Origin of the sequence: Streptomyces diastatochromogenes, assembly GCF_002242805.1 — a bacterium.
Taxonomy (GTDB): domain Bacteria; phylum Actinomycetota; class Actinomycetes; order Streptomycetales; family Streptomycetaceae; genus Streptomyces; species Streptomyces diastatochromogenes.
Map to the genome: position 1 here is coordinate 680,484 of NZ_MCGQ01000007.1, position 112,043 is coordinate 792,526.

Genomic DNA, 112,043 nt, shown 5'->3' on the forward strand with positions numbered 1-112,043 from the left:
GTCTCCTCGTCGGGGTCGAAGGCGTGCACCTTGCCGGACACGGGGTCGAGGGCGAGGTGGGCGTTGAGCAGCCAGCCGATGACGGGCCAGTCACCCGCGTCCTCCGCGGCGTCCTCGAAGTCCTCGACGTGGACGAGGTCCTGGACGAGGTGCAGCCGACCGGTGTCCTCGTCGGGCTCACGCAGCCAGAGCGTCCCGGTGGGGGACGCCGACGGTCTGCAGAAGGCGGGCGCCCTCGGTGTCCGCGGTGGAGGGCGGGAAGGCGGTGGCGGGCAGGGTCGCCAGCCGGTCCTCGCCGAAGATGTCGCCGAGTTCGCCGCGGGTGACGTCGAAAAGCACTGCCGGAACTCCGAACTCCGCGGCGACTCGGGCGCCGTAGGACTCTCTGCGGATGGAAGCGGTCCCGCCCTCCGGGCGGACGACGGGAGTTTGACGGCAGGGCTTGGTGCCGTGGCGATCACGGCTGCAGCAGGTCCACCTTCACGTCCGCCGGGAAGCCGGTCGTCGGGCCCACCCGGCGGGCGAACTCGGCGACCGCCGCCAGCTGCGACTCGCCGAAGCTGAAGTCGAGGGTGGTGAAGTACTGCTCCAGGGTCGCCTCGTCGAAGGCCTCCCAGCGCGAGGCCTGTTCGGCGACCTTGCCGACCTCCTCCAGGGAGAGGTTGCGGGAGGCGAGGAAGGCCTCGTGGACCTGGCGGGTGAGGGCCGGCTCCCGCTCCAGGTAGTCGCGTCGGGCCGCCCAGACCGCGAAGACGAACGGCAGGCCGGTCCACTCCTTCCACATCGCCCCGAGGTCGTACACGTCCAGGCCGAGCTTGGGCCCGTAGTGCAGGTTGGCGCGCAGGGCCGCGTCGCCGATGAGGACGGCGGCGTCCGCCTCCTGCATCATCAGGCCGAGGTCGGGCGGGCAGGTGTAGTAGTCGGGCCGCACGCCGTACCGCTCGGCCAGCAGGAGCTGGGCGAGGCGGACCGAGGTGCGGGAGGTCGAGCCGAGGGCGACCCGGGCGCCGTCCAGCCGGTCGAGCGGAACCTGCGAGACGATCACGCAGGACATCACCGGGCCGTCGCAGCCGACGGCGATGTCCGGGAAGGCGACCAGATCGTCGGCGTTGCGCAGGAACTCGACCAGGGTGACGGGCCCGATGTCGAGGTCGCCGCGCACGAGCTGCTCGCTGAGCTTTTCCGGGGTGTCCTTGGTCAGCTCGAAGTCGAGGAGCGTGCCGGTTCTCGCGAGCCCCCAGTAGAGGGGCAGGCAGTTCAGGAACTGGATGTGGCCGACGCGCGGCCGGGTGCGAGAATTGTCCACATCGCGAGACTAGACCCCGTGCTGTACCGTGCTGAGACCGGCCCCACCGTCAACACACCCGTCCGGCTGTTCAAACATTCGGGTGACGTGATCTTGACCTCTATTGCTTTCGGCTGCCCGCGTGCTAGGCTCGCCGCAAGTTGCAGTTTGGTTTCCCTTGCAGTACAGAGCCTGCGGAGCATGTAACCGCGGGCTCTCGTCGTTTTCAGACGAATGCAGTTGTGCAGCACCGTTTCGCACGTGCAGGTTCTGGAGCAGGGCAACCCTTTTGAGCCCAAGGAGGGCTTATGGCTACCGGAACCGTCAAGTGGTTCAACGCCGAAAAGGGCTTTGGCTTCATCGCCCAGGAGGGCGGCGGCCCGGACGTCTTCGTCCACTACTCCGCGATCAACGCCCAGGGTTTCCGTTCCCTGGAGGAGAACCAGCAGGTCTCCTTCGACGTGACCCAGGGCCCGAAGGGTCCGCAGGCGGAGAACGTCACCCCCGTCTGAGCTCTGCCTGACCGCAGAACCTGAGTGCAGTACCCAAGGAGCCCCGCGCCTTCCGGCGACGGGGCTCCTGCCTTTTCCCGTTCATTTCCGGTTCACATGTGCTGCATGATCAGTACGAACTTGGTTCCGGCGGCGAGCGCTTCGTAAGCGTGCGGCACATCCCCGCGGTAGGACATGTAGTCCCCGGGCGCCAGTTCGACCGTCTCCCCGCGCGGTCCGGCCCTGACACCCCCCTCCGTGACCACGATGTGCTCCGTGGTCCCCGGAATGTGCGGATCGGAATCCCGTACGGTCCCGGGTTCCAGCCAGACGTAATAGATATCCCTGCGCGCGCCCGGCGGACTCGCCGACAGCAGCGTCGCCAGATAGCTGGACCGCTCGGAGTGCACGGTGGGTCCCGCGCCGGCCCGGATCACCTGAATCGCGGGCGTGGGCGGCTCCACGAGGGCGCTGAAGGGCACCCCGAGGGCCACCGCCAGGGCCCAGATCGTCTCCATGCTCGGATTCCCGCTCGCCGCCTCCAGTTGGGACAGCGTGGACTTCGCGATCCCGGCCCGCTTGGCCAGCTCGGACAGGGACAGCCCGGTGCGGGTGCGCTCACGCCTGAGGGACGCGGCGATCCACTCCAGCGGGAGCCGGGCGGGCGGCCCGGACGGTGCCTCGGACATGTCGTTCGCTCCATCGGTACGATCGTTCGCCTTGACGAACAGGGCGTTCGCTGTTCATTGTAGAAAACATGCGTTCGCTACTCCGAACAAGCTCACCTCTCCGAGGTAGCGGGCTCCTCCGTAGTCCCGAGGCCGGCTCGCTGGTCCGGGACAGCTCCCTCGTCTGGCTGGCCAGCGGCATCGTCGGTGTCTCCTTCGGCGCGATCTCCGTCGCGGGCGGGCTGCCGGTGTGGGTGCCGGTGCTGATGTCGCTGGTGGTGTACGCGGGATCGGCCCAGTTCAGCGCGGTCGCGGTGCTTCTCGCCGGGGGCGGCCCGCTGGCCGCGGCGGCCACCGGTCTGCTGCTCAACACGCGTACGGCGGCCTTCAGTCTGGCCGTGGCCGAGACCATCGGTACCGGTCGCGCGACCCGTTTCCTCGGTGCGCATCTGGTCACCGACGAGACGGTGGCCTTCGCCCTCGCCCAGCCCGATCCGCAGCGGCGGCGCAGGGCGTTCTGGATCTCCGGGATCGGCCTGTTCCTCGTGTGGAACGTCGGCGTACTGGCCGGGGCCCTCGCCGGCCGCGCCCTGGGCGACACCGCCCGCTACGGCCTGGACGCGGCCTTCCCCGCCGTCCTCGTGGCCCTGGTCCTGCCGGCCCTGCGCGCCGACGCGACGGTACGGCGCTGCGCCCTGCTCGGCGCCGCCCTGGCCCTGGCCGTGACGCCCGCCGTGCCGGCCGGGGTGCCGGTGCTGCTCGCGCTGGCCGGGCTGTTTTTGCACCGCCGCCCCGCCGGGGCCGCCGTATGAACGCCACGGTCGCCATGATCCTGGCCCTGGCCGTCGGCACGTACGCCTTCCGCCTGGTGGGCCCGCTGCTGCACGGCCGGGTGACGGTCCCGGCCCGGGTGCAGGAGCTGGCGTCCGCGGGCGCGATCGTCCTGCTCGTCGCCCTGCTGGCCACGGGCGCCCTGACCGAGGGCGGCGGCTTCGCGGGCTGGGCCCGCCCCGCCGGGGTGCTGGTCGGCGGAGTCCTGGCGTGGCGCCGGGCGCCGTTCGCGGTGGTGGTCCTCGGCGCGGCGGCGACCACAGCGGTGCTGCGGCTGGCGGGGGTGGCCTAGCCCGAGGCCTGTCAGTGGCCCCGGCTACGGTCCCTCCCCATGACCGACAGCCGCGACTTCCTCGCCACCACCCGCACCTTCTACGACACCATCGCCGACGACTACGCCGAGCACTTCCGGGGCATGCACACCGCCAAGCCCCTGGAGCGCGCCCTGCTCGCCTCGTACGCCGAACTCGTGGGCGCCGGCGGGCCGGTGGCCGACCTCGGCTGCGGCCCCGGGCCGATCACCGCGCACCTCGCCTCCCTCGGCCTGGACGTCTTCGGGCTCGACCTGTCCGAGTCCATGGTCGCGATCGCCCGTCGCGAGAACCCCGGGCTGCGCTTCGAGCAGGGCTCCATGCTGGACCTCCCCGTCGCGGACGGCGCCCTGGCCGGTGTCGTCGCCTGGTACTCGACCATCCACACCCCGGTGGACGAACTGCCCGCGCTGTTCGCCGAGTTCCACCGGGTCCTGTCCCCCGGCGGCCACCTCCTGCTCGCCTTCCAGGCCGGGGAGCAACCCCTCCGCCTCGACCGCCCCTGGGGCCACCCGGTGGCGCTGGACTTCCACCGGCGCCGCCCCGAGCACCTGGCGGAGCTGCTCACGGCCGCCGGTTTCGCGCTCGGCTCCCGCACGGTGCGCGAACCCGACACCGACCTCGGCGAATCGGTCCCGCAGGCCTTCCTGTTCGCCCGGAAGCCCGCGTAGAGCCCCTGGCCCCAGGAGCCCCCAGGGCCGTTGAAATCGGGAGTACCGGGAGCCCGCCCCGTGCCGGGAACCGGCGGGGACGGCATCAGGATCGCTCGCCACGAGCATCGGTTGCGGCGTCGGGGAGAAGCCCGGCGACCGGATCACGATCCGTCTCTTCCTGGGGGATAAACCTATGCGCACCATCGCACTGCGTACGAAGACGGCTCTGACCGCGCTCACCGGCGCAGGGGTACTGACGCTCGGCATTGCGGCGGCCGTTCCGGCGACCGGGGTGCAGGACGCGCTGGTGCACATCGTCTCCGGCGTTTCGGGGGGCCAGGGACAGTCGGGGCCGGCTCTGGCGGACGAGCGCCCGCCCGGCCTCGTCCAGTACTGACGGCGCTGACGATCCGCGCACTGCAGCATCGACGGCACCGGCCGGGCTCACGCCCCGTCGGTGCCGTTCTTCATGCGAGCCGCCCCGGTGCTTTCCGCCGTCCACAAGGCCGTTGCCTAGAGACGCCGCCCCTCCTCCGTCACTCGCATCGCGTCGTACAGCTCCTCCGCCTCAACCCGATACCGACGTGCCATCGGTTCGTCGCCCAGCGCCTGCGCCGCCTCCGCCATGCCGTGCAGGGCGCGGGCGGTTTCGAAACGATAGCCCAGGCGGGAGGCCAGATCGTGGGCGTGACGATGCAGTTCCATCGCCTGCTCGGGTGCGCCGCTGCGCAGGTGGACCAGGCCCACCACGTTCGCCACGGTCGCCTGGCGCAGGGCCGTACCCTCGGCGGAGACCAGGTCAATGGCGCGCTCGGCGTGTTCGGCGGCCGAACGCATGTCGCCGAGGCGCTGACAGACCCGCGCCCACTGGGCGAGGACGACGGCTACGTTCGCCGGTTTCCGGGACTCGTCGCACAGTTCGAGAGCTTGGGCGAGGCAGGCCCTCGCCCGCTCGTCCTCGCCGGTGCCCAGGTGGGCCAGTGCCAGCCAGGTCAGTGAGGAGATCTCGTTGCTGCGCTCGCCGAGGCGCCGGTTCAGCTCGGTGGCCTGGGCCGCGCACCGGGCCGCCTCGGCATACCGGCCCGCCCAGGTCTCCACGGTGCTGAGGTTGGCCAGCGCCACAGCCTCGGCCCGAGGCGAGCCCAACTCCCGGTGCAGAGCGATGCCTTGGATCAGGTACATGCGCGCATCGTCGAAGTTGCCTATCGCACCGTGCAGCATGCCGAGCACGTCGATGCACATCGCCTCGCCTCGGCGATCGTCGATGGCGGCCAACTCCAGGGCCTCCTGGGCGGTGGTGATCCCATCCTGAAAGTCGCCGAACCACCAGTGGGCCACGGCCAGGTTGCCCAGGCAGACGCCGAGCAGCGTCGGGTCGCCGAGCTGTCGGCAGGCATCGACGCCGATGCGACCGACCACCCGGAACTCCTCGTAGTGGCCCCGCAGGTCCAGGTAGAAGAGCACGTTGCGGGCGAGCAGCGCGGCGGAGCGGTGCAGACCCTGGGCGCCGGCCTGCGCGACGAGCGCGAGCAGCGCCTCGTGTTCCCTGTCGAACCAGCGCAGCGCCCGCTCGTCCCCGTCCAGCCGGGGCAGTTCGGGCGGGTCCTGCTCGGGCGGCTCGACGAAGCGCTCGCGGCCGGGGAAGAGCACCTCGCAGGCCCGGTCCGTGGCCAGCGTGTAGTACGACACCAGCCGCTCGACCGCGCTCCCCTCGTCGTCCTCCGCCTCCCGCACACTCATCGCATACGTCCGCACCAGATCGTGGAACCCGTACAGCCCCGCCTCATGCTGCTCCAGCAGATGCGCGTCGAGCAGGTGCTCCAGGACGTCCTCGGCGTCGTGGACGTCGGTGCCGAGCAGCGCGGCGGCCGAGTGGACGTCGATGGCGCTGCCGGGATGGAGGCCGAGCAGCCGGAACGCGACGCGCCGGTCCTCCTCCATCCCCTGGTACGACAGCCGGAGTGTGGCCTCGACGCTGCGTTCACCGGCGCTCATCTCCCGCAGCCGCCGGGTCTCGTCGGCGAGCCGGTCGACCAGGTACTGGATGGTCCAGCGGGGGCGGTTGCGCAGCCGGGCGGTGGTGATGCGCAGGGCGAGGGGCAGGCCGCAGCACAGCCGGGCGAGCTGGTCGACGGCCTGGGGTTCGGCGGAGGTGCGGTCGGCGCCGAGCATCCGGGTGAGCAGGGTGGTGCTGTCTTCGGCCGAGAGCAGGCCGAGCGGGAGCCACTCGGCACCGTCGAGTTCGAGCATGCGGACCCGGCCGGTGAGGATGGCCAGGCAGTCCTCCGAGGCGGGCAGCAGCGGCCGTACCTGGGCGGCGTCGGCGGCGTTGTCGAGCAGGAGCAGGAGCTTCCGCTGGGCGGAAACGGTTCGCCACAGGGTGGTGCGCCGCTCCAGGTCGTCAGGTATCCGGTCGTCCGGGATGCCGACGGTACGCAGCAGGGAGTGCAGGACCGCACCCGGCTCCTGCGCCTTCTCGCCGGGGCTGAATCCGCGCAGGTCGACGAAGAGCTGCCCGTCGGGGTAGTCCGGCGCGAGCAGGTGGGCGGCGTGCACGGCCAGGGTGGTCTTGCCGCTGCCGCCCATGCCGTCCACGCCGACGATCCGGCCGCATCCGCAGGCCGGGGCCCGGCCCACCTCCAGCAGCCGGGCCAGCTCCTCGTCCCGGCCGGTGAAGTCCGGCAGGTCGTAGGGCAGAGTGCAGGGCGCCGGGTCGGTCTCGGACGGCCGGTCGAGGGGGGCCGGGACCAGCAGGGCGGCACGGTCGGCCACGGACTGCGGCACCCGGGGCGCCACCTCGGGGCTGTCGCGCAGGATGGCCTCGTACAGCCGGGTCAGTTCGGCGCCCGGGTCGATGCCCAGCTCCTCGACGAGCAGCTCGCGCACCCGGCCGAACTCCTCCAGCGCCTCGGCCTGCCGGCCCCCTCGGTACAGGGCGAGCATCAGCCGCCCGCGCAGGGTCTCCCGCAGCGGGTGCGCGGTGACCAACTCGCGTAGAGGTCCGACGAGTTCGGTGGACTGGCCGAGTTCCAGCTGTAGCTCGAAGTACTGCTCGGCGACGGCCATGTGCCGTTCCTCGAGGGCGGCGGAGGCCGCGGAGATCACCGAACCGCCCGCTCCGGCCATGACCGGGCCGCGCCACAGGTCCAGACAGGCCCGCAGATGCCCGACGGCCTCGGCGGGCTGCCCGGCGGCCACCGCCCGCCGGGCCTCGGCCGAACGCCGGCCGAACTCGTGCAGGTCTAGCTGGTCCTCGCCGAGGACGGCCCGGTATCCGGCGCCGTCGGTGACGATCAGCCCGGCGCCGCCGGGGATCCGGGTGCGCAGCGCCGCGACGGCCTTGCGGATCTGGTGGCCGGCGGTCTGCGGCGGCTCGTCGTCCCAGGCGGCGGCCACCAGCCGAGGCACCGGCACCATGCGCCCCGGCTCCAGTAAGAGAGTGACGAGAACCCGCTCCTGGGTGGGGCTGCCGAGTCTCAGCCGGCGCTGGCCGTGCCAGCCTTCCAACGAGCCGAGGATGTTGAAACGCACGACAGGCCGAGCGGATACCGCCGACTCCACGAACCCGTCCCCCCCGCCCCATCGCGTACGCACCAGCCCCAGATGTTCGGGACAATCCTAGGTTGTACCCGAACAGGCCACGCTGGAAGGCGACTTCACGTTACCGTGCGGCGCGTCTTGGCCCCAGTCAAAAGCTAACCCTTTACGCAAGTTGAAGGAGAGAGGATCGAACATCACCGGCCAAAGCCGGATCATGGCAGAGAATCGCGCTCTCCACCTGACGCAGGGCCGGAGATGGCTGGATGCCGAGTTCGTCGTCGAGGTGGCGGCGCATCCGGCGGAAGACGTCCAGGGCGTCGGCCTGCCGTCCCGAGCCGTACAGGGCGATCATCAGCTGCTCGCAGAACCGCTCCCGCAGCGGGTGGTTGGTGTGCGCCTCGGTCAGCTCCGCGAGGACCGCGGCGTGCCGGCCGAGCCGCAGCTCGGCGTCGAAGCGCAGCTCCATGGCCCGCATCCGGTACTCCTCGTAGCGGGCGCCGGCCAGCTGGCACAGCGTCCCGCCGGTGAAGCCGCCGAAGACGGGGCCGCGCCACTGCGCCAGGGCGCCGCCGAGCAGCCGAGCGGTGTGCTCCGCGTCCTGCGGGGAGGCCGACTCGGCCTGCCGTACGGCCCGCACGAACTCGGCGGCGTCCAGCTCGCCCTCGGTCACCAGGAGCCGGTAGCCCGAGGGGTGCATGGTCACCCGGGACCCGGCCCGGCCCGGTTCGAGACCGCGCAGCTTGCGGCGCAGCCGGCTGACATGGGCCTGGAGCGCGTTGGCCTGGTTGTCGGGGACGGCGTCCCCCCACATCTCCTCGACCAGGCTCTCCCCGGACACCGGCTGGCCCTCGCTGACCAGCAGGGTCTGCACCAGGGTCCGCTGCAGGTCGCCGGAGATCTCCGCCGGGCCGGACACGGTACGGATCTGCAGTGCCCCGAGGATCGAGAACTTCAGCATCCTGACTCCGCCTCCCGTTGATGTCGCTGGCGTCGTCGTCCTTCTTCCGGCGACGTATCAACAGTGCGGTGCCCCTGTACCGGATCGTTCCCGATCCGTTCCCGGTCTGCGGTCAGCCGCCGTCGCCGACGACCAGGGCGGTGAGGGAGGCCACCCGCCGGGCCGCCAGTTCGGGCGAGTCGGCGTGCACGACGAGGTGTCCGGGGCGCAGCGCCTCGGGCGGCGAGACATACCGGACGTGCGGCAGTATCCCCACCTCGGTGGTCTCCAGGCGCCACGGCGGGCTCAGCAGGACCGCGGCCGCGAACCGGTTCGGCCGCACCGCGTCGACCAGCCGCCCGGCCAGCACCTCGATGGCCCCGGCCGCCAGGTCGAACCCGCCGGCCACCTTGACCAGTTCGGGCACCGGGTCGTCCCCGAGTCCCGCCCGGCAGCCGGTGATCACCGGCCCGCGCGGGGTGAGGGCGACGCTGATGTGGGCCGGCCCGTACTGGTATCCGGTCAGATCCAGCAGCGCGGTCACCACCGCGCGCACCTCGGCGGCGGTGTCGTCGGTGAGCGGGGCGGGGTGGAGCAGGCCGTAGGGGGTGCGGGCGGTGATCCCGACGGCCTGGTGCATACCGTGCACGCTCAGCGTCTCCACGGTCAGCCGCAGATCGCCGGGCGCGACCTCGGTGCCGCCGGGCGAGAGCCGGTTGTCGCGGACCAGGCGCTGTACGGCCGCCGGGTCCGAGAGCACCCTGAGGGCGCGGGCCGGGTTGACGAACAGCCCGGCCTCGGCGGCCTCCGCGAGCGGTGCGCGCAGGGCCGCCTCGTCCGTTGCGTCGACCCGGATCGAGCGCACTTGGACACCGGCGTGCGCGGCCTCGCGGACGAGGCGCTGGTCAGGGTTCAGCAGGAAGATCCGGCGGACGTCGTTGTCTTCTTTCATGCCTCTGCTCGTGGTGACGGAGTCGGCGAGGGTGGAAAGGCAGGCTACGAGCGGGCGTTACCGATCCGATCCCGGCCGGTTCCCGAGGTGGTGCGTGGGCCCAAGACGCTCACTTCTTCTGTGTGGTTGACCAGTTGACGACACACCATGGACACGGGTGCATCCCTCCTACGCTACCCGTTCCTCGGCACTTGCCGGGGGCGGATTCACGGCAAAAACAGAACATCCGGTTTACCGCGCTGTGCGGGCGTTTCGGCGCACCGGTGGCGGGCCGCAGCGTTCGGCGACCGTGTCCGCGAAGGCCCTCGCGGGCGGGCTGAGCGCGTCCCAGCGGCGGACCGCCCAGCCGACCGGCAGGGGCCGCAGCCCCGGCAGCGGCACGAGCCGCAGCGCGCCCTCACCGGGCACGGGCAGCCCCGGTACCGCGGGGACGACGGCCCGCCCCACCCCCAGCTCGGCCAGCAGCAGCGCGGTGTCCCAGTCGGCGACGCTGGTGTCGTGACCGAGCCGGACGCCCCACTCGGCGCAGGCGGCGTCGAGCTGGGCGGCGGAGGCGGAGTTCGGCGGCAGCCGGATGAGCCGTACGTCGGCGAGATCGGCCGGATCCAGTCGGGTGCGCGTGGCCAGCGGGTCGTCGGCGGGGACGGCGAGCACCCAGGGCAGCTCGACCACGGCGCGCTGCTCGATGCCGCGCACCGGAGGACCGAGGGTGATCCAGGCGAGGTCCAGGGTGCCGTCGGTGAGCGCGTCGAAGCTGCCACGGCCGGAACTGACCGTCCGGAACTCGAGGTTGACCTGCGGATGGCGGCGCCGGAAGGTGACGACGGCGTCGGACATGAAGTGCCGCACGGTGGTGGCACCGGTGGCCACGCGGACGTGTCCGCTGTGCCCGTCGAGGAGATCGCGCAGCTGCCGTACGGCCAGATCGAGGCCCGAGATCCCCTCGGCCGCCGCGGCTTCCAGGATCCGGCCGGCCCGGGTGGGCACGACCCCGCGCGGCTGCCGCTCCAGCAGGGCCACGCCGGTCTCCCGCTCCAGCCGCCTGACGTGCTGGCTGACGGCGGACTGGGTGCAGCCCAGCTCCCGTGCGACGGAACTGAGGCTCCCGGCCCGGCACACGGCCACGAACACACGGAGGTCGTCGAGGGTCACAACACCCAAGCTATCACTGGGGTTTACGGAGGAAACCTTAGGATTGACTGGCTCCTGCGGCCGTACCAGGATCGAGGGCGGGCCGCGACCGACCCAGGCGGCAACCCGCTCCACGCTCCTCGCCGAGTCCGGACCGAGGCGGGGCCGGCGGGAGCGGGTGCCGACCGTTTCAGCGTGTGTAGAGGCTCTCCACCTCGGCCGCGAAGTCCTGCATGACGTGCTGCCGCCGCAGCTTCATCGAGGGGGTCAGATGGCCCGCCGTCTCGGTGAAGTCCACGGGCAGCACGGCGAACCGGCGGATCGACTCGGGCCGGGACACCAGCTTGTTGGCCTCGTCCAGCGCCCGCTGCAGGACGGCCTCCAACTCCGGGTCGCCGACCAGGAGTTCCGGTGGCACCGGGTGCTTGCCGTTCATCTGGCGCCAGTGGGTGATGCCGTCCGGGTCGAGGGTGATGAGGGCGGCGACGTAGGGGCGCCCGTCGCCGACGAGCATGCACTGGGAGATCAGCGGGTGCTGGCGCAGCCAGTTCTCCAGCGGCGCCGGTGCCACCGACTTGCCGCCGGCCGTGATCAGCAGCTCCTTCTTGCGGCCGGTGATGGTCAGATAGCCCTCGTCGTCCAGCTCGCCCAGGTCGCCGGTGGGCAGCCAGCCGTCCCGGGTCGCGGGGACGACTCCGCCGGCCTGCGGGTCCCAGTAGCCGCGCAGGACATGGTCGCCCGCGATCAGGATCTCGCCGTCCGCCGCGATCCGCACCCGGGTGCCGGGCAGCGGCCAGCCGACCGTGCCCAGGCGGGGCTTGAGCGGCGGGGTCACCGTCGAGGCGCCGGTGGTCTCCGTGAGGCCGTAGCCCTCGAAGATCTCGATGCCGGCGCCGGCGTAGAAGGCGGCCAGGCGGCGGCCCAGCGGTGAGCCGCCGCAGATGGCGTACTTGACCTTGCCGCCCATGGCGTTGCGGATCCGCCGGTAGACCAGCGGGTCGTAGAAGGAACGGGCCGTCTTCAGGGCCCGGTTGGGTCCGCCGCCGGTGCCGGTCTGACGGGCCTCCAGCGCCTCTCCGTAGCGCACGGCCACCGCGGACGCGCGGTCGAAGACGGTCACCCGGCCGCCCGTCTCCGCCTTGGCCCGCGCGGAGTTGTAGACCTTCTCCAGCATGTACGGGATGGTCAGCAGACAGGTCGGCCGGAAGGCGGCCAGGTCCGGCAGCAGGTCCTCCGCCTTCAGGCTGGGCGCGTGCCCGAGCCGTACCCGGGCCCGGACGCAGGCGATCGCCACCATCCGCCCGAAGACATGGGACATCGGCAGGAACAGCAGCACCGACACGTCCTCCCCCGACTTCGCCTTGAAGATCGGGTAGAGGAGTTCGATCGCGTTGTCGACCTCGGCGAAGAAGTTGCCGTGCGAGAGGGCGCAGCCCTTGGGCCGGCCGGTGGTGCCGGACGTGTAGATGAGGGTGGCGAGGGTGTCGGGCCCCAGCATGCCCCGGCGGACACCGACCTCCCCGTCCGGCACCTGGGCGCCCAGCTCCGCCAGCCGCTCCACATGCCCCTTCTCCATCACCCACAGGTGCCTGAGGTCCGGCATGCGCTCCAGCTCGGGGCCGATGGCCGCGGCCTGACCCGGGGTCTCCGTGACCAGGGCCACCGCGCCGGAGTCGTGCAGGATCCAGCGGGTCTGGAAGACGGAGGAGGTGGGGTAGATCGGGACGGTGACCAGGCCGGCCGCCCAGGCGGCGAAGTCGAGCAGCGTCCACTCGTACGTGGTCCGGGCCATCACGGCGATACGGTCGCCCGGCACGAGCCCCTCCGCGATCAGCCCCTTGGCCACCGCGAGCACCTGCCCGGCGAAGTCCGCCGCGGTCACGTCCGTCCAGCGGCCGTCGGCGAGCCGGCGGCTGAGCACGACCGCGGCGGGGGCCGTCTCGGCGTTGTCGAACGGCAGGTCCGCGAGCGAGCCGTGCTTGACCGGCGGCGCGAACGGGGGGACGTACGCCTCCCGTACGGCACCGTCGAGCCGCCGGGTCTCGGGCTCCACGAGGACCGGGAGGCCGTCGTAGTCGGTGGCTTGGACTACGTGATCAGTTGACACGGGCGGCTCCTGGGGCGTGCAGCGGCGAACTGCTTGCTGCATGACGTACGTACCTCGTGCGGCGAGGTGTTCACCGGCGAGCCTTAAGCACGGGTTACCGCCGGTTAGGCAGGTGATCGTACGAGGCCGCTGTGGGGGGCTTGTGCGGGTTCGGGGGTGGTACGGAGCCGGGGGTGTGCAGCCTCGGGGGTTATGTGAGGGGGTTTCAACTTCCCGGCCCACCCGCCTGGTCGGTTGCGCCGCGACAGGGCCTTACCTCCGGTAACCTTACTCCAGAGTAAGAACTTCGTACCGAGTCGCGCGGGAGTTGGACATGGCCGACCGCCACCTGAGCTTCACCGGCACGACACCGGGCCGCTTCACCCTGGCCGCCGCCCCCGCGCTGGCCCCGCTGCTGGCCCGCGGCGCCCTGCGCTCCCCCTTCAAGCGCCCGTCCCCGGAAGCGGACTTCCCGCGCACCCGCCTGGTGCTGCCCGGCCTGCGCGTCGACCTGGCCCGGCTGGCCGCCTACGAGCGGGTGTGCGGCTTCGCCACCGGCTCGGCCGACGGCACGGACACGCTGCCCGTCACCTATCCGCACGTCCTCGGCTTCCCGCTGGCCATGCGCCTGATGAGCGGCCGGGACTTCCCGCTGCCGCTGCTCGGCCTGGTCCACACCTCGATCGAGATCGTCCGCCGCACCGGCCTGCCGGCCACCGGGGAGTACGAACTCGCCGTCCACATCGAGGGGTTGGCCCCGCACCGGCGCGGCACCGAGGCCACGGTGGTCACCGAGCTACGGGCCGGCGGCGATGCCGTATGGGAGTCGCGGAGCACCTACCTCGCCCGGCACCGGACCGACGGGACCGGTGAGCCCCGGGAGGAGGCTTCGGAGCCGCTGCCCGTGCTGGCCGAGTGGCGGCTCGCCGAGAACGTCGGCCGGCGCTACGGCGCCGCCTCCGGCGACCGCAACCCCATCCACCTGCACCCCCTCGCCGCCCGCCTCTTCGGCTTCCCGCGCGCCATCGCGCACGGCATGTGGACGGTGGCCCGCTGTCTGGCCGCCCACGGCACACCCGGCGCGGCCGTGGTCCGGGCCCGGTTCCGGGCACCGGTGCTGCTGCCGGGGACGGTGGCCTACGGCGCGGATGGCGTGCGCCGCTTCGAGCTGCGGGGCAGTGAGGGTCAGCTGCACCTGTGCGGGGAAGTGGGGGCGGTGGGCTCATCGCGGTAGGGGTGCATGGCCGTCGCCGGGTGCGGGTGCGTGGGGCTTGTTCGCGCAGTTCCCCGCGCCCCTAAAAGCACGTTGCGGCTCGCCTACCTAAGGGGCGCGGGGAACTGCGCGACCAGCCACGAACCATCCGCACCAGGCAACGGCGACGCACCCCTACGGCGCTACACCTCACCCGCCGGCGGAGTCCAAGGGCTGCCCTTCATCAGGTTGCCCAGCCCCGCCCAAGCGAAGTTCATCAACGTGGCCGCCGCCTGCCGTGCCGTGACTCCAGGCGTGGCGTTCGCCCAGGCGGCGAGCGACTCCGCGGCTCCGACCAGGGCCTCGGCAAGCCCGGCGACCTCGCGCTCGGGAAGGTCGGGGTCACGGTGGGCCTCGCGGGCCGCGACCGCGATCAGCTGGGTCACGAACGCGACGATCTCCTCGCGCATCGCGGTGACCTCGGCGGCGAAGTTCTCGCCGTGGGTGCGGGCCTGGAGGTGCAGCACGGACCAGCCGTCGGGGTGCTCGGCGGTGTGCGCGAAGAACGCCTGGAGCCCGTCCCACAGCTGGCGGTCGGCGGGCAGCCCCGCGCGGACCCCGGCCCGGACGGCCTCCGTCAGGGCGCCGGCCTCGCGGCGGATGCAGGCGGTGAAGAGGTCTTCCTTCGAGTTGAGGTACAGGTAGACCAACGGCTTGGACACGCCCGCGAGTTCGGCTATCTCGTCCATCGAGGCGGCCATGTAGCCGCGTTGGCCGAAGATCCGCACGGCGGCGTCGAGCATCTGCTGCTCCCGAACCGCCCTCGGCATCCGTTTGGTCTTCACGGCACCCATAGCGCCAAGACTAGTTGGGCGCGGCTGCCCCGCCCTGCGCCCGCGCGGAGTCGTCCGCCCCGTCCTCCTGGCTGCGGTTGGCATCCAGGTTGGCCTTCATCCGGTCGACCCTGTCCACGATCTGCACGGAGGCCCGGTCCCGCTCCCTGCGCAGCACCACGAAGCTGATCGGCGCCGAGAGCACCATCGCGAGCAGCAGCACCCACAGGAAGTTGGAGTCGCCGAAGCCACGCGGGAAGATCCCGGAGTAGACGGCTCCCCAGACGACCACGAGGCAGCCGGCGAAGATGCCGAGGCGCATCAGCGTGTATCGGAGCATCTCAATCCACTCTTCCGATTCCAAATAGGGGCACCGTCCAGTGAAGCACGGTGCGGACCCGATCTTGCAGCGGGGTCAGAGCAGCGGCAGCAGCATGAAGATGTCGTCCCGGTCGTCGTCGGGCGCGACCCGGATCGCGCCGGGTATCCGGCCGACCTCCTTGTAGCCGCAGGAGCCGTAGAAGTGCTCCAGGCCGAGGCCGCCCCGGCAGGTGAGCCGTATGGCCTCGACGCCGTCGAGGCCGCGGGCGGCGTCGGCGGCGGCCGCGAGGAGGTCGCGGCCGTAGCCCTTGCCCTGGTGCCGGGGGTGCACCATCACCGTGTACAGCCACACCCAGTGCTTCATCAGCCGGTGGGTGTTGTACGTGAGGAACGCGGTCGCCGCGACCGCGCCCGTCCCGTCCCGGCCCACCAGCAGCCGGGTACGGCCCTCGGCCATCGCGACGAGGTGCTTGACCAGCTCGGGGCGTATCTCGTCGGCGGTCACCGGCGGCACGAAGCCGACCGAACCGCCCGCGTTGGAGACGTCGGCCCACAGTGTGAGCACGTCGTCCCTGAGGGCAGGCGAGACCGCCGGGTCCAGCTCGAACGACAGCGTCACCGGCTCACACCCGCATCGGCTGCGGCGACTCGCGGCGCAGCGGGTCCGGGCCGTCGTACTCGCGGATGATCTCGTACCGCGTGTTCCGCTCCACCGGACGGAAGCCGGCGTCGCGGATCAGGTCCAGCAGGTCCTCGCGGGTCAGTTTGTTCGGGGTGCCGTAGTTGTCCGCGTCGTGCGTGATCTTGTACTCGACGACCGAGCCGTCCATGTCGTCGGCGCCGTGCTGGAGCGCGAGCTGGGCGGTCTGCACGCCGTGCATGACCCAGAAGACCTTGACGTGCGGGACGTTGTCGAAGAGCAGGCGGGAGACGGCGAAGGTCTTGAGGGCCTCCGCACCGGTCGCCATCTGCGTCCGCGCCTGAAGGCGGTTGCGGACCTTGCCGTCCTTCATGTCCACGAAGTCGTGCTGGTAGCGCAGCGGGATGAAGACCTGGAAGCCGTTCGTCTCGTCCTGCAGCTCGCGCAGGCGCAGGACGTGGTCGACCCGGTGGCGGGGCTCCTCGATGTGGCCGTACAGCATGGTGCACGGGGTCTTCAGACCCTTCTCGTGCGCCAGGCGGTGGATGCGGGACCAGTCCTCCCAGTGGGTCCGGTGGTCCACGATGTGCTGGCGGACCTCCCAGTCGAAGATCTCGGCTCCGCCACCGGTGAGGGACTCCAGGCCGGCGTCGATGAGTTCGTCGAGGATCTCGCTCGCGCTCAGCCCGGAGATGGTCTCGAAGTGGTGGATCTCGGTGGCCGTGAAGGCCTTGAGCGAGACGTTCGGCAGGGCGGCCTTCAGCTCCCGCAGCGAGCGCGGGTAGTAGCGCCACGGCAGGTTCGGGTGCAGGCCGTTGACGATGTGCAGCTCGGTGAGGTTCTCCGACTCCATCGTCCTGGCGAGCCGGACGGCCTCCTCGATGCGCATCGTGTACGCGTCCTTCTCGCCCGGCTTGCGCTGGAACGAGCAGTAGGCGCAGGAGGCCGTGCACACGTTCGTCATGTTGAGGTGCCGGTTGACGTTGAAGTGCACGACGTCACCGTTCTTGCGCGTCCGCACCTCGTGCGCGAGGCCGCCCAGCCAGGCCAGGTCGTCCGACTCGTACAGCGCGATGCCGTCCTCGCGGGTCAGCCGCTCACCGGAGCGGACCTTCTCCTCCAGCTCGCGCTTGAGCCCGACGTCCATGCCAACACCTTTCTACGACAGCTCGCCCAACGGTACGCCTAGACCTCTTCGGGAAGTTCCCCGACCCGGTTCTCCCACTTCGTGGACAGCACGATCGTGGTACGGGTCCGGGACACGCCCTTGGTCCCGCTGAGCCGCCGGATGATCCGCTCCAGCCCGTCCACGTCGGCCGCCCGCACCTTGAGCATGTAGGAGTCGTCGCCGGCGATGAACCAGCAGTCCTCGATCTCGGGGAGTTCCTTCAGCCGCTGCGCCACGTCCTCGTGGTCGGCGGCGTCGGAGAGCGAGATGCCGATCAGGGCGGTCACGCCGAGGCCGAGGGAGGCCGCGTTCACGGTGGCGCGGTAACCGGTGATGACACCGGCCGCCTCCAGCCGGTTGATGCGGTCGGTGACGCTGGGTCCCGACAGGCCGACGAGGCGTCCCAGCTCCGCGTAGGAGGCCCGGCCGTTCTCCCTCAGGGCCTGGATGAGCTGCCTGTCCACCGCGTCCATGCGATCGAAGCCTTCCCCTGGAAAAGTTCTGAACGTTCCTGAAGTGATGAGAGGTACTGCGACTTGCCCGTCGTGCTCGACTTGCTCGACTACCGGACGGCTGAGCCGCCGCCGAGTTCGCCCTTCCAGCGCCGGTACAGACCGTGCCCGACGCCCGCCGCGTCCAGCACCCGCCCGGCGACGAAGTCCACCAGATCCTGGATGTGGGTCGCGCCCGCGTAGAAGGCGGGTGAGGCCGGCACCACGCCGGCCCCCGCGTCGTCGAGCGCGACGAGGTGCCGCAGGGTCTGACCGTTCAAGGGGGTCTCCCGTACGGCCACGACCAGCGGCCGGCGCTCCTTCAGTGTGACGCTCGCCGCACGCTGGAGCAGATCCTTGGACAGCCCGAGGGCGACACCGGCGACACAGGCCGTGGAGGCCGGGACGATGAGCATCCCCTTCGCCGGGTACGACCCCGAGGACGGCCCCGCCGCGAGATCCCCCGCGCTCCAGTACCGCACCCCGCTCACGTCCACGTCGAAGGTCCCGGGCTTCCCGTCGGCGCCCCGGGCCAGCCATTCCCGCAGGTCCTCCTGCCAGTGCGCGTCCCGGAACGAGATCCCCGTCTCGTCCAGCAGCGTCAGCCGCGAGGCCCGGCTGACCACCAGGTCGACCGCCTCCCCCGCGTCCAGCAGCGCCCGCAGCACGGCAGCGGCATACGGCGTCCCGGAAGCTCCGGACACCCCCACGATCCAAGGCGCGCGCTGCGTTTCTCCTGCGTTCACACCTTGAGCGTACCGGCGGACGAAAAGGTGCTCAGGCCGGGCCGGGCCACCCACGGCACCGCACCGCGCTCAGACCGTCAGACCCCGAACCAGAAGATCAAGCAGCGCACACACGAACAGGGCAATCCCGATGAACCCGTTGACGCTGAAGAACGCCCTGTTCAGGCGGGAGAGGTCGTGGGGCCGGACGATCCGGTGCTCGTAGACGAACGCGCCCGCGACGATCGCCAGGCCCAGCCAGAAGAAGGCGCCCGCGTGCGTCGTCAGGGCGTACCAGACGAACAACCCCGTCGTCACGGCGTGACAGACCCGCGCGCCCCAGATCGCCGCCGGGATGCCGAAGCGGGCCGGGACCGACATCACGCCGGTCTCGCGGTCGGTCTCGACGTCCTGGCAGGCGTAGATCAGGTCGAAGCCGCCGATCCAGATGCCGACGGCGAGCCCGAGGATCACCGCGTCCCAGGACCACTCACCCGAGATGGCGAGCCAGCCGCCGACCGGGCCCATCGCCTGCGCCAGGCCCAGGATGGCCTGCGGGAAGTTCGTGAACCGTTTGCCGTACGGGTAGACCACCATCGGGATGACCGCGATCGGGGCCAGGGCCAGGCACAGGGGGTTCAGGAGAGCCGCCGCGCCCAGGAAGATCACCAGCGCGATCAGGGCGCCCGTCCAGGCGTGCCGTACCGACATCGCGCCGGTCACGAGTTCGCGGTGGGCCGTCCGGGGGTTACGGGCGTCGATCTCGCGGTCGATGATCCGGTTGACCGCCATGGCGAAGGTGCGCAGGCCGACCATGCAGATGGTGACGAGAAGGAGCCGGCCCCAGTGGATGTTCCTGTCCCACTGGTACATCGCGGTCAGGGCGGCGATGTAGGCGAAGGGGAGCGCGAAGACCGAGTGCTCGATCATCACCAGGCGGAGGAACGCCTTGGTGCGTCCCGGCTGCGGGAGTGCCGCGGAGGCGCTGCTCACAGGCCGTACTCCTTCCAGCGGCGGTCCACCAGGGCCGCCGTATCCGGGTCGGACTCCACCATGTCCGGCCATCCGCCGTCGCGCGTGTAACCCTCCTCGGGCCACTTCTTCGTGGCGTCGATGCCCGCCTTGCCGCCCCAGAACTGCTGGTAGGAGGCGTGGTCGAGGTGGTCGACGGGGCCTTCGACGACCGTGAGGTCGCGGGCGTAGTCCGTGTTGCCGAGGGCCCGCCAGGCGACCTCGTGCAGATCGTGCACGTCACAGTCGGAGTCCACGACCACGATCAGCTTGGTGAGGGACATCATGTGGGCCCCCCAGATCGCGTGCATGACCTTCTGCGCGTGCTTCGGGTACTTCTTGTCGATCGAGACGATCGCACAGTTGTGGAAGCCGCCGGCCTCGGGCAGGTGGTAGTCCACGATGTCCGGGACGATGATCTTCAGGAGGGGCAGGAAGAAGCGTTCCGTGGCGCGGCCGAGCGGGCCGTCCTCGGTGGGCGGCCTGCCGACGACGATCGACTGGAGCAGCGGGCGCTTCCGCATCGTCACGCAGTCGATCTTCAGGGCCGGGAACGGCTCCTGCGGGGTGTAGAAGCCGGTGTGGTCGCCGAAGGGGCCCTCCGGGAGCATCTCGCCGGGCTCCAGCCAGCCCTCCAGCACGACCTCGGCGTTCGCCGGGACCTGGAGCGGCACCGTCTTGCAGTCGACCATCTCGGTCCGCTTGCCCGCGATGAACCCGGCGAAGAGGTACTCGTCGATGTCCCCGGGGAGCGGGGCGGTGGAGGCGTAGGTCACGGCCGGCGGGCAGCCGAAGGCGATGGCGACCGGGAGACGCTCGCCGCGCCGGGCCGCCACCTGGTAGTGGTTCCGGCTGTCCTTGTGGATCTGCCAGTGCATGCCGATGGTGCGCTTGTCGTGCCGCTGCAGGCGGTACAGGCCGAGGTTGCGGATGCCGGTCTCGGGGTCCTTGGTGTGGGTGAGCCCGAGGTTGAAGAAGGAGCCGCCGTCCTTCGGCCAGGTGAACAGGGCCGGCAGCCGGTCGAGGTCCACCTCGTCGCCGTGCAGGACGACTTCCTGTACGGGGGCTTCCTTCACCTTCTTCGGCGGCACGTGCGCCATCGCGCCCAGCTTCCCGAACGCCTCGCGCACGCCCACGAACCCGTGCGGCAGCTCGGGCCGCAGCAGCCCGCCGATCTTCTCGGAGATCTCGCCGTACGACTTCAGGCCCAGCGCCTTCAGCAGCCGCCGGTCCGTCCCGAAGACGTTCATCGCGAGGGGCATCGCCGAGCCCTTCACGTTCTCGAAGAGCAGCGCCGGTCCCCCGGACTTCTGCACCCGGTCGACGATCTCCCCGACCTCCAGATACGGGTCGACCTCGGCCTTGATGCGCTTGAGGTCTCCCTCGCGCTCCAGCGCCCTGAGCAGGGAGCGAAGATCGTCGTAAGCCATGTGTCCCAGTATCTGTCACCCGATACCCTGGCCCGGTCACCGGGGCCTACTCACATCTCGAAGAGGGCGCACGTCGATGCTCAGGTATCTGCCGTTCCTGCTGGTCCTGGCGTTGTGGATCTACGCCTTCGTGGACTGCCTGAACACCCCCGAGGAAGAGGTGCGCCACCTGCCGAAGGTGGTGTGGGTGATCATCATCCTGCTCTTCGGCGAGGTGCTGGTGGGCCCGGTCGCCTGGCTGATCACCGGCAAGGTGCGGCGCGCCCCCGCTGGGGAAGGCTCCACCCCCTCCGAGTGGCACAGGAACACCGCGGCGAACTGGGTCGCCCCCGACGACAACCCCGAGTTCCTGAAGTCCCTCGACAAGGACGACCCCGAGAAGGGCTGATGGAACTCCGGCTGCTCGTCACCTTCGAGAAGGTCGCCACGGTCCTGGGCTTCACCCGGGCGGCGGCCGAACTGTCGTACGCGCAGTCCAGCGTGACCAGCCAGATCCGCACCCTGGAGTCCGACCTGGGCGTCGAGCTGTTCGACCGGCTCGGCGGCCGCATCCGGCTCACCGAGGCGGGCGAGCGGCTGCTGCCCTACGCCCGGCAGATCATCGAGCTGACCGAGGAGGCCCGGGCGGCGGTCACCGGAGCCGAGGAGCCGTCCGGCACCCTCACCGTCGGCACCATGGAGTCCCTGACCTCCTACCGGCTGCCCCCGCTGCTGGAGTACTTCCACCACCGCCACCCGAAGGTGCGGCTCGCCCTGCGCACCACCATCGGCGACGAGACCCGGCAGGCGCTGCGGCAGGGGACGTACGACGTCGGTTTCCTGATGGAGGAGGAGACCGGACACCCGGGCCTGGAGAGCGCGGTGCTGGCGGTGGAGCCGCTGGCGCTGGTCGCGGCGCCCGGGCACCCGCTGGCCGGAGCCGCGGTCGCGACGGCCGATCTGACCGGGCAGTCCCTGCTGGCCACCGAGCCGGGCTGCGCCTACCGGGACCTGTTCGAGCGGGAGCTGACGGCGCTGAAGCCGGTGGAGTTCATGGAGTTCGGCACGATCGAGGCCACCAAGCGCGCGGCGGCGGCCGGCCTCGGGATCGCGCTGCTTCCCGAGGTGACGGTCGCCGCCGAACTCGCGACGGGCTCCCTCGTACGGCTCGCGTGGGAGCCGCCGTTCACGCTTCGCACGCAGCTGGCGTGGCGGTCCGGGAAGCGGCTTCCGGCCCATGCCCGGCTGTTCGTGGAGCAGGCGCGGCGGCTCGTGGTCGAGCAAGGGTGACCTTCAGGCTCGCCGTCACGATCAGCGGGACGCCCAGCGCCTGGACGAGGCCGATGTGGTGGCCGTACACCGCCCAGTCCATGACCATCGCCACGGCCGGGTAGACGAAGGCGAGTACGGCGATCTTCGCGGTGGGCAGCTGGGCGTAGGCGGCGTACATGAGGACGTACATCACGCCGGTGTGGATGAAGCCCAGCCCGATGAGCCAGCCCCAGTCCCAGCCGGTCCCGCGCATCGCGCCGAAGTCGGCGAACGGGAGCAGCAGCGGGATGCCGACCAGGACCTGGACGAGGGCGATCAGATGCGGGCGTACGCCGGTGATCCGCTTGGTGACCAGGGTGGACAGGCCGTAGAGGAGGGCGGCGAGCAGGGCCTGGCCGATGCCGGTGAGGTAGGCGCCGCCGCCGGTGAAGTCGGCGGGGGTCACGCCGGAGACCAGGATCAGGCCCGCGAAGGCGACGGCGATCCAGCCGACCCGGGCGGCGGTGAGCCGTTCCCGGAAGAGGAGGGCGCCGAGGAGGACCACGTAGAAGGGCTGCGTGTGGTAGACCACGGTGGCCACGGAGATGGACGTGTTCTCGTACGACTGGAACAGCAGCACCCAGTTGAAGACGATGAACACCCCGCCCAGGACGGCGAGTCCGAGGGTGCGCGGGGTGAAGCCGTGGTCGCGCAGCCACCCTCGTGCGAGGACGTAGCCGCCGAGGGCGAGGGCGCCGAACAGGACGCGGAAGAAGACGACGTCGAAGGGCGAGGCGCCCGACTCGACGACGAAGACGCCGAGGGTGCCGGACAGCATCATCGCGGTGGTCAGCTGGGCCGTGCCCTTGTGCTCTGGGGTCATGCCGACGACGCTACGAAGGGTCGCCGGTGCCGGTCCACGGGCCGCTGGGGCGTCCTGCCGATGGGGGCATCGGGCGGGCCGATGGGCGCAGGTCGGGCGCCCTCACTGGAAGACCGCCACCGGGTATTGGAGCACCACCTCGCGGGTGCCGGAGCGCCAGCTCGTCACCTTGCCCAGGCAGTGGGCCTGGAACTCGCCCTCGGGCAGCTGCCGGTCCGGGGTGCGCAGCCCCTCGACGCGCAGGACGACCCGCAGGTGTGCGGCCTCCTCGCCGTCTCCGTAGGGGGCCCGCATCACCAGCGTCTCGCCCTGGCTGCCCTGGGCTTCGAACCGGCCGGTGACCATGACGAACTCGCCGATCTCGCTGAGCACCACCTCGCCTGCGGCCGCGTCCGCGAGCAGGGCGCGGTTCGGCGTGACCGTTCCGGAGTCCCGGCGCAGCCGCACCCGGACGAGCGCGTCCTTGCGCTGCAGCACGGACAGCAGCAGGCCGATGACCGATATCGGCTCGCTGTTCTCCACGTACTTGGCGACGACCTCGGTGGTTCTGCCCCCGGTCAGCTGGAACAGCAGGGACACCAGCGGAATCACCGCCAGACAGCCGGTGTTGCGCACGCGCCGCTCCTCCACCTCCCGGCGCAGCGCCGACCGGTAGTTGCCCATCTTGAACAGACCCATGACGGCGTCGTTGTCCAGGTACAGCGGAAGGTAGTTGGGGTCCTCGGGTGCCTTCCTGACCCGTCGGAGGGCCTGCCGTACGACGAGCACGGCCAGCACGAGCAGGCCGGCGAAGGCTGCCAGCCACCATGTCATCGCGCCCCACCAGGCGCTCCACCAGGTGCCGTCAAGAACAGCCACGGATCTCCTTGAACGCGGTGGACAGGGACGAGTCGTGGGCGTCGACCATGCGGCCGCCGGTCACCGAGGCGACCTGGCGCAGTTCCGCCGCGTCGGCGTCCCCGAAGTAGACGGGGTAGGTGTGCACCGCGCGGGCGTCGGCGGGGCGGGCCCGGTAGCGGCTGACGAACGTGGTCCGGCCGATGCCCGCGTTGTTCTCGCCGTCGGTCATCAGCACGATGGACACCGCCCGCCCGGGGTCCTCGCGCACGGCCCGCTCGGCGGTGGCGTAGCCGTGGTCCAGGGCGGACCAGATCGCCGTGGAGCCGTCGTAGCCGCCGTCGGCGACGAAGTCCTCCAGCCGGGTGAGGTCGGCCGCGCCGTGGACGGTGACCGTGCGCTCGTCCAGGGGCCGGCCGCCGAAGCGGACGGCGGTCAGCCGCTCGCCCTGGTAGAAGCGGACGAACTTGGCCGCGGCCGAGGAGTCCGCCCCGCTCAGGCCCGCGAACGCGGCGCGCAGCGCGGTCGTACGGGCGCCGCGCATGGAGTCGGAGAAGTCGAGCAGGAAGATCACCTGGTCGGCGACGCGGCGCCGGGGGTCGCCGTAGTCGTCCAGGAGCCGGTCGAGGACGGCCGGGTCGTCGGGGAAGTACAGCGCGTTGTCCAGGGGCGCCTTGAGCCGCTCGTCGCGGCGGACGGCGGTGTTGACCGGGCGACGCAGCGTGCGCCGCATGATGTCCCGCTGGTGGCCGGGGTCCGTCAGCCACTTCACCACCCGGTCGTAGGCGTCCCGGCGGGCGGGGTCGAGCAGGAGCAGCGGGTAGTCGGACAGGACCATGCCGTCGGCGGGGTGCACGATGACCAGCGGCTGTTTGAGCCGCCCGGAGGCGTTCAGGGTCAGCAGCTCGGACTCGTAGGTGATCAGGGCGTTGGTGCGGCCCGGACGGCCGGCGAAGGCGTCGAGCAGGTCGCGGGAGGTCTCGGCGGTGAGGGTCTGGCCGGAGCGGAAGCCGCGCAGCCGGTCGCAGCTGACGTCCTCGGGGCGCAGCGCGCCGCCGGTGCCGGCCGCGGCGGTGGCGACGCCGACGAGGGCGGCGAGGCCGCTGTTGCTGTGCCGGGGGTCGGCCATGCCGAAGCGGACGGTGCCGGTGGCGGCGGCGTCGGCGATGTCCGCCCAGGACACGCGTCCGCCCGGTGCCTTGGGGCGCAGTCGCCGGGCCACGTCCTGGGTGAGGCCGACCACGACCGGGGAGCGCATGATCGAGGTGCGCTGCACGCCGGTGGCCGGGGCGGCTCCGGCGGGGGCCTGCTTCGCCCGGAGCCGGAGGTAGCGGTCGGAGGAGAGCCAGGCCAGGTCGTAGGAGTGGCGGCCGGTCAGCAGGGTGTCGCCGGCGTCGTTGGTCGGCTTGTAGTCCAGGTCCAGACGGACCCCGGTGTCCTCGCGCAGCTGGTCCAGCAGGGGTCCCATGTCGGCGAGTTCGTCGCTGGCCAGCACGCGCAGGGTGGTGTCGGGACCGCTGCCACCACCGGAGCAGGAGACCAGGGCGGCGAGGAGGGCCAGACAGAGGGCGAGGGTGAGCGGCCGGGCGCTCCCGCGGCGTGAGGTCACGGCGCCTCCCCGCCGGCCGCCGACTGCGCGACCGGGTCGCAGTCCCCGACCACCTCGATCATCCGCTCCAGCAGTTCGAGGCGGGGCAGCACGGCCTTGGTGTCGTCGTCCGCGAGGACCGGTGCCTGGATGTGGCGTTGGTGCAGGAACCGGGTCAGCGCGTCGCTGGTGGAGGCGGCACCGGCGGCGTCCTTGACCCGGAAGCCCAGTTCCATCGCGCGCTTCTGCAGGTCCGGGTCCTTGGTGATCAGTTCGCCGAGCCGGTCGCCCTGCGGGGTGAGCGCGATGAACTGCGGCTCGGTGACGAAGCGTGCCGTCGGGTAGAGCAGGACGCGCTCGCTGTCGGCCCGGCCGCTGTCCGCCTGTGCGGTGATCTGGTGGGCCAGGAACTGGTGCTCGTAGATGACCGCGATCGGGGCGATGCTCTTGCCCTCGGCGGAGACGTAGGTGTCGTTCTGCTCCGAGGACGGCATGCCCTGGTCGTTGAGCAGCAGCCTGATCCGGTCGGCGAAACGCGTCGCCTCGGTCGCGTTCTGCGGAATGTTGTCGTGGTTCCACACGTAGGAGACCAGCCCCAGGTAGGTGCCCGCGGAGTTGGCCTCGCAGATGTCGGAGGTCTGGGCGAGCACCTTGTTGCCGTTGTGGATGCCGTGCCGCTCGATGCCGAGGCCCGTCCAGCGCTGCCCGTCGGCGGTCGCCCGGAGGAACTTCTCCATGTCGAGCGAGTAGTAGAGCGGCTTCGCTCCGGCCGGCACGCCCGGCAGCGGGGTGGCGATCCCGGCCTCTTGCAGCGTCTCGGCGTACTCGCGATAGGTGCCGAGGACGATCGGGCTGACGAACGGGCGGTACGTCGTCGCCGGGTGCCCCTCGGCCGCGCGCTTCTTGGTGATCAGGTCGGCGGCGGGCTGTCCGGAGGGGAAGACGACGTCGTAGTCGTCGTAGTTCTGGGCGGCGATGCCGCGCGAGCCCATGCGGGTGATGTGCACCCGGAAGCCGTGCCGGACGAGCAGTCGCTGGACCTCGGGATCCTCGAAGTAGTCCGCTTTCGAGGCCATCTTGGCCTCGATGGTGACGATGCGCGTGAACGGCAGGGCGACATGCCCCTGGACGAACACCACGAACGCGCAGAGCGCGGTGGCGCCCGCGACGACGCGCGGGACCAGCCGGCGCACACGGGAGCGCCGGCTGGGTAAGACCGTCGGAGCGCCGACTTTCAGGCGGGGCTCACCGGTCTGACGAGGTCTGTCGGTCTCTGTTCTCTGCGTGGCCACCCGGGTCTCCTGAGTGAGCGGGGGCAGGATCGTCTGCGCGCAGGACGGACCACGGTCGAACGCTCAACGAACGTGCGCCAAAAGGAACGTGAAGGTCTGTCAGGGATTTGGGTCGGGGGTATGCAGGACGAGGTCGAGCAGCCCCGGGAAGCGTGCGTCGAACTCCGTCCGGCGCAGCCGGTTGACCCGCTTGGGCCCCTCGTCCCGCTGTTCGACCAGGCCCGCGCCGCGCAGTACCGCGAAGTGGTGGCTGAGGGCCGCCTTGCCGACCGGCACGTCGAAGCTGCCGCAGCTGCGGGACCACTCGGTGGAGCCGGCCAGCTCCCTGACCAGGGTGAGGCGCACGGGGTCGGCGAGGGCGGAGAGCGCGGTGAGGACGGACACCTGATCGGGGTGGGTGTGCTCCGGGGCGGCCCGGTGGCTGCTCGCGGCCATGCCGCCCTCCTCGCTGCCGTGTCCGCTCGACCACTTGCCGAGTGTTCGATGAAAATCATACACTCGCGAGTGTTCGCTTTTTGTTGAACACTCTTCCCGAGCCGGAGGTGCGCCATGCGCGCGGTCGAGTTCCAGCAGTACGGCGGTCCCGAGGTGCTGAGGGCGGTGACGGCCGAGGCGCCCGAGCCCGGCCCCGGCCAGGTGAGCATCGACGTGGCCTACACGGGCGTGAACTTCGCCGACCTGAAGGCCCGCGCGGAGGGCTACCGGGTGCCGGAGCTGCCCTACGTCCCCGGCCTGGAGGTCTCCGGCCGGATCCGCGCACTCGGCGCGGGCGTCACCGGCCTGGCCGTCGGCCAGGAGGTGGCGGCGCTGACGGAGGGCGGGGCGTACGCGGAGGTGGTCGTGGCCGACACGACCACCGTCTTCCCGCTCCCCTCGGGCGTGGACCTGCGCACGGCGGCCACGCTCCCGACGGTCCTGCCGACGGCGTACGCCCTGATCCACCAGGTCGGCCGGCTCCAGCCCGGCGAGACGGTCCTGGTCCAGGGAGCGGCCGGCGGTATCGGCACGGTGGCCGGCCAGCTGGCCCGGGCGGCGGGCGCCGGAGCGGTGTACGGCGTGGTGTCCTCGGCGGCGAAGGCGGCCTTCGCCAAGGAGCACGGCTACGACGAGGTGTTCGTCGGCGCCTTCCAGGACCCGGTGCGGCAGGCCACCGGCGGCCGGGGCGTCGACCTGGTCCTGGACCCGGTCGGCGGCGACACCCTGCGCGCGGGCCTCGCCTCCCTGGCGCCCTTCGGCCGCCTGGTCTCCTTCGGCAACGCCGGCTCCGCCGAGCCGTGGACCGTGGGCCAGCCCGAGCTGTACCCGCTCGGCATCTCGGTCTCCGGCTTCTCCATCCTGACCCTCGCGAGGACGGCCCCGGCCGAGCTGCGCCGCCTGTCCGAACAGGCCTTCGCCAAGGCGGTCGACGGCACGGTGGCCCTGCCGGTCACGGCCGAGTTCCCCCTGGCGGACGCGGCGGAGGCACACCGGCTGATGGGCGCCCGGACGAGCACGGGGAAGCTGCTGCTCCGCGTGACCGCCTAGGCGCCCCGTCTCACGTCCTCGCCCAGCTCTGGGAGGCGGCGCCGGACTGGCAGGTCGCCTCGGCCGTCCCGCCGCCGTAGGCGAGGTCGAGGCAGCCGCCGTCGTAGACGGTGCTCAGGGAGTTGCCCGAGCCCGTCTTCCACAGGCGGACGTTGCTGCTCTGGGCGCAGTCGCCGACGAAGACGGCCTGGCCTTTGCCGTTGGCGCTCAGGCACGCGCCGGACGACACGTTGACGACCTTGACGGAGCCGCCCGAGGCGCTGCGGAACGTCCACACGGCGGACGAGGCCGAGCAGTCACCGAGACCCGTGGAGCCGTAGACCTGGATCAGGCACTTGTCGTTCTCGCCGTTCTTGAGCCGGAAGTTTCCCGTGCCGGGGCTGGTCGTGGCGGTCCCTCCGGAAGAGGAGCCACCGGAGCTGCTGGAACCGCCCGATGAACCGCCCGAGGAGCCCCCGGAGGAGCCGCCGGAGCTGCTGGAACCGCCGGACGAGCCGCCCGAGCCGGAGCCCGAGCCACCGCCGCTGGTGCTGGTTCCGCCACCCGTCGAACCCGAGCCACCGGAGTCGCCCGAGCCACCGGCGCCGTCCTTGCCGCCTCCCGAACCTCCCTTGCCCGGCTTCTTCTTCCCCGCGGGAGAGGCCGAGCCCTTCCCGCCCGGTTTCCCGCTGCCGGACGGGCTCGCGGAGGACTGACCGGGCGCCGGATCGGCCGACGCGGAGACGGAGGCCCCGGGGGTGCCCGCGGTGTCCTCCCGGCCGGAGTCGGTGGCGTACGGCAGGAGCTGTAAGGCCAGGGTCGCCGTACCGACGACGACCACGGCCGGTACGACCGCCAACAGGATGCGCGTACGACGCCGTTCGCGGGGCCGCTCCGCCTCCCGCTGCTTCCCGGAGGGCCGTACGACCACCTCGGGCTCGGCCCCGGCCTCCGGCTCGGGCTCCGGTTCGGGCTCCACCGCCGTCACCTCCGGCACCTGCGCCGCGAACGCCGCCCGCGCGGCCAGCCGTTCGGTGACGGACTCGGGCCACAGCGGGGGCTCGGACGGGCCCCGGCCGGCGGCCAGTTCGAGGAGTTCGGCGGCGCTGGGCCGGCCCTCGGGATCCTTGTCCAGGCAGGACGCGACGACGGCGGCCAGCTCCGCGTCCGCCTCGCGCAGCTCCTCCAGGTCGGGCTGCTCGTGCACGATCCGGTACAGCACGCCGTGCCCGGACTCGTCCCCGAACGGCGGCCGCCCGCTGCCCGCGAACGCGATCACCGAACCCAGCGCGAACACGTCCACCGCGCCGGTCAACCGCCGTGCCCCCGAGGCCTGTTCGGGAGACATGTAGGCGGGGGTGCCCACCACCATGCCGGTCCGGGTCAGCTGGCTCTGCTCGGCGGCCCGGGCGACCCCGAAGTCGATGAGGGTGACCCCCTCAAGGGTGAGCATGACGTTGGACGGCTTGACGTCCCGGTGCACCATGTCCAGCTCGTGCACCGCCGCCAGCCCCGCCGCGGCCTCCCGCAGCAGCAGCCACAGCGCCTCGGGCGGCAGCGGCCCGCCGTGCACCTCAAGAGCCTCGCGCAGGGTCAGTCCCGGCACGTACGCGGTGGCGAACCACGGCGGCCTGGCATCCCGGTCGCCCGCCAGCAGCGGCGCGGTGGCCTCGGCGGGCAGCCGGGCGAGGTTGTCCAGCTCGTGCCCGAAGCGCCGTACGAAGTCCTGGTCCTCGCCCACCACGGAGGGCAGCACCTGCTTGACGGCCGCGTACCGGCCCTCGTGCACACCCAGGTAGACCCGCCCCATGCCGCCGGCCCCGAGCCGCCCGACCAGCGGGATCGGCCCGATCCGCCGGGGATCGCCGTCCTCCAGCGACTCGACGCCGTTCTGTTCCCCGTTCAAGTCTCTCCCCCTGTGGGTCACTTGGCTTTCTGCAACCTACTTCAGCGACAGCACCGGCGGCTCCGGGGGGCGTGCGCACGGAAAAAAGGGCCGGGCCGGGCCGCACCCGTCTCGAACGGATGCGGACCGGCCCGGCCAACTCGACCCAACGAGCTGCGGATCAGCTCCAGCGCTGGCGCGGGGCGCCCGCGTCGGGAGCGGTGACGACGGCCCCGCTGGGCGACAGCCCGAGGGTGCGCCCGGTCGCCTTGTTCTGCAGGTTCCAGCCCGAGGAGTCGTTGCTCTCGTACCACCTCTGGTAGTCGCCGCCGTTGCACGCACCCAGGTAGACGGCGCCGTTGCTGTTGCTGTCGAGGCACTTCCCGGTGAGGTGGTGCTTCATGGTGAAGGAGCCGTCGGACTGCTTGTTCTCGTCCCACTTCATGCTCGCCCCGGTGGCGGAGGTCGTACGGACCTTGCTGTTGAAGTAGGCCAGGTACTCGCCGTTGCTCTTGCTCTTCCAGGTGACGGCGTGGTCGGCGGCGAATGCCTGCCCCGTACCCGCAAGGGCCAACACCGGGGCGAGACATGCCGCGGCGACGAACTTGGCCACCAAACGCTTCTTCATGGAGTTCCCCGTTCACAGGTCGAATGTCGTGTCCGGCGACAACGGCTGCCTCACCTGCGGGCGTACGACCGGTGAGCGGCGCGTGCGCTGCGTTCACCCGAGGGTGAAGAGTGACAGCGGCCTTGACATGCCGAATCGATCATTGAGGTCGGCGTCACGCTACCCCGCCGCGATCACCCCCAGCAATGCGTTAACGCAGCCGCGACGACGCCAGGATCGACAGCAGATGGGCCGGGACCATCAGCCAGGTGATCGCGGCCAGCGCGACCAGCGCCCAGCGGGTCACCTCCACCCCGCCCGTGAGTGTGTCCCCGACCGCCGCCGCCAGCAGGACCAGGGACGCCTCGATGCCGTTCGTCACCCGGTGGATCTTGAAGGCCGCCGCCAGCCGTCGCACGGTGGCCACGCCCTGCGACCGCGGCCGGGTCGACTCGTCGTCGGCCACCGCGAGTCCGCGCCGGGCCCGGGCCACGTCCACCAGGTCGGTCGAGGCCTTGAGCAGGACCACCCCGAGCGCGGTGGCGATGCCCAGCGAGAGCCAGCCGCCGAGGCCGTTCTCCGCCGCCCGGAACCCGATCCCCGCCATCAGCGCCGCGTCCGCGAGGTACGCCCCGAGCCGGTCCACGTAGATGCCGGTCGCGCTGTTCTGCCCCTTCCAGCGGGCGACCTCGCCGTCCACGCAGTCGAAGAGGAGGAACAGCTGCATGAGGACGACGGCCAGGACGGCACCGGTCAGGCCGGGGATCAGCAGGGCCGCGCCGGAGGCGATCCCGCACACCACCATGGTCCAGGTCAGCTGGTCCGGGGTGACCGGAGTGCGCACCAGCTGCCGGGTGAACCGCAGCGAGAGCCTGCGCATGTACAGCCGGCCCGCCCAGTGCTCCCCGTTGCGGCTCGCCAGCTTGGCGTACGGCTGGCAGACCTCCCGCAGCTCCTCCAGAACCGGGGCAGCGACCATGGGCGTTTCCCTCCCGCGCGATGTGATCGGGCAAGGGTACAGAGGGGGTTCGGGCCACCCGAACGCGGGCGCCGCGCGTTGCCCGGGTGCCGTCACCGGGCAACAGTGAAGGCATGGATCAGCAACAGGCCCGCGCCTGGCTCGCCACCGCCGTCGCCGAGGCCCGCGCCGGACTCGCCGAGGGCGGCATCCCGATCGGCGCGGCCCTCTACGGCCCCGACGGCACCCTGCTGGGCCGCGGCCACAACCTCCGCGTCCAGAACGACGACCCCTCCATGCACGCGGAGACGGCGGCGTTCCAGGCGGCGGGACGGCAGCGCACGTACCGCGGCACGACCATGGTGACCACCCTCTCCCCCTGCTGGTACTGCAGCGGCCTGGTCCGCCAGTTCGGAATCCCCCGCGTGGTGATCGGCGAGGCGGCCACCTTCCACGGCGGCCACGACTGGCTCGCCGAGCACGGCGTGGAGATCGTGCTGCTGGACGCCCCCGAGTGCGTCGAGATGATGCGCGCCTTCGTCAAGGACAACCCGGCTCTGTGGAACGAGGACATCGGTGAGTGAGCCCCGTTTTTCGATCCCGACCATCGACCTCCGGTCCTGGCTGGACGGCGGCCCCGAGGCCCGGGCGGCCCTCGCCCGTACCGTCGACCGGGCCCTGCGGACCGCCGGCTTCCTGCTGGTCACCGGGCACGGCGTGGAGCCGGAGCTGCGCGCCCGGATCCGCGCGGCCGCCCGGGACTTCTTCCTGCTGCCGGACGAGGTCAAGCGGCGGTACGAGGCCAAGGTCGGCGGGCGCGGCTGGCTGGGGCCCGGCGCCGAGGCCAACGCGTACGCGGAGGGCACCGAGACCCCGCCCGACCTGAAGGAGTCGCTGACCTTCGCCACGCACGAGCCGTTCGAGGACCCGGTCGTCAACGCCGAGTGGTACGCGCCGAACGTGTGGCCGGCGGAGATCCCCGGGCTCCGGTCGCTGTGCGAGGAGTACCTCGCCGAGATGGCCGCGCTGGAGAAGGAACTGCTGTCGCTGCTGGGGTACGCCCTCGGGCTCGAACCCGACTTCTTCTCCCGGCACATGGACCATCCGACGTACGGCTTCAACATCAACTGGTATCCGGGGACCGAGGTCGTCGGCGAGCCGGAGCCCGGGCAGTTCCGGATCGGGCCGCACACCGACTTCGGGACGGTCACCATCCTGGACCGGCAGGCGGGGAAGGGCGGTCTGCAGGTGTACACGGATGAGGGAGGGTGGGAGGACGCGCCCTACGACCCGGCGGCCTTCACCATCAACATCGGTGATCTGATGGCCCGTTGGACCGGTGACCGGTGGCGGTCGGGGCGGCACCGGGTGCTGCCGCCGCCCTCCGACGCGCCCGCCGAGGAGCTGATGTCCCTCGTGTACTTCGGCGAGTGCACGCCGGGCACGCTGGTCGAGTCCGTGCCGGCGCCGGTGGGCCGGGTGGCGTACCCGCCCGTCGACTCGCATGTGTACCTGCGGGAGAAGCTGGACTCGATCACCGTCGGCTGAACCCCCGTCCGATCATCATCGGCTGACCCCGCACGATCACCGTCGGTTATTCACTTCCACGTTCGCCCCGCCACCCGTTCCACTGAAATGCCCCCGGTGGGCATGTCCCGGCCGCGTCCGACGGCATTCCCTTGAAGGGGGCCCACATTCACGGGCCCCCTTCTGCGATCGGAGACGCGTGCGAATCACTGACATCCAGCGCTGCGAGGTCCGGCCGGGGCGGCTCGTCGAGTGGACGCTGAGTCCGGCCACCGTCGAGACGGCGAAGGGGCTCCCGGACGACTCCCGGCCGCCGGCCTACATCCAGGAGTCGCACATCAGGACGGCCAGGTCGGTGCGGGACGGCGGGCTGTTCGTGCCGACCTGGCTCGGTACCGCCTTCGACCTGCCGGGCCGGGTCGATCTCGACGTGCTCCAGGAGGCGCTGCGGGCCTGGACGCTGCGGCACGAGACGCTGCGCAGCGGCTTCCGCTGGGCGGGCGACCGGCTGCGCCGGTTCACCCTCGACGCCGGTGACGTGTCCCTGCGGCGCGAGACGGTCGGCGACTTCGCCGACGCGGACGCCCTGGTCGCGCATCTCCAGGACCGCTTCGACGCCGTAGCGGACGCCCTGCGCTGGCCGAACCTCATCTACACGGCGGTCGTGCGGGACGACTCGACCAGCGTGTACATGGCCTTCGACCACAGCAACGTGGACGGCTATTCCGTGCACGGCATCCCCGCGGAGATCCACGAGCTGTACGCGGCGGGCGTCGAGGGGCGTGGACCCGTGGTGCGGACGCCGGCCGCGAGTTACGTCGATTTCTGCGAGATCGAGCGGGCGGATGCCGACCGGATCGACGGCAGCCATGACGTCGTGGCGCGCTGGCGGGAGTTCATCGGGCGGTGCGACGGTACGCTGCCGAGCTTCCCCGTCGACGTCGGTCTGGAACCCGGCGGTCCGCTGCCGCCGCAGAAGATGCTCTGCGAGCCGCTCGTGGACGCGGACACGGCCGCCGCGTTCGAGGCGTACTGCCGGCCCCACGGCGGCAGCCTGGTCGGTCTGCTGGCGGCCACCGGCCTGATCGTCCACGAACTCGGCGGGCAGTCCGTGTACCGGACGGTGGTGCCGTTCCACACCCGGGTGAAGTCCCGCTGGTCCGACTCGGTGGGCTGGTTCGTGGGCGGCGCCCCGATCGAGGTGCCCGTGGCCGGCACGCCCGACCTGCCGAGCACCCTCAGGGCCGTGCGCGCCGAGCTGCAGGCCAACCGGTCCCTCGCGCGCATGCCGCTCGCCCGGGTGCTGAAGCTGCTCGGCACGGACTTCCGGCCGACCTCCCCGGACCTGTACTCGATCGTCTCGTTCCTGGACGCCCGCGGCATCCCGGGCGCCGGGCAGTGGGCCGAGCACAAGGCGTACGGGCTGATGCGGGTGTCGTACGGCGACCAGGTGTGCGTGTGGGTCTCCCGGCTGCACGACGGCCTGTGGCTGGCGAGCCGCTACCCGGACACCGACGTGGCGGCCAAGAACGTGCGGCTGTACGTCGAACGGCTGAGGGATCTGCTCGCGGCGACGGCGTCGTAGCCCGGTCAATTTCGTAACCCAACGGACATCACTGACCCTGGTCAGTGACAACTCCCCCTTTCTACACTGCTGTTGAGGGGGGATGTGGTGCACAGACGGTTGCACGGGCGAGGAGCGCTGTTCGACGTCGATCCGGCCGGTCTCGCGCCCCGGCTCGTGGGCCTGCGCCCCCACCAGCACCGTGGTCATCCGTTCGAGCACCCGGGCGAGCTGCCCTTCGTGGTGCTCACGGGCGCCCGCGGTCTGGGCAAGAGCGCGGTGCTGGCCGAGTTACGGGACGCCTACAAGGGGCACACGCCGGTCGCGTTGATCGACTGTGCGGAGCCGCAGTTCGCGGGGCCGCCCGCGGAGCGGCCCGCCGAGTCGTGGTCGCCGGTGGCGCAGGCGCTGCTGGTGATCGCCGAGCAGTTGGCGGCGCCGGTGACGGGCGCCGGGCGGATCACCTTTCCGCGGCTGATGTCGGGCCTGGTGGCGGTGGCCGCGAGCGGCTGGGGCGACGCCGACTCGGAGCGGATCCGCCGGGAGGTCGAGCGGATCCTGCTGCTGAACGAGAGCGGCTCGTGGGTCAGCGGTCTGGCCGGGCGCTGGGCCGGGAAGGTGGCGGCCAAGGTGGTCGCCGCGGCCACCGGCACCGGGCCGCTGGTGTCCGGCGCGATCGAGGCGACCCTGGAGTCCGTCGCCGAGGGCTTCACCAGCCGGCGGCACCAGAAGGCGTCGGTGTGGTACCGGACGTACCCGAACGCGGGCGGGCACGCCCAGCGCGGGCTCATGCTGCTGGCGGAGCACTTCCGGGCGGGCGGCACCTCCCGGGAGCACGCCGAGCGGTATCTGGTGCGGGCGCTGCTGGCCGACCTGACGGAGGCGTACGCGGGGGTGCTGCCGCGCATGCAGCGGCTCGGAAGGCCCCTGGTGCTGATCGACGACGCGCAGACCGCGCCGGGGCCCGGGCTGGTGGAGGCCGTGCTGAGCGACCGTGCCCAGGGCATCACGGACCAGGTGGTGTTCGTCGCGGCCCGGCGCGGCGAGGGCCGCGGGGAGCTGCGCAGCGCGGTCCGGCGGGAGCTGCCGGAGGTGGCCCGGCGCAGCGGCTGGACCCCGGACGCGGCCCCCTCCTCGCGGGCGCTGCTGGTCGCGCTCGCCCCGCTGAGCCCGGACGACACCCTGCACATCGTCGGCGCCGTCTGCGACGACGTCCCGGTCCCGCCCCAACTCCCGCACGCGACGCACCGGTTGACCGGCGGCAACCCGCTGGGCATCGCGCTGCTCGCCGAGTCCGCCGCGCAGAACCGGGCCGGCTCGCTCGGCGAACTGCTCACCGCCGACGTACGGCTGGACGAGGACCACGACGCCTCCCCCGCCTACCAGGCGCTGCTGGACCGGCTGGTGCCCGCCGAGCACCTGGACGAGCTGACCGTGCTGGCCGCAGCGCACGACCACGACTCGGCCTGCGCGCTGGCCGCGGCCCTGCTGCCGGACACCTTCGGCCCGGCGGACGTACGGGCGCTGCGGACCCGGCTGGCCGAGGAGGGGCTGCCCACCGTGCCGGGCCAGTTCGTCGGCGACCCCTTCGTGCGCACCCTGCTGCTGCTGAGGCTGCATCTGCGGGACCCCGACCACGCGTCGTGGCGTACGGCGCACGAGACGCTGATCGCGCACTACCCGGAGCCCGGGCAGGCCCGTTACCGGCTCCATCACGAACTCGCCCTGGGCAACACGGAGTCGGCGGTCGCCGAGCTGCGCGACACCTTCCACACCGCGGACATCCGGACCTGGCTGCGCACCCTGCGCTTCGTGGCGTCCGCGCCCTACTTCCACGCGCACGACGCCGACGGCCGCGACTTCACCGGCCACGGCGACCGGCGGGCCGCGGTCGCGCTCGGCCGCACGGACGCCGGGCAGGAGCCGCCCGAGGGCGCGGACGCCGTACTGCACCTGCGGGTACGGCGGTTGCTGCACGCGGTGTGGCAGCTGGGTGATCCGCTGGTGCTGCCCGACCCGAAGGTGTGCGACCGGCTCCGGTTCGAGCTGGAGCAGCTGTCCAACCTGCGGCCGGCGGGCAACGCGCTGCTCTGGCGGGCCTCCCGGGACTGGCCCGCGGCGGCGCTCGCCGGGCGCCCGATGGCCGATCCAGGCGACCCCGAGGACACGGACGACGGCCCGGACGACCGGAGCGGGGAGGCGTGATGGCGCGCAGAGGCGTGGGCACGTGGGTGCGCGAGAGCGTGTGGGAGATCCCGCTGCGCCGCTACCTGGCGCTGCTGGTGACGGCGGCCCTGGTGACGGGGCTGGTGTTCGGGGTCCGGACGCTGATGCACGAGGACCGCTCCTGTGCGCCCGGGGTGTCCCGGCCTGCGGACAGCGACGAGTGCGTGGGCGTGGCGACGGGCTCGTACGACTTCGAGCACGCGCAACTGAGGGACGTCGTACGGGCGATCGCGCGGGAGAACGACCGTCTCAAGCCCGGCAGTTACGTCACGGTCGCGCTGATGCTGCCGTACAGCTCCACCGCCGCGACCAACCTGAACGACATCCAGCACCAGCTGCAGGGCGCCTACCTGGCGCAGTACCAGGCCAACCACGACGCCAACGGGGAGGCGCCCGCGATCCGGCTGGTGCTGGCCAACCCGGGCGCGACCGGGGACCACTGGGAGCAGACGGTGGACCAGCTGGCGCGGATGACGACGAGCGCGGACCGGCTGCGGGCCGTGGCGGGGATCGGGCAGAGCACCGACAACAACAAGAAGGCCGTCCAGGCGCTGACCCGGCGCGGGATCCCGGTGGTCGGCTCCTCGATCACCGCCGACGACCTGGCCAACGGGCAGGGCGGCAAGGACCCCTACCCCGGCCTCGCCCGGGTGTCGCCGACCAACACCGACGAGGCCCGCGCGCTGGCGTCCTTCGCCAAGGTGAGCGCGGGCAAGGCGCTGCTGGTGTACGACAAGCCGGGCGACCCCTACACCCGGACGCTGCAGGAGTCGTTCGCGGCGCTGATCAAGGGCTCGCCGTACGAGCCGCAGCCGTTCACGCCGCCCGCCGACCGCAGCAAGGAGGGCACGACCGCGAACACCTTCCGGCAGATCACACACCTGGTGTGCGACACCTCCCGGGAGACCGACACGATCCTGTTCGCGGGACGGCACACGCAGTTGCGGCAGTTCATCAACGCGCTGGGCGGACGCGGCTGCCAGGACCGGAAGTTCACGGTGCTGACCGGTGACGAGGCGTCGTACCTGACCCACGAGCGCGACCTGGACCGCGACGCCCTGCGCCACCACCTCTCCGTCCGCTACACCTCCCTCGCCCACCCGGACGCCTGGGCGAAGGACCCGGCGAAGACCGGTGGCTCGGCGGCGGACTTCGGGGTGCTGCAGCGGCTGCTGACGGCCGCCGAACGGAAGCCGTCCGGGCCGATCGGTTCGGTCGCGCTGGACGACGGTCAGCTGATCATCGGCTACGACGCCCTGCAGCTGGCGGTGCACGGCATCCGCGAGGCGGTGCCTGACGGGCGGAACGTCCCGTCGCTCGCGGACGTCGGTCTGCAGTGGCCGCAGGTCAAGGGCTCGCTCCGGGTGAGCGGGGCGAGCGGCTGGATCTGCCTGGACGTGCACGGCAACCCGTACGACAAGGCCGTGCCGATCGTGGAGCTGACCCCCGAGGGCGGCTCACGGTTCGTGAAGATCGCCTGGCCGGAGGAGAAGCCGCCGGCGAAGGAGTGCCTGCCGCCGTCCTGAGCGCCGGGCCGTCCTAGGCACGCCGGAGAAACTCGACCAGTCGTTCGAATCTGGTGCGCCAGTCGGCCTCCGACTCGCCCTCGCCCCGGAACTCGTGGGTGAAGCGCAGCACGCTCGCGGTGTCCCCGTCCCGCTCCAGATGGAACCGGATGCGGCCGCCGCCCTCCACGGTGTACTCCGCGACCCGGTCCACGTCCCACGCGGTGACCCGGCCGGTGCCCAGGTCACGCAGGGTGACCAGACCGTGGAGCCGGGGTTCGAGCACGTCGGCGGCGGTGCACCACCCCGAAAGCCCCTCCCGGGTGGCCACCGCCGGCCAGACCTCCTCCATGGACCTCGGGAGCCGCACCAGGAAGTGGAGTATGTGCGTGTTCCCGTGGGTCTGACTGGTGCCCTGTGCGATGGAACCGCTCATGGCACCAGTGTGGGCGACCGGCGGCTCAGACGCCCGCGTAGGAGTGCTTGCCGGTCACGAAGATGTTGACGCCGTAGTAGTTGAACAGCCAGCAGCCGAAGGCGATCATCGCCAGGTAGGCGGCCTTGCGGCCCTTCCAGCCGGCCGTGGCCCGGGCGTGCAGGTAGCAGGCGTAGGCGATCCAGGTGATGAAGGACCAGGTCTCCTTGGGGTCCCAGTTCCAGTAGCGGCCCCAGGCGTCGCCCGCCCAGATCGCGCCCGCGATGATCGTGAACGTCCACAGCGGGAAGACGGCCGCGTTGACCCGGTAGGCGAACTTGTCCAGCGAGGCGGAGGCGGGCAGGCGCTCCAGCACCGAGGTCGCGAAGGCGCCGGGCTTGCCGCCGGTCTGCAGCTTGTTCTCGTACGAGTCCTTGAACAGGTACAGGATCGTGGCGACCGCGCCGACGTAGAACACCGCGCCGCAGAAGATCGCGGTGGAGACGTGGATGTACAGCCAGTACGAGTGCAGAGCGGGGACCAGCTGGTCACTCGCGGTGTACAGGACGGTGACCGCGAGACCGAGGTCGAGCAGGACCGTGGTGATCAGGAACAGGCCGAGCCAGCGCACGTTCTTCTTCAGCGCCAGCAGGCCCAGGTACACCCCGACCGCGACCGTGGAGAAGGTGATGTTGAACTCGTACATGTTGCCCCACGGCGCCCGCTCCACGGAGGCCGCGCGGGTGGCGACCCCGCCCAGCTCCACCAGGAACGCGAGCACGGTGAGGGAGATGGCGATCCGCCCGTAGAGGTCGCCCTGCTCGTCCCCGCCGTGCGCACCGGGCCCGTCCGGCACGTCCCGGGCGCCGGACGCGGAGCGCACGACGACCTTGGGCCGCTCCAGCACGGCCGTGCCGCCGGCCTGGTTGACGGTGACGGCGGGCGCGCTCGCCGCCTTCTGCGCGCCCTGGGCAGTCAGCGCCGCGGCCGTACGGGCCACCTTGCTGCGGCTGCCGAGGAGCCACTCGGCGATGTACGCGAAGAAGGCCAGGGTGTAGACGGCCATGGACGAGTAGATCAGCGTGTTGCTGATGCTCGCCAGGTGTTCGTTGGTCGCGACGGCGAGATCGGTTGCGGCGGCGAGAGTCACTTCTCAGCCCCTTCGGCAGGTACGACTTGGGGGTCGGGGGATGCTTCGTTGGATGCTGAAGAGTCGTCGGGGTCGGGTGCCCCCGGCGCCTGGTCGTAGAGGGTTCCGGCGAGGTGGCCCAGTTCCTCGGGCACCTTGGCGGACTCGCTGCGGCCGAGCCCGGCCATCTCGACGACCGTGACGCCGTCGGCGCCGCGCACCGCCCGCACCCACACGCGGCGGCGCTGGATGAACAGGGACCCGGCCAGGCCGAAGATCGCGGCGAGGGCACCGCCGAGCGCCCAGCCGCTGCCCGGCTCCTGGACGATCTCGAAGCCGGCCCACTCCTTGATGTCCTTCTCCAGGGTGATGGAGCCGGCACCGTTCGGGAGCTGCATGGTCTGCCCGGGCTTGAGGTTCCCGCGCAGCTGCAGGCCCTTGGCGTCCTTGAACGCCTTCATGTGGCTCTTGTCGAGCTGGTACACGCTCTGCGGAAGGCCCGAGTCGACGCCGAGGTCGCCGTGGTACGGCTCCAGGTTCAGCACCGGGTTCAGCAGTGCCGGGAACTGCGAGAGCACCGAGGCGCCACCGCCGTACGTCGGCAGGAAGAAGGCCCGGATGCCGAGCTGCTCCTTCTGCCCCTTGGCGTCGCGGTAGCCGTCCATGACCTTGATGACGCCCTGCGAGGTGACGTTGCCGTCGAGCGGCAGCAGCGGTACGGCGTCCTGGTAGACGACCTTGCCCTTGCCGTCGCGGACCGTGATGACGGGCGCGTAGCCGTGGCTGACCAGGTAGACCTTGGAGTCGCCGATCTGCAGCGGCTCGTTGACCTTGATGGTGGCCGGCTTCTCCTTGCCGTACGCGCCCTCGCTGTAGGCGATCTTCGCCTGGAAGGTGCGCGGGGTGCCGCGGCTGGGGCCGGTCAGCTCGTAGGTGCCCTTGAAGTCCTTCAGGTCGAAGCTGAAGGGCACCAGCTCGTCGGTGGTGAACATGCTGCCGGACTTGAAGTCGTCGTACATCGGCAGCGCGTTGGAGAAGCCGTCGCCCTCCACCATCAGCTTGGTGCCGTCCGACTTGAACATCTGGCCCGAGGCGAAGGCGGTCAGCAGCACGATCAGCGCGATGTGGAAGACCAGGTTGCCCAGCTCCCGTACGTACCCCTTCTCGGCGGCGACGGCGTCATCGACGAGATGGGCGCGGAAGCGGCGCTTCTTGAGCAGCGCGAGCGCGGCCTCGCGGACCTGCTCCGGCTCGGCGGTGGTGCGCCAGGTGGTGTAGGCGGGCAGCCGGTCCAGCCGCTTGGGGGCGCCCGGCGGACGGCCGCGCAGCTGGCCGACGAACTGCCAGGTACGCGGGACGATGCAGCCGATGAGGGAGACGAACAGCAGGATGTAGATCGCGGAGAACCACACCGAGCTGTAGACGTGGAACAGGCCGAGCTTGTCGTAGACCGGCGCGAGCGTCTTGTGCGCCTGGCGGAAGTCGTCGACCTTGGAGGCGTCGGCGCCGGTCTGCGGGATCAGCGAGCCGGGGATCGCGCCGAGCGAGAGCAGCAGGAGCAGCAGCAGCGCGACCCGCATCGAGGTCAGCTGCCGCCAGAACCAGCGGGCCCAGCCGATGACACCGATGCCCGGTACGGCGGCGATCTCCTCCCGCGGGGCGGTGGACAACTGGGAGCCGGCCGCCCCCAGGTCCTCCTGGTCCTGGCCCTTGTCGGTTTCGGTCTTGCTCATCGATCAGATCCCCACAGTGAAGCCGTTGGACCAGGTCTGCATCTGCTGCACGAGACTGTCCCACGCCCCGGTCAGCAGCAGCACACCGGTCACGATCATCATCGTGCCGCCGATGCGCATCACCCAGACATAGTGGCGCTTGACCCAGCCGAAGGCGCCGAGCGCCTTGCGGAAGGCGACCGCGGCGAGCACGAAGGGCACGCCGAGGCCCAGGCAGTAGGCGACCATCAGCACGGCGCCGCGCCCGGCGCTGGACTGCTGGATGGAGAGGGAGTTCACCGCCGCGAGGGTCGGGCCGATGCAGGGCGTCCAGCCGATGCCGAACAGGGCGCCGAGTATGGGCGCGCCCACCAGGCCGGTCGTCGGCCGCTTGTGGAAGCGGAACTCGCGCTGGGTGAACCAGGGCATCAGCCCCATGAAGAACACGCCCATGAGGATCATGAGGACGCCGAGCGCCTTGGACAGGACGTCCTTGTGCTCCTGGAGGGTCCAGCCGAAGAAGCCGAACAGCGCCCCGCCGGAGATGAACACGGCGCTGAAGCCGAGCACGAACAGGGAGGCGCCGGTGACCATGCGCCCCCGTTTGGCCTCGGCCAGGTCGGTGCCGGCGACCCCGGTGACGTAGGAGAGGTAACCGGGGACCAGCGGCAGGACGCAGGGCGAGAAGAAGGAGACGAGGCCGCCGAGCAGGGCGATCGGCAGGGCGACCAGCAGCGCGCCGTTCTTCACGGTCTGGTTCTCCGCGGCGAGCGTGAGGAGTGCGCTCACGTCACTTCTCCGCGAGGACCGGCTTGAGCATCTTCAGCAGGGCGGTGTCGTCGAGCGCCTCCAGCGCCCGCGCGGCGACCTTCCCGTTCTTGTCGATGATGAGCGTGGAGGGGATCAGCTGCGGGTTGAGCGTGCCCTTCTCGAAGCGGAGCATCAGCTTGCCCGTCGGGTCGTACAGACTCGGGTAGCTGATCCCGTGCTCCTTCTCGAAGGCGACCGCGGGCGTGGTGCTGGTGTCCCGGGTGTTGATGCCGACGAACTGGACGCCCTTGCCCTCGTACGCCTGGGAGACCTTGGAGAAGTACTTGGCCTCCTCCCGGCACGGCCCGCACCACGAGCCCCAGACGTTGATCACGACGACCTTGCCCTTGTAGCCGGCGACGTCCAGGGTCTTGCCGTCGATGGTCTTGCCGGACAGGTCGGGCGCCGTGGCCCGCTTGCCCTGCGCGACGGTGTCGATGCCGTTGTTGCCGGTGACGAAGCCGGTGTTGCCGCCCCCGCCGGAGGTGCCGCCGTTGCCGCACGCGGACAGGGTCAGGGCCGCCGCGGCGGCCATGGCGCCAAGCAGGACGGCGCGGCTACGGGTACTCATGTGAAAAGTTTCGCATGCCTGTTCCGGGGATCTCGCGCGCCCCCCTGGCGGGCGGAAAACCGCATTTCAGGAGGTATTTACTCCGGACATTTCGGTCAGCCTTCCCGGTGGCTCCTCAGGCGGCGTTCGAGGAGGCCGACTTGGCACCCTTGGCGTCCCGCAGGAATCCCTTCCAGCCCCCGGCCGGCTGCTGTCCGACCTCCAGCGTGCGCAGCTTGGCGAGCACCTCGGGCTTCTGGACGTCCATCCAGTCCACGAACTGCCGGAAGGAGACCAGGCGCACGTCCGCACCCTTCTCCTTCTCGCGCGCGATGTGCCGGAAGGCCTCCTCGACGGAGTCCATGTAGATGCCGCCGTTCCAGTGCTCGAAGTGGTTGCCGATGAAGAACGGTGCCCGGTTTGTCTTGTATGCCCGCTCGAATCCCGCGATGTATGCCTGCGCGGACTGCTTGCGCCAGCCCGGGTAGTTGTAGGCGGGCGCCTTGGTCGAGTTGACCGACTGGTTGGCGAGCATGTTGTAGTCCATGGACAGGACCTCGAAGGAACGTCCGGGGAAAGGTATCTGCTGCAACGGCAGGTCCCAGATCCCCAGCCGCTTCACCGGCCACACCTGACGCCCGCCCGGCGAGGAGGCGTCGTAGCGCCAGCCCAGCTCGCGGGCGGTGGGCAGCAGGTTGTTCTGGCCGAGCAGACAGGGCGTACGGCCGCCGACCAGCTCCTTGTCGTAGTCGAACGGCAGCGAGGGCAGTTCGGTCCAGCCGGTGTTGGTCCGCCACTCCTTCACGAACGCCTTGGCCTGCCGGATCTCGCTCGCCCACTGCTGCGGGGTCCAGTTGCCGACCGTGCCGTGGCCTGAGCAGAAGTGCCCGTTGAAGTGGGTGCCGATCTCGTGCCCCTCCAGCCAGGCCCGGCGGACATTGGCCAGCGTCGACTTGATGTGCGGGTCGCTGAGGTAGCCGATGTCGGAGGCGCCACGCGGGTTGTTCGGCGGCTCGTACATCCGCTTCTTCGCCTCGGGCAGCAGATACAGCCCCGAGAGGAAGAAGGTCATGCTCGCGCCGTGCTCCCTGGCCAGGTCCAGGAAGCGCGGGAAGAGACCGTTGCCGACCTCGCCGGCGCCGTCCCAGGAGAAGATCACGAACTGCGGCGGGGTCTGCCCCGGCTCCAACGGCTCGGGCCTGGCGGGCTGGTGCGGCTGCTTGCCGGTGAAGGAGGTGGAGCCGTCGCCGATCGGCCGGGCCTCGGTCCCGCCGTTCTTGCCTTCGCCCCCTCCGCCCGAGTTCCCGGAACCGGACCCGTGCCCTCCGCCGTCCGAGGACTTGAGAGACCCGCAGCCGGCGAGCGTGGCGGCGGCCGCCGCGCCCGCGCCGAGGCCGAGCATTCCCCTCCGGGAAAGGGTCCGGGAGTTGGTGCGCATGGAGATCCCCGATTCGTCGCGCCTGCTGGTGGTCACCCATTCAGAGGGCGCGACGATCGGGGAGGTTCCGATGATATTTATGTTTTTCGCAACGGATCCGGCAAAGGGAACCTAAGCCATTCCAAACGGACCGTCAGAAGGGCTGTTGGGAGGGCTGTTGGGTGGGCCGCCGGACGAGCCGTCGGGCGGGCCGTCGGAAGCGCCGCACCCAGCCCTCGCCCCTCACGCCCCGAAGGCCTTGCTCTGCCCCTGCACCGGCTTGGCGCCGGCCCGGAGATGAGCCGGTACGAGGTCGATGGCGGGCTCGGTGTAGCCGACGGAGACGATCCTGTCGCCCAGATACGTGAAAGTCGTCAGGGAGGCGAGGGTGCACTGCCGCCTGCGCGGGTCGTGCCACAGCCGCCGCTTCTCGACGTACGACCGCACGATCCAGATCGGCAGCTGGTGGCTGACCAGCACCGCCTCGTGCCCGCGGGCCTGGTCCTTGGCCGCGTTCAGCGCGCCCATCATCCGCACGACCTGGTCGATGTACGGCTCGCCCCAGGACGGCTTGAACGGGTTGACGAGGTGCTTCCAGTTCTCGGGCTTGCGCAGCGCGCCGTCCCCGACCCCGAAGGTCTTGCCCTGGAAGACGTTGTCGGCCTCGATCAGCCGCTCGTCGGTGTCGAGGTCGAGCCCGTGCGCCTTGGCGATCGGGGTGGCGGTCTCCTGCGCGCGCTCCAGCGGCGAGGCGACCACGTACGTGACGTCCCGCGAGGCGAGGTGGTCCGCGACCCGGTCGGCCATCTGCCGGCCCAGCTCGGACAGGTGGTAGCCGGGCAGCCGCCCGTAGAGGATCCCGTCCGGGTTGGCGACCTCGCCGTGCCGCATGAGATGGACGACGGTGATGTCCTTGCTGTTGTCGCTCACGCGGTGGCCTCCGCGGCCGCTCGGGCCGCCGCCGGGAGGGCGTCGGCGATCTTCTGGATGGCCCGCTCGTCGTGGGCCGTGGACACGAACCAGGACTCGAAGGACGACGGCGGCAGATAGACGCCGTTCGCCAGCAGCGAGTGGAAGAAGGCGGTGAAGCGGAACGACTCCTGCCGCTTGGCGTCCTCGTAGTCCCGCACCTGCCGGTCGGTGAAGAACACGGAGAACATGTTGGAGGCGGTCTGCAGCCGGTGCGCCACGCCTTCCTTGCCGAGCGCCTCGGTGACGAGGTTCTGGATCTGCTCGGAGACGGCGTTGACCTTGTCGTACGCCGCGTCGTCGAGAAGCCGCAGCTGGGCGAGCCCGGCGGCGGTGGCGACGGGGTTCCCGGAGAGGGTGCCGGCCTGGTAGACGGGCCCGGCGGGAGCGAGGTGGGCCATGACGTCGGCGCGCCCCCCGAACGCGGCAGCGGGGAACCCACCGCCCATGACCTTCCCGAAGGTCATGAGGTCGGGCTTGACCCCGTCGATCCCGTACCAGCCGCTCCGGCTCGTCCGGAACCCGGTCATGACCTCGTCGGAGATGAAGAGGGCGCCGTTCTTCCGGCAGGCGTCCTTGAGCCCCTGGTTGAACCCGGGGGCGGGCGGCACGACGCCCATGTTGCCGGGCGAGGCCTCCGTGATGACGCAGGCGATCTCGCCCGGGTGCCGATGGAAGGCCTCGTTGACAGCCTCGAGATCGTTGTACGGCAGCACGATCGTGTCCCCGGCCTGGGCGCCGGTGACACCGGGCGTGTCGGGCAGCGCGAAGGTGGCGACCCCGGAGCCCGCCGCGGCGAGCAGCGAGTCCACATGCCCGTGGTAGCAGCCGGCGAACTTGATCACCTTGGACCGCTGGGTGAACCCACGAGCGAGCCGGATGGCGCTCATGGTGGCCTCGGTCCCGCTGCTGACGAGCCGCACCTGCTCGACGGGCTCGATCCGGGCGACGATCTCCTCGGCGAGCGCGACCTCGCCCTCACCGGGCGTGCCGAAGGACGTACCCCGGGCGACGGCCTCCTGGACGGCGGCGATGACCTCGGGGTGGGAGTGGCCGAGGATCATCGGCCCCCAGGAGCACACCAGGTCGACGTACTCCCGCCCGTCGGCGTCGGTCAGGTACGGTCCCTTGCCGGAAACCATGAACCGGGGCGTGCCGCCCACGGCGCGGAAGGCGCGCACCGGGGAGTTCACGCCGCCCGGTGTGACGACGGACGCACGGTCGAAGAGCGCCTGCGAGACGGGCGCTTCATAGGGATAGGGCTGTTCGCTCATGGCACTCATGACGTGCGACTTCTCCGACTTCTCGGACTCCGGTTGCGTGGTGACCTCCTCAGGGTAGGCCGCGCCCGGGCCCGGCTGCGGCCGACCTCAAGATCGGAACCGTGATCGCGGCCGCGTCATCTGCGAGACTGACACCTGATACACACAGCTCATCGGCACGTAGTAGTCAGGGGCTGTGTCAGGGGCTTCTGAAGATCCTGCGGACTGGTGTTTAACCGCACGTTTCGGCGAGCGGCCGTGGGGGAGGTCACTGACACGATGATCGGGTTGCGCGGCGGGGGCCACGCGTCCTAGAAAAGCAGTCGGGTGGAGATATGCATCGCGGTGGCGGACTGGGCGAGGGGACTGATGACCTGGGTCCTCGACGTGCCCGGCGGGGAAGGCACCGGCGCGAAGCGGAGGAAACTACCGAAGCACGTCAGGCTGACGCACGTCAGGCACAGGGTGTACCGAGTGAGCCCCGCCTCCGGGAGGGGAGCAGGAATGGTGGTCGGGTGGGGGTGACGTACAAATACTTCGGCGCGCCGGACGGTGCGACCGCGGCCCGCGTCCCCATCTCGATGCGTCCCGAGGAACTCGGCGGCGACGAGCTGGGCATGAACGGCATGTTCACCAAGATCAAGCCGGAGACGATGGCCGCGATGGTGCTGACCGGCATCGAGGGAGTGCCCCTGCACAAGGTGCCGCCCCTGGAGCTGGTCGTCCTGCACCCCGACTACGCGGTCGTCAAGCTCCCCATGACGGTCGTCGACCCCCTCCGCGGCATCGGCGAGGAAGCGGTGGGCGCGGCGGCGTTCATCTGGTCGACGGTGCCGGACCGGGGTGGGCCCCGGGATGCGTTCAATGTGTACCAGTTGCTGCACGAGTGGCAGGACTTCTCGCATCGGCTGCATGAGGCGGGGCATCAGCCTTATTGCTTGGTTTGGCCCTGAGCTGGGGTTTCGTGGGGGTTGGCGGGGCTTTCGGGTCCCGCCCTTGTCGTGTGGCGGGAGGGGGCGTCAGGCGGCCACAGCCGCACCCGCCAGCAAGCCCTGGGCAACGCCCGCGGCCCCGCCCACGCACTACGCGCCGCACTTCAGCACCCGTATGTCGGTGCCGCTCTGCAGGAGGTGGGCCGGTGAGTACCCGAGCGCTCGTGTGCCACCCGGAGTGGACCCTCCAGCCCTACCGGGAGCCCGACGCCGAGCCCACCACCTATGCGATGCAGTGTGCGGTCTGTGGTGCCGGCTCGCCGCCCAGCGTCGACTTCGCGGACCCGCAGAACTGGGTGTTCGAGCACGACGGGCGCAATCCCTCGCACCACACGTACCGCGCCGCGCGGCGGCAGCCGCATATCAGGCAGGGCATCACCCGGCCCTGGCGGGCGTGGTGGAAGCCGTGATGGGCCGCGCAGTGAGCTGGCTTGCGCGCTACACGGGACCGTCGCTGATTGTGCTGATCTCCGCTTGCTGCGGCTTCGTGATCGGCGTCGCGCTCTCCACCACCCCGGCCGACCCCTGACTTCCCCGTCCCTGCCCATCGTCCACGGCGGAGGGCCCTGGTACGGGGACCGTCCCGGACGGAAGATGAGGTGTGAGAAGCCTCCTGGGGAGGTGATGGTGATGTACTGGGACGGCGGCTGGGTCTGGATGGCGTTCATGCCGCTGCTGTGGATCGCGCTGATCGGGCTGATCGTCTGGGCCGTGATCCACCTGACGCGGCGCCCGTCCGGTCGGGGCGACGACGCGGACCGAGGGTGGATGCCCACAGGGACACCGAGGGAGACACCGGAGGAGATCCTCGACCGCCGCTTCGCCTCAGGTGAGATCGACGCGGACGCCTACCACGAGGCGCGCAAGCATCTCGCCACCTACCGGCCCAGGCCGAGGTGAGAGCCCTGCGTCTTCACCCGGAGGCGAAGGAGAAGCTCCGCCACAAGCCGGAGGATCTGACCACCTCGTCCGACGACTGCATGGTCAGGTAGATACTCGCCCCGCCCGGTGGCACGGAGCAGTCGGGTGTCGTGTACAGGAGCATGTTGCTCTGCGTGTAGTTGGTGACGTGGGTCACGCCCTGGCGGAAGCGATGGCACCCGTGGATCGGCGGGTTCGAGATGGTCTCCACATACCTGACACCGTTGCGCGCCGTGACCTGGCCGGACGCCTGGTCCTGGCAGGCGGTCAGTGCGATGCCGAGCAACGCGATGCCGGTGAGCGCGGCCAGTGGCCGTGAAACGCGCATCGAGCCTCCTGTGCCGGGGCTGAGCCATCGGGGCCCATCGAGACGTCGTACCAGTTCCACTATCTGCCAGATCTTCGGCCCAGACCGATCGGGTACTCCATTCGGGTGAGGCTGGCCCTCGCGCAGTCACGGTCAGTAAACATCGCGTACGTAGCGCTTGTCGGCGGCGAGCTGCTTGACGTACGCCGTCGCCTCCGCCTCGGTCAGGCCGCCGTGGACGGTGGCGATCTCGTGCAGGACCTGGTCGACGTCCTTGGCCATGCGGGAGGCGTCGCCGCAGACGTAGAAGTGGGCACCGTCGCGGAGCCAGGACCACAGCAGCGGGCCGTGTTCGCGCATCCGGTCCTGGACGTAGACCTTGGCGCGCTGGTCGCGGGAGAAGGCGGTGTCCAGGCGGGTGAGGGTGCCGTCGGCGAGGTGGGCGGCCAGTTCCTCCTCGTAGTAGAAGTCGGTCGCCCGGTGCTGTTCGCCGAAGAACAGCCAGTTCGGGGCGCGGTGGCCGCGGGCCCGGCGTTCCTCCAGGAAGCCGATGAAGGGCGCGATACCCGTGCCGGGGCCCACCATCACCGCCGGCGCGGCGGGGTCGGCGGGCGGGCGGAAGTGCGGCGCCCGCTGGACGCGGACCGGCACCGGGGTGCCGGGCTCGGCATCCGCGAGGAAGGGGGAGCAGACGCCCTGGCGAGGACGGCCGCGCAGGTTCTCGTAGCGGACGACGGAGACCGTCAGGGACACCAGGTGGGGGTCGGTCAGTGGGCTGGACGATATGGAGTACAGGCGGGGTTGCAGGCGGGGCAGGAGGTCGGCCCACTCCTGTGCTCCGGCCCGGAGAGCGAAATCGGCGACCACGTCGACGGCCTGGCGTCCCCAGGACCACTGCGCCAGCTCGCCCTTGTTGTCCGGCCGCAGCAGCTTGCGCAGCTCTCGCGGGTCGCGGGTGCGGTCGGCGGCGAAGCGCAGCAGGTCGGGGGTGATGCGGGTGATGTCCAGGTGGCGCAGCAGGGCCTCGGCGAAGGGCACGTCTGAGGCGTTCTTGATCTGGACGGTCGTCTCCGCGTCCAGGCCGGTCACGGCCAGCCACTCCGTCACGAGCGCCGAAGAGTTCACCGGGTGTACGGCCAGGGCGTCTCCGGCCTCGTAGACCAGCGGGGTGTCGCTGTCGCGGGTGTCGAAGGTGAAGCGGCGGACCTCCTTGCCTGCGCCGGGCAGGCTCAGCAGGCGGTTGCCGGCGAGGCGGGCGGTGGTGGGGGCGGGGCGGGGAGGCCGGGGAGGTCGGGGAGTCGTAGGGGCAGCAAGGACCGGGGCGGTGGCCGGCTGCTCCGTGTCCTTCAGCGCGGTGCGCACCTGGTCCAGCCAGGCGTCCGCCGCGGTCTCGTAGTCCGGTTCGCAGTCGGTGCGCGGGGCCAGCTGTACCGCGTCCAGCTCCGCCATGCGCCGGTCGAGGCGGCGGCCGTGGCCGCAGAAGTCGTCGTACGAGGAGTCGCCGAAGGCCAGGACGGCGTAGCGCAGGCCCTTCAGGCGCGGGGCGTCGGGTGCGGTGAGGGCGTCCCAGAAGCCTGCGCCGTTGTCCGGGGCGTCGCCGTCGCCGAAGGTGCTCGTGATCAGCAGCAGGTCGGTGTCGGACGGCAGCGCGGCGGGGTCCGCGTCCTCCATGGGCAGGAGGGCGGCGAGGTGGCCGTCCACGGTGAGCCGCTCGGCCGCGGCGGTCGCGAACTCCTCGGCGTTCCCGGTCTGTGACGCCCAGAGGATCACGACCTGGCGGCGGGGAGCGTGCGCGGACGGCCCCGGGGAGCCGATGACAGCGTGCGTGGCCTCCGTCCTGGAGTACATACCGGCCAGCACGCCGTTCACCCACAGCCGGTGCTCCGGGCTGAACGGGGCGTCCGGCGGCAGCACCGGTACGCCCGGGGCACCCGACGGAATGCCGGCCAGGAAGCCGGTCAGATAGCGGCGTTCGTGTTCGGCCAGGACCGGCGGCGGTCCGGGCTCCAGACCGAACGGGGCGGGAGCGGACGTAGAAGCAAGGGCAGCGGGGGGTGGGACCTCGGTGGAGGACGCCTGGGCCGTGGCCGGAGTCGTCACCAGGACCGGAGTTCGCACCGTCACCGGGGTCGCCGCCTTGGTCAGCGACACCGCGCACACCTTGAACTCGGGCTGGAACGACAGCGGGTCGACCGCGTCGCTGGTCACGGCGTTGACGCTCAGGTACTCGCCGAACAGGTCGTTCCAGTGGAACGGGGCGAAACAGCAGCCCGGCCGCACCCGTTCGGTGACGACCGCGGGCAGCACGGCGCGCCCGCGGCGGGAGGCGACCTCCACCGAGTCCCCGTCCGCGAGGCCCAGCTCGGCCGCGTCCCGCGGGTGCACCTCCACGAAGGGACCGGGGTTGAGCTTGTTCAGCTTGGCCACCCTGCCCGTCTTCGTCAGCGTGTGCCACTGGTGCTGGAGGCGGCCGGTGTTGAGCACGTACGGGTAGTCGTCGTCGGGCATCTCCGCGGCCGGGATGTGCGGGCGGGCGTAGAAGACCGCGCGGCCGCTCGCGGTCGGGAAGGAGAGCGAACCGTCCTGGTCGACGTACCGGATCGGGTTGCGGTCGGGACCGTCGGCGCTCGCCGCCGGCCACTGCACGGGCGTCTCCCGCAGCCGCTCGTAGCTCACACCGCGCAGGTCCCAGCCGGTCGCGGGGTTCCAGGCGCGCCTGATCTCCTCGAAGACCTGCTCGGCGCTGTCGTACGAGAAGCCCTGCTCATAGCCCATCGCGCGGGCCACGGCGGCGATGATCCGCCAGTCCGCCATCGCCTCGCCGGGCGGGTCGACGACCGGCCGGGCGAGGGTCAGGTTGCGCTCGCTGTTGATCAGGACGCCCTCGGTCTCGGTCCACAGCGCGCCGGGCAGGACGACGTCGGCGTACGCGTTCGTCTCCGTCTCGGCGAACACGTCCTGCGTGACGACGAACTCGGCGGCCTCCAGGCCCTCGATGACCGTCTTGCGGTTCGCGACGGAGGCGACCGGGTTGGTGCAGATGATCCAGCACGCCTTGATGTCCCCGTCGGCCAGCTTCCGGAACATCTCGACGGTGCCCTTGCCGACACCGTCGGCGCGCAGGGCGCCCGGCTCCAGCTCCCACAGCTCCTCGACGAAGGCGCGGTCGGCGTCGACGAGCACGGAGCGCTGCCCGGGCAGCCCCGGGCCCATGTAGCCCATCTCGCGGCCGCCCATGGCGTTGGGCTGGCCGGTGAGGGAGAAGGGGCCGGAGCCCGGGCGGCAGATCGCGCCGGTGGCGAGGTGCAGGTTGACCAGGGCGTTGGTGTTCCAGGTGCCGTGCGTGGACTGGTTGAGGCCCATCGTCCAGCAGCTCGTCCACTCCCCCGCCTCGCCGATCAGGCGGGCGGCCTCGCGGATGTCGTCCTCCGGGATGCCGGTGATCTCCGCGACGGTGGCGGGCGGGTAGTCGGCGAGGAAGGCGGGCATCGCCTCCCAGCCTTCGGTGTGCGTGGCGATGAAGTCGGGGTCGGTGTGGCCGTTCGCGTGCAGCAGGTGCAGCAGCCCGTTGAGGAGCGCGAGGTCCGTGCCCGGCTTGATCTGCAGGAACAGGTCGGCCTTGTCGGCGGTGGCGGTGCGCCGCGGGTCCACGACGATCAGCTGGGCGCCCGCCGACTTCACCCGCTCCATCATCCGCAGGAAGAGGATCGGATGGCAGTCGGCCATGTTGGAGCCGATGACGAAGAAGACGTCGGCCCGGTCGAAGTCCTGGTACGAGCCGGGCGGCCCGTCCGCGCCCAGCGACAGCTTGTAGCCGGTACCGGCGCTCGCCATGCACAGCCGGGAGTTCGACTCGATCTGGTTGGTCCGGACGAAGCCCTTGGCCAGCTTGTTCGCCAGGTACTGCGCCTCCAGGCTCATCTGCCCGGACACATAGAGGGCGATGGCGTCGGGGCCGTGCTCGTCGATGATCGCGCGCAGCCGGCGGGCGGTCTCGGCGACGGCGGCCGCCACCGGCGCGGGCTGCGGCTCCTCGCCGCGGTCCGACCGGACGAGGGCGGTGGTCAGCCGGCCCGGCGCGGCGAGCAGGTCCGCGGTGGTCGCGCCCTTGGTGCACAGCCGGCCGAAGTTCGCCGGGTGCTCCTTGTCCCCGGTCGCCTTCAGGACCGTACGCCGCCCGTCCGCTCCCCTGCCGACGTCGAGGACCATGCCGCAGCCCACCCCGCAGTACGAGCAGACCGTCCGCACCTTCGTCGTGCCCTCAGTCCACGAGCCCGGCGCGGCCACGGGCGCCTCCCTTGCTGTGCTCGGTCCGATCTCACCCCTCGTGACGGTACGAACCGCTCATTACGTGGGTGTCTCTGCGCCCGATCACCAGGGGTTAAGCCCACCGCACAGGGCTTGGGGGGCGGGTGTGAGCACGGGGTCCCTGCGGCCGGGCCACGGGCAGCCGCCGGCACGAACCATCTGGCCCGCTCGAACGTATCCGTCATAGGGGCCTTTCCCTGACACAGATAGGGGATGAGCCAGATGGCAATCCCGGCACGTACGACCCGTACGGCGCTCCGTACGACAGCGGGGGCCTTCTGCGCCGCTCTCGTCCTGGCGGCCTGTTCGAGCGGGGGCGGCGGTCAGGCGAGCGGCTCGGCCGGCTCCGGCACGACCCAGGCGTCAGGGACCCGGGTGACGGTCACCGAGAGCGAGTTCATGCTGAAGCTGTCCCGGACATCGTTCACACCGGGCACCTACACCTTCGTCGCCGACAACCACGGCACGATCACCCACGCCCTGTCCATCGACGGCCCCGGTGTGGAGGACGCCCGGACCAAGGACATCCCGGCAGGCCACAGCGCGACGGTGACGGTGACCCTCAAGAAGGGCACGTACGACGTCTACTGCCCGGTCGACAGCCACAAGCAGATGGGAATGGACGAGCACATCAAGGTCGGCTGAGACACCCCGTGCCCCACCCTCACGCGTCGCCGCGGACGAAGACCGGCTTGAGGTGCTTCTCGGGGAGCGCGTCGGGAAGCTGCTCCCAGTCGAGGACGCGGGAGACCACCCGGGCGGGGTCGACCCGGCCGGAGCGGGCGAGGGCGAGGGCCTCGGGGATGTGGGCGCGGACGTTGTCGCGGGCGATGCGCAGGGTGACGCCGGTGAGGTACATGTCGAGCAGGGGCAGCTCGCCGGGGCGGAAGTGGTTGCCCGCGGACTCGCAGACGCCTTCCGGGGCGAGGGACCTGACCGCCAGGGCGAGCTGGTCGACGCGGCCCGTGGCCTCCACGGCCAGGTCGAAGCCGTGGTGGACGGGTTCGGCCTGCTCGGCGGTGCGGGCGCCGTAGCCCTCGGCGAGCTTGCGGTGCTCCGGGTCGGGGTCGACGTACAGGACGTCCGAGGCGCCGAGTGCCCGGGCGATGTCGCAGACGTAGAGGCCGATGCTGCCGCGGGCGACGACCAGGACCCGGGCTCCGGGCCTGTTCCTCAGGTGAGGGGCGACCAGGCGCCAGGACAGGGACCAGTTGTCGCTCGCCGCGGCCATGGCCACCGGGTCGAGGTCGGCGGGCAGGGGGACCAGCATGGCGTCCGCCCAGGGGACGCGGACCAGGTCGGAGAAGAGTCCGCCCCAGGTGCCGCCGATGGGGGCGCCGTACATGGCCATGTGGGGTACGGCCGTGCAGTGGGCGGTCAGTCCGGCGCGGCAGTTGTCGCAAGTGCCGCAGTTGAGGGACCAGGGGACGACCACGAGGTCGCCGGGGGTCACGGATGTCACCGCGTCGCCGGTCTCCACGACCCTCGCCACGCATTCGTGGCCGATGGCGAACGGAGGGTCGAGGCTGTATTTGATTTGCGGCTGCCGCCGCGTGGCATGTCCGGCCAGAATCGCCGAGTCCACGTCGCAGGAGGTCGCGGCCACCGGGGCGACGATGGCCTGCTGGTCCGACTGGAGCCTGGGATCGGGTGCCTCGCGCCATTCGACGGTGTGGCGGGCGACGTAGGTCAGTTCACGCATCGGCCTGCTGCCCCTTCTGCTCCTGCTGCCCCTTCGCGAGGGCGACCAGGTCGGCGTAGCGGAGGACGGAGCCACCCGCGCCCCAGGTGCCGTCGGGCTGTTCGTGCACCAGCACCCACACCCGCAGGGCGTCGGCCGGGGAGAGCCCGGCGGCTTCGAGCACGGTCCTGGTGGCGTCCTCGACCAGGCCGGCCTTGCGGCGCTCGGACACGGCGCCCTGCGGGACGGTCACGTCCACCAGGAAGCGGGGCGCGTCGTCCTCGGCGGTGGTCTGCGCACCCTCGGGCAGTTCGACCAGGTAGCTCCACGCCTGGGCACGGAAGAACGCCGTGTCGGGCGCTCCCTCCCAGCGCAGGAGTACGGCGGCCAGGTCGCGCCGGACCGTCCTGCGGCCCTCCTCGGTCAGGGCGCCGGACGGGACGGTGAGCCGGATCATCGGCATGACGAAGTCTCCCCTCGTGCTCAGCTCGTGCTCTGCGCACGCTCCATAACGGTCGTTATAACCGGCGGCCACGCTAGACTATGACGAGCGTTATAACCAGAGGGGAGAACGGTCTTGGCCAGAACCGGCGGGCCGTCGCGCGAGCGCATCGTGGCCGGTGCGGCCGACCTGATCAGCAGGCGCGGCCTGAACGCCGCGAGCATCCGGGAGGTGGCCAAGCACGCCGAGGCGCCGCTCGGCTCGACCTACCACTACTTCCCCGAGGGGAAGCAACAACTGGCCACCGAGGCCGTGCGGTACGCGGGCACGGCCGTCGGCCGCGTCCTGAGCGAGGAACTGGGCGCGGGCCCGGTCGCCGGACTCCGGGCCTTCCTGGCCCTGTGGCGCGGCATCGTCGTCGACAGCGACTTCCGCGCCGGCTGCCCCGTGCTGGCCGTCTCCGTCGAGGAACCGCCGGCCGACGAGATCCCGCCCGCCCTGGCCGCCGCCGCCGAGGCGTTCGAGGGCTGGGAGAGCCTGCTCGCCGAGTCGCTCGGGGAGCACGGGGTGGCCCCCGATCAGGCTGCGGATCTCGCGGCCCTCGTCGTGGCGTCGGTGGAGGGCGCCACCGCCATGTGCCGCGCCAGGCACAGCGCGCAACCCCTGGACCGGATCGCACGGCAACTCGAAACGGTGATCGCCGCCGCGCTCGGCCGGCCGGCCTGACAGCGGAGGGTCTCCGGGCCCACGCGCACCAGCCCCGCCACCCGGGCGATGCTCGACGTCCTCGGGGGCGGACCGTGGTCGGTGGCCTGACCGGTCACTCGTTCGGGGCACCCGTCGAGGCGACTGCGTGTGTCCGGGAGCGCCGGCGCCGGAGTGTGCGCACCGTGGGAGCTACGACCTGGGAAAACGGTGAGGGACGATGATCGTGTCGGTGGTGTCGATGCCCGGAGGAATCGCCACTCGTACGAGCTTGTCGGAGACACGCGAGCGCCTCGCCGTATCCGACTTCCTGCTCGCCGACGTCCAGCTGTCCGACGAGCCGGCGGCTGACGAGCAGGAGGTCGTCGGTCTGCTCGGTCTGGAGGCCGAGAGTCCGCCCTGGTTCGGCAGACCGGGTGTACCGGCGCGGGCCGAGTTCCACGGCGACCGCGCCGTTTTCGTCGTACCCGTGGTCGAAGAGGGCCACTTCGTCCACGTGCACGCCCTGGTGACGGAACGTCATCTGGTCACGCTCCACCGGGGGCCGGCCGAACCGCTGGAAGGTCTCATCGCACGGCTGGGGCAGGAGAGCCCGCCCGACCCGGTGGCCGTGCTGTTCCTGCTGCTGGAGGAGGCCCTGGAGACGTTTCGCCGGGCCGCGGTGGCGCACCTCCTGGAGGTGGAGGACCTCGAGGACCAGATCTTCGAGCATCGGCGCCCCCAGCAGGTCTATCGCCTGGCACGGCTACGGCGGCGTGCCGCGCTGCTGCACCACTTCCTCCTCCCCTACCTCCAGGCGACGGACGAGGTCATCGCGCGCAGGATGCTGAACCCCAGCTTCCCGGAGGAGCGGCAGCGGCTCGCCCGGGAGTTCCAGCACGCCGGCCGGCTGGTGCTCGCCGACATCGAGTCCCTGCAGGAGGCCACCCGGCGGGCCTTCGCCAGCTACTCCTCCCTCGTGGCGGGCGAGCAGAACCGCGTGATCAACCGGCTGGCCATCGTGTCGGTGGTCTTCCTGCCGTTGACGTTCCTGACCGGGTACTTCGGCATGAACTTCACCTACCTGACGGACGAGATGGAGAGCAGAGCCGTCTTCTGGCTGCTCGCCGTCGGGTTGCAGGCAGGCGTCCTCCTCCTCGCCCTCTACGTGCTGCACCGCACCCACGCATGGAGAAATCTCCGGGACGACGAAGGCGCGCAGGACCGGTGAGCCCGGTGTCCGGCGGGCGCCCCTCGGGAGGTTTCGGATGGATCTGATCCATTTCCGCATGGTCATGCCGCCCGCGCTCACCCAGCAGGCCGTCGACCTGCTCGCCGCGCACGATCGCGTCCTCAACCTCGTGGTCGTCAGGGCGGCCCACGTCCCGGGCGGTGACGCGCTCGAGTGCGACGTGCTGAAGGGCGCCGCGAACGGTGTGCTGGACGACCTGCGCAGGCTGGGCGTCGACCGTACGGGGTCGATCGCGGTCGACGACGTCGACATGATGTTCTCGCGGCACGCCGAGCAGATCGAGGCCGACCAGCCGAGCGCGCTGGTCCACACGCCGTTGTGGGCCGCGGTCGAGGCCCACATCCGGGCGGAGGGGACGTATCCGCCGTCCTTCTACCTGTTTCTGGTGATCGCCGGGCTCATCGGCTCGGTCGGCATCATGACGAACTCGCAGATCCTCATCGTGGCGGCCATGGTGGTCGGCCCCGAGTACAACGCGATCACCAGCATCGCCCTCGGCCTCGACCGCCGTAACCGCCGCAGGGTGGGGGAGGGAGTACGAGCGCTGACGGTCGGGTTTCTGCTGGCCATGGTGGTCACTCTGGGTTTCGCCGCGCTGACGCGGGCCGCCGGCCTGCAGTCCACCGCGTTCGAGCTGGGCCTCAGGCCCGTCTCCCACCTCATCGACACGCCGGACTTCTTCTCCGTCGCCGTCGCCGTCCTCGCCGGTGTCGTCGGCATCGTCTCGCTCACCGAGGCACGGGGCAGCGCCCTGCTCGGGGTCTTCATCTCCGTGACCACGATTCCCGCCGCCTCGGACATCGCCGTGTCCCTCGCCTTCGCCGACTGGCACCAGGCATGGGGTTCGCTGCTCCAGCTGCTGCTCAACGTGGTCGTCCTCGTGATCGTCGGCGTCCTCACCCTGCGGGTGCAGCGACGCCTGTGGCGCCGTGCGGCCCGCCGTGCCGCTGCACGGCCGTAGCGCTGGCTCTACGCTGATCGGAGGGGGGTGCGTTCGGGTGAATCGCACACCGGAAGGGGGCGCCCCCCTATGGACGACTACCCACTGATCGAGAACCACGGTCTGATCGGAGATCTGCAGACCGCGGCGCTGGTCACCACCGACGGAGTGGTCGACTGGTTCTGTTCCCCGCGGTTCGACTCACCGAGTGTGTTCGGGGCCCTTCTGGACAAGGAGAAGGGCGGGCACTGCACGGTCCGGCCGGCGCACACGACCTATGCGACCAAGCAGTTGTACCTCCCCGACACGGCGATCCTGGTGACCCGGTTCATGACGGAGGCGGGCGCCGGCGAGGTGATGGACTTCATGCCCGTGACCGGTACGACGGTCACGGGCCGCCACCGGCTGGTCCGCCTGGTCCGCTGTGTGCGCGGCAGCATGACGTTCCAGGTGGAGATCGCCCCGCGGTTCGACTACGGACGCCAGGCACACCGGTTGCACATCACCCAGCACGGAGCGGTCTTCGCCGCGCAGGACGGCACCGAACTCACCGTGCACCCGATCCGCGAACCGGAGGACGAACAGCTGGTCGACGTTCTCACCGACCGGGATGCCGACCTGCACCTCTCGCTGACCCTGCAGGCCGGCCAACAGCGCGGGCTGGTGCTGGAGATGGGCGCCGAGGGGCCGCCCGCGGAGGTCCGCCGCGACGAACACCAACGGCTCTTCGACGAGACCGTGGGGTTCTGGCGCTCCTGGCTGACCCAGTCGCGCTACACCGGGCGCTGGCGGGAAATGGTGGAGCGTTCCGCGATCACGCTGAAGCTCATGACCTTCGCACCCAGCGGCGGGCTGGTGGCCGCCCCGACGGCGGCTCTCCCGGAGCAACTGGGCGGCGAGCGCAACTGGGACTACCGCTTCACCTGGATCCGAGACGCCTCCTTCTCCGTGTACGCCCTGCTGGGACTGGGCTTCACGGACGAGGCCAGGGCGTTCATCATCTGGCTGGGCGACCGGGTCAAGGAGCGGGCCGGCAGCGAGGGGGACACGGGCCCGCTGAACATCATGTACAAGGTCGACGGCTCCTCCGACCTGGACGAGCAGATCCTCGACCACTGGGAGGGGTACGCGCGTTCCGCGCCGGTGCGGATCGGCAACGGCGCCGCCACGCAGCTCCAACTCGACATCTACGGCGAGGCGCTGGACAGCATCTACTTCGCGCACCGGCACGGCTTCCAGGTCGGGCACGGGGGATGGACCTCGCTGCGCACCGACCTGGACTGGCTGGCCGACCACTGGGACCAGGCGGAGGAGGGTATCTGGGAGACCCGAGGCGGCCGCCAGGACTTCACCTACGGCCGTGTCATGTCATGGGTGGCGTTCGACCGTGCGCTGCGACTCGCCGAGTCCAAAGGGTGGCCGTCCGCGGCCGAACGCTGGCACGCCGAGCGGGACGCCGTCTACGAGCAGGTCATGGCCAAGGGGTGGAGCGAGGGACGTCAGGCGTTCGTCCAGCACTACGGCAGTGGCGTACTGGACTCCTCGCTGCTGCGCATGGCGACGGTCGGGTTCCTCACTCCCGGGGATCCGATGTGGGAATCGACCCTGGACGCCATGGAGGAGGAGCTGGTCAGCGACAGCCTGGTCTACCGCTACAACCCCGAGGCCTCGCCCGACGGCCTGCGGGGCTCGGAGGGCACCTTCTCGCTGTGCACGTTCATGTACGTCGACGCCCTGGCGCGGGCGGGGCGGACCGACCGGGCGAGGCTGGTGTTCGAGAAGATGATGGGGTACGCCAACCATCTGGGCCTGTACTCGGAGGAGATCGACCCGACGGGCCGTCAGCTGGGCAACTTCCCGCAGGCCTTCACCCACCTCGCCCTCATCGACTCGGCCATCACCCTGAACGCGGCTCTCGACCGGCGGTAGCCCGGACCCGGTTCAGCCGGTCGGCGGCGCCGGCCCGAGGAGCACGCCCAGCAGGAGGTCATTCTCGGTCATCGACAGCGCCGCGCCGCAGGTCGGCGTCGGTGAGGCCCTCCAGCTCGCCGTGGGTGTCCAGCCAGTAGAGGAAGACGACCGCGGGGACGATGAGCACGACGGCGACGAGGGTGACGAAGGCCAGCCAGCGCAGCGTGGTGTGCGCGCCCGCGCCCTCGGCGACGGTCAGCGAGGTCGGGACGAGGTAGGGGCGCTGCGCCATGCCCCAGGCGATGACGGCCGACGCGACCACGCCGACCGCCGTGACCCGGGACCAGGCCGCGGAAGGGCGCGTCAGCAGCCATGCGGTGGCGAGCGTGCCCAGCGCCGCGACGATGACGAAGACGAGACCCACGCCGTGCGTGAGCCCGTGCCACACATGAGGCGCGTCCCCGTGCGTGACGGCCAACGTGATCACGGCCAGAGCGGCTACGACGGCGAGGGCGCCCAGTGCCCGCCGCCGGAAGTAGCCGTCCAGGTCCGGCACGGCGAAGCGCCGGGCGTCCGCGGCAAGGAAGACGGCGCCGAGCAGCGCCGTGGCCGCGATGGCGAGCAGCCCGAACAGCAGCGAGGTGGGGTTGGCCCAGGCGTCCGTCGACGCCTGCGTCGTGGCGGTCACCCGGCCCGAGGCCACTCCCCCTACGGCGGCACCGAGGAAGAACGGCGTCAGAAGCGACGAGACGGCGAACACCGCTCCGTACAGGCGCCGCCCGGCCAGCCGCCGCGTGGGCTTGCGCAGGGCGAAACCGGCGCCGCGCAGCACGATGCCCACGGCGGCCAGCACCAGGGGCAGCCACATCGTGGTGAACACCTGCTGGAAGAAGACGGGGAAACCCGTCCACATGATGACCAGCACGAAGATCAGCCAGACGTTGTTCACCTCCCATACGGGAGCCATCGCGTGGTCGATCAGCCAGCGCGGGCGCTTGCCGCGCTCCGCGCCGCCCGCGGTCAGGTCCCAGAAGCCGGCTCCGTAGTCGGTGCCGCCGGCGCAGGCGTAGGCGGCGATCGCGAGCAGCAGGACGACGGCGACGACCCCGGCGATCACGGCCGGCTCCCGGCGGAGCGCGGCCCGTACGGTGTGTCCGTCTCCGGTGTCTCCTCGGGTGTCCGGGGTCCGCCCGTCTCGTCGGCGAGCCGCCAGCGGGTGCGCATCTTCAGCAGCACCGCGAGGAACGACCCGAACACGAACACGTACACCACGACGACCAGACCGAACATGATCCACAGGCTGGTGGAACGGGTGGCCGTCACCGCTTCCGCGACCCGCATGTTCTGGTAGACGATCCACGGCTGGCGGCCCACTTCGGTGGTGATCCAGCCGCACTCGACGGCGACGACGGAGGCGACGCCGGCCACGGCCGCGCACCGGAAGAACCAGGGTGAGGCGGGCATCCTGCGGCGCAGCAGCCACATCGCCGCGTACCAGAGCGCGAGCAGCACCAGCAGGGAGCCGATGCCGACCATGGTGTCGAAGGCCCAGTGGGCGATGGTGGCCTGCGTGGCCGTCGGCCGGTCGCTCGCGGGCACGGAGGTCAGCCCGGTCACCTTGGTGTCCGCGTGGAACCCGGCGAGGATCGAGTCGAGCTGGGGGATCTTGATGCCGCCGGAGATGGTCCCGTTCGGATGCAGCCGGCCGAAGAGGTACTCCGGCTGGTGCGTGTCGGTCGTCCAGACGATCTCCATGGCGGCGAACTTCACCGGCTGCTTGTGGAAGACCTGCCGGGCGATGGAGTCGCCGAGCACGAACTGCACCGGGGTGAGCACCGCGGCCAGCGTGAAGGGGATGGTGAAACCGAGCCGGTGGTAGCGGTCCCGGCGGCCGCGCAGCCGGCCGACGGCGTAGACGCCGGCCACGACATAGCCCGCCGTCACGAACATCGCCACGACGAAATGCCAGTACTGCGGACCGAACATGGGCGTGAAGATCGCCTTCCAGATCTTCACGTCGACGGGGTTGCCGGCGGAGTCGAGGGTGAAGCCCCGGGGGGTGTTCATCCACGAGTTGGCGGCCAGGATCCCGAAGGCACCGAGCAGGGCCGCGAAAGGCAGGGGCAGTCCGAGCAGGAAGTGGGTCCGGGAGGGAAGCCTCCGCCAGCCGTAGAGATAGATGGCGATGAGGACGGCTTCCAGGAAGAAGGCCCAGGCCTCGACACCGAACCCGATGCCGAAGACATCGCCCCACCGGCCCATCATGCCCGGCCACAGCAGCCCGAACTCGAAGGACAGCACGGTGCCGGTGACCACCCCGATCGCGAACTGGACCGCCATGACGGCCGACCACCGCCGTGCCAGCAACAGGGCGGTCGGGTCGGAACGGCGCAGACCGTAGCCGTGCATGATGAGCGTGATCAGCGGCAGTGCGACGCCCAGCGGCACCAGGATGATGTGAGAGGCGAGGGTGAAGGCCATCATCGATCTGGCCGGGAGCGTTTGCGGCGGCACGTCCGCCAGCAGCAGGGCCGTGTGCATGTGAGTCTCTCCGGGGCCGACGCGAGTGAGGTGGTCAGCCGCCGGTGGCGAAGCCGGGGAACAGGGTCATCCCGCCGTCCACGTAGAGAGTGGCGCCCACGACGTAGTCCATGAGGTCGGAGGCGAGGCCGACGGCCGCGTAGCCGATGTCCTCGGGGTCGCCGATGCGGTCGTAGGGGATCAGCCGCAGAAGATCCTCCTGGGCCTGCGGTGTCTCCCAGGCGCTGCGGTTGATGGGGGTCTTGATGGCCCCGGGGGCGATCGCGTTCACCCGGATCTTCTTCGGGGCGAGTTCCTGGGCCAGCGTCTCCATCATCATCTGCACCCCGCCCTTGGAGGAGGCGTAGTTGACGTGCCCGGCCCACGGGATGATCTGGTGCACGGAACTCATGCAGATGATCTTCCCGGCCGCGCGCGAGACCTCGGGGACGACACCGCGCCGCAGGAACTCCTTGGTCGCCTCGCGGGCGCAGAGGAACTGCCCGGTGAGGTTGACGTCCAGGACCTTCTGCCACTGGGCGAGCGTCATGTCGGTGAACGCGGCGTCGCGCTGCAGTCCGGCGTTGGCGACCAGGATGTCGATCGTGCCGAACTCCTCGACCATCCGGTTCGTCATGGCGACGACCTGGTCCTCGTCGGACACGTCCGCCTCGTAGGCCGCCGCCCGCACACCGAAGGACGTGATCTCCTCGACCACCTTGTCGGCTTCCTCGCGGCCGGCGACGTAGTTCACGACCACGTCGGCCCCGGCCCGGCCCAGGGCGACGGCCGTCGCCTTGCCGATCCCGGAGTTCGCGCCGGTGACCAGCGCCTTCTGGCCCTTGAGCAGGTGTGCGGGGATCACGCCCTGAGGTGCGCCCTCGGTGGAACTCACGATGCCTCTCTTCTCCACTGCGTGGCCCGGGTCGGCCGGGCCGCGGCCCGGAGGTACAGGCGCAACACAAGCACCGCGGCAGAACACCGGCACCCCGGGCGGGCCCGCCTTCCGCTGACCGACTGAGGATCTTCGCCCGGTCGGCGGCGGGCCGGCGGCCACCGGTCAGCTCAGCCGCTCCACGAGGTGATCACCCACGCGCAGGGCGTTCGCGATGGCCGTCAGGGACGGATTGACCGCACCGATGCTCGGGAAGAAGCTCGTGTCCACGACGTACAGGTTGTCCAGGTCGTGGGCCTTGCAGTTGACGTCCAGGGCCGAGGACGCCGGGTCGGTGCCGAAGCGCACCGTGCCGGCCTGGTGCGCGGTGGCGCCGATGGGCATGCCCTTGTGCAGGTAGAGGCTGCGGGACAGCAGATGGTGCTCGTGCATGCCCAGGTGGCCGAGCATGTGCTGGAGCTTCTGCCTGAGGCGCGTGAGGCCCTCGATGTTGTTGCTCTCGTCGAGCGCCAGATGGATCCGGCCCTCTCCGTCCAGGGTGACCCGGTTGTCGGGCTGCGGCAGGTCCTCCCCGCACAGCCAGAAGTCGACGGCGTGATGGGCCATGACCTCGAAGGGCATGTCCGGTGTCACCGCTCCGGCCCAGCGCGGGGCCTCGCCGTGGATCTGCTCGGCGTCCGACTTGCCGAGCATCTGGATGCCGCCGAGGGGGTAGTCCCAGTCGTCCGCGCCCAGGTACCAGTCGTGCAGGGCGAGGGTCTTCTGGAACTGGGTGTCGTTGGGCTCCTTCGAAACGGCCATCAGGGCAAGGTTGTTGTGCCGCATGTAGTTGCGGCCGACCACGTCCGAGCTGTTCGCGAGCCCGGCCGGGTGCCGGTCGTTCGCCGAAGCGAGCAGCAGCGCGGCGGAGTTGACGGCGCCGCAGGCCACGGCCACGACGTCCGCCGAGAAGCGGGCCTCCTCCTCGCCCGGCAGCTGGGCGACGACCGCTGTGACGCTGCGCCCGGTCGGATCGGTCTCGAGCCGTGTCACCCGGGCGTTGGTCACCATCTCGACGTTCGGGTGCTCCAGCGCCGGTTCCACGCAGATCACCTGGGCGTCGGACTTGGCCCGGACGAGACACGGGAAACCGTCGACCCGGTTGCAGCGGATGCAGGCGCTGGCGTGTGTCGCCCGCCCGTTGGCGTCCTGGGTGAGGTTGACCCCGATGGGCAGGTGGAAGGGGTGCAGTCCCCGCTTCTCCAGGTCGTCGCTCAACTGCTGGATGCGCGGCTCGTGTTCGACCGGCGGGAAGGCGTACTGGCTGCTGCACGGGCCTTCCCACGGGTCCTCGCCGTGCCGGCCGTGCACCAGGTAGAGGTGCTCCGCCTGGGTGTAGTACGGCTCCAGGTCCTCGTAGCGGATCGGCCAGGCGGGAGAGACGCCGCCGTGGTGGCGCAGTTCTCCGAAGTCCTCGGGCCGCAGCCGGAACAGGGCCGCGCCGTAGAACTTGGTGTTGCCGCCGACGTAATAGTTGACCTCGGGCGGGAACTCGTTGCCGTGCTTGTCGAGCCAGAACTCCGGAGCCCGGTACTTGCCCTTGACGAACACGGCCGTCGAGTCCCAGTTGTCCCGTTCGCGCGGCAGGTAGTCACCGCGTTCGAGGATGAGCACCCGTTTCCCCGACGGAGCGAGCCGGTGGGCGAGCGTGCCCCCGCCGGCGCCGGAGCCGACGATGATGAGGTCGTAGTGGGGGAAGTCGCCCATGGCGACCACCGTCCTTGCTTCCGCGGTCCGGGCGTTGCCGGGACCTGCCTCGGCTCTTGCCCCTCTTCGAACGTATACGCCCCCCGGCGATGCGGCACCTGGAACTGCCGTGCCCCGGCACGGTCACAGGACGGCGATCGGGTTCACCGGAGAACCGGTGGCCGCCGGCAGCCGGAGCGGGGCGATCACGCACAGGAAGTGCCAGCGGCCCAGCTGTTCGCACACGGGCACCAGTTCCTCGAAGTCCAGGTAGTCCATGAGGTGCAGCCCCATGGCGTGCACGGCCAGGACGTGGACGGGAAACGGGACCTCGGCCACCGGGCTGGGGGCCGTGTCGTTGTTGCCGTCCGACCCCAGGGCGGCCACCCGCCGCTCGGCCAGGAAGGGCATGGCTTCCGGGTGCAGGCCCGCGCGCGCCTGTGCCGCGTCCCAGGCGCCGAGGCTGCGGCGCCTGCGGCGGTGTCCGACGCGCACGAACAGCAGGTCGCCCGGGCCGGTCGTGACCTCCTGGGCAGCCTCGGCGGCCGCGAGGTCCTCGGCGGTCACGGTGTCGCCGGGTTCGAGCCACGGCACGCCGCGCAGGCGCGGGATGTCCAGGAGCACGCCGCGGCCGACGATGCCGTCCCGCACCAGGTCCACCGTGAGGGCGTCGGCGCCGTCGGGCGTCACGCTGCTCGCCGGGACGCCGCCGTACAGTTCGCCGTCGAAGATCACGTGGCACAGTGCGTCGAGGTGGCTGTCGGCGTCCCCGTGCACGTTCATGGCGAACCGGTCGCGGGCGAAGTGGAGTCCAGGGGCCTCAGCCTCCCCTGGCGCCGGTGCGACCATCCGGTGCGTCGCGGGCTCGGGATCGTCCGGACCCGCCGTGGTCTCGATGGGGGCGGCCAGCGACACCGTGCGTCCGCTGCGGACCCCGGCGGCGGCCGCCGCCACCCGCTCCGGTGTGAGCCGTTCCAGCGCGCCGCGCCGGTACTCCCCGCCCTCCGGGGCCTGGTCCCGCAGCCGGCGGTACAGGTCGCGGAAGGCCGCTTCGGACATGACGGGCGGTGCCGGGGGACGCGAGGACGCGGGCCGCGGGCGCGAAGTCATCGGGAACTCCTCCTCGAAGGCTGTTAGGGCCTCGTCCGGTGTTCAGGGCTGTCGTCCCAGGTGGCGGCGGGTCGGGCGGCCGGTGGGCCGGCCGGCTTGCCCACCGGCGGCACGGCGCGCCCGGGCGGCAGCAGCTCGACCGTCACGAAGCCGACCACGGCGGCGAGGATGGTCACGGGGATCATGGCGGCGCTGCCCAGCACCAGGACGACCAGCACCACACTGCTGACCGGGAGCCGCAGCGCGGCCGCCGCCGCTGCCGCCATGCCCGCCGCCATCCCGGGTACGACGCCCAGGCCGGGCAGCGGGGCGAGCAGCACTCCCGTCGCGGCACCGAGGAACAGTGAGGGGAAGACGGGGCCGCCCCGGAGACTGCCGAGACACAGGGCGTACGCCGCTCCCTTGCACAGCAGCACGGCGACCAGAGCACCCACACCCCAGGCGTGGGGATCCGCGGCCAGCTGTGCCATGACGGCCTCGCCGGACGAGGCCACGTCCGCCGGCGACCGGTCCACGGCCAGGGTGTACACCGCGGCGCACACCCCGGCGGCAAGGGCGCAGAGCACCGTGTGGACGACCGGCCGCCGCACGACGAACACCGCGGCCAGGCGCCCGGTGGACAGGATCACGTGGAGGGCGACGGCGATGCCGGCGGCCATCACCACCGACCAGAGCACGTCTCCCGCGTCCAGGCGGGGGAACGGAACGCCCAGCTTGAGCGACAGGCTTCCCGTCGGCAGGCCGGTCCAGTGGCCGAAACCGGTGAACACCAGCGACCCGATCCCGCTCGACAGGAGCGCGGGCAGCATGACCGCGAACAGCTGCGGGCCGCCCACTCCGGCCACCTCGATGAGGATCACCGCGCCGACCAGCGGATTGCCGAAGATCGCGGAGAGCGCCGCCGCGGCACCGGCCGCGCCGAGGAGTGCCGTGTTCCGCGGTGTCGCCGGGGCGCGGGCCAGGTTCCTGAACCACAGCGCGAGGCCGCCCCCGAGCGCGATCAGCGGGGCCTCCGGGCCGAGCGTGGCGCCGAGCGGAAGACTGGCCGCGGCCGCGAGGATCACCCCGGGCAGGGCTGCCGGTGCCATGCCCGCGGCGTGCAGACCCCCGGCGGGGACGTGGCCGCCGGCTCCCGGCAGGTGCCTGACGACGAGGCCGACGACGAGACCGGCGAGCGCCAGCAGCGGCAGTGGCCACCACCACGGGGGCACGTCCCACCCCAGAGCGGCCGGCAGCGCGGCCCACAGCAGGTGTTCCAGCGCGTGCAGTCCGGCCAGGAACCAGAAGGCGGCCAGCGAGACCGGGACACCGATGATCGCCGAGAACAGGAGCGTCCTCCGGTACGCGGGAGCATTGAGCAGCTCCCGCAGCCGGTCGGCCTCTTCCGGCTGCGTACCGGCAGCGGGGGCGGCGGACGGGTCCGACCGGGTCACGGCACGTACCTCCCGTGTCAGCCGGGGATGTCGCGCTCGTGGGCCTGGCAGCCCGTCGGCGCCCCTCCCTCCAGCCATTGCAGCACCGGGCCGCGGGCCACGCATGCGCGGAGCTGCGGCGGCGTCGGGACGGGGCCGTTCGGGTGCCCGCGCAGCCCCGGCTCTCCCACCCGGCGTGCAGGCCGCCGCGGTGGCCCCTTCACTGAGAAGGAGAGTCCGTTTCGTGAGTCGGTTCGTGAGTCGTTTCGTGAGACATGGGAGGCGCGGTATGGCAGGGCACTGGACACGAGGTGCGGTGGGTGCGGTCCTGGCGGTGGTCGTGGCGGTCGGGGCGGCCGGGTGTTCCGACTCGGGGAGCCCGTCCGGCGGGGCCAGCAAGGCGGCCTCGGCCGCGTCCTCCGCCGCCGCCTCCCTCGCCTCCAAGGCCTCGGATGCGCTGGCCTCGGCGTCGGCGGAGGCCAAGCAGAAGCTCGAGGGGATCAAGAACGGGGTGAAGGCCAAGGACGACGTGACCCTCGGCGCCCCCGCCCCCGACAGTGCGGGCAAGGCCACGGTCAAGGTGACCGCCAAGAACACCGCCGACTCCGCCAAGTCCTTCGCCGTCCAGGTCAACTTCACGGACAAGAGCGGCAACCTGCTGGACGTGACCGTGGTGACCGTCAAGGACGTGGCCGCCGGCGCCTCCGGTGAGGCCACGGCCACCAGCAACCGCAAGCTGACCGGCGAGGTCCACGCGGTGGTCGGCTCGGCCCTGCGCTACTGAGCGCCGCTGTTCGGCCGGGCGAGCCCGCGGTCGTACGCGAAGATCACCGCCTGTACGCGGTCCCGGGCACCGATCTTGGCGAGGACCCGGCCCACATGGGTCTTGACGGTGGACTCGGACAGGACGAAGCGGGCGGCGATCTCGCCGTTGGTCCGGCCCTGGCCGATCGCGACGAGGATCTCGCGTTCGCGGTCGGTGAGGGAGTTCAGGCGCGCGTCCTCGTCCGGGTCACCGGCGGGCCGCGGCAGGAGCTGGGCGAACTCGTCCAGGAGGCGGCGGGTGAGCGCGGGCGCGATCACGGCGTCGCCGAGGGCGACCGCGCGGATGCCGGCCAGGAGTTCCTCGGGGCGCGCGTCCTTGAGCAGGAAGCCACTGGCTCCGGCGCGCAGGGCCGCGTGGACGTACTCGTCCAGGTCGAAGGTGGTCAGGACGAGGACCCGGGAGCGGCCGCCGGACTCGGCGATACGGCGGGTGGCCTCGATGCCGTCCATGCCGGGCATCCGTACGTCCATCAGTACGACGTCGGGGCGCAGTTCGGCGGCCCTGCGGACGGCCTCGGCGCCGTGCGCGGCCTCGCCGACCACCTCCGTCTCGGCGACGGACTCCAGCAGGATGCGGAAGCCGTAGCGCTGGAGGGGCTGGTCGTCGACGATCAGTACGGTGGTCACGCGGCACCGCCCGCCCGGTCCAGGTCCAGGGTGACCGCCACGCGCCATCCGCCGCCCGCGACCGGGCCCGCGCTGACGGTTCCGCCGTAGAGTGCCGCTCGTTCCCGCATGCCCACCAGGCCGTGCCCTTCCTCGTTCGGCGGTCCGGGCCGGGCGGCCGGGCCGTTGTCCTGGACCCGGATGGTCAGCCGGGTGTCCTCGACGGCGATCGACAGGTGGGCCCGGGTGCCGGCGCCCGCGTGCTTCAGGGTGTTGGTCAGGGCTTCCTGGACGATCCGGTAGACCGTCAGCTGTACCCCGTCGTCCAGGGCACCGACCTCTCCGGCGGAGCGGTGGACGACGTCCAGGCCCGCGGCGCGCACACCCTCGCACAGCGCGTCGATGTCCGCGATGCCGGGCTGCGGGCTGAGTTCGGGCGCGCCCGGCGGGCCGTCGGCCGCCTCGCGCAGGACGCCGAGGACGCGCCGGAGTTCGCCGAGCGCCTGGCGGCCGGTGTCGCCGATGAGGTGCAGGGCCTCCTTGCCGCGTTCCGGGGCGGTGTCGGTCGCGTAGGCGCCGGCGTCGGCGAGCGTGATGATGACGGACAGGTTGTGGCCGACGATGTCGTGCATCTCGCGGGCCACCCGGGCCCGTTCGGTGGCGACGGCCAGCCTGCCGCGCTGGTCGCGCTCGATCTCCAGGCGGGCCGCCCGGTCCCGCAGCCCGGCGAGCTGGGCCCGGCGGATGCGGACCACCAGGCCGAGCGCGAGGGCCGCGGTCGCCGTGCTGAGCAGGAAGAACAGCGCGTCCCATACGGACACGGCCCGCGACACCCGCACCGCGACCAGCGCCATGCCGGCCGCCATGGCCCCGCAGGCCCAGGGCAGCTGGCGCAGCCGCCCGTGCAGGGCCAGGCTGTACAGGGCTATGAAGAGGGCCACGTCCGCGCGCAGCGCCACATCGAGGGACCACTGCAGGACGAAGACGCCCCAGATCGCGCCGAAGGCGGCCAGCGGCCGGCGCCTTCGCCACAGCAGCGGCAGCACCAGACCGGCCTGCAGCGCGAGCATGGCCGCCAGGGGCGGCCGGGTGAAGGCGAGCCGGACGCGGCGCGGGCCGTCGCCGTCCCCGGCGACGGCGTGCAGCAGGTCGGGCAGGCAGAACAGCAGGAAGACCAGCACCACGACCGTGGTGTCCAGCACCCACGGCCGGGCCCGGTCGGCCTGCCGGAGCCGCTGGCCGACCCGGCCGAGCCGGGCGACCAGCGGCCCCATTCCGCTGATGTCGTAGGCGGTCACGGCGGTCACCAGCCCATGGTGCACGCGGTCGTACGTCGCTGCGCCACGCGGCACCCGGTCGGACGTCGCTGTGTCCCTGGCGGCTGTGCCCATCGCGGCTGTATCCCTCGCGGCTGTGCCCATCGCGGCTGTGTCCCTCGCGTCCACGCTCAGGCGTCGGTGCGCACCAGCCGGTACGCCGCCCCCGCCAGCGCGAGTGCCGTCCAGCCGAGGAGGACCAGGAGGCCGGCCAGGGGCGAGAGGGTGGTGGCGTCCTGGGTCAGGGCGAACAGCGCCTGGCCGGCGTGGCTCGGCAGGTAGGGGCTGATGTCGTCCTGCCAGGAGCTGGGCAGGAGCGCGGTCAGCCCGGGGATGAGCATCAGGCCGGCGACCAGCACCGAGATGCCGCCGGCCACCGACCGCAGCAGTGCGCCGAGGGCGGTGCCGATGACGCCGACCAGGCCGAGGTAGAGACCGGCACCCAGCAGGCTGCGTACGACCCCCGCGTGGGTCAGGCCCATCGCGGCGGGTGTGCCGGAGACGATGCCGCTGCCGAACTGGAAGGCGACGAACGCGCCGAGGGTGCCGACCACCAGTGCGACCAGCCCGAACACGGCCGCCTTGGACCACAGGACGGGCAGCCGGCGCGGTACGGCCGCGAGCGTCGAGCGGATCAGGCCGGTGGAGTACTCCCCCGCCGTGACCAGCACGCCGAGCACGCCCAGGGCCAGCTGGGCGAAGTTGGTGCCGAAGAGGGACAGGCTGACGGCCGTGGAGCGGGCGAAGTCCGGGGCCATGCGGGGGGTGCCGACCATGGACCGGTAGCGGGCCGCGGCGATGAGCCCGAAGGCGACGAGGAAGAGCAGGCCGAGGCCCAGGGTGATCCAGGTCGAGCGCAGCGACCAGAGCTTGGCCCACTCGGAGGACAGCACGCGCCGTCCGGTCACGCGGTAGGCGGGGCGGGTGGGCGCGGTGCGGGGTGCTTCGGCGGTGGCGGTGAGGGTGCTCACGCGGTCCTCCCGGCGGTCTCGGGGGTCTCGGTGCCGGTCGTGGAGCCGTGGTACTCCACGGCGTCCCGGGTCAGGTCCATGAACGCCTCCTCCAGGGAGACGGTCCGCGCGGTCAGTTCGAACAGCGGGATCCCGTGCTCGGCGGCCTTCCGCCCGATCTCACGGGTGGTCAGGCCGGTGACCTGGAGTTCCTCGGAGCCGGCGCGGCCGGTGATGTCGACGCCCGGCCCGGCCAGCACGTCCCGCAGCCGCGCCGGGTCCTCGGTCGCCACCTGCACCGTGTCGCCGCCCGCCGCGCGGACCAGGTCGCTCACGGTGGTGTCGGCCAGCAGCCGGCCCCGGCCCACCACGATCAGGTGGTCCGCGACCAGCGCCACCTCGGTCATCAGGTGGGAGGAGACGAACACCGTGCGGCCCTCCGCCGCGAGCGAGGTCAGCAGGGTGCGGATCCAGCGCACGCCCTCCGGGTCGAGACCGTTGACCGGCTCGTCCAGCATCACCGTCTGCGGATCGCCGAGCAGCGCCGCGGCGATGCCGAGCCGCTGGCCCATGCCGAGGGAGAAGGCACCGGCCCGCTTGTGGGCCACGCTGCCGAGACCGGCCAGCTCGATGACCTCGTCGACCCGGCGGCGCGGGATGCCGTGGGTCAGGGCGAGCGCCCTGAGGTGCTGGTGGGCCGTGCGGCCCGGGTGGACGGACTTCGCCTCCAGGAGCGCCCCGACCTCCTGCAGCGGGGCCCGGTGGCGGGCGTAGTGGTGGCCGTTGACGGTGACGGTGCCGCTCGTCGGGGCGTCGAGCCCGACGATCATCCGCATGGTGGTGGACTTCCCCGCGCCGTTGGGGCCCAGGAAACCGGTCACGGTGCCCGGCTTCACGACGAAGTCCAGCCCGTCGACGGCCGTCTTCTCCCCGTATCTCTTGGTCAGTTGCCGTGCGTCGATCATGCGCGTCGCTCTCTCTCGGACTCGGGCGTCCGTCGCGTCTGACGCCTCACCCGCAACGCTAAAGTCCGAATCGCCCTGATTCCGTGGTACCGGGGGCTGAACGGGGCCCAGGCAGGTGGTACCGCGGTACTACGGCGCCGTCGAGGACGAGAAGGCCGTTGTCGCCGTCGAAGTGAACCAACCGAAGCTTGGCCACTACACACACGACTCCTGCACCGAGATGACATGAACCATTCATCTACGGGCCGTCTATGGCGCCCGGTAGCGACAGCATCCAGCCATTGACTCTCCCAGCGCGGGGACGCCGTTCCCGTACATGTCGCTTCATGTCGCATGGAGGGCCACACGTGGTGTCCGCGGTAGAGGGATCCGGCAGAGCGGAGCCCAGCAGATCCGAAGAGCCGGAGAAACCTGAACGGCCGTTGCCGCGAAAGGCGTTCGCCGCACGGAGTCTCGGGGACCGGATCTTCCGGTATCAGTTGACGGCCACCGGCGTCGCCGTCCTGGCCATCATGGCGGGCGTTGGCCTGTTTCTGCTGCTCCGGGCCGGACAGGCGCTGAAGGTCAGAGGGTTCGCCTTCCTCACGACCGCCGAATGGCAGCCGGACGTCCACAGGTTCGGCATCGCCGCCGTCCTCACCGGGACGCTGCTTATCGCCCTCGTCGCCGTGGCCATCTCCGTGCCGCTGGCCGTGGGCACCGCCCTGTTCATCTCCGACGTGGCACCGCGCCCGCTGCGGCGCACGCTCGTGACCATGGTCGACCTGATGGCGGCCGTACCGTCGGTGGTGTACGGGCTGTGGGGGCTGTTCTTCCTGCAGGGACATGTGATCGGGCTGTCGCGCTGGCTGTCCGACTGGTTCGGGTGGTTCCCGCTCTTCACGGTGGACGGCACCCAGCCGGGCGAGCCGCTGGCCTCCGAGAGCGTCTACACCGCCTCGACCTTCATCGCCGGGCTCGTCGTCGCCCTGATGGTGGCGCCGATCCAGTGCTCGGTGATGCGCGAGGTGTTCGCCCAGGCCCCGGCCGGCGAACGGGAGGGCGCCTACGCCCTCGGCGCGACCCGCTGGGGAATGATCCGCTCGGTCGTGCTGCCGTACGGCAAGGGCGGGATCATCGGCGGCACCATGCTGGGGCTCGGGCGGGCGCTCGGCGAGACCATCGCCGTCTACCTGATCATCTCGCCCGTCTTCACCATCCAGCCGCACATCCTGCAGACCGGCGCGAACTCCGTCTCCTCGCTGATCGCCCTGCACTACGGCGACGCGTCCACCTTCGGCATGTCGGCCCTGATGGCGGCGGGCCTGGCGCTGTTCCTGCTCACCCTGGCGGTCAACTTCACGGCGTCGACGGTCGTGGCCCGCTCCCGGTCCGGCGCACAGAGCGAGGCCTGACATGACAGTCGTGGAAGAGAACGCCGTACGAGACAACGGCGTCGAGGAGACCGCGGCCGCCCCGCAGCCGGCCGACGAACTCCCGGACGTCCCCCGCCGCATCGGCGGCCCCACCCGCTCCGGGGTGCTGTCCCTGACCGGCGCCGCCGCCTCGGGACTCTGCACGGCCGTGCTGCTGTTCGGCCAACTCGCGCCCTTCTCCGGCGCGCTGGGCTTCACCGTCACCGCCTACCTCGGCTTCCTCCTCATCTACGCCGTGCTCACCGGCCTGGAGGAGAACGGGCAGGCGGTACGGGACCGGGTGATGACCGTCGTGCTGTGGAGCGCGGCCACGCTGCTGTTCGTCGCGCTCGCCCTGGTCGTCGGCTTCACCGGCTGGCGCGGCCGCGAGGCGCTGCCGCACGCCAACTTCTTCACCCAGGACATGCAGGCCTCGGGCCCGCTCGACCCGCTCACCAACGGCGGCATCGCACACGCGATGCTCGGCACCCTCACCATGATCACCATCGCCCTGGTGATCACGGTCCCGCTGGGCCTGGCCTGCGCGGTGTACCTCAACCAGATCCCCGGGCGCTTCTCCCGGTTCGTCCGCACCATCGTCGAGGCGATGACCGCGCTGCCGTCGATCGTGGCCGGCCTGATGGTGTACGCCACCTGGATCCTCGGGCTCGGCATGCAGAAGTCGGGACTCGCGGCGGGCTTCGCGATCAGCGTGATGATGCTGCCGATCGTGATCCGGGCGGCGGACGTGGTGCTGCGGCTGGTGCCGGGCACGCTGACGGAGGCGGCAGAGGCCCTGGGCGCCCCGCGCTGGCGCACGGTGTGGCACGTGGTCCTGCCCACCGCCCGCTCGGGCCTCGCCACGGCCGTCATCCTCGGCACCGCGCGCGGCATCGGCGAGACCTCGCCGGTCCTGCTCACCGCCGGCTTCACGGCGGCGCTGAACGCCGACCCGACGAGCGGCCCGATGATCTCCCTGCCCCTCGCCGTCTTCAACTTCGTCAAGTCCCCCGAACCGACGATGATCGCCCGCGGTTTCGGCGCGGCGGCGGTCCTGATGGCCCTGGTCCTGGTTCTGTTCGCCATCGCCCGCGTCATCGGCGGCCGCGGCCCGGGCCACCAGAACAAGCGCCAGGCGCGGAGGGCGGCGCGGGCGTCCCGCCGGGATGCGGAGAGGTACGCCGAACTTCACGCCCCGGGACTGAAGTTGTTCGCCGACGGCACCCAAGACAACACCGACGAGCCCGACCAACCCAGGGGCGCGGGACTGCATCAATCAGCGGCTCCGCCGCGGAGCGCGACCAGCCACAACGCACCCGCACCCGACAACGAAGGCGACAACTGATGCTCAGCCACCTCACAAGAGCCCTACGCCGGCTGGGCATCCTGGCCGCACTCATAGGCATCCTCACCACAGCCACCCCCGCCTCCGCAGACAGCTACACCCCCATCTCCGGCGCCGGCTCCACCTGGGCCGAGAACGCCGTGGACGAATGGCGCCGCGCCGTCAACCAGTACGGCATGCGCATCAGCTACGCAGGCACCGGCTCCTCGGACGGCCGCCGCCAGTTCCTCTCCGGCACCGTCGACTTCGCCGTCTCCGACATCCCGTTCCAGACCCACCCGACCGACGGATCGGCAGCCGAACGCCCGGCAGCGGGCTCCTACGCCTACATGCCCATCGTCGCCGGCGGCACCGTCTTCATGTACCACCTGACCGTCAACGGCAAGCGCGTCACCAACCTGCGCCTGTCCGGCGACGTCGTCACGAAGATCTTCACCGGGGTCATCAAGACCTGGGACGACCCCGCGATCCGGGCCGACAACCCCGGCCTCCAGCTGCCCCACCGCACCGTCGTCCCGGTCGTCCGCTCGGACGGCTCCGGCTCCAGCGCCCAGTTCACGCTGTGGATGACCAACCAGCACAAGGCCCTGTGGCAGGCCTACTGCCGCAGGGTCGGCCGCTCCGGCTCCTGCGGGCAGACCTCGATCTACCCGACCGTCCCCGGGATGATCGCCCAGTCCGGCGACCTCGGCGTGGCCGGCTACATCGCCCAGAACTACGGCGAGGGCGCGATCGGGTACGTCAACTACTCCTATGCGCTCAACGCGCACTACCCGGTCGCAAAGGTCCTCAACCACTCGGGCTACTACACCGAGCCGACCCCGCAGAACGTCGCGGTCTCGCTGCTCAAGGCCCGGATCAACACGAACAAGAGCTCCCCGGACTACCTCACCCAGCAGCTCGACGGCGTCTACAACGACTCCGACCGGCGCAACTACCCGCTGTCCAGCTACTCGTACATGATCCTGCCGCTCAAGGTGCGGGGCACGTTCAGCCAGGTCAAGGGCAAGACACTGGGCGCGTTCTCGTACTACTTCATGTGCCAGGGCCAGCAGCAGGCGCCCAAGCTCGGCTACTCGCCGCTGCCGATCAACCTGGTCAAGGCGGGCTTCGATCAGATCCGCCGGATCCCGGGCGTGCAGGCGCAGAACATCAACATCAAGCGGTGCAACAACCCGACGTTCACCCCGGACGGCCACAACCGGCTCGCCGACACCGCGCCCTACCCGAAGCCCTGCGACAAGAAGGGCGCCGCGCCCTGCACCACGGGCAGCGGCGGCGCCAAGTCCGATGACGGGAACGGCGGTTCCGGCGGCGGGTCCAGCGCGGGCGGTACGACGAGCGGCGGCTCCTCCGGCACCGGCGGAAACGGTACGGCAGGCACCGGCGGCAGCGGCGGCCCGTCCGTCGACCCGGACACCGGGCAGACCATCGCGCCGGGCGCGAGCGCGGGCGGCGGCTCGGGCGGCGGCGGTACGGGCGCCGCCAACACGGTCGCCCTCGCCCAGCCGGTCGCCGTCGCCGCGGGCCACGGCTGGACCGCGACCCAGACACTGATGCTGCTGGCCGCGTTCCTGGTGCTCGGTCTGGTCCTGCTGCCCTCGGTCGTCTCCCGTCTGGTCGGCGCCCGGTCGCACGACACCGCCAAGGACGGTGACCGGCGATGATCCGCAGACGTCCCGGCCGCGTCCGGCGCGCCCTGATCCGCCTCCTCGCCGGTGCCACCGTGGGCGCCCTCGCGGGCCTCGCGGTCGCCCAGGCGGCCCCCTCCGCGACCGCCGCCCCCGCCGGCTCGGCGGTCACCGTCGCCGGGCGGGGCGAGTTCAAGGACATGAGGTTCACCGTCGACCGGACGAGCCACCTCACCAGCCAGGCGATCAAGGTCTCCTGGACCGGCGGCACCCCGACCACCTTCGCGGGCACCTCGTTCAACACCGACTTCGTGCAGATCATGCAGTGCTGGGGCGACGACGACCACAGCGTCCCGGGCAACCCCGGACCGCCCCGCACCCAGTGCCAGTACGGCGCCTCCCCGACCACCGACCGGGGCAACTGGCCCGGCAACCAGCTGGACGACACCCGCCAGGTCTTCTACAGCGCCGACCCCACCAACTACGGCGAGGACAACCGCTACGGCGCCGCCCAGCCCCCCGGCGTCCCGGGCGAGGTGCCGTTCAAGTCGGTCACCGGCGAGACGGTCACCACCAACACCCAGAACAACCGGTTCTTCAACCACAACACCACCAACGAGGTCGACTTCGCCCGCACCGGCGCGAACGGCCACGGCGAGGAGTACTTCGAGGTACAGACCGCCAACGAGGCCCCGCACCTGGGCTGCGGCGCCCCGGTCAGCCAGAACGGCGTGACGAAGCCGCGCTCCTGCTGGCTGGTGATCGTCCCGCAGGGCCGCCTCGACCTGGACGGAAAGCCGTACGCGGACCACAGCCAGGTCAACGCGGGCTCCCCGGTCTCCTCGACCAACTGGCAGAACCGCATCGCGATCCCGCTGCGCTTCAACCAGGTGGGCAGCAACTGCCCGCTGGGCAGCGACGAGCGCCCCACCACCGGCAGCGAGCTGGTCGCCGACGCCGTGACCAGCTGGCAGGCGGCCCTGTGCCCGTCCGGCAAGGTGTACGGCTACACGGAACTCGGTGAGCCCGACACCCGCTCCCGGCTCGGCACCGACAAGACCTTCGGCCTCGGCTTCACCACCCGCGCGCTGGGCGCCGACGACGGCACGTCGGCGCCGTCCGGTACGACGACGTACGCGCCCGTGGCGCTGTCCGGGGCGGTCATCGGGTTCACGATCGAACGCAGACCCAAGGCCGGGGCACCCGAGGACATCAGGAAACAGGCGGGCACCAAGGTCGAGTCGATCAGACTGACGCCCCGGCTGGTCGCCAAGCTGCTCACCGAGTCGTACCGCAACTCCACCTGGGGCTCGGTGCTCGGCGGCAAGGCGGCCCACGGGTACGGCTGGGCGAAGAACAACCCGGCGGGCCTGGCGAGCGACCCCGAGTTCATCGCGCTCAACCCCGAGTTCGCGTATCTGTCGGTCGCCGAGACCCCGGCCACCGACACCGACCTGATGACCGCCCTCGGACACTCCGACAGCGCCCGCGCGGTGTGGCAGTGGATCCTCGCCGACAAGGAGGCCCGGCAGTTCCTCTCCGGGGTCTCCGACGACTGGGGCATGCGGGTCGACCCGTACTACAGCACCAACGCGGACCTGAACCCCTCCGGTCTCGCCTTCGAGCCCGCGCACGTCGACGAGTACCCGAAGAGCGACCCCTGGTGCACGGTGCCGCCCGGCACCGACGCTCCCAAGGACGCCCGGCAGTGCATGACCGACTTCCACCCGTACGTCGACGACATGCACGCCGGCGCCCTGCACACCCGGCGCGCCGACACCCTGTGGAAGTCGACCTGGGACCCGCTGTCCAACCCGCCCGCGTACCGCAGCCCCGGCCCGCAGACGGTCGGCTCCCGGTTCGTCATCACGGTCACCGACGCGGCTTCCGCCGAACGGTACGGCCTGCAGACCGCCCGGCTGCGCAACACGGCAGGCACGTTCGTCGCCCCCACCGCCACCGCTCTGACCGAGGCGGCCAAGAGCGCCTCCGGCAAGGACGTCGCCGAGATCACCCCGGCGAACGCCAAGGCGAAGGGCGCCTACCCGCTGGCCCAGCTGGTCTACGCGGCCGTACGGCCGGGCTCGCTGAAGGCCGACGCCCGCGCGGACTACGCGGCGCTGCTGCGCTACGCGGCGGGCGCCGGGCAGGTCAGCGGCGCCGACCCGGGCCGCCTGCCCGACGGTTACGCCCCGCTCTCCCGCACCCTGCGCGACCGCGCGCTGCGGGCGGCCGACGCCCTCCTGCACTACAAGGGGCCGCACTCCACCGGCGGTGACTCGGGCTCGGGCGGGACCGGCGGCGCCGACACCTCCGGCGGCACCGGCGACGGCTCGGGCGGCGCCACCTCCGGCGGCACGTCGGGCGACGGCGGCACGGGAGCGGACGGCGGCGCGAGTGCCACGCCCAGCGCCCAGGCGTCGTACGACGGCGGAAAGGCCGTGGAGACCACGGCCGCCGGCAACACGCCCGCCGACCCCGCCAACCCGCTGCGCTACGCCGTACCGGTCGGTGCCGCGCTCGGCGCGTTCGCCGGACTCGGCGCGCCCTTCGCGGGCGGCACCCGGCTCCGGCTGCCCCTGCGGGTGCCGCTGCCCGGCGGCCGCACGGTGACCGTCGTACCGGCCTTCACCCTGCCCGAGCGGCTGCGCAGGCGGCTGCCCTAGGGCCCCCGGACCGGGACGCCCGCACCGGGCGCCCCCACAGACGGCCGCCCGCCCCGAAAGGCAGTCGGGGCGGACGGCCCGTACCACCCTGCCAGATCCCCTCTCCCGCACCGACGCACTACCGTCAGGAGACTTCCCGATGCGCAGAACGCGCTCTACGGCGGCGCTCGTCGCCGCCGCCGTGGTGGCCGGCGGCCTGGCTCTGGCCAGCCCGGCGTACGCCGACCCCACCCCGACCGGTACCTTCCGCCAGCTGGTCGGCGTGGGCTCCGACACCACCCAGGACGTGCTCAACGCCCTGGCCGGCGACACCGTCAACGGCAAGAGCTACTCCGGTACGGCCGTGAAGTCGGCAGGTGGCGCGGGCATCGCCTCCTACGACGCGATCGAGCCCGGCACCGGCTCCACCAGCTCGAACATCACCACCCGCTCGGGCGGCCCGTCCTTCCTGCGCCCCAACGGCTCCGGCAAGGGCCGCCTGGCCCTGAGCGAGTCGCTGACCGGTGACAAGTACCCGGACTCCTCCGGCGTCGCCATCAAGGGCCAGGTCGACTTCGCCCGCTCCTCCAGCGGCCCGTCCACCTCCGGCACCGCGCTCACCTACATCCCGTTCGCCCGGGACGCGGTCGGCGTCGCGGTGAAGGGCTCGGCGCTGAACAGCCTGACGCAGGACCAGCTGCACGACATCTACTCCGGTGCGCTCACCCAGGTGGGCGGCCAGACCGTGCACCCGAAGATCCCGCAGAGCGGCTCGGGCACCCGCAAGTTCTTCCTGGCGGCGATCGGCCTGACGGACGCCACGCTCTCCCCGAACATCCCGACGGTCCAGGAGAACCAGGCCGATGCGGCCCTCACCGAGGACGGCGCGCTGGTGCCCTTCTCGGTCGGTTCCTGGATCGCCCAGAACAACGGCGTGGCCCCCGACTTCAGCAAGGACGCGGCAGCCGCGGGCGGTCACCTCGCCGCCGTGCAGCTGCCCGACGACACCGGTGCCACCAGCCCGGTGACGACGGTGAACGGCAAGCTCGCCCCGGTCAACGCCTACTACGAGAACGCCACCTTCGGCCGTGACGTCTACAACGTCGTGCCGTCCCGGGCGATCGACCCGAACAGCGTCTTCTTCGACAAGGACCTCTACGACGTCTTCGTGACCACCGGCAGCCACGACGCCGCGCTGGCCTCGGACGCCGCCGAGGGTGTCATCGCGAGCTTCGGCTTCGTGAACGAGCCGTACAACGGCTCCGTCAGCGTGAACAAGCACGCCAAGCTGGGCGGCCTGGAGGAGTCGGGCATCGACACCTCGACGCCCTCCGCGCCGACCGGGCTGAAGGGCGCCCCGGGCGACGCGAGCCTGAAGCTGTCCTGGACCGCCCCGGCCCCCACCGGTCTGCCGCTCACCGACTACCGGATCACGCTGACCGCCCCCGACGGTGCCGTCACCGTCAAGGACGTTCCGGCGAGCGCCACCTCGTACACCTTCACGGGCCTGGCCAACGGCGCCTACAGCGCCACGGTCGCCGGCGCCAACCTCAACGGCACCGGTGCCGCGGCCACCTGGTCCGGCTCGGTGAAGTTCAAGAGCACCACCACGGCGACCGCCGCGACCACCGCCTACGGCAAGATCCCGAAGGTCGTCGTCACCGTCGCCGGCTCGCACGGTGTGGCCCCGACCGGCAAGGTCACGGTGAAGGAGGGCTCCACGGTCCTCGGCACCGGCACCCTGGACGCGTCCGGCAAGGTCACCATCGGCCTGTCGAACCACCTCAAGGTCACCACGCACACGCTGTCCGTCTCCTACGCGGGCAACAGCAAGCTCAACGCGTCCTCGACCACGGCCACGCTGAAGATCACCAAGGCGACGGCGTCGGTCAGCTCCACCGCCCCCTCCTCCATCAGCCACACCGCCCAGGCCAAGGTCACCGTGAAGGTCACCGCGACCGGCACCACCCCGGGCGGCACCGTGCGCATCTACGAGGGCTCCAAGGTGCTCGCCACCGGCAAGCTGAGCGGCGGCAAGGTGACCATCACCCTGCCGAAGCTGAGCCGCGGCAAGCACACGCTGCACGCCTTCTACGCGGGCTCGGCCACGGTCGCGGCCAAGACCGGCGCCAACTTCACCATCAAGTCCACCTGACCCGACCGGCCGCCGGGGAGACCTCGCCCGGTCTCCCCGGCGGCCCCCACCCCCAGCGAAGGAGGCGGGCCGACGTGACCGTCGCCGTACCGACCACGCTCGCACCGGCCGCGCCGCGCACCCGCGTCCGCGGCGTCACCGCCGTCCGCCACCTGGCCCGCGGCGGCCTGCTCAGCCTCGCCGCCCTGCTGCTCGGCATCACCGCCCAGCTGCTGCTCCTCAGCGGCGTCCAGCAGCACAGCGCGCAGCACGCCGCGTTCGACGAGCTGCGCGAGCAGCTCGCCCTGGGCACGGCCCCCGTGGCCCAGACCGACCAGCAGGGCAAGCTGCTGGCGCCGGGCACACCGGTCGCGCTCATCGACGTACCGAGTCTCGGCCTGAACCAGGTCGTGTTCGAGGGCACCGACTCCGCCGTCACGACCGACGGCCCCGGTCACCGCCGGGACACCCCGATGCCCGGGCAGGCCGGGACCAGCGTGCTGATGGGCCGGGCGGCCGCGTACGGCGCCCCGTTCGGGCACCTGGCCGACCTCGCCGCGGGCGACACCTTCACGGTGACCACCGGCCAGGGCAAGGCCAAGTACCAGGTCATCGACGTACGGCGGGCCGGCGATCCGGCGCCCGTCCCGCCGGCCGCGGGCAAGGGCCGCCTGGTGCTGGCCACCGCGACCGGCCCCCGTTTCATGCCGGGCGGCATCCTGCGCGTCGACGCCGACCTGATCTCCGCGCCCTTCCAGACCCCGGCGGCCGTGATCCGCTCAGGCACCCTGCCGGACTCCGAGCAGCCGCTGGCCCGCCCCTCCGGGGTGCCCTGGCCGCTGGTGCTGTGGCTGCAGGCGCTGCTCCTCGCGTCCGTCGCCGCGGTGTGGACGTGGCACCGCTGGGGCCGCCACCAGACGTGGATCGTCTTCGCGCCGGTAGTCGCCGTGCTGGGCCTCCAGGTCGCCACACGCACCACCGAACTGCTCCCGAACCTGCTGTAACTCCTTGCCCGACCAGAGGTGGCCACCATGACCGAGACCGCAGTGACCGAAACCGACGTGACCGACGCAGCCGTGACCGACACCGCCGTACTGCCTGTGGCAGCCCCCGTCCCCGTCCCCGGCGCCGCGCCCGCCACCCTGGAGGCCCGCGCGGTCTCGGCCTGGTTCGGCAGCCACCAGGTACTCAGCCGGGTCTCGCTGACCATGCCCGCGGGCCGGGTGACGGCCCTGATCGGCCCCTCCGGCTGCGGCAAGTCGACCTTCCTGCGCACCCTCAACCGCATGCACGAGCTGATCCCCGGCGCGGCCTTCGGCGGCGAGGTGCTCTTCGAGGGCGAGGACATCTACGCCCCCGAGCGCCGCCTGACCGACGCCCGCCGCCGGATCGGCATGGTCTTCCAGAAGCCCAACCCGTTCCCCGCGATGTCGATCTACGACAACGTGGTGGCCGGCCTCAAGCTCACGGGCACGCGCGTGAGCCGCCGCCAGAAGGACGAGCTGGTGGAGGAGTCGCTGAGCCGGGCGGGCCTGTGGAAGGAGGTCCGCGACCGGCTCCGCCAGCCCGGCGGCGCGCTGTCGGGCGGCCAGCAGCAGCGCCTGTGCATCGCCCGCGCGCTGGCCGTACGGCCCCGGGTGCTGCTCATGGACGAGCCGTGCTCGGCGCTCGACCCGACCTCCACCCGCCGGGTCGAGGAGACCATCCACGAACTCGCGGGCCAGGTCACGATCGTGATCGTCACGCACAACATGCAGCAGGCGGCCCGCGTCTCCGACCAGTGCGCCTTCTTCCTCGCCGAGCAGGGCACCCCCGGCGGCATCGTCGAACACGGCCAGACCGAACAGATGTTCAACGCCCCGGCGGACCAGCGCACGGCGGACTACGTGGCGGGACGCTTCGGCTGAGACTCGCGGGCCCTAGCAGTACGGCGGCTGGTTGGTGAGCGAGGCCGCCACGCGCATCCACACGCCGAACAGCCGGTACAGGGACGGAAGGTCGCCGCTCACCCGGACCGTCCGGCTGTCGTCCGCGGTGACCCCGGGGATGCCGAGCAGCGTGGACGCGACCGAGGCGGACTGCCAGCGGACGGCGAGGGTCGCCTCGGCGGCGGGGGCCGGCGGGAGCGCGGGCCTCTGAGTCAGCGCCCGCGCCACGCCCTCCTCGATGGCCTCGCGTGCCTCGGCCGCCGGGCGCAGTCTGGCCGCGAACCGGTCGTGGGCGTACTTCACGGGGACGGTGACGACCGACGCGTCCCACGCCGTCATCTCCGCGCACGCGGCGTCGTCACCCGTGAGGGCCACCACGGGGACGCCCAGGGCCGCCGCGGTGGCGTGGGCGAGGCCGATCTCCCCGACGGGGCGGCCGTCCAGCCAGATGTCCTCGATCTCGTGGCCCATGAAGCTGTGGCTGAGCACGCCCAGGGCACCGGCGCGGGAGTGGTAGCCGACACAGAGCGCGGCGTCGTACTCGGGCCCGAGCCCCTCCAGCATGCCCATCTGCTTGGGCTTGCCGCGGACCAGGCGGGCGGCCGGGTGCAGCGCCTCGGGCAGCAGGTTGCGCATCGGCCCGTGGGCGTCGTTCACGAGGATGTCCGTCGCGCCCGCCGCCAGCGCGCCTCGCACGACCGCGTTGACGTCCTCGGCCATCATGGAGCGGCCCCGCTCGTAGTCCCGGCCGCCGGGCTGGACGTCGTCGGCGTCGACGAGCCCGGTGATGCCCTCCATGTCCACGCTCAGATATATCCGCACACCGCCGACCCTATCGACCCTACGTAATGTAGGTTCCCAACCGCCAACGGCCACACGTCTGTTCTTCGGGGGAACACCATGCAGGACACGGAAACGGAGCCCAGCCCAGCGCGGGAGGCCGGTGTGCGCGGTCTCGCCCCGACGCTGACCCTGCTGCTCGGCAGCCTCCTCGTCGCCGCCGTCGGCGTGTACGAGCTGTGCGGCTTCGGGCTGCACAGCCTCGACCGGCGCCCGCACCTGTTCAGCGACGGCCTGGCGACCGGCGGGGTGATCGTCGCCGTGGTGGCGGCCGGGGCGGCGGCGGGCAACCTGGCGTGGACCCTGGCGGCGGCCCGGCGCGGCGGCGAAGGACCGGGATGAGATCCTGTGCGCAGACATGTGTACACCCGTACACATGAGCGGTACCCTACGAGCTGTAGGGTCAGCGTTGCCCCGTCCCCCTCCCCAAGGTGCCCGCCACCATGCCCGCACAGCAGTCGAGCCTGAACACCCCACAGGTCCCCGCTCAGCGCAAACCCCGCGCCCGCATCTCCTTCCCGCGCACCGGTGACGGCCGGCTGCGGAAGCGGGCGGCGACGGCCACTGTCTGGTACCTGCGTCTGCAGGTGGTGCTCAACATCGTGGCGGTCGTCTCGCTGCCGTTCCGCGAGGAGGTGCACGAGCACAACGGGGGCGCGTTCTTCACGCCGTACCTGGCCACCGCCGGCCTGGGCTCGGCGGCCCTCGCCCTCTTCCTCGCGGTCGTGATGCGCCGCCGCAAGCGTGCCGCCTGGGTCTTCAACCTCCTCCTGGCCGGCCCGCTCTTCTCCCTCTACGTCCTCGCCCTCACCCGCGACCCCTACCGCGAGCACCTCTTCAACTGGCTCTCCGCCACCCTGACCGGCCTGTTCGTGGCCGCCCTGCTGCTCGGCCGACGCGAGTTCGACGCCATCGGCGACCGCTCCAACCCGCGCCTGGCGCTCGCCGTCGGCACCGGCGGCACCCTGCTCAGCGCCGCCCTCGGCACCCTGCTCGTACACGAGACGAACAAGCTGCCCGGCGCCACCCTCAAGGACGAGATCGCCTACACCCTGCTGCGCGGCATCAGCGTCGGCCCGCTCGCCGACCGTGTCGACGCCGTCGACGCCCCCCGCTGGACGGACGTGATCGTCAACGTCCTGATCGCGGCGACCTTCCTCCTGGTCCTCTACGCCTGCTTCCGCGCCCCCCGAGGCGCCTGCCTGCTGGCCGCGGAGGACGAGCGGAAGCTGCGCGCGCTGCTGGACCGGCACGGCGAACGCGACTCCCTCGGCTACTTCGCGCTGCGCCGCGACAAGGCCGTCGTCTTCTCCCCCAGCGGCAAGGCGGCCGTCACCTACCGCGTCGTCGGCGGCGTCAGCCTGGCCTCCGGCGACCCCCTCGGCGACCTTGAGGCCTGGCCCGGCGCCATCGACGCCTGGCTGGCCGAGGCCCGCCGCCACGCCTGGACGCCGGCCGTCATGGGCGCGAGCGAGGAGGCCGGCACCGTCTACGCCCGCCACGGTCTTGACGCCCTCGAACTGGGTGACGAGGCGATCGTCGACCTGGCCGACTTCACCCTCGAAGGCCGGGCCATGCGTGTGGTCCGCCAGGCCCACAACCGTGTCCGCCGGGCCGGCTACACGGTCCGCATCCGCCGCCACGAGGAGATCCCGGACGAGGAGATGGCCCTCCTCGTCGACCGCGCCGACCACTGGCGCGACGGCACCACCGAGCGCGGCTTCTCCATGGCCCTGGGCCGCCTCGGCGACCCCGGCGACGGCCGCTGCGTGATGCTGGAGTGCCGGGACGCGGACGACGTCCCCCGGGCTCTGCTCAGCTTCGTCCCCTGGGGCGAACAGGGCCTCTCCCTCGACCTGATGCGCCGCGACCGCGACTGCGAGAACGGCCTGATGGAGTACATGGTCGTGGAACTCCTGCTGCGGGCCGAGGAGCTGGGTGTCCAGCGGGTGTCCCTGAACTTCGCGATGTTCCGCTCGGTCTTCGAACGCGGCTCCCGCCTCGGCGCCGGGCCCGTGCTCCGCCTCTGGCGCTCGGTCCTCACCTTCTTCTCCCGCTGGTGGCAGATCGAGTCCCTGTACCGCGCGAACGCCAAGTACCGCCCGGTGTGGGAGCCGCGGTTCCTGCTGTTCGCGAAGAGCAGTGACATCCCGCGCATCGGCCTGGCGAGCGCCCGGGCGGAGGGCTTCCTCGCCCCACCCGCCCTCCCGGCCCTCACCCGCCGCAGGCACCGGACCTGCCCGGAGGTCACTTCACCCCGGTAGTCCGCAGCACGGTGAGCACGAGGGTCCGCGCCACCTCCACCACCTCACGAAGGGACACACACTCCCGGGGGCTGTGCGCGACCCGCACGTCCCCCGGCCCGTACTGCAGCGTCGGGATCCCGGCCCCGGCGTACAGCCGCAGATCGCTCCCGTACGGCGCCCCGCGCTCCCGGGGCCGGCTCGCCCAGCCGTTGGCGTCGGCGCAGGCGTCACGCACCTCGTCCCGCAACGGATGCCCCTCCGCGAGCCGCCCGCTCGCGAACTGCCCACCCGTCCAGCTCACGCTCGCCGGATGCTCTCGCAGCCAGGGGTGCCCGGCGCAGGCCTCGGCCACACAACGCTCGAACTCAGCGCGCGCCCCGGCCGGTTCCTCACCCAGCCGCACCCCGAGCCGCCCCTCGGCGACCAGCAGGTCGGGCACGCTGCTCGCCCAGTCACCGGACCGCAGGGTGCCGACGGAGAGGGCGTACGGGATCGGGTACTCGGCCATCAGCGGTGAGGGGTCGGCGTTGCGGGACGCCTCCAGGCGGGCCAACGCCTCGTGGAGCGGCAGGTAGGCGTCGATCGCGCTGACCCCGGCGTCCCGCGAGCTGGCGTGGGCGGCCTTGCCCGGCACGGAGAGGCGGAAGGTCAGCGCACCGGCGTTGGCGGTGATGAGCGTCCCCCCGGTCGGCTCGGTGATGACGCAGGCGTCACCGCCGTACCCCCGCTTCAGCGTGCCGAACGCACCGATCCCACCGTCCTCCTCCCCCACGACGAAATGCACGGCAACCCGCCCCCGCAGCCGAAGCCCCGCGGCCCTGATGGCGGCGAGCGCGGCGAGATGGGCGACGACCCCCGCCTTCATGTCACAGGCACCCCGCCCGTACACGAGGTCGTCCCCGACCACCCGCGGCACGAACGGATCCCCGTCCCAGGCGGCGGGATCCCCGGGCGGTACGACATCCACGTGGCCCTGGAGAATCAACGTCGGCCCGTCACCGCCGCCCTCGGTGAGCCCCACCAGCCCCCACGCCTCCTCGCGCGGCACCTCCATACCGGGAAACGCCGGGTCGGCCAGCAGCGCGGGCAGATCCATGGACCACAGATCGACCTCGAGCCCGAGCCGCTCCAGCCACCCGCCCAGCCGATGCTGAATCTCCGACTCGGCGGCACTCCCGGTCACACTCGGAATCCGGATCAGCTCCATCAGCATCCGCCCGACGGCCGCCTCGTCGACACGAGCGAGGGCAGCAGCCTCCTGATCACTGAGCACGGGAACTCCCCTCCCGAGGCAACACGTCCGCCCCGATCATGACCCTCACGAGCCACGGGGAACACCCCACACGGCAACCCGCACCCGCCGACGGCGAATCCGCCCCACGGGGGCCACCCGCACCCGACGACGATGGCTGTACGGGTGGTGCGGGTGGGAACACTCAAAGCCGAAGGCGAAGCCGAGGCGTCAGACCCCGCCCCCCACCGTGAAGCCAATCACCGCCCCGCCCCCTTCCCGCCGAAAGGCGAACGGCGCCCCACCATGCGCCATGGCAACCTCACGCACGATGGACAACCCGAGCCCCGACCCCGGCAGAGACCGCGCATCGGCAGCCCGATAGAACCGGTCGAAGATCCGAATCAGATCACCCTCCGCAATCCCAGGCCCCCGGTCCAGCACCTCCACCCGCACCGTCCCCGGCCGCGAAGGCCCCATGATGTTGATCTCGATCGGCTCCTTCCCGCCCCGATCGAACTTCGCCGCGTTCTCGACCAGATTGGACAAGGCCCGCTGCAGCATCCCCGGCCGCCCGTCCGTCCGCGTGTCCCCACTGGTCCGCAACACGATCTCCCGCCCCGTACGCCGCTTGGCCAGCCCCATCACGTCCTCGGCGATATCGGCGAGATCCACCCGCTGCGGCGGCTCCGTGTCGGACTGCCCCGCCGCGAGATCGACCAGCTCATTGACCAGATCGGTCAGCTCCCGCGCCTCCTGCGTGAGATCGGCGACGAGTTCCTCCCGAGTCGCCGGCGGAAGCTCGTCGATCCTGCGCAGCAGCGAGATGTTCGTACGCAACGACGTCAGCGGCGTCCGCAGCTCGTGCCCCGCGTCCTGGACCAGCCGCCGCTGATCCTCCTCGGACTGCGCGAGCCGCCCCAGCATCCGGTCGAAGGCACGCCCGAGCCGCCCCACCTCGTCCAGACCCGCGACCGGCACCTCGATGCCCAGCTGCCGGGTGCGGGCCACGACCTCCGCGGCGGAGGTGAGTATCACCAGACGCCGGGTGATCCGCCGGGCCAGCCACCAGCCGAACAACCCCGCGGCCACCACGACCGCCGCCATCAGGATCAGCGTCCGCTGCTGCAGCGCCCGCAGCAGATCCTCGGTGTCGCTGAACTCCTGCGCGACCTGCACCGCGCCCTTCCCGTCGCCGAGCGAGATGGTGGCGATGCGGAACAGGTCCGTGTCGACCTGGACGTCCTTGTGCTGAACCACCCGGCCGGCCGCTTCCGCGGTGGCCACGGCCTTGTCCCGGACGGTGACGGGCAGCACCGGACTGCCGTGGTCGACGATCTGCCCCTGCGCGCCGAGCACCTGTACGTCGGTCCGGGCCGGCCGGACCAGATCATGGCCGGGGCGGGAGGAGGAGAAGTCCTCCGGGACCATCTCGTGCTGCCGTACCTCGTCCTGCACGTCCTGCACGACCTGCGTGAACACCGACTGCTGGTCGACCCGGACCAGGCGCGCCGCGGAGCCGTAGGACAGGATGCCGACGAGGATCGTCACGGCGGCGGTGACGGCCGCGAAGGACACCGCGAAGGTGGTGCGCAGAGAGACGAGCTTGGGCCGGGGCCCGGCCGGCAGCCGCCAGCGGCGGCCCACTAGTCCTCCCGCAGCACGTAACCCACGCCCCGGACGGTGTGGATCAGCTGGGGAGCACCGGGCTCGTCCAGCTTGCGGCGCAGGTAGCCGACGTACACGGCGAGGTTCTTGGAGCCGGGCCCGAAGTCGTAGCCCCAGATACGGTCGTAGATCGTGGAGTGGTCGAGGACGATGCCGGCGTTGCGCACCAGGAGCTCCAGCAGCTCGAACTCGGTGCGGGTCAGCTCCAGCTCACGCCGGCCGCGCCAGGCCCGGCGGGCCTGGAGGTCCATACGGATCCCCGCGGCCTCCACCTGCCGGTCGGAGACCTGCACCTCCCGCCCGCCGTCACCGCCGGGAGCCGCGCTGCCACCGCCCGCGGCCACCGGACTGGTACGCCGCAGCAGGGCCCGCAGCCGTGCGAAGACCTCCTCCACGTCGAACGGCTTGACCACGTAGTCGTCGGCGCCGGCGTCCAGGCCCGCGATCCGGTCGGCGGTCTCCACCAGGGCGGTGAGCATGAGGATCGGGGTGCGGTCGCCCTCGGCCCGCAGCACCCGGCAGACCTGGAGCCCGTCGATGCCCGGCATCATCACGTCGAGCAGGAGCACGTCCGGCGGGGTCTTGTGGGCCTGCGCCAGCGCTTCCACGCCGTCGGCCACCGCCGTCACCTCGTACCCCTCCAGGCTCAGGGCACGCTCCAGGGCGTGACGGATGGCACGGTCGTCTTCGGCGAGCAGCACAGTCTGGGGCACATCCCCAGTCTGCCAAGGCCTCCGGCGGTTCGGCCGGGACGAGCGGGTCTACGATCACCCTTTTTACCCGGCTCTCACCGTCACAGGGGCAACCTCGGCCGGAGGCCTACCGTCTTTTCACCGTCAGGCGCCCAGTCGCGCCAGCTGCTCCGCGAAGGGCACCACGGCGCTGTCGTCCTCGGCCGGCCGGGCCGCCGACAGCCCCTGCATCAGGGCCGCCAGCTCCTGCGCGGCCTTCTCGGTCCGCTCGGGCAGGCCCTCCGCGCCCCAGTCCTCCGAGGCGGCGTACACGGCGGTGGGCACGACCACGGCCCGCAGGTAGGCGAAGAGCGGACGGAGCGCGTGCTCCAGCACCAGGGAGTGCCGGGCCGTGCCGCCGGTCGCCGCGATCAGCACCGGCTTGCCCGCCAGGGCGTCCTTGTCCAGCACGTCGAAGAACGACTTGAACAGCCCGCTGTACGACGCGGTGAACACCGGCGTGACCACGATCAGCCCGTCCGCCTCCGTCACCGCGTCCAGCGCGGCGGCCAGGGCGCGGCCCGGGAACCCGTTGGTGAAGTGGTGCGCGATCTCGACCGCGAGGTCGCGCAGCTCGACCACCTGGATGTCCACCGGCGTGTGCCGGTCCACGGCGGCGGCCAGCCGGTCGGCCAGCAGCCGGGTGGAGGACGGGACGCTCAGCCCCGCCGAGACGACGACGAGCTTCATACGGTGGTCACCTCGTTCTTGGCGAGCAGGGAAGCGTGGGTGGGAGCCTCCGGCACGTTCGCCGGGCGGCCGTTCGCGAACTCCTTGCGCAGCACCGGTACGACCTCCTCGCCCAGCATGTCGAGCTGCTCCAGCACGGTCTTCAGCGGCAGCCCCGCGTGGTCCATCAGGAACAGCTGACGCTGGTAGTCACCGGCGTACTCGCGGAAGCTCAGCGTCTTCTCGATCACCTGCTGCGGGGAGCCCACGGTCAGCGGGGTCTGCTCGGTGAAGTCCTCCAGGGACGGCCCGTGCCCGTAGACCGGCGCGTTGTCGAAGTACGGTCGGAACTCACGCACCGCGTCCTGCGAGTTGCGGCGCATGAACACCTGGCCGCCGAGCCCGACGATCGCCTGCTCCGGCGTGCCGTGCCCGTAGTGGGCGTAGCGGGTCCGGTACAGCTCGACCATCTGCTTGGTGTGGTCGGCGGGCCAGAAGATGTTGTTGTGGAAGAAGCCGTCGCCGTAGTACGCGGCCTGCTCGGCGATCTCCGGGGAGCGGATGGAGCCGTGCCAGACGAACGGCGGTACGCCGTCCAGGGGCCGCGGTGTCGACGTGAACCCCTGCAGCGCGCTCCGGAACTTCCCCTTCCAGTCGACGACGTCTTCGCGCCACAGCCGGTGGAGCAGGGCGTAGTTCTCGATGGCCAGGTTGATGCCCTGCCGGATGTCCTGCCCGAACCACGGGTACACCGGCCCGGTGTTGCCGCGCCCCATCATCAGGTCCGTCCGCCCGTCGGCCAGGTGCTGGAGCATCGCGAAGTCCTCCGCGATCTTCACCGGGTCGTTGGTGGTGATGAGGGTCGTGGACGTGGAGAGGATCAGCTTCTCCGTCTTCGCGGCTATGTAGCCGAGCATCGTGGTCGGCGAGGACGGCACGAAGGGCGGGTTGTGGTGCTCGCCGGTGGCGAACACGTCGAGCCCGACCTCCTCGGCCTTGAGCGCGATGGCGACCATGGCCTTGATCCGCTCGCGCTCGGTCGGCGTACGCCCCGTGGTGGGGTCCGGCGTGACGTCGCCGACCGTGAAGATCCCGAACTGCATGGTCGCTCACCCTCCAGGTTGTTGACGGTTCAACTATACCCCTGGAACGGCGCCCGGGTCCGAGCTATTCCCCCCTTCCCGCCGCTCCCCCCTACAGCGGCTTCACGAAGTGGAAGGCCCCGATCTCCATCCGTTCCCGCAGGTAGAAGCGGTGAGCGGCGGTGCGCTGGGTACCCGAGTCGAGGTTCAGCTCCTGACAGCCGAGCGCCCGGCCGCGCTCCTCCAGGTGCCCGAGGAGCGCCCGGCCGACCCCGCCGGACCGGGCGGACGGGCTGGTCACCAGGTCGTCGACGTACAGCTGACGCAGCGAGACGGTGTTGACCAGCACCCGCCAGCCGGCCACCCCCACACAGGCCCCGTCCTCGTCGTAGGCGGCGGAGAACCGCAGCCCCTGCGGACTCCCCTCCGCATACACCCGGGCGAACAGCTCCTCGGTCAGATGCGGACGCAGCTCCCGCAGCACGGGCAGCACCTCGGCCCCGAGCCGCGGATCCCCCGGCTCCAACTCAACGATCTTCATGCCCGCACCCTAGGGGCCAGCTCCCACCCGCACTACGGCACCAGCACCAACCGCCCAGGCACCGCGCCACTCAGCCAGCCGCGCATGTGCCTTCACGGCCCCCTCCAGGCCGAACGCCTCGCCCCCAGAGGCTCAGCACGCCTTCGTCCACGAGCCACACCCCGTCGGCACCGGCCCCGAGCCGCACTCCCCGCACCCCAGGAGGCCCCCGCTACGGCACCAGCACCAGCCGTCCGCGCACCCCGCCCTCAGCGAGCCGCACGTGCGCCTTCACCGCCTCCTCCAGACCGAACGTCTCGGCCACCCGAAGGCTCAGCACCCCTTCGTCCACCAGCCGGACCAGCTCCGCCAGGCGGGCCCCGTCGGCGCTCACCGCCACGGACGTGGTCCGCACCCCGCGGACCGGGGCGGGCTGCTGGCCGGGCCGGGCGCTGACGAAGGCACCCCCGTCACGGACCCATTCCAGCGCCGGCTCGCCGAGCATCGCCGCGTCCAGCACCGCGTCCACGCTCCCCGGCGCGACCCCCTCGGCGGTGAAGTCCGTGGCCCCCAGGGACCGCACCAGCTCCTCGTCGGCCGCCCGGGCCTGCCCGGTCACCGCGATCCCCCGGTGTGCGGCCAGCTGCACCGCGAACCCGCCCACCGCGCCCGCCGCACCGGTCACCAGCAGCGACCCGCCCGGCTCCAGCTCCAGCAGGTCGAGGGCCTGGACGGCGGTCAGCGCGTTCAGCGGCAGGGTGCCGGCGTGCACCGCGTCCACGGTGGCCGGGGCCTTGGCCACGGCGTCCGTCGCCACGACGACGTACTCGGCGTGCGCGCCCAGCGGATCGGCCACGCCGCCCGCGAGGGCCACCACCTCGTCACCCACCTGCCAGGCCGCGGCCACCCCCACCGCGTCCACCGTCCCGGCCACGTCCCAGCCGAGCCCCAGCGTCCGGCCCGCGCCGCCGAAGAGACCGGCCCGCACGGCCAGGTCCACGGGGTTCACGGCACTGGCCGCCACCTTGATCCGCACCTGCCCGGCCCCCGGCTCCGGCACCGCCACGTCCACGATCTCCACGGCCTCCGGACCACCGAACGTCGTCACCACAGCAGCACGCATGTCAACTCTCCCCGATTACAAGACATTTGATGTACTTCGCGGCAATTTCCCGGCCGCAGCACCAACCCTAGGAGAGCTACTATCCATCGGTAAGTAGTTACCTGAGAGTGCGTAGGGGACCCGGAGGAGAGCCATGGCGACCACAACCGCAGCCCAGCGGCGCGAGCAGGCCCGTATCGACTACGACGCCTTCCTCGCCGCCTGCCCCACCAACCACCTCCTCGGCAGGCTCAGCGACAAATGGGTCGGCCTCGTCGTCGCCGCCCTGTCCCCCGGCCCCATGCGCTACAGCGACATCGGCCGCAAGATCGCCGGCGTCAGCCCCAAGATGCTCACCCAGACCCTGCGCACCCTGGAACGCGACGGCATCGTCTCCCGCACGGTCACCCCGTCCGTCCCGGTCCGGGTCGACTACGCACTCACCCCGCTCGGCCGCAGCCTCGCCGGCCTGCTGACCGCGGTGAAGCAGTGGGCGGAGACCCACTTCGACGAGGTACAGGAGGCCCGCGAGCAGTACGACGCGGAGAACGCCTAGCCGCGCCCCTCCCGCAACCGGGCGATCTGCTCCCCGCCGAACTCCACGGTCCGCTCCATGTGCCGGATGATCACGGCCAGTTCGGCGTCGTCCAGCTCGTCGAAGATCCGGGACCAGTCACCGGCCAGCGCGTCCCACATCCGCCCGAACTCGGCGATCTTCTCCGGCACGGTCGCCACCAGCACCCGCCGCCGGTCCGTGTCGTCCCGCTGCCGTACGACGTAGCCCGCCCGCTCCAGCCGGTCCACCAGCCGGGTGGCCGACCCGGTCGTCAGCCCCGTCAGCTCCGCGACCCGGCCGGTGGTGACCGGCTCCGCCTCCAGCGTGAGCAGGTTCAGGCACTGCAGGTCGGTGGGGTGCAGCCCGATCCGGTCGGCCACGGCCTGGTTGAACAGGGCGTACGACGCCATGTACCGCCGGGACACCACGCCCAGCTCCGCCAGCAGCCTGGACCGCCCGGTCCCGTTCCCGGCCATGCCGCACTCCCCTTCGTCTGCGTGGTGCAGAGATCGTACGACGGTCCGGGCGCCTCAGAAGGCGTACGCGTCCCCGGTGTCGAGGACGAGGACCTTGAGCTGGTCGTTCGAGCGGTCCTTGTCGACCGCGCCACCGTTCCAGGCGGTGTCGACCTCCAGCGTGACCTCCGACGGCTCCTCCGCGAGCCGCACGGTCACCCCGAGCTGCTCCCCGGACTCGCCCGGGGCCAGCGCCCCGGTGTCGCACACCACCGTCCGCTCGTCCGTCCGCGCGCACCCGCCCGGCAGCTGCTGCTCCTCGGCGAGCGGCACCGACCAGCGCAGCTGCACACTCGCGCCCGACACGGCCTCGGGCCCGTCGTTGTGCGGAGTGACCAGGACCTCCACCCGGGCCCCGTCCATGACGGCACTCCCGTGAAAGGACAGATCGGCCTCGGGCGCGGCGGCGGCCCCGGCCGGCCCGGCCACGCCCGCGGCCACCAGTACGGCACCGCACGCACCCAGCACCCACGACCTCATCCGCATGCCACCTCGCCTCAGACCTTGTCCTCAGAATTCGTCCTCGGACCGCGTCCCGTATGCCGTACGGATGTATGCCACGCGAGCCGGTCGTCCACCGCCCTCCATCAGGTGACACCACACCCGCGTGCGAAGCTGCCCGCATGTCGATCCTCCGCTCCGCCGCCCTGTTCGTCGTCGCCGCGCTGTTCGAGATCGGCGGCGCCTGGCTGGTCTGGCAGGGCGTACGCGAACACCGCGGCTGGCTGTGGATGACCGGCGGGGTCCTGGCCCTGGGCGCCTACGGTTTCGTCGCCACCTTCCAGCCGGACGCGCACTTCGGCCGCATCCTGGCCGCGTACGGCGGGATCTTCGTGGCCGGCTCGCTCCTGTGGGGCGTGGTCGCCGACGGCTTCCGGCCCGACCGCTGGGACATCACCGGAGCCCTGATCTGCCTGGCCGGCATGGCCGTGATCATGTGGGCCCCGAGGAACGGCACCTGACCCTCGCCTAGGCTGGAGGAGCGCCCACCCTTCTCTCTCCCAGGAGCAGCCCATGGCCCCCGCCGCCCCGTCCGCAGCCTCCCGCATCGCCGTCGTCACGGGTGCGAGCAGCGGCATCGGCGCCGCCACGGCCCGGCAGCTCGCCGAGGCCGGATACCGCGTCGTCCTCACGGCCCGCCGCGTGGACCGTATCGAGGCGCTGGCTAAGGAGATCAACGCGGCCGGCCACGCGGCGACGGCCTACCAGCTGGACGTGACGGACCGCGCCGCCGTCGACGAGTTCGCCACGGCCTTCCAGACGATCGGCGTGCTGGTCAACAACGCCGGCGGAGCCCTGGGCGCGGACCCGGTGGCCACCGGCGACCCGGCCGACTGGCGCACGATGTACGAGACGAACGTCCTCGGCACCCTGAACCTGACGCAGGCCCTGCTCCCGAAGCTGGAGGCGAGCGGCGACGGCGTGGTGGTCGTGGTGTCCTCCACGGCGGGCCACGGCACCTACGAGGGCGGCGGCGGCTATGTGGCCGCCAAGCACGGCGCGCACGTCCTCGCCGAGACGCTGCGCCTGGAGATCGTCGGCCTGCCGGTCCGGGTGATCGAGATCGCCCCCGGCATGGTCAAGACGGACGAGTTCGCGCTGACCCGCTTCGGTGGCGACACGGAGCGGGCGGAGAAGGTCTACCAGGGCGTGGCCGAGCCCCTCACCGCCGACGACGTGGCCGAGACGATCACCTGGGCGGTCACCCGCCCCAGCCACGTCAACGTGGACCTCCTGGTCCTGCGCCCCCGCGCCCAGGCCTCCAACACCAAGGTGCACCGGGAGCTGTGATGCCGAACGAGGACTCTCCGGAGAAGCGCCGCCTGGCCGAGGAGACCAGGAACGAACGCCAGGTCTGGTACTTCCTGGGCTACTTCCTCTTCGGCATCCACGTCATCGCGTTCGTGATGATCTACGCGGTACGCCACGCGAAGTGAGCGATCGGGGCTGACGGCACCCGAGGTTGCCGTCAGCCCTTCACGCACACCACCTGCTTGAGCTTGGCCACGACCTCCACCAGGTCCCGCTGCTGGTCGATGACCTGGTCGATGGACTTGTAGGCACCGGGGATCTCGTCCACGACGCCGGAGTCCTTGCGGCACTCCACGCCCCGGGTCTGGTCCTCCAGGTCCTTGGTCGAGAAGCGCCGCTTGGCCGCGTTGCGGCTCATCCGCCGACCCGCGCCGTGCGAGGCCGAGTTGAAGGCCTTCTCGTTCCCGAGGCCCTTCACGATGTACGAGCCCGTGCCCATCGAGCCCGGGATGATCCCGTAGTCGCCGGAGCCGGCCCGGATCGCGCCCTTGCGGGTCACCAGCAGGTCCATGCCCTCGTACCGCTCCTCCGCCACGTAGTTGTGGTGGCAGGAGATCTCCTGCTCGAAAGTCGGCTTCGCCTTCTTGAACTCCTTGCGGATCACGTCCTTCAGGAGCGCCATCATGAGCGCGCGGTTGTACTTGGCGTACTCCTGCGCCCAGAACAGGTCGTTGCGGTAGGCCGCCATCTGCGGGGTGTCCGCGACGAAGACGGCGAGGTCACGGTCGACCAGGCCCTGGTTGTGCGGGAGCTTCTGCGCGACACCGATGTGGTGCTCGGCGAGTTCCTTGCCGATGTTCCGGGAACCGGAGTGCAGCATCAGCCAGACGGCACCGGTGGTGTCCGTGCAGACCTCGATGAAGTGGTTGCCCGAACCCAGCGTGCCCATCTGCTTGGTGGCCCGCTCCTCACGGAAGTGCACCGCCTCGGCGACACCGTGGAACCGCTTCCAGAAGTCGTCCCACCCGGCCGTCGCCAGCCCGTGGAACTGTCCCGGGTCCGCGGGATCCTCATGCATCCCCCGCCCCACCGGGATCGCCTGCTCGATCTTCGACCGCAGCCGCGACAGATCCCCCGGCAGGTCGTTGACGGTCAGCGACGTCTTCACCGCCGACATCCCGCAGCCGATGTCCACCCCCACCGCGGCAGGGCATACCGCGCCCTGCATGGCGATGACCGACCCGACCGTCGCACCCTTTCCGAAGTGCACGTCCGGCATCACGGCCAGGCCCTTGATCCAGGGCAGGGTGGCCACGTTCTGCAGCTGGCGCAGGGCCACGTCCTCCACCGTCGCGGGGTCCGTCCACATCCGGATCGGGACCTTCGCGCCCGGCATCTCCACGTACGACATCACGTTCCTCATTCCCCCGACAAAACAACAAATGGCTTAAAAGCATCAAAACGCAAAAGCGGCGCCAAGGTCTACGAAAAGGGACAAGGGACCGGCGTCCACGGCAGTGCGTGCGATACACATTGTGTCCAGGGAGCGCCTCGCTGCGGCAAGCGATTAACCAGCGGGGACACTGGACCACCGAACGAACACACACCGTCGAGAGGAGCCCGACCGTGCAGCGGAAGGCGTACGTAACCGGCACCGCCGCCCTCCTCGCGGCACTGCTGGCCGGCTGCACGAGCGGTTCCGGCGGCGACAGCCCCACCGACAACGCCAACCCCGGCGACACCGGTACGGCGACGGTGGCCGCCCAGCCCGGCAAGTACCGCACGCTCCCCGAGCCGTGCGGTGCGGTCGACCACGACACCCTCGACTCACTGCTGCCCGGCATCAAGCAGCTCACCGACCCCGAGCAGCGGGACAAGGCGTACCAGGGCGAGGCCACGCTCACCTACAACACCGACCGCAGGGTCGGCTGCCGCTGGAAGGTGGAGTCCGCCGACGCCACCGACCGCCTCTCGGTCGACTTCGAGCGCGTGGTGTCGTACGACAACGCGGTCAGCGACGACGTCCAGGCGCAGAACCTGTTCCAGGAGAAGGAGACGGCCGCCGACCTGCCCGAGCCGAGCAGCGCCACCCCCAGCTCCTCCGCCGCCTCCTCCGCCACCTCGTCCACCACCGGCACGCCCACGCCCACGGCCACCGCGAGCGACGAGGCGTCCCCCTCCGGCACGGAGACCTCCCCCGAGGCCACTCCGACCGACCTCCAGCCCCGGGTGCTGTCCGATCTCGGTGACGAGGCGTATCTGAACGACCAGCTGGGCAGCTCCGGCTCGACCGCCGAACCGCGCACGGTGACTGTGGTGTTCCGCACGTCCAACGTCGTCGTCACCATCGAGTACGAGGAGCAGCCGACGGCCACCGGAACGGTCCCGGACAGCAAGGAAATGCAGGACAGGGCCCGTGATCTGGCCTCTCAACTGGCCGACACGCTGGGCGGCTGACCCTCGCCGGGGCCCGGTGTGCCGCCACTCGCAAAGCGCGGGAACGGAAACCGCACAGCTCCTTCACCGCGTACCGTGGCCCCGCAGGAACCCGCACGAACACCGAGCGTCACGAGTGAAGGAACCATGCAGCGAGCAGCCCAGCGAGACGACCGAGCCCGAGACCAGCGAGCCAAGCGCCTGCGCCGCGCTCTTGTCTGTGCGGCAGCCGTTCCCGCGGTCCTGATCACCGCCGCCTGCTCCTCGGACAGCGGCGACTCCAAGGACAAGAGCGGCGCCGGCGCCCAGCAGAGCGCGAGCAGCGGCTCCACGCAGCAGCCCTCGGCGAGCGCGTCCCCGACCGTGCAGGCGGCCGCGTACAAGAAGCTTCCCGAGCCGTGCGCGGTGTTGTCGAAGAACACCCTGACCGATCTGGTGCCGAAGGGCGCCAAGTCGGGCAAGGAGGGCACCTCCGACGACACCACCACCCGTTCCTCCTGCTCCTGGAGCAGCCTGGACAACAACGGCACCAAGGGCTCCCAGTTCCGCTGGCTGAACGTCTCCCTGCTGCGCTTCGACTCGGACGCGAGCCGCGGTCCGGGCGAGAAGCAGGCGCACACGTACTACACCCAGCAGGTCAGCGACGCGCAGAGCGTGTCCGGCGCGAAGAACACCAAGTCGCAGCCGGTCGCGGGAGCGGGCGCCGAGGCGACGGCCGTGCGCTACGACCTGAAGAAGAAGGAGGGCGCCTTCAAGCAGCAGACCGTGGTCGCCCGGGTCGAGAACGTGGTCATCACGCTCGACTACAACGGCGCCGGTCTCGCGGGCGAGAAGACGCCGGACGCCGACGATCTCGCCAAGGCGGCGGAGAAGGCCGTCAAGGAGGCGGTCGCGGCGATCTCGGCCGCCAACGGTGAAGGTTCTGCGGGCAGTTCCTCCACGAAGCCCTCTTCTTCCCCCTCCAAGTCGGCGTCGAAGTCGCCCTCCTCCAGCGCATCTCCGTCCAAGTCGGCCACCGCGAAGAACTGACCGGCGTCACGTTCGTCGCAGGCGTATGCCACTCTGTTGCGCGCAAGAACACGCAAGGGGAGGGGAGTACGAGTGGCCGCGCCAATGCAGCTGACTCGGATGCACCGGATACTCATCGGCGTGGTCGTCGCCGGCGCGTTGATCATCGCCGGCATCGGCTTCGCCGGTTCCTACGCGGCCGTCCGTGCACTGGCCCTCAAAAAGGGCTTCGGGAACTTCTCCTACGTCTTCCCGGTCGGTATCGACGCGGGCATCTGTGTCCTCCTCGCCCTGGACCTGCTGCTGACCTGGATCCGCATCCCGTTCCCGCTCCTGCGCCAGACGGCCTGGCTCCTGACGGCGGCGACCATCGCCTTCAACGGCGCCGCCGCCTGGCCGGACCCGCTGGGCGTGGGCATGCACGCGGTGATCCCGATCCTGTTCGTGGTCGCCGTCGAGGCGGCCCGGCACGCGATCGGCCGCATCGCCGACATCACGGCCGACAAGCACATGGAGGGCGTCCGCCTCACCCGCTGGCTCCTCTCCCCGGTCCCGACCTTCCTCCTTTGGCGCCGCATGAAGCTGTGGGAGCTGCGCTCCTACGACCAGGTCATTAGGCTGGAGCAGGAACGTCTCGTCTACCAGGCGAGGCTCCACGCCCGCTTCGGCCGAGCCTGGCGCCGCAAGGCCCCGGTGGAGTCCCTGATGCCCCTGCGCCTGGCGCGCTACGGCGTGCCCCTGGCGGAGACCGCACCTGCCGGTCTGGCGGCGGCGGGCATAGAGCCGGCGCTCATACCTCCGGCTGCGGATCTACCGCCGGTAGCCGCGGGCAGTCGTGCCGCCGGGGCGGCACAGGTGGGCGCAGCGGCACCTCGCAGCGAGCAGCGCCCCCAACTGCCCGGCCAGCGCACCGGGGAACCGGACAACATCCCGGACGAAGAGAGCCCCTGGTTCCAGGCTCCACGCGAAGTGGACTACCACGGCGGCTACGACCCCACCTTCGTCCCGCCCCCGGACCCCCAGTACATCCCCGAGGAGCAGTACGGGGACTGGTACGAGGAACAGCCCGTGGAGCAGTTCCAGCAGCCCTCCCCGGAGGACACCGGCAGCTTCCCCATCCCGGTGACCGCGAACCGCACCCGGGAGCTGGGCGAGGGCGGCGGCCCGCCGGAACCCGACGAGGAGGCCTTCTACCGGGTCTTCCTCCAGTCCATCGACGGCAGCTACCCCACCGCCGGCCAGTTCCGCGGTGACGTGGAGGCGACGTTCGGCACTTCCCTGCCGCAGCGCGAAGCCGAACGCATGGTCAACCGCTTCACCAACCGCCACACGGCGGAACTGCAGGACGACCACATCGCATAGCGAGAGCGCACAGGAATGAGCGCACAGGAAAGGGGGCCCTCCGAGGAGGGCCCCCTTTCCTTTACCGCTTACTCCCCGAGCAGGGCCCGCACCCGCTCCTGCCCCACCGCAAGCAGCAGCGTGGGCAGCCGAGGCCCGGTGTCCCGCCCGACCAGCAGGTGGTACAGCAGCGCGAAGAACGACCGCTGAGCCGTCTTGATCTCCGGCGGCAGCTCCTTGGGCGTGGCGTCGGCCGAGAACCCGGCCTGCACCTTGGGCACGCCGTACACGAGATGCGTCAGCCCGTCGAGCGACCAGTGCTCGGCAAGACCGTCGAGCAGCAGCCGTACCGACTGCTGGGACGCCTCGTCGAGGGACTTCAGCAGCTCCGCGTCCGGCTCGTCCCGGACGATGGTGCGCTGGTCGGCGGGGACGTGGGTGTTGATCCACGCCTCGGCCCGGTCGTACCGCGGCCGCGCCTCGTCCAGCGAGGACAGCGGCTGCTCCGGGTCCAGCTCGGAGAGGATCCGCAGCGCCTGGTCCTCGTGCCCGGCGGTGATGTCGGCGACGGAGGCGAGCGTGCGGTACGGCAGCGGACGCTCCGTCTTCACCAGCTCACCGGCGGCCGTACCCACGGCCCGCGTGTACGCGGCGACGTCGGCCGGCAGCGCGGACCCGTCGGCGACCTTGCCCGCCAGCTTGTCCCACTCGTCGTAGAGCCGCTGGATCTCCTGGTCGAAGGCGATCTTGAAGGACTGGTTGGGCCGACGGCGGGCGTACAGCCAGCGCAGGATCTGCGGCTCCATGATCTTCAGAGCGTCCGCAGGGGTGGGCACCCCACCGCGCGAGGACGACATCTTGGCCATCCCGCTGATGCCCACGAAGGCGTACATGGGCCCGATGGGCTGCTTGCCGCCGAAGATCCCGACGATCTGCCCGCCCACCTGGAAGGAGGATCCCGGAGACGAGTGGTCGACACCGCTCGGCTCGAAGATCACACCCTCGAAGGCCCACCGCATCGGCCAGTCGACCTTCCAGACCAGCTTGCCGCGGTTGAACTCGCTCAGCCGGACGGTCTCGGCGAAGCCGCACTCGTTGCAGGTGTACGCCAGCTCGGTGCTGTCGTCGTCGTACGAGGTGACCGTCGTCAGGTCCTTGCCGCAGTTGCCGCAGAACGGCTTGTACGGGAAGTACCCGGCGGAGCCGGAGCTGCCGTCGTCCTCGGACGCGGCGCCCGAACCCTCCTCGGCCTCCAGCTCGGCCTCGTCCACCGCCTTCTGCTGCTGCTTCTTGGCGGGAGACTTCTTCGTCCGGTACTGGGCGAGGATCGCGTCGATGTCGCCGCGGTGCTTCATCGCGTGCAGGATCTGCTCGCGGTAGACACCGGAGGTGTACTGCGCGGTCTGGCTGATCCCGTCGAACTCGACACCCAGCTCGGCGAGCGACTCGATCATCGCGGCCTTGAAGTGCTCGGCCCAGTTCGGGTACGCCGAGCCCTGCGGGGCCGGGACGGAGGTCAGCGGCTTGCCGATGTGCTCGGCCCACGACGCGTCGACGCCCGCGACGCCCGCCGGCACCTTCCGGTACCGGTCGTAGTCGTCCCAGGAGATCAGGTGGCGGACCTGGTGCCCGCGGCGGCGGACCTCGTCGGCGACCAGGTGCGGGGTCATGACCTCGCGCAGGTTGCCCAGGTGGATCGGTCCGGACGGGGAGAGACCGGACGCGACGACCACAGGTTTGCCCGGGGCCCGACGCTCCGACTCCTCGATGACCTCATCCGCGAAACGGGAGACCCAGTCGGTGGTCTCGGTGCTCTGAGCCACGATCGGCACGTCCTTCTTTCTGAACGGGGTGACACCCCATTCTCACAGACGGGGTTGCGTCGACGAAAACCGCTTTACCTCCCATGGGATACTGGCTGGGACTATCCATCCCCACGAGGAGAACGGCACCCATTCCTATGGCCTCGGTCACGTCCCTCAGCGATTCCGTCCAGCAGCACCTCGCGTCCGCCCTCTCGGCTTCCCTGCCGGAGGCCGCCGGCGCGGACCCGCTGCTGCGACGTAGCGACCGGGCCGACTTCCAGGCCAACGGAATCCTGGCGCTCGCCAAGAAGGCGAAGGCGAACCCGCGGGAGCTGGCCACGCAGGTCGTCTCCCAGGTCGCCGCCGGTGACGTGATCAAGGAGATCGAGGTCTCCGGCCCCGGCTTCCTGAACATCACGATCGCGGACCGGGCGATCACCGCGAACCTGGCCGCGAGGTACGCGGACGAGACGGGCCGCCTCGGCGTGCCGCTCGCCGCGGAGCCCGGCACGACGGTGATCGACTACGCGCAGCCGAACGTGGCGAAGGAGATGCACGTAGGCCACCTGCGGTCGGCGGTGATCGGCGACTCGGTGGTGCAGCTCCTGGAGTTCACCGGCGAGAACGTGGTCCGGCGCCACCACATCGGCGACTGGGGCACCCAGTTCGGCATGCTCATCCAGTACCTGGACGAGCACCCGCACGAGCTGGACCACAAGGGCGGCCAGGTCACCGGTGAGGAGGCGATGTCGAACCTCGACCGCCTCTACAAGGCCGCGCGGAAGAAGTTCGACTCCGACGAGGAGTTCAAGACGCGCGCCCGGCGCCGGGTGGTCGACCTCCAGGCGGGCGACCCGAAGACCCTCGCCATGTGGCAGAAGTTCGTCGACGAGTCGAAGATCTACTTCTTCTCCGTCTTCGAGAAGCTGGACATGGAGATCCAGGACCCCGACATCGTCGGCGAGTCCGGCTACAACGACATGCTGGCCGAGACCTGCCGCCTGCTGGAGGAGTCCGGCGTCGCGGTCCGCTCCGAGGGCGCCCTTTGCGTCTTCTTCGAGGACGTCAAGGGCCCGGACGGCAACCAGGTCCCGCTGATCGTGCAGAAGTCGGACGGCGGCTACGGCTACGCGGCCACCGACCTCTCCGCGATCCGCGACCGCGTCTTCAACCTGAAGGCGAACACCCTGGTGTACGTGGTGGACGCCCGCCAGGCCCTGCACTTCAAGATGGTCTTCGAGACCGCCCGCCGGGCCGGCTGGCTGAACGGCGACGTCACGGCGTTCCAGCTGGCCTTCGGCACGGTCCTCGGCAAGGACGGCAAGCCGTTCAAGACGCGTGAGGGTGAGACGGTCCGGCTGGTCGACCTCCTCGACGAGGCGATCGACCGCGCGTCGGCCGTCGTCCGGGAGAAGGCCCAGGACCTGTCCGAGCAGGAGATCGCCGAGCGGGGCGCCCAGGTGGGCATCGGCGCGGTGAAGTACGCGGACCTGTCCACGTCGGCCAACCGGGACTACAAGTTCGACCTGGACCAGATGGTCTCGCTGAACGGCGACACGTCCGTCTACCTCCAGTACGCGTACGCCCGTATCCAGTCCATCCTCCGCAAGGCCGGCGAGGTCCGCCCGGCCGCGCACCCCGAGCTGGAACTGGCGGACGCGGAGCGGGCGCTGGGCCTGCACGCCGACGCGTTCGCGGAGCTGGTGGCCGAGGCGGCGGCGGACTACGCCCCGCACAAGCTGGCGGCGTACCTGTACCAGCTGGCGTCCCTGTACACGACGTTCTACGACAAGTGCCCGGTCCTGAAGGCCGAGACCCCGGCCCAGGTGGAGAACCGCCTCTTCCTGTGCGACGTCACGGCCCGCACCCTGCACCGGGGCATGTCCCTGCTGGGCATCAGGACGCCCGAGAAGCTCTGACGCACACCCCTTAAGGTCTGTGGAGACACCCGTCTCCACAGACCGAAAGGCAGCCCGATGCCCGAGCGCGTCCCCGATCCGTCCGTGGCCCACTTCGGCGAGAACGGCATGCGCCGCTTCTCCGTGCCCGGCTCCTACGGGGTACAGCTGCCCGACGTGGCCCGCGAGGTACTGGCGACCACCGGGGTCCCGCTGCACGTGACGCCGTACTTCACCGCGGCGGGCGACACCGACGGACTGACCCTGGGCATGACCGCCGGACACGCCGGGCTGCCCGCTCCGGTCGGCCGGGACAACTGGCTGCGCATCGGTACGGACCCGCTGGCCCACCTGTGCGTACGTCCGGACGGCACGGTGCAGGCGGTCTTCCTGACGCAGGAGGACGACGACATGTTCGTCAGCTCCGACGTCACCGCCTTCAACGCCTCCCTGACGGCCCTGGACCGACGGCTGCCGGTGATCGCCGCCTCCACGAGCCTCCCGGTGGCCGCCGCCGCGTTCCGCGAACTCAACGCCGAGCTGCGGCAGATCGACGCCGCCGCCTTCGAGGACCGCGAGAGCTGGTGGCCGAAGGTGCTGGACGACGTACGGCACACCCTCAACTTCCCGTTCTCGTCCGCGTTCGAGTACGTCGACGCGACGGGCGCCAAGCAGATCGTCACCGACGCGACGGGCCCGGGACGCGCGCACCCGGAGGAACTGGTCTGGCAGCGCCTGCGGGCCGAGGGAGTCGCACCGGAGAGCGTCCGGCGCGTCTACTGCGAACTGGAGCCGTGCATGATGCCGGGCCACTACTGCGCGGTCTGGCTGCAAGCCACCTTCCCGCACGCGGAGTTCACGCACAGCTTCGACTACGGCGCCACTGCGGAGTCGCGCGAAGACGGACTCAAGGAGTTGATCACGTACGCGGCGGAGCAGGCGGGTGGCCGGTGACCGAGCTGCAGTGGTCCCGCCCCGCAGCGGGACGTGAACCGGCCGCCGCAGCGCTGCTGGCGTGGCTGGCGGACGCGGACGCACCGCGCCTGTGTGTCGTCACCGGCAGCGCGGGAAGCGGCAAGTCGGCCCTGCTGGCGTGGCTGATCGCCCACGGGACGCGGGAGGGGGTGCAGCGGGAGCGCCGGGTGCACGGTTTCGTGCCGCTCGCCGGCCAGACCGCGCTGACCACCGCCTGGACCCTGGCCGAGCAGCTGTCGGTGGCCGCCCGCACCCCGGGCGAGCTGGCGGCGGCGCTGGCGGCCGACAAGCGCCGTACGGTGATCGTGCTGCCGGAGCTGCACGCGGCGGAGGACCCGGGACATGTCACCGAACTCGCGCTGTTGCTGCTGGAGTTGCCCCACGTCCGCCTGATCGTCGAGGCACGCGGCGACACCAGCGAGGCCCAGACCCTCTCGGCCGCCCACTCGGCCGTCATGGACCTCGACCAGGCGCAGTGGACGGACCCCGAGCGGTACGCCACCTGGGCGGCCACCCGGCCGACCCACCGCCACACGGCACCCGAAGGTCCCACGGACGACATCGACCTGGACGATCCCGCCGCGGTCTGCGCCGCGGACCCGTGGCAGGTGTCCATCCGCTACGAACGCTCCGGGGACGGTCACGGCGGCCTGCGCGCGGCGTGGCTGCGAGCGGGGGCGTCCCTGACCCGTGAACAGACGCCGGCGGACCGGGCCGTCGTGCTCCAGGCGGCCCTGGGCGACGACGCCGACCCGAGACTTCCGGAGAGGCTTGCCGGCCTGGCCGCAGGGTCCGCGTGGCAGGTCGTCTGGCGCAGGGTGCGCGGCGATGTCCGCCCGCCGTGGCCGGGACCGGCACGAGCGCTGTCGTCGGGGCGCGGGGCGCTGGTCGTGGCCGATCACCAGGGCACGGTCCGCCTGCTGGCCGAGACCGACGCCTCCCCGCTCGGCCGACTGCCGGAGCCGGTGCATCAGGCGCGCGCTGTGGCCGCCACGCCGGACGGCGACGTACTCGTCCTGGACGCGCAGGGCATCCTGCACACCCGACGGAGCCCCTCCGCGCCGAGAGCCACGGGCCTCTCGGCGCTGCTGGACGACGGCCCGACGCTCCTGGACCGCCTGCTGGAGGCTGCGGGGGCCCGACTGGCGGGATCGGCCAAGGCATTGGCATTCTCCGATGGACTGCTCACCATCGGCGACGCCACAGGCCGGGTGCACGCCTTCGCGGAAGCCGACGCCGAGCCGGGATCCTTCGCGGTCCGGCTGCACGAGGCCGAGGTCACAGCCCTGGCGGCACTGCGCCTCACGGTGTCCGAGGACGGCCCCGGCATCCCCCTGATCTACAGCGGCGGTGACGACGGAACCGTACGGGCGTGGAGCCCCGCGGCCGAGCCGCTCGGATCTCCCGTCCGGTCACGACCGTGCCCGGTGACGGCGCTGGCGGCCGCGACCACGGACACCGGGCCGGTGCTGGCCATCGGTTGGGCGGACGGCCTGGTCGAACACCACACCTTGGACGAGGACGGCATGGTCCGCACGTACTGGCCTGGAGCCCCGGTGCACTCGCTGGCGCTGACCGGCGCCGGAACGCTCCTGGTCGGCACGGACGAGACGCTGGTGTGCCTGCGCCCTGCCTGAAGCCATCAGCTCCCGTTGTCACAGTCACGCCATAGACCCCATAGACACCCTTGCCCTCCAACACCCGCCCCCCGTTAGGGTTTTCCTGCTCATACGATGATCAGGAGGGTGAGGGGGCATCACGGGGGATGGGCTACACACTGCCTGGCTGGCTGGACGAGGTCCTGGACTTCATCGGCATCAACTTCCCGAACGTCGACGAGGACGACTACCGCGAGATGGCCGACGCCATGCGGGACTTCGCCGACAAGTTCGAGGGACACGGGGCGGACGCGCACAAGACCGTGGAGGCCATCCTGGCCTCCTCGCGGGGCTGGGCCGTCCACTCGATGCAGTCCCACTGGTCCCAGGTCAAGGCGGGCCACCTGGACAAGATCCCGGAGCTGGCCCGCCTGTTCGCCGACGCCTGTGACGTCGTCGCGGACATCATCTTCGGCATGAAGACCAAGGCCGAGGCCGAACTCGCCATCATGGCGGGCTCAGTGGGGCTCTCGGTCGGCCTGGCCGTCTTCACCGGCGGCCTGTCCGCCGTCATCGGCGCGGCGGAGACCGCGGCCATGCGGCAACTGGTGAAACGCATCATCGACGAGGCGGCCGACCGGATCGTCGACGAGCTGCTCGCCCGGGTCACCGAGCCGGTCAACGCCAAGCTGGAGGCGATGATCGAGGACGCGGTCCTGAACCTGGCGGAGGACGCGTTCTCCCTGCCGCCGGCTCCTGGCGGCAGCGGCGGTGGCGGCGGACACGGCCACGGGCACGGCGGCATGCAGCTTGCCTCGGCGGGGGGCGGATCCGGCATGGAGCTGGCCTCCGCGTCCGGCGGTCCGGGCGCGGGCGGCGACCTTCACATCGATCACGAGGAGTTCGAGAGCGGGGCCGGCAAGCTCTCCTTCCACGGCAGCGAACTCCATCTGAACAGCTCCGCCCCGCTCGGCCGCGCCAAGGGCGCCTTCGGCCGCACCAAGGGAAAGGACCCCTTCACCCAGGCCTTCGACTCGGTGCTGCACGGCGGCCTGAAGGGCTGCGAGAAAGCCCTCGGCAAACTCGGCAAACACGTCGGCGAGACGGTCCCGAACCGCGCGAAGGCGGTCTCGCGGCTGCACAAGGGCAACGACAACGAGGTCGGGCAGCGGGCCAAGCGGATCAAGACGTGGAAGGACGGCGAGGACGCCGAAACGCGCACCTACCTGTTGAACGCCGACGGGTCCGTGCAGCGACTCCACGCCGACGGCGGCACCGCAACCCTCGACGATCACGACAGGAATCGTCTCCATGGAATCGTGGGGGACGACGGAAAATTCTATATTCCGGATACGCCCAAGGCAAAAGCAGAATTCCATGCCGAGAGCAAGCACCCCGGCAGGGCGAAGTCCGAAAAGATCGACGCCTCCACCAGCGATCTGGCGCGGGCCACACAGGCGGCTCGTGTCGCCCGCAGCGACGGCGGCGGAACGAACTATGCCGCAGGCCGCTATGTCGACGCGGTCGGCCGGGAATCAATTCTCGTCGGCTACAGCAACAAGCGAGGGCATTCCGAGCGCATGATAGGGTTCCCCATCCTGCACTCGGGAAACAAGGACAGACTCGAGGAAATATTCACAGAACGGGAACCCTGCAAAAAGAACCCGGTGTGCGCTCGCTGGCTGGATTACCATTTCGGATCGGATCTCAAGGTGACCCATGCAGCGGATTACTACGACGAAGCCGGAAAAACCACCAACAAGCAACACAACCAGTATGTGAACGGCCTGAAGAAGACCCTCGGCCTATAAGTGTCGCGCTAGGATGCATCCGTGAACTTTGCAGTGACCCCCACCGACATGATCGCAGCGTACGGCCTGACCGACGTGGTCTATTTTCCACAATCCCCGGCCGGTGAATCCGTCGACTCGCGCGCATTGACCCTCCTCAGTTCGGTGGGACTTCCGCACTCCGAAGTCTTCACGTCGAAAGAGGATCCGGCGGACCCGTACGAGCCGGGATTCGACCCGACCGTCATCGGCAGCCGCTTCGATCACTACGGTTTCTCCTGTCCGGAGGAGAGCCGGACCTGGTGGGTGCTGGGCTACCTCTTCACCTCCCTCATCGCCCTCGACCCGGAATCCGGAAAGGTGTACGCCTTCCCGGAGAGTGAAGAGCAGTACATCCTCCTCCACCGCGATGTCGAATCACTGCTCTTCAGCCTCATCGAGTTCCGAAAACTAGAGGTCGATCACGACAACGACGTCGACCCGGAGGAACTCGCCGAACGTTTCAGGCACGTGGTCGGCGCCTTCGATCCCACACCGTTCGCCGACGAGGAATCGCAGTGGAACCTGTCCCTCGAAGAACTGGAGAACGGGCTCTGGTAAGTCCCTGTGCTCTCACCTATGCGCGTCGAGAAGTTCCTGGGTGTGGCGCATCAGGGCCTGCCGCACCGACTCCGGAGCGAGGACGCGCAGCGGGGTCGCCAGGCCGAGGAGGTAGCGGGCCAGGCCGTCCGGGTCGGGGCCGCCGATGTCCACGAGGGTGGCGTTCGGGCCGTCGGGGCGATGGGTGCCGACCGTTGCCGGGATGAGCCGTACCGCCTGGTGCAGGGGAAGGGGCAGGCGGATGGTCGCGGACAGGGGGTAGGGGCCGTTCGCGATGTTGCGGGAGACCAGGAGCGCCGGGTCGGGCGGGTCGGTGAGGTCCGCCGGGTGGCCGGTGGGCTGGAGGCGGTCGACGCGGTCGGCCCGGAACGTCCGCCACTGGGCCCGGGACACGTCCCGCGCCACGAAGTACCAGCGTCGCCCGGTGTGGACGAGCCGGTACGGGTCGACGTCCCGGACCGTGGCCCGTCCCTCCCCGTCGGTGTACGACAACCGGGCGCGCTCACCCCGCCGGCAGGCCACCGCCAGCTCCAGCAGCAGGCCCGGCCTGATCTGCGCCCCGTCGGCCCCGGGCAGGCGTACGAAGGCGTCGTCCAGTTCCCCGAGGCGGTCCGCGATCCGGCGTGGCAGCACCTGCCGCAGCTTCAGCAGTGCCGACAGGGCCGCCTGGTCGCCGCCGAGCGCGTCGCTCAGCGCCGCCTCGCGGAGCCCCACCGCCACGGCCAGCGCTTCCTCGTCGTCCAGGATCAGCGGCGGCACGCGGGAACCGGCGCGGAGCCGGTAACCGCCCCACGGCCCCGCCTCGGAGTCGACGGTGTAGCCGAGTTCCCTGAGCCTGGCGATGTCCCGACGCACCGTGCGGTCGGTGACCTCCATGCGCTCGGCCAGTTCCCCGCAGGTCCAGGACGGCCGGGACGACAGCAGGGACAGCAGCCGCAGGAGGCGGGCGGACGAGCCGATCACGCTCGGAAGTCTTCCACACGGCGCCACAACCAGGACCGGAACTGTCCTGGTCAGGTTCTAGCGTCCTCCCCATGAGCACCGAGACCCCTTCCGCACCCGCGTTCCGCTACGCCGCCGTCACCTTCGACTGCGCCGACCCCGCCGACATGGCCCGTTTCTACGGCGAGTTGCTCGGCTTCCCGGTCCTGTTCTCCACCGACGACTTCGTCCTGCTCGGCCAGGAGGGCGCCGCCGGCCTCGGCTTCAACCGCCTCGCCGACTACCGCCCGCCCACCTGGCCCGACCCCACGCAGGAGAAGCAGGCGCACATCGAGCTGGGCGTGGACGACCTGGACCTGGCCGAGAAGCGACTGCTCGACCTGGGCGCCACCAAGCCCGCGTTCCAGCCGGACCCGGAGCGCTGGCGCGTTCTCCTCGACCCCGCCGGCCATCCGTTCTGCATCACGACGCTCGTGTAGGGCAGCACCAACTCCCCCCTCCCGCCCCACTGTCAGTGCCCGCCCCTACAGTCACCGTCATGGCGACTCTTCCCAACCCGCTGCCCAAGCTGAGTACCGACCCCAGCGGTCGTACGCTCGGGCTTCAGCTGCCGCCCGGCAGGCTGATCGACCAGACCTACGACGGCCCCTGGCCCGAGCCCCTGTTGTGGTACGCGGAGAAGCAGTCCGCCCCCGGCACCTGGAAGGCACTGGGCGGGGCGGCCGCGCGCGCCGGGCTGTTGCCGGTGCTCGTGGACGTGGGGAGTTCTCAGGGTGGGCTGGGGGACTGGGTGTTGCTGCCCGGCGAGACGTCGTACCCCGGAGACCACGACGTCGAGGACGTCCTGGAGGAGTACTGGGAGGAAGAGGCGGCGGACAGGGAACTGGCGGAGGACATCGAGCCGTTCGGGCCCGAGTGGCCCGGTCTCGCGCCGGCGGGCACGCTCGCCGTGGATCCCGACACGTGTGCCGCCCAGGTCGCCGACGCGGTGAAGGGCGGCCGGGACTCGTGGATCGAGGAGCCGCATCTGGCCCTGGTTCCGGCCCGCCGGTCCGCCGACATACCGGCGGCGATCGGCTGGACCGGCCCGGTGAACTACGAGGGTGACGTGGCCCGGCTCTGCGCGGTGCTGCGCTCCTGGGAGGACCGCTTCGGGATACGGGTGGTGGCGCTCGGCCTCGACACCCTGCTCGTGTCGGTCGCGGCCCCGCCGGCCACCCTGGCCGAGGCCGAGGCGGTGGCGGCGGAGCACTTCGCGTTCTGCCCGGACGCCATCATGCAGAACGGGCCCGAGAACATCCGGGAGTACGCCGAGGAGTTGGTCGGCGCACAGA

At 71.2% G+C, this 112,043-nt stretch carries 105 protein-coding genes and 1 pseudogene (2 of these 106 cut by a window edge); 47 read left to right on the top strand and 59 right to left on the bottom strand.

The annotated features are described in order from the left end of the window. Nucleotides 1-339, bottom strand: a pseudogene (locus BEK98_RS07700) (SUKH-4 family immunity protein) (it extends 280 nt beyond the left edge of the window). Nucleotides 340-457: 118 nt separating this feature from the next. After that, a complete protein-coding gene (locus tag BEK98_RS07705; protein ID WP_094215607.1) occupies nt 458-1,306 on the bottom strand; it encodes a menaquinone biosynthetic enzyme MqnA/MqnD family protein in 849 nt (282 codons plus the stop codon). A 287-nt stretch (nt 1,307-1,593) separates the two neighbouring features. On the opposite strand from BEK98_RS07705, the gene BEK98_RS07710 reads away from it, so the two are divergent. Continuing rightward, entirely contained in the window at nt 1,594-1,797 is a 204-nt protein-coding gene (locus tag BEK98_RS07710) for a cold-shock protein (protein ID WP_003974443.1), read from the top strand. A gap of 92 nt (nt 1,798-1,889) precedes the next feature. On the opposite strand, the gene BEK98_RS07715 is transcribed toward BEK98_RS07710, so the two are convergent. After that, nucleotides 1,890-2,465 carry a helix-turn-helix domain-containing protein gene (locus BEK98_RS07715; RefSeq protein ID WP_094215608.1) on the bottom strand — a complete coding sequence of 192 codons (576 nt, stop codon included), beginning with the start codon at nt 2,463-2,465 and terminating at the stop codon, nt 1,890-1,892. Nucleotides 2,466-2,533: 68 nt separating this feature from the next. Here BEK98_RS07715 and BEK98_RS07720 point away from each other — a divergent pair, with 68 nt between their 5' ends. From BEK98_RS07720 to BEK98_RS07735, 4 genes are all read left to right on the top strand, one after another. Then, entirely contained in the window at nt 2,534-3,256 is a 723-nt protein-coding gene (locus BEK98_RS07720) for an AzlC family ABC transporter permease (protein ID WP_094215609.1), read from the top strand. Continuing rightward, on the top strand, nt 3,253-3,567 hold the full coding sequence (locus BEK98_RS07725) for an AzlD domain-containing protein (RefSeq protein ID WP_094215610.1): 315 nt from the start codon (nt 3,253-3,255) through the stop codon (nt 3,565-3,567). The genes BEK98_RS07720 and BEK98_RS07725 overlap by 4 nt, the downstream gene beginning before the upstream one ends. A 39-nt stretch (nt 3,568-3,606) precedes the next feature. Next, nucleotides 3,607-4,257, top strand: coding sequence for a class I SAM-dependent DNA methyltransferase (locus tag BEK98_RS07730; RefSeq protein WP_094215611.1), 651 nt, complete (start codon nt 3,607-3,609; stop codon nt 4,255-4,257). A gap of 175 nt (nt 4,258-4,432) precedes the next feature. Next, nucleotides 4,433-4,636 (top strand): hypothetical protein, encoded by a 204-nt coding sequence (locus BEK98_RS07735; RefSeq protein ID WP_094215612.1) that lies wholly within the window; start codon nt 4,433-4,435, stop codon nt 4,634-4,636. 116 nt (nt 4,637-4,752) lie between these two features. On the opposite strand, the gene BEK98_RS07740 is transcribed toward BEK98_RS07735, so the two are convergent. The 5 genes from BEK98_RS07740 to BEK98_RS07760 all read right to left on the bottom strand — a co-directional run bounded on the left by BEK98_RS07740 (nt 4,753) and on the right by BEK98_RS07760 (nt 12,948). Further along, nucleotides 4,753-7,770, bottom strand: a complete 3,018-nt coding sequence (locus tag BEK98_RS07740; RefSeq protein ID WP_094215613.1) for a BTAD domain-containing putative transcriptional regulator — start codon at nt 7,768-7,770, stop codon at nt 4,753-4,755. Nucleotides 7,771-7,942: 172 nt separating this feature from the next. Continuing rightward, nucleotides 7,943-8,737, bottom strand: coding sequence for an AfsR/SARP family transcriptional regulator (locus tag BEK98_RS07745; protein ID WP_094215614.1), 795 nt, complete (start codon nt 8,735-8,737; stop codon nt 7,943-7,945). A 112-nt stretch (nt 8,738-8,849) separates the two neighbouring features. Further along, nucleotides 8,850-9,668: an ATP-grasp domain-containing protein gene (locus BEK98_RS07750; protein WP_094215615.1), complete on the bottom strand. Its 819-nt coding sequence runs from the start codon at nt 9,666-9,668 to the stop codon at nt 8,850-8,852. Nucleotides 9,669-9,899: 231 nt separating this feature from the next. Continuing rightward, nucleotides 9,900-10,820: a LysR family transcriptional regulator gene (locus BEK98_RS07755; protein WP_167444096.1), complete on the bottom strand. Its 921-nt coding sequence runs from the start codon at nt 10,818-10,820 to the stop codon at nt 9,900-9,902. A 169-nt stretch (nt 10,821-10,989) separates the two neighbouring features. Continuing rightward, nucleotides 10,990-12,948, bottom strand: coding sequence for an AMP-dependent synthetase/ligase (locus tag BEK98_RS07760; RefSeq protein WP_094215616.1), 1,959 nt, complete (start codon nt 12,946-12,948; stop codon nt 10,990-10,992). A 271-nt stretch (nt 12,949-13,219) separates the two neighbouring features. Here BEK98_RS07760 and BEK98_RS07765 point away from each other — a divergent pair, with 271 nt between their 5' ends. Continuing rightward, nucleotides 13,220-14,119, top strand: a complete 900-nt coding sequence (locus BEK98_RS07765; RefSeq protein WP_094215617.1) for a MaoC family dehydratase — start codon at nt 13,220-13,222, stop codon at nt 14,117-14,119. Between the two features lie 161 nt (nt 14,120-14,280). Here BEK98_RS07765 and BEK98_RS07770 read toward each other — a convergent pair whose 3' ends face one another. From BEK98_RS07770 to BEK98_RS07805, 8 genes are all read right to left on the bottom strand, one after another. Then, nucleotides 14,281-14,931, bottom strand: a complete 651-nt coding sequence (locus tag BEK98_RS07770; RefSeq protein ID WP_094215618.1) for a TetR/AcrR family transcriptional regulator — start codon at nt 14,929-14,931, stop codon at nt 14,281-14,283. A gap of 10 nt (nt 14,932-14,941) precedes the next feature. Next, nucleotides 14,942-15,250, bottom strand: a complete 309-nt coding sequence (locus BEK98_RS07775) for a DUF4229 domain-containing protein (RefSeq protein WP_094215619.1) — start codon at nt 15,248-15,250, stop codon at nt 14,942-14,944. Between the two features lie 75 nt (nt 15,251-15,325). Beyond that, the gene (locus BEK98_RS07780; protein WP_094215620.1) at nt 15,326-15,850 is read right to left on the bottom strand and encodes a GNAT family N-acetyltransferase; all 525 of its coding nucleotides are present in this window, start codon (nt 15,848-15,850) and stop codon (nt 15,326-15,328) included. Nucleotides 15,851-15,854: 4 nt separating this feature from the next. Next, complete coding sequence (mqnE, locus tag BEK98_RS07785; protein WP_094215621.1) at nt 15,855-17,018, bottom strand: aminofutalosine synthase MqnE; 1,164 nt, start codon at nt 17,016-17,018, stop codon at nt 15,855-15,857. A gap of 38 nt (nt 17,019-17,056) precedes the next feature. Continuing rightward, entirely contained in the window at nt 17,057-17,512 is a 456-nt protein-coding gene (locus BEK98_RS07790) for an Lrp/AsnC family transcriptional regulator (RefSeq protein WP_066995366.1), read from the bottom strand. Between the two features lie 89 nt (nt 17,513-17,601). Next, a complete protein-coding gene (locus BEK98_RS07795; RefSeq protein ID WP_094215622.1) occupies nt 17,602-18,276 on the bottom strand; it encodes a UbiX family flavin prenyltransferase in 675 nt (224 codons plus the stop codon). A 69-nt stretch (nt 18,277-18,345) separates the two neighbouring features. Beyond that, nucleotides 18,346-19,248 carry a menaquinone biosynthesis prenyltransferase MqnP gene (gene mqnP / locus BEK98_RS07800; RefSeq protein WP_094215623.1) on the bottom strand — a complete coding sequence of 301 codons (903 nt, stop codon included), beginning with the start codon at nt 19,246-19,248 and terminating at the stop codon, nt 18,346-18,348. Continuing rightward, nucleotides 19,245-20,696 carry a menaquinone biosynthesis decarboxylase gene (locus BEK98_RS07805; protein ID WP_094215624.1) on the bottom strand — a complete coding sequence of 484 codons (1,452 nt, stop codon included), beginning with the start codon at nt 20,694-20,696 and terminating at the stop codon, nt 19,245-19,247. The genes mqnP and BEK98_RS07805 overlap by 4 nt, the downstream gene beginning before the upstream one ends. Before the next feature lie 76 nt (nt 20,697-20,772). On the opposite strand from BEK98_RS07805, the gene BEK98_RS07810 reads away from it, so the two are divergent. Beyond that, nucleotides 20,773-21,084 (top strand): PLD nuclease N-terminal domain-containing protein, encoded by a 312-nt coding sequence (locus BEK98_RS07810; protein ID WP_094215625.1) that lies wholly within the window; start codon nt 20,773-20,775, stop codon nt 21,082-21,084. After that, the gene (locus BEK98_RS07815) at nt 21,084-21,965 is read left to right on the top strand and encodes a LysR family transcriptional regulator (protein WP_094215626.1); all 882 of its coding nucleotides are present in this window, start codon (nt 21,084-21,086) and stop codon (nt 21,963-21,965) included. Before BEK98_RS07810 ends, BEK98_RS07815 begins: the two co-directional genes overlap by 1 nt. On the opposite strand, the gene BEK98_RS07820 is transcribed toward BEK98_RS07815, so the two are convergent. From BEK98_RS07820 to BEK98_RS07840, 5 genes are all read right to left on the bottom strand, one after another. Beyond that, entirely contained in the window at nt 21,862-22,809 is a 948-nt protein-coding gene (locus BEK98_RS07820; protein WP_094215627.1) for a DMT family transporter, read from the bottom strand. The two genes, BEK98_RS07815 and BEK98_RS07820, sit on opposite strands and share 104 nt — an antisense overlap. A 102-nt stretch (nt 22,810-22,911) precedes the next feature. Then, nucleotides 22,912-23,667, bottom strand: a complete 756-nt coding sequence (locus tag BEK98_RS07825; RefSeq protein ID WP_143684083.1) for a hypothetical protein — start codon at nt 23,665-23,667, stop codon at nt 22,912-22,914. Further along, the gene (locus tag BEK98_RS07830; protein ID WP_094215629.1) at nt 23,654-25,255 is read right to left on the bottom strand and encodes a vWA domain-containing protein; all 1,602 of its coding nucleotides are present in this window, start codon (nt 25,253-25,255) and stop codon (nt 23,654-23,656) included. Before BEK98_RS07830 ends, BEK98_RS07825 begins: the two co-directional genes overlap by 14 nt. Beyond that, entirely contained in the window at nt 25,252-26,427 is a 1,176-nt protein-coding gene (locus tag BEK98_RS07835) for a hypothetical protein (protein ID WP_244201771.1), read from the bottom strand. Before BEK98_RS07835 ends, BEK98_RS07830 begins: the two co-directional genes overlap by 4 nt. Before the next feature lie 198 nt (nt 26,428-26,625). Further along, nucleotides 26,626-26,961 carry an ArsR/SmtB family transcription factor gene (locus tag BEK98_RS07840; protein WP_094215630.1) on the bottom strand — a complete coding sequence of 112 codons (336 nt, stop codon included), beginning with the start codon at nt 26,959-26,961 and terminating at the stop codon, nt 26,626-26,628. Between the two features lie 114 nt (nt 26,962-27,075). Between BEK98_RS07840 and BEK98_RS07845 the strand changes: the two genes are divergently transcribed. Then, on the top strand, nt 27,076-28,050 hold the full coding sequence (locus BEK98_RS07845; RefSeq protein ID WP_094215631.1) for a quinone oxidoreductase family protein: 975 nt from the start codon (nt 27,076-27,078) through the stop codon (nt 28,048-28,050). A 10-nt stretch (nt 28,051-28,060) separates the two neighbouring features. Here the strand turns inward: BEK98_RS07845 and BEK98_RS07850 are convergent, their stop codons facing one another. The 3 genes from BEK98_RS07850 to BEK98_RS07860 form a co-directional block, all read right to left on the bottom strand. Then, the gene (locus BEK98_RS07850) at nt 28,061-29,935 is read right to left on the bottom strand and encodes a serine/threonine-protein kinase (protein ID WP_107428260.1); all 1,875 of its coding nucleotides are present in this window, start codon (nt 29,933-29,935) and stop codon (nt 28,061-28,063) included. A 160-nt stretch (nt 29,936-30,095) separates the two neighbouring features. Further along, entirely contained in the window at nt 30,096-30,542 is a 447-nt protein-coding gene (locus tag BEK98_RS07855) for an RICIN domain-containing protein (protein ID WP_094215632.1), read from the bottom strand. A 190-nt stretch (nt 30,543-30,732) separates the two neighbouring features. Next, nucleotides 30,733-31,500: a CDP-alcohol phosphatidyltransferase family protein gene (locus BEK98_RS07860; protein WP_094215633.1), complete on the bottom strand. Its 768-nt coding sequence runs from the start codon at nt 31,498-31,500 to the stop codon at nt 30,733-30,735. Between the two features lie 113 nt (nt 31,501-31,613). Here BEK98_RS07860 and BEK98_RS07865 point away from each other — a divergent pair, with 113 nt between their 5' ends. From BEK98_RS07865 to BEK98_RS07885, 5 genes are all read left to right on the top strand, one after another. Further along, on the top strand, nt 31,614-32,063 hold the full coding sequence (locus BEK98_RS07865; protein ID WP_094215634.1) for a nucleoside deaminase: 450 nt from the start codon (nt 31,614-31,616) through the stop codon (nt 32,061-32,063). Beyond that, entirely contained in the window at nt 32,056-33,027 is a 972-nt protein-coding gene (locus BEK98_RS07870) for an isopenicillin N synthase family dioxygenase (protein WP_094215635.1), read from the top strand. The genes BEK98_RS07865 and BEK98_RS07870 overlap by 8 nt, the downstream gene beginning before the upstream one ends. 178 nt (nt 33,028-33,205) lie before the next feature. Further along, nucleotides 33,206-34,591, top strand: a complete 1,386-nt coding sequence (locus BEK98_RS07875) for a condensation domain-containing protein (RefSeq protein ID WP_094215636.1) — start codon at nt 33,206-33,208, stop codon at nt 34,589-34,591. 87 nt (nt 34,592-34,678) lie between these two features. Then, nucleotides 34,679-36,775 carry a hypothetical protein gene (locus BEK98_RS07880; protein WP_094215758.1) on the top strand — a complete coding sequence of 699 codons (2,097 nt, stop codon included), beginning with the start codon at nt 34,679-34,681 and terminating at the stop codon, nt 36,773-36,775. Further along, nucleotides 36,775-38,322: a type 1 periplasmic-binding domain-containing protein gene (locus BEK98_RS07885; protein ID WP_094215637.1), complete on the top strand. Its 1,548-nt coding sequence runs from the start codon at nt 36,775-36,777 to the stop codon at nt 38,320-38,322. Before BEK98_RS07880 ends, BEK98_RS07885 begins: the two co-directional genes overlap by 1 nt. 13 nt (nt 38,323-38,335) lie before the next feature. Here BEK98_RS07885 and BEK98_RS07890 read toward each other — a convergent pair whose 3' ends face one another. From BEK98_RS07890 to hemL, 8 genes are all read right to left on the bottom strand, one after another. After that, nucleotides 38,336-38,737 carry an SRPBCC family protein gene (locus BEK98_RS07890; protein WP_094215638.1) on the bottom strand — a complete coding sequence of 134 codons (402 nt, stop codon included), beginning with the start codon at nt 38,735-38,737 and terminating at the stop codon, nt 38,336-38,338. A 25-nt stretch (nt 38,738-38,762) separates the two neighbouring features. After that, nucleotides 38,763-39,866: a c-type cytochrome biogenesis protein CcsB gene (ccsB, locus tag BEK98_RS07895; RefSeq protein ID WP_094215639.1), complete on the bottom strand. Its 1,104-nt coding sequence runs from the start codon at nt 39,864-39,866 to the stop codon at nt 38,763-38,765. Further along, on the bottom strand, nt 39,863-41,578 hold the full coding sequence (gene resB / locus BEK98_RS07900) for a cytochrome c biogenesis protein ResB (RefSeq protein WP_094215640.1): 1,716 nt from the start codon (nt 41,576-41,578) through the stop codon (nt 39,863-39,865). Before resB ends, ccsB begins: the two co-directional genes overlap by 4 nt. Nucleotides 41,579-41,581: 3 nt before the next feature. Further along, nucleotides 41,582-42,346, bottom strand: coding sequence for a cytochrome c biogenesis CcdA family protein (locus BEK98_RS07905; protein ID WP_094215641.1), 765 nt, complete (start codon nt 42,344-42,346; stop codon nt 41,582-41,584). 1 nt (nt 42,347) lies between these two features. After that, the gene (locus BEK98_RS07910) at nt 42,348-42,938 is read right to left on the bottom strand and encodes a TlpA family protein disulfide reductase (RefSeq protein WP_208643039.1); all 591 of its coding nucleotides are present in this window, start codon (nt 42,936-42,938) and stop codon (nt 42,348-42,350) included. 115 nt (nt 42,939-43,053) lie between these two features. After that, nucleotides 43,054-44,355 (bottom strand): polysaccharide deacetylase family protein, encoded by a 1,302-nt coding sequence (locus BEK98_RS07915; protein ID WP_094215643.1) that lies wholly within the window; start codon nt 44,353-44,355, stop codon nt 43,054-43,056. A 222-nt stretch (nt 44,356-44,577) separates the two neighbouring features. Continuing rightward, nucleotides 44,578-45,225 (bottom strand): histidine phosphatase family protein, encoded by a 648-nt coding sequence (locus tag BEK98_RS07920; RefSeq protein WP_244201790.1) that lies wholly within the window; start codon nt 45,223-45,225, stop codon nt 44,578-44,580. A gap of 35 nt (nt 45,226-45,260) precedes the next feature. Further along, nucleotides 45,261-46,577 (bottom strand): glutamate-1-semialdehyde 2,1-aminomutase, encoded by a 1,317-nt coding sequence (gene hemL, locus BEK98_RS07925; RefSeq protein WP_094215645.1) that lies wholly within the window; start codon nt 46,575-46,577, stop codon nt 45,261-45,263. 323 nt (nt 46,578-46,900) lie between these two features. Here hemL and BEK98_RS07935 point away from each other — a divergent pair, with 323 nt between their 5' ends. The 4 genes from BEK98_RS07935 to BEK98_RS07945 all read left to right on the top strand — a co-directional run bounded on the left by BEK98_RS07935 (nt 46,901) and on the right by BEK98_RS07945 (nt 48,457). Next, on the top strand, nt 46,901-47,518 hold the full coding sequence (locus tag BEK98_RS07935) for a hypothetical protein (protein ID WP_208643040.1): 618 nt from the start codon (nt 46,901-46,903) through the stop codon (nt 47,516-47,518). A gap of 185 nt (nt 47,519-47,703) precedes the next feature. Next, nucleotides 47,704-47,967 carry a DUF7848 domain-containing protein gene (locus BEK98_RS07940; protein ID WP_094215646.1) on the top strand — a complete coding sequence of 88 codons (264 nt, stop codon included), beginning with the start codon at nt 47,704-47,706 and terminating at the stop codon, nt 47,965-47,967. Further along, nucleotides 47,952-48,086, top strand: coding sequence for a hypothetical protein (locus BEK98_RS50830; RefSeq protein ID WP_279635454.1), 135 nt, complete (start codon nt 47,952-47,954; stop codon nt 48,084-48,086). Before BEK98_RS07940 ends, BEK98_RS50830 begins: the two co-directional genes overlap by 16 nt. Nucleotides 48,087-48,181: 95 nt before the next feature. Next, on the top strand, nt 48,182-48,457 hold the full coding sequence (locus BEK98_RS07945; RefSeq protein ID WP_094215647.1) for an SHOCT domain-containing protein: 276 nt from the start codon (nt 48,182-48,184) through the stop codon (nt 48,455-48,457). A gap of 13 nt (nt 48,458-48,470) precedes the next feature. On the opposite strand, the gene BEK98_RS07950 is transcribed toward BEK98_RS07945, so the two are convergent. Together BEK98_RS07950 and BEK98_RS07955 are read right to left on the bottom strand one after the other, a co-directional pair. Further along, on the bottom strand, nt 48,471-48,806 hold the full coding sequence (locus BEK98_RS07950) for a hypothetical protein (protein ID WP_094215648.1): 336 nt from the start codon (nt 48,804-48,806) through the stop codon (nt 48,471-48,473). Nucleotides 48,807-48,938: 132 nt separating this feature from the next. Then, nucleotides 48,939-52,994 (bottom strand): bifunctional nitrate reductase/sulfite reductase flavoprotein subunit alpha, encoded by a 4,056-nt coding sequence (locus BEK98_RS07955; protein WP_425276595.1) that lies wholly within the window; start codon nt 52,992-52,994, stop codon nt 48,939-48,941. Nucleotides 52,995-53,306: 312 nt separating this feature from the next. Between BEK98_RS07955 and BEK98_RS48530 the strand changes: the two genes are divergently transcribed. Then, nucleotides 53,307-53,738, top strand: coding sequence for a cupredoxin domain-containing protein (locus BEK98_RS48530; RefSeq protein ID WP_143684084.1), 432 nt, complete (start codon nt 53,307-53,309; stop codon nt 53,736-53,738). Between the two features lie 19 nt (nt 53,739-53,757). Here BEK98_RS48530 and BEK98_RS07965 read toward each other — a convergent pair whose 3' ends face one another. Further along, entirely contained in the window at nt 53,758-54,795 is a 1,038-nt protein-coding gene (locus BEK98_RS07965; RefSeq protein ID WP_094215651.1) for a zinc-dependent alcohol dehydrogenase, read from the bottom strand. Continuing rightward, nucleotides 54,788-55,237, bottom strand: a complete 450-nt coding sequence (locus BEK98_RS07970; protein ID WP_094215652.1) for a tautomerase family protein — start codon at nt 55,235-55,237, stop codon at nt 54,788-54,790. The genes BEK98_RS07965 and BEK98_RS07970 overlap by 8 nt, the downstream gene beginning before the upstream one ends. A gap of 114 nt (nt 55,238-55,351) precedes the next feature. Between BEK98_RS07970 and BEK98_RS07975 the strand changes: the two genes are divergently transcribed. The 4 genes from BEK98_RS07975 (at nt 55,352) to BEK98_RS07990 (ending at nt 60,021) form a co-directional block, all read left to right on the top strand. Continuing rightward, nucleotides 55,352-55,942: a TetR/AcrR family transcriptional regulator gene (locus BEK98_RS07975; RefSeq protein ID WP_094215653.1), complete on the top strand. Its 591-nt coding sequence runs from the start codon at nt 55,352-55,354 to the stop codon at nt 55,940-55,942. A 250-nt stretch (nt 55,943-56,192) separates the two neighbouring features. Then, nucleotides 56,193-57,131 (top strand): CorA family divalent cation transporter, encoded by a 939-nt coding sequence (locus BEK98_RS07980; protein ID WP_244201772.1) that lies wholly within the window; start codon nt 56,193-56,195, stop codon nt 57,129-57,131. Nucleotides 57,132-57,168: 37 nt separating this feature from the next. After that, complete coding sequence (locus BEK98_RS07985) at nt 57,169-58,113, top strand: DUF389 domain-containing protein (RefSeq protein WP_094215654.1); 945 nt, start codon at nt 57,169-57,171, stop codon at nt 58,111-58,113. A gap of 69 nt (nt 58,114-58,182) precedes the next feature. Next, nucleotides 58,183-60,021, top strand: a complete 1,839-nt coding sequence (locus BEK98_RS07990; RefSeq protein ID WP_094215655.1) for a glycoside hydrolase family 15 protein — start codon at nt 58,183-58,185, stop codon at nt 60,019-60,021. A 58-nt stretch (nt 60,022-60,079) separates the two neighbouring features. Here BEK98_RS07990 and BEK98_RS07995 read toward each other — a convergent pair whose 3' ends face one another. The 6 genes from BEK98_RS07995 to BEK98_RS08020 form a co-directional block, all read right to left on the bottom strand. After that, the gene (locus BEK98_RS07995) at nt 60,080-61,120 is read right to left on the bottom strand and encodes a cytochrome d ubiquinol oxidase subunit II (protein WP_094215656.1); all 1,041 of its coding nucleotides are present in this window, start codon (nt 61,118-61,120) and stop codon (nt 60,080-60,082) included. Continuing rightward, a complete protein-coding gene (locus BEK98_RS08000; RefSeq protein ID WP_094215657.1) occupies nt 61,117-62,544 on the bottom strand; it encodes a cytochrome ubiquinol oxidase subunit I in 1,428 nt (475 codons plus the stop codon). Before BEK98_RS08000 ends, BEK98_RS07995 begins: the two co-directional genes overlap by 4 nt. Nucleotides 62,545-62,578: 34 nt before the next feature. After that, nucleotides 62,579-63,418: an SDR family oxidoreductase gene (locus tag BEK98_RS08005; RefSeq protein WP_244201773.1), complete on the bottom strand. Its 840-nt coding sequence runs from the start codon at nt 63,416-63,418 to the stop codon at nt 62,579-62,581. A 165-nt stretch (nt 63,419-63,583) separates the two neighbouring features. Continuing rightward, entirely contained in the window at nt 63,584-65,164 is a 1,581-nt protein-coding gene (locus tag BEK98_RS08010; RefSeq protein ID WP_094215658.1) for a GMC family oxidoreductase, read from the bottom strand. A gap of 123 nt (nt 65,165-65,287) precedes the next feature. Next, complete coding sequence (locus tag BEK98_RS08015) at nt 65,288-66,253, bottom strand: cyclase family protein (RefSeq protein ID WP_244201774.1); 966 nt, start codon at nt 66,251-66,253, stop codon at nt 65,288-65,290. A 23-nt stretch (nt 66,254-66,276) separates the two neighbouring features. Then, nucleotides 66,277-67,686, bottom strand: a complete 1,410-nt coding sequence (locus tag BEK98_RS08020; protein ID WP_244201775.1) for a chloride channel protein — start codon at nt 67,684-67,686, stop codon at nt 66,277-66,279. Between the two features lie 268 nt (nt 67,687-67,954). On the opposite strand from BEK98_RS08020, the gene BEK98_RS08025 reads away from it, so the two are divergent. Further along, nucleotides 67,955-68,449 (top strand): FxLYD domain-containing protein, encoded by a 495-nt coding sequence (locus BEK98_RS08025; protein WP_208643041.1) that lies wholly within the window; start codon nt 67,955-67,957, stop codon nt 68,447-68,449. Here BEK98_RS08025 and BEK98_RS08030 read toward each other — a convergent pair. The 4 genes from BEK98_RS08030 to BEK98_RS08045 form a co-directional block, all read right to left on the bottom strand. Further along, the gene (locus BEK98_RS08030) at nt 68,443-69,117 is read right to left on the bottom strand and encodes a response regulator (RefSeq protein WP_094215661.1); all 675 of its coding nucleotides are present in this window, start codon (nt 69,115-69,117) and stop codon (nt 68,443-68,445) included. The genes BEK98_RS08025 and BEK98_RS08030 overlap by 7 nt on opposite strands. Continuing rightward, entirely contained in the window at nt 69,114-70,370 is a 1,257-nt protein-coding gene (locus BEK98_RS08035; protein WP_167444105.1) for a sensor histidine kinase, read from the bottom strand. Before BEK98_RS08035 ends, BEK98_RS08030 begins: the two co-directional genes overlap by 4 nt. A gap of 173 nt (nt 70,371-70,543) precedes the next feature. Next, the gene (locus BEK98_RS08040; protein WP_094215662.1) at nt 70,544-71,383 is read right to left on the bottom strand and encodes a hypothetical protein; all 840 of its coding nucleotides are present in this window, start codon (nt 71,381-71,383) and stop codon (nt 70,544-70,546) included. Further along, the gene (locus tag BEK98_RS08045) at nt 71,380-72,327 is read right to left on the bottom strand and encodes an ABC transporter ATP-binding protein (RefSeq protein ID WP_094215663.1); all 948 of its coding nucleotides are present in this window, start codon (nt 72,325-72,327) and stop codon (nt 71,380-71,382) included. The genes BEK98_RS08040 and BEK98_RS08045 overlap by 4 nt, the downstream gene beginning before the upstream one ends. Nucleotides 72,328-72,653: 326 nt before the next feature. Here BEK98_RS08045 and pstC point away from each other — a divergent pair, with 326 nt between their 5' ends. From pstC to pstB, 7 genes are all read left to right on the top strand, one after another. Continuing rightward, nucleotides 72,654-73,721 carry a phosphate ABC transporter permease subunit PstC gene (gene pstC, locus BEK98_RS08050; RefSeq protein ID WP_094215664.1) on the top strand — a complete coding sequence of 356 codons (1,068 nt, stop codon included), beginning with the start codon at nt 72,654-72,656 and terminating at the stop codon, nt 73,719-73,721. Nucleotide 73,722: 1 nt separating this feature from the next. Further along, nucleotides 73,723-75,066, top strand: coding sequence for a phosphate ABC transporter permease PstA (gene pstA / locus BEK98_RS08055; RefSeq protein ID WP_094215665.1), 1,344 nt, complete (start codon nt 73,723-73,725; stop codon nt 75,064-75,066). Then, a complete protein-coding gene (locus BEK98_RS08060) occupies nt 75,066-76,733 on the top strand; it encodes a phosphate ABC transporter substrate-binding protein PstS (protein WP_094215666.1) in 1,668 nt (555 codons plus the stop codon). Before pstA ends, BEK98_RS08060 begins: the two co-directional genes overlap by 1 nt. After that, a complete protein-coding gene (locus BEK98_RS08065) occupies nt 76,730-79,363 on the top strand; it encodes a hypothetical protein (protein WP_094215667.1) in 2,634 nt (877 codons plus the stop codon). The genes BEK98_RS08060 and BEK98_RS08065 overlap by 4 nt, the downstream gene beginning before the upstream one ends. A gap of 139 nt (nt 79,364-79,502) precedes the next feature. Beyond that, nucleotides 79,503-81,497, top strand: coding sequence for an Ig-like domain repeat protein (locus BEK98_RS08070; protein ID WP_094215668.1), 1,995 nt, complete (start codon nt 79,503-79,505; stop codon nt 81,495-81,497). Nucleotides 81,498-81,571: 74 nt separating this feature from the next. After that, on the top strand, nt 81,572-82,480 hold the full coding sequence (locus BEK98_RS08075) for a sortase (RefSeq protein WP_167444097.1): 909 nt from the start codon (nt 81,572-81,574) through the stop codon (nt 82,478-82,480). Nucleotides 82,481-82,507: 27 nt separating this feature from the next. Continuing rightward, nucleotides 82,508-83,383 carry a phosphate ABC transporter ATP-binding protein PstB gene (gene pstB / locus BEK98_RS08080; RefSeq protein WP_094215670.1) on the top strand — a complete coding sequence of 292 codons (876 nt, stop codon included), beginning with the start codon at nt 82,508-82,510 and terminating at the stop codon, nt 83,381-83,383. A gap of 12 nt (nt 83,384-83,395) precedes the next feature. Here pstB and BEK98_RS08085 read toward each other — a convergent pair whose 3' ends face one another. Then, complete coding sequence (locus BEK98_RS08085; protein ID WP_094215671.1) at nt 83,396-84,226, bottom strand: M55 family metallopeptidase; 831 nt, start codon at nt 84,224-84,226, stop codon at nt 83,396-83,398. Between the two features lie 78 nt (nt 84,227-84,304). Here BEK98_RS08085 and BEK98_RS08090 point away from each other — a divergent pair, with 78 nt between their 5' ends. After that, the gene (locus tag BEK98_RS08090) at nt 84,305-84,586 is read left to right on the top strand and encodes a hypothetical protein (RefSeq protein WP_094215672.1); all 282 of its coding nucleotides are present in this window, start codon (nt 84,305-84,307) and stop codon (nt 84,584-84,586) included. 101 nt (nt 84,587-84,687) lie between these two features. Beyond that, nucleotides 84,688-86,508, top strand: coding sequence for a phosphatidylglycerol lysyltransferase domain-containing protein (locus BEK98_RS08095; RefSeq protein WP_094215673.1), 1,821 nt, complete (start codon nt 84,688-84,690; stop codon nt 86,506-86,508). Here BEK98_RS08095 and BEK98_RS08100 read toward each other — a convergent pair. The 7 genes from BEK98_RS08100 to BEK98_RS08130 all read right to left on the bottom strand — a co-directional run bounded on the left by BEK98_RS08100 (nt 86,492) and on the right by BEK98_RS08130 (nt 93,514). Next, nucleotides 86,492-87,763, bottom strand: a complete 1,272-nt coding sequence (locus BEK98_RS08100) for an ArgE/DapE family deacylase (protein WP_208643043.1) — start codon at nt 87,761-87,763, stop codon at nt 86,492-86,494. The two genes, BEK98_RS08095 and BEK98_RS08100, sit on opposite strands and share 17 nt — an antisense overlap. A 189-nt stretch (nt 87,764-87,952) precedes the next feature. Continuing rightward, the gene (locus BEK98_RS08105; protein WP_094215674.1) at nt 87,953-89,368 is read right to left on the bottom strand and encodes a sensor histidine kinase; all 1,416 of its coding nucleotides are present in this window, start codon (nt 89,366-89,368) and stop codon (nt 87,953-87,955) included. After that, the gene (locus tag BEK98_RS08110; protein WP_094215675.1) at nt 89,368-90,102 is read right to left on the bottom strand and encodes a response regulator transcription factor; all 735 of its coding nucleotides are present in this window, start codon (nt 90,100-90,102) and stop codon (nt 89,368-89,370) included. Before BEK98_RS08110 ends, BEK98_RS08105 begins: the two co-directional genes overlap by 1 nt. 123 nt (nt 90,103-90,225) lie before the next feature. After that, a complete protein-coding gene (locus tag BEK98_RS08115; RefSeq protein ID WP_094215676.1) occupies nt 90,226-90,810 on the bottom strand; it encodes an FMN reductase in 585 nt (194 codons plus the stop codon). After that, nucleotides 90,807-91,892: an LLM class flavin-dependent oxidoreductase gene (locus BEK98_RS08120; RefSeq protein ID WP_094215677.1), complete on the bottom strand. Its 1,086-nt coding sequence runs from the start codon at nt 91,890-91,892 to the stop codon at nt 90,807-90,809. Before BEK98_RS08120 ends, BEK98_RS08115 begins: the two co-directional genes overlap by 4 nt. Before the next feature lie 91 nt (nt 91,893-91,983). Continuing rightward, entirely contained in the window at nt 91,984-92,412 is a 429-nt protein-coding gene (locus tag BEK98_RS08125) for a GNAT family N-acetyltransferase (protein ID WP_094215678.1), read from the bottom strand. Between the two features lie 211 nt (nt 92,413-92,623). Continuing rightward, a complete protein-coding gene (locus tag BEK98_RS08130; protein ID WP_094215679.1) occupies nt 92,624-93,514 on the bottom strand; it encodes an NADP-dependent oxidoreductase in 891 nt (296 codons plus the stop codon). A gap of 133 nt (nt 93,515-93,647) precedes the next feature. On the opposite strand from BEK98_RS08130, the gene BEK98_RS08135 reads away from it, so the two are divergent. Next, on the top strand, nt 93,648-94,049 hold the full coding sequence (locus tag BEK98_RS08135) for a winged helix-turn-helix transcriptional regulator (RefSeq protein ID WP_094215680.1): 402 nt from the start codon (nt 93,648-93,650) through the stop codon (nt 94,047-94,049). Here BEK98_RS08135 and BEK98_RS08140 read toward each other — a convergent pair. Together BEK98_RS08140 and BEK98_RS08145 are read right to left on the bottom strand one after the other, a co-directional pair. Further along, complete coding sequence (locus BEK98_RS08140) at nt 94,046-94,525, bottom strand: MarR family winged helix-turn-helix transcriptional regulator (RefSeq protein WP_094215681.1); 480 nt, start codon at nt 94,523-94,525, stop codon at nt 94,046-94,048. The genes BEK98_RS08135 and BEK98_RS08140 overlap by 4 nt on opposite strands. A gap of 54 nt (nt 94,526-94,579) precedes the next feature. Continuing rightward, nucleotides 94,580-95,050: a hypothetical protein gene (locus tag BEK98_RS08145; protein WP_341868957.1), complete on the bottom strand. Its 471-nt coding sequence runs from the start codon at nt 95,048-95,050 to the stop codon at nt 94,580-94,582. Nucleotides 95,051-95,187: 137 nt separating this feature from the next. Here BEK98_RS08145 and BEK98_RS08150 point away from each other — a divergent pair, with 137 nt between their 5' ends. The 3 genes from BEK98_RS08150 to BEK98_RS51255 are packed head-to-tail and all read left to right on the top strand — an operon-like array spanning nt 95,188 to nt 96,501. Continuing rightward, nucleotides 95,188-95,526, top strand: coding sequence for a YnfA family protein (locus BEK98_RS08150; protein WP_094215682.1), 339 nt, complete (start codon nt 95,188-95,190; stop codon nt 95,524-95,526). A 52-nt stretch (nt 95,527-95,578) separates the two neighbouring features. After that, nucleotides 95,579-96,355, top strand: a complete 777-nt coding sequence (locus BEK98_RS08155; protein ID WP_094215683.1) for an SDR family NAD(P)-dependent oxidoreductase — start codon at nt 95,579-95,581, stop codon at nt 96,353-96,355. Further along, on the top strand, nt 96,259-96,501 hold the full coding sequence (locus tag BEK98_RS51255; RefSeq protein ID WP_425276596.1) for a hypothetical protein: 243 nt from the start codon (nt 96,259-96,261) through the stop codon (nt 96,499-96,501). Before BEK98_RS08155 ends, BEK98_RS51255 begins: the two co-directional genes overlap by 97 nt. A gap of 32 nt (nt 96,502-96,533) precedes the next feature. Here the strand turns inward: BEK98_RS51255 and BEK98_RS08160 are convergent, their stop codons facing one another. Beyond that, nucleotides 96,534-97,727, bottom strand: a complete 1,194-nt coding sequence (locus BEK98_RS08160; protein WP_094215684.1) for an RtcB family protein — start codon at nt 97,725-97,727, stop codon at nt 96,534-96,536. 215 nt (nt 97,728-97,942) lie between these two features. On the opposite strand from BEK98_RS08160, the gene BEK98_RS08165 reads away from it, so the two are divergent. The 3 genes from BEK98_RS08165 to BEK98_RS08175 all read left to right on the top strand — a co-directional run bounded on the left by BEK98_RS08165 (nt 97,943) and on the right by BEK98_RS08175 (nt 101,122). Next, nucleotides 97,943-98,773, top strand: a complete 831-nt coding sequence (locus BEK98_RS08165; RefSeq protein ID WP_094215685.1) for a hypothetical protein — start codon at nt 97,943-97,945, stop codon at nt 98,771-98,773. 126 nt (nt 98,774-98,899) lie between these two features. Continuing rightward, nucleotides 98,900-99,781, top strand: coding sequence for a DUF3558 domain-containing protein (locus BEK98_RS08170; protein WP_107428261.1), 882 nt, complete (start codon nt 98,900-98,902; stop codon nt 99,779-99,781). A gap of 99 nt (nt 99,782-99,880) precedes the next feature. Then, nucleotides 99,881-101,122 (top strand): DUF2637 domain-containing protein, encoded by a 1,242-nt coding sequence (locus BEK98_RS08175; RefSeq protein ID WP_244201777.1) that lies wholly within the window; start codon nt 99,881-99,883, stop codon nt 101,120-101,122. A 68-nt stretch (nt 101,123-101,190) separates the two neighbouring features. Here the strand turns inward: BEK98_RS08175 and lysS are convergent, their stop codons facing one another. After that, nucleotides 101,191-102,933, bottom strand: a complete 1,743-nt coding sequence (gene lysS / locus BEK98_RS08180) for a lysine--tRNA ligase (RefSeq protein WP_094215686.1) — start codon at nt 102,931-102,933, stop codon at nt 101,191-101,193. Nucleotides 102,934-103,061: 128 nt separating this feature from the next. Here lysS and argS point away from each other — a divergent pair, with 128 nt between their 5' ends. The 5 genes from argS to BEK98_RS08205 all read left to right on the top strand — a co-directional run bounded on the left by argS (nt 103,062) and on the right by BEK98_RS08205 (nt 109,767). Then, nucleotides 103,062-104,825 carry an arginine--tRNA ligase gene (gene argS / locus BEK98_RS08185; RefSeq protein ID WP_094215687.1) on the top strand — a complete coding sequence of 588 codons (1,764 nt, stop codon included), beginning with the start codon at nt 103,062-103,064 and terminating at the stop codon, nt 104,823-104,825. Nucleotides 104,826-104,882: 57 nt separating this feature from the next. Then, entirely contained in the window at nt 104,883-105,758 is an 876-nt protein-coding gene (locus BEK98_RS08190) for a nucleic acid/nucleotide deaminase domain-containing protein (RefSeq protein ID WP_094215688.1), read from the top strand. Beyond that, a complete protein-coding gene (locus BEK98_RS08195; protein WP_094215689.1) occupies nt 105,755-107,416 on the top strand; it encodes a WD40 repeat domain-containing protein in 1,662 nt (553 codons plus the stop codon). Before BEK98_RS08190 ends, BEK98_RS08195 begins: the two co-directional genes overlap by 4 nt. A 128-nt stretch (nt 107,417-107,544) precedes the next feature. Next, the gene (locus BEK98_RS51260) at nt 107,545-109,188 is read left to right on the top strand and encodes a WXG100-like domain-containing protein (RefSeq protein ID WP_167444099.1); all 1,644 of its coding nucleotides are present in this window, start codon (nt 107,545-107,547) and stop codon (nt 109,186-109,188) included. A gap of 33 nt (nt 109,189-109,221) precedes the next feature. Next, on the top strand, nt 109,222-109,767 hold the full coding sequence (locus tag BEK98_RS08205) for an SUKH-4 family immunity protein (protein WP_094215690.1): 546 nt from the start codon (nt 109,222-109,224) through the stop codon (nt 109,765-109,767). 12 nt (nt 109,768-109,779) lie between these two features. Here BEK98_RS08205 and BEK98_RS08210 read toward each other — a convergent pair whose 3' ends face one another. Beyond that, the gene (locus BEK98_RS08210; RefSeq protein WP_094215691.1) at nt 109,780-110,730 is read right to left on the bottom strand and encodes a helix-turn-helix transcriptional regulator; all 951 of its coding nucleotides are present in this window, start codon (nt 110,728-110,730) and stop codon (nt 109,780-109,782) included. Between the two features lie 71 nt (nt 110,731-110,801). Here BEK98_RS08210 and BEK98_RS08215 point away from each other — a divergent pair, with 71 nt between their 5' ends. Both BEK98_RS08215 and BEK98_RS08220 read left to right on the top strand, forming a co-directional pair. Beyond that, a complete protein-coding gene (locus BEK98_RS08215; protein ID WP_094215692.1) occupies nt 110,802-111,188 on the top strand; it encodes a VOC family protein in 387 nt (128 codons plus the stop codon). Nucleotides 111,189-111,247: 59 nt separating this feature from the next. Continuing rightward, a protein-coding gene (locus BEK98_RS08220) for a DUF4253 domain-containing protein (RefSeq protein WP_094215693.1) crosses the window boundary here: on the top strand, nt 111,248-112,043 show its 5' portion. 23 nt of this gene lie beyond the right edge of the window; only the first 796 of its 819 coding nucleotides appear in the window; its start codon is at nt 111,248-111,250; the stop codon falls past the right edge of the window.

Excerpts from the sequence above, each read along its gene's own strand:
- BEK98_RS07710 (WP_003974443.1), top strand. The coding sequence starts at position 1,594 with ATGGCTACCGGAACCGTCAAGTGGTTCAACGCCGAAAAGGGCTTTGGC.
- BEK98_RS07715 (WP_094215608.1), bottom strand. The coding sequence starts at position 2,465 with ATGTCCGAGGCACCGTCCGGGCCGCCCGCCCGGCTCCCGCTGGAGTGG.
- BEK98_RS07720 (WP_094215609.1), top strand. The coding sequence starts at position 2,534 with ATGCGTTCGCTACTCCGAACAAGCTCACCTCTCCGAGGTAGCGGGCTC.
- BEK98_RS07725 (WP_094215610.1), top strand. The coding sequence starts at position 3,253 with ATGAACGCCACGGTCGCCATGATCCTGGCCCTGGCCGTCGGCACGTAC.
- BEK98_RS07730 (WP_094215611.1), top strand. The coding sequence starts at position 3,607 with ATGACCGACAGCCGCGACTTCCTCGCCACCACCCGCACCTTCTACGAC.
- BEK98_RS07735 (WP_094215612.1), top strand. The coding sequence starts at position 4,433 with ATGCGCACCATCGCACTGCGTACGAAGACGGCTCTGACCGCGCTCACC.
- BEK98_RS07745 (WP_094215614.1), bottom strand. The coding sequence starts at position 8,737 with ATGCTGAAGTTCTCGATCCTCGGGGCACTGCAGATCCGTACCGTGTCC.
- BEK98_RS07750 (WP_094215615.1), bottom strand. The coding sequence starts at position 9,668 with ATGAAAGAAGACAACGACGTCCGCCGGATCTTCCTGCTGAACCCTGAC.
- BEK98_RS07760 (WP_094215616.1), bottom strand. The coding sequence starts at position 12,948 with ATGCAGCAAGCAGTTCGCCGCTGCACGCCCCAGGAGCCGCCCGTGTCA.
- BEK98_RS07765 (WP_094215617.1), top strand. The coding sequence starts at position 13,220 with ATGGCCGACCGCCACCTGAGCTTCACCGGCACGACACCGGGCCGCTTC.
- BEK98_RS07770 (WP_094215618.1), bottom strand. The coding sequence starts at position 14,931 with ATGGGTGCCGTGAAGACCAAACGGATGCCGAGGGCGGTTCGGGAGCAG.
- BEK98_RS07775 (WP_094215619.1), bottom strand. The coding sequence starts at position 15,250 with ATGCTCCGATACACGCTGATGCGCCTCGGCATCTTCGCCGGCTGCCTC.
- mqnE (WP_094215621.1), bottom strand. The coding sequence starts at position 17,018 with ATGGACGTCGGGCTCAAGCGCGAGCTGGAGGAGAAGGTCCGCTCCGGT.
- BEK98_RS07790 (WP_066995366.1), bottom strand. The coding sequence starts at position 17,512 with ATGGACGCGGTGGACAGGCAGCTCATCCAGGCCCTGAGGGAGAACGGC.
- BEK98_RS07805 (WP_094215624.1), bottom strand. The coding sequence starts at position 20,696 with ATGGCTTACGACGATCTTCGCTCCCTGCTCAGGGCGCTGGAGCGCGAG.
- BEK98_RS07810 (WP_094215625.1), top strand. The coding sequence starts at position 20,773 with ATGCTCAGGTATCTGCCGTTCCTGCTGGTCCTGGCGTTGTGGATCTAC.
- BEK98_RS07815 (WP_094215626.1), top strand. The coding sequence starts at position 21,084 with ATGGAACTCCGGCTGCTCGTCACCTTCGAGAAGGTCGCCACGGTCCTG.
- BEK98_RS07820 (WP_094215627.1), bottom strand. The coding sequence starts at position 22,809 with ATGACCCCAGAGCACAAGGGCACGGCCCAGCTGACCACCGCGATGATG.
- BEK98_RS07840 (WP_094215630.1), bottom strand. The coding sequence starts at position 26,961 with ATGGCCGCGAGCAGCCACCGGGCCGCCCCGGAGCACACCCACCCCGAT.
- BEK98_RS07845 (WP_094215631.1), top strand. The coding sequence starts at position 27,076 with ATGCGCGCGGTCGAGTTCCAGCAGTACGGCGGTCCCGAGGTGCTGAGG.
- BEK98_RS07855 (WP_094215632.1), bottom strand. The coding sequence starts at position 30,542 with ATGAAGAAGCGTTTGGTGGCCAAGTTCGTCGCCGCGGCATGTCTCGCC.
- BEK98_RS07860 (WP_094215633.1), bottom strand. The coding sequence starts at position 31,500 with ATGGTCGCTGCCCCGGTTCTGGAGGAGCTGCGGGAGGTCTGCCAGCCG.
- BEK98_RS07865 (WP_094215634.1), top strand. The coding sequence starts at position 31,614 with ATGGATCAGCAACAGGCCCGCGCCTGGCTCGCCACCGCCGTCGCCGAG.
- BEK98_RS07885 (WP_094215637.1), top strand. The coding sequence starts at position 36,775 with ATGGCGCGCAGAGGCGTGGGCACGTGGGTGCGCGAGAGCGTGTGGGAG.
- BEK98_RS07890 (WP_094215638.1), bottom strand. The coding sequence starts at position 38,737 with ATGAGCGGTTCCATCGCACAGGGCACCAGTCAGACCCACGGGAACACG.
- resB (WP_094215640.1), bottom strand. The coding sequence starts at position 41,578 with ATGAGCAAGACCGAAACCGACAAGGGCCAGGACCAGGAGGACCTGGGG.
- BEK98_RS07910 (WP_208643039.1), bottom strand. The coding sequence starts at position 42,938 with ATGAGTACCCGTAGCCGCGCCGTCCTGCTTGGCGCCATGGCCGCCGCG.
- BEK98_RS07915 (WP_094215643.1), bottom strand. The coding sequence starts at position 44,355 with ATGCGCACCAACTCCCGGACCCTTTCCCGGAGGGGAATGCTCGGCCTC.
- BEK98_RS07920 (WP_244201790.1), bottom strand. The coding sequence starts at position 45,225 with ATGCGGCACGGCGAGGTCGCCAACCCGGACGGGATCCTCTACGGGCGG.
- hemL (WP_094215645.1), bottom strand. The coding sequence starts at position 46,577 with ATGAGCGAACAGCCCTATCCCTATGAAGCGCCCGTCTCGCAGGCGCTC.
- BEK98_RS07935 (WP_208643040.1), top strand. The coding sequence starts at position 46,901 with ATGCATCGCGGTGGCGGACTGGGCGAGGGGACTGATGACCTGGGTCCT.
- BEK98_RS07945 (WP_094215647.1), top strand. The coding sequence starts at position 48,182 with ATGGTGATGTACTGGGACGGCGGCTGGGTCTGGATGGCGTTCATGCCG.
- BEK98_RS07950 (WP_094215648.1), bottom strand. The coding sequence starts at position 48,806 with ATGCGCGTTTCACGGCCACTGGCCGCGCTCACCGGCATCGCGTTGCTC.
- BEK98_RS07955 (WP_425276595.1), bottom strand. The coding sequence starts at position 52,994 with ATGGTCCTCGACGTCGGCAGGGGAGCGGACGGGCGGCGTACGGTCCTG.
- BEK98_RS48530 (WP_143684084.1), top strand. The coding sequence starts at position 53,307 with ATGAGCCAGATGGCAATCCCGGCACGTACGACCCGTACGGCGCTCCGT.
- BEK98_RS07965 (WP_094215651.1), bottom strand. The coding sequence starts at position 54,795 with ATGCGTGAACTGACCTACGTCGCCCGCCACACCGTCGAATGGCGCGAG.
- BEK98_RS07970 (WP_094215652.1), bottom strand. The coding sequence starts at position 55,237 with ATGCCGATGATCCGGCTCACCGTCCCGTCCGGCGCCCTGACCGAGGAG.
- BEK98_RS07985 (WP_094215654.1), top strand. The coding sequence starts at position 57,169 with ATGGATCTGATCCATTTCCGCATGGTCATGCCGCCCGCGCTCACCCAG.
- BEK98_RS07990 (WP_094215655.1), top strand. The coding sequence starts at position 58,183 with ATGGACGACTACCCACTGATCGAGAACCACGGTCTGATCGGAGATCTG.
- BEK98_RS08000 (WP_094215657.1), bottom strand. The coding sequence starts at position 62,544 with ATGCACACGGCCCTGCTGCTGGCGGACGTGCCGCCGCAAACGCTCCCG.
- BEK98_RS08010 (WP_094215658.1), bottom strand. The coding sequence starts at position 65,164 with ATGGGCGACTTCCCCCACTACGACCTCATCATCGTCGGCTCCGGCGCC.
- BEK98_RS08015 (WP_244201774.1), bottom strand. The coding sequence starts at position 66,253 with ATGACTTCGCGCCCGCGGCCCGCGTCCTCGCGTCCCCCGGCACCGCCC.
- BEK98_RS08025 (WP_208643041.1), top strand. The coding sequence starts at position 67,955 with ATGGCAGGGCACTGGACACGAGGTGCGGTGGGTGCGGTCCTGGCGGTG.
- BEK98_RS08035 (WP_167444105.1), bottom strand. The coding sequence starts at position 70,370 with ATGGGGCCGCTGGTCGCCCGGCTCGGCCGGGTCGGCCAGCGGCTCCGG.
- BEK98_RS08045 (WP_094215663.1), bottom strand. The coding sequence starts at position 72,327 with ATGATCGACGCACGGCAACTGACCAAGAGATACGGGGAGAAGACGGCC.
- pstC (WP_094215664.1), top strand. The coding sequence starts at position 72,654 with ATGTCGCATGGAGGGCCACACGTGGTGTCCGCGGTAGAGGGATCCGGC.
- pstA (WP_094215665.1), top strand. The coding sequence starts at position 73,723 with ATGACAGTCGTGGAAGAGAACGCCGTACGAGACAACGGCGTCGAGGAG.
- BEK98_RS08060 (WP_094215666.1), top strand. The coding sequence starts at position 75,066 with ATGCTCAGCCACCTCACAAGAGCCCTACGCCGGCTGGGCATCCTGGCC.
- BEK98_RS08065 (WP_094215667.1), top strand. The coding sequence starts at position 76,730 with ATGATCCGCAGACGTCCCGGCCGCGTCCGGCGCGCCCTGATCCGCCTC.
- BEK98_RS08070 (WP_094215668.1), top strand. The coding sequence starts at position 79,503 with ATGCGCAGAACGCGCTCTACGGCGGCGCTCGTCGCCGCCGCCGTGGTG.
- pstB (WP_094215670.1), top strand. The coding sequence starts at position 82,508 with ATGACCGAGACCGCAGTGACCGAAACCGACGTGACCGACGCAGCCGTG.
- BEK98_RS08090 (WP_094215672.1), top strand. The coding sequence starts at position 84,305 with ATGCAGGACACGGAAACGGAGCCCAGCCCAGCGCGGGAGGCCGGTGTG.
- BEK98_RS08095 (WP_094215673.1), top strand. The coding sequence starts at position 84,688 with ATGCCCGCACAGCAGTCGAGCCTGAACACCCCACAGGTCCCCGCTCAG.
- BEK98_RS08115 (WP_094215676.1), bottom strand. The coding sequence starts at position 90,810 with ATGAAGCTCGTCGTCGTCTCGGCGGGGCTGAGCGTCCCGTCCTCCACC.
- BEK98_RS08120 (WP_094215677.1), bottom strand. The coding sequence starts at position 91,892 with ATGCAGTTCGGGATCTTCACGGTCGGCGACGTCACGCCGGACCCCACC.
- BEK98_RS08125 (WP_094215678.1), bottom strand. The coding sequence starts at position 92,412 with ATGAAGATCGTTGAGTTGGAGCCGGGGGATCCGCGGCTCGGGGCCGAG.
- BEK98_RS08130 (WP_094215679.1), bottom strand. The coding sequence starts at position 93,514 with ATGCGTGCTGCTGTGGTGACGACGTTCGGTGGTCCGGAGGCCGTGGAG.
- BEK98_RS08135 (WP_094215680.1), top strand. The coding sequence starts at position 93,648 with ATGGCGACCACAACCGCAGCCCAGCGGCGCGAGCAGGCCCGTATCGAC.
- BEK98_RS08140 (WP_094215681.1), bottom strand. The coding sequence starts at position 94,525 with ATGGCCGGGAACGGGACCGGGCGGTCCAGGCTGCTGGCGGAGCTGGGC.
- BEK98_RS08145 (WP_341868957.1), bottom strand. The coding sequence starts at position 95,050 with ATGCGGATGAGGTCGTGGGTGCTGGGTGCGTGCGGTGCCGTACTGGTG.
- BEK98_RS08150 (WP_094215682.1), top strand. The coding sequence starts at position 95,188 with ATGTCGATCCTCCGCTCCGCCGCCCTGTTCGTCGTCGCCGCGCTGTTC.
- BEK98_RS08155 (WP_094215683.1), top strand. The coding sequence starts at position 95,579 with ATGGCCCCCGCCGCCCCGTCCGCAGCCTCCCGCATCGCCGTCGTCACG.
- BEK98_RS08160 (WP_094215684.1), bottom strand. The coding sequence starts at position 97,727 with ATGTCGTACGTGGAGATGCCGGGCGCGAAGGTCCCGATCCGGATGTGG.
- BEK98_RS08170 (WP_107428261.1), top strand. The coding sequence starts at position 98,900 with ATGCAGCGAGCAGCCCAGCGAGACGACCGAGCCCGAGACCAGCGAGCC.
- BEK98_RS08175 (WP_244201777.1), top strand. The coding sequence starts at position 99,881 with ATGCACCGGATACTCATCGGCGTGGTCGTCGCCGGCGCGTTGATCATC.
- argS (WP_094215687.1), top strand. The coding sequence starts at position 103,062 with ATGGCCTCGGTCACGTCCCTCAGCGATTCCGTCCAGCAGCACCTCGCG.
- BEK98_RS08190 (WP_094215688.1), top strand. The coding sequence starts at position 104,883 with ATGCCCGAGCGCGTCCCCGATCCGTCCGTGGCCCACTTCGGCGAGAAC.
- BEK98_RS51260 (WP_167444099.1), top strand. The coding sequence starts at position 107,545 with ATGGGCTACACACTGCCTGGCTGGCTGGACGAGGTCCTGGACTTCATC.
- BEK98_RS08215 (WP_094215692.1), top strand. The coding sequence starts at position 110,802 with ATGAGCACCGAGACCCCTTCCGCACCCGCGTTCCGCTACGCCGCCGTC.